Origin of the sequence: Brevundimonas sp. TWP2-3-4b1 (assembly GCF_049897665.1) — a bacterium.
In the GTDB taxonomy this organism is placed as follows: domain Bacteria; phylum Pseudomonadota; class Alphaproteobacteria; order Caulobacterales; family Caulobacteraceae; genus Brevundimonas; species Brevundimonas subvibrioides_B.
On record NZ_JAFCWQ010000005.1, the window covers coordinates 1 to 114051 of the forward strand.

Below are 114051 nucleotides of genomic sequence, written 5' to 3' on the forward strand. Positions count from 1 at the left end.
CAACCGCTTCGTCGTCGATCACAATCAGCAGCCCAAACCCTTCGTCTGGACCGCCGATCCAGACAAAATCATCGCCGCCGCTAACCGCGGGCACCAAGTGATGGAATCAATCCACTAGGCCGCAGCGCTTGTCGTTCTGTTGCTGTTGAACTGAGAGGAACTTTTGTTGGCACCCTTTGGCACACCCGTTTGGACTCGTTGAGATAGCCACCATAAGCGGCCTATCGGCATTTCAAGGGGGTGCCAAAGGGGTGCCAAAAGCCGCTGTTAGAGGGTGCCAAACGCGGCACCCCTAGCTTCAAATCGCGCAAATGCCCGCGACCACTGAAACGGCCTACACTAGGGACTGCCACGCGGGGCATTCCTAAATCGATGGGTCCGCCGTTGCGGCGGGATCCTGACCGGCCAGCGCCGCGTCCTTGATTTTCCCCTTTCGGGCGCCCCTGGATTGACACCGCAGTGAATGCGCCGATGGTCGCGCGGCAGCCGCAGCACGCGGACTGCCGGAGGCTATCTTCATGCGCGTACCGGTTTCCGTCGGCCTCTGGCTGACGTGCATTTTTGCGTGACTGGCCTCCACCTCATCCGCCGCCCAGTCCGCCTATGTCACCAATTTTGGATCCAACACCGTCTCGGTGATCCGGCTGTCGGACAATGCCGTCACCGCCACGGTGGGGGTGGGAACCGGTCCGCGCGGCGTCGTCGTGGCCCCGGGCGGCGCGTTCGCCTATGTCGCCAACCAGAACTCGGGCAGCGTCTCGGTGATCCGAACCTCGGATGATACGGTGACGGCCACTGTGACCGTCGGAGCCGGGCCCCAGGGCGTTACTGTCACGCCGAACGGCGTCTTCGCCTATGTGGCCAATTTCAATTCCAGCACGATCTCGGTGATCCGAACTTCGGACAATGCAGTCACAGCCACGGTGCCGGTCGGGGCGGCGCCCTTCGGCGTTGGGGTGACCCCCGATGGATCGCGGGTCTATGTCGCAAACTCCGGGGCCGGGACGGTCTCGGTGATTCGAACCTCGGATAATGCGGTGGTCGCCACGGTGACCGTCGGAAGCAGTCCGCGCGGGGTCGCCGTCACCCCCGATGGCGCGTTCGTCTATGTCGCCAACCTCAATTCCAACACGGTCTCGGTGATCCGGACCTCGGACAATGTGGTGACCGCCACCGTGGCGGGACTGTCCCTTCCTTACGGCGTCGCGGCGACCCCTGATGGAGCGCGGATGTATGTCGCAAATTTCGGGGGCGGCGTTTCGGTCATCCGCACGTCCGACAATGTGATCACCGCCACCGTGGGCGCTGGGAGCAGTCCGCTCGGCGTGGCGGTGACTCCGGACGGCTCGCGCGTCTATGTGGCCAACTTCAACTCCGCCAACGTCTCCGTGATCCGGACATCGGACAATGTGGTGACAGCCACCGTGGCCGCGGGAACGAACCCTGCGGGCTTCGGCCGGTTTGTCAGCCCCGTCGCCTCGCCTCCAGCGTCCGTTCCGACGCTGTCGACCTGGGCGACCATTCTGATGGCGCTATTGCTGGCCGGAGGCGCGGTTCTCATCGTCCAGCGCCGTTACGCCGTCTGCTCCTGAGTCCGACCCAGGCCCCCCAAAGAGTGCGCCTAGGTCGGGCCTTGCGCCCGTCCGCAAGGCGTTGGTTACAAGTTCCGGCCCCGCAATGCGGGTGAAACCGGCGTTTTTTGGTTTTCCCGCGTTCACAGAACCGTGTTAAACATAACCGTCCGTCGGGAGAGCGGGCGGGGGGTTTGAAGTGTCTGACTACGAGGGGCTGGACGCGCCGGACATGGTCCGGATCGCCGGCCGGGTAAAATGGTTCGATGCGGGCAAGGGCTACGGCTTTATCGTGCCCGATGACCCGGCCCAGACCGGGGCCAAGGACGTTCTGTTGCACATCAGCAGTCTGAGGGACGGCGGCTGGGACAGTGCGGGCGAAGGCGCTCCGATCGAATGCGACTGCGCGCGCCGCCCCAAGGGCTGGCAGGTGGTCCAGGTGCACGACCTGGGCGAAGGCGAGGTCGAGGCGCCGGCGCGGCGATCCGGCTACGAAGGGATGCGGGCGGATTCGCGTGCAATCCGCGAGCCGGGGGACGCCGAAGCCGCCGGCGTGCTCGAGGTGGCCACCGTTAAATGGTTCAATCGCACCAAGGGCTACGGTTTCGTGGTGCGCGCGACCGATCCTGGCGATATCTTCGTGCACATCGAGACCCTGCGTCGCTGCGGACTGGACGATCTGGTCCCCGGCGAGACGGTCGCGGTGCGGTTCGCCGACGGGCCCAAGGGTCTGGTGGTCGCGGAAATCAGACCGGGCGACTGATCGGTCGCCCCGAAAGGGCGGTCATGCTGTCGAGACGTCTCCTCATTGTCGGAACCCTGGCCCTCGGCCTGGTCCTGTCCGCCTGCGCCAGATCCTCCGCACCCGTCGATGAGGCCGGTCGTCCGCTGGAGGCACTGAAGATCGTCACCGCCTCGGGCGAGCACGAGATGCTGGTCGAGATCGCTGACGACGAGCCGGAGCGCGAGCGCGGCCTGATGTTCCGCCCGCCGCTCGCAGACGACCGCGGGATGCTGTTCCAGTTCCCCGATTCCGCGGAGCGGTCATTCTGGATGCGCAATACGCCCAGCTCGCTCGACATCCTCTACATCGACCCGACGGGCAGCATCGTCTCGATCGCCCACCACGCCACCCCCTATTCGGAAGCCCCGCTGCCGTCGAACGGCGCCGCCAATGGCGTGCTGGAACTCAGGGCCGGCCGGGCGGAAGAGATCGGCGCCAAGGCCGGCGACAAGGTCGTCCACCCCTTCTTCCGCCCCTGAGGTCGATCTGGCGTTGCGGCCCATTCTTCCGTTGCAGGTTGGGCCGGATGCTGGCAGACACCTCCGCCGGAGTGTAGCGCAGCCTGGTAGCGCATCTGGTTTGGGACCAGAGGGTCGGAGGTTCGAATCCTCTCACTCCGACCATCAGCTTTCCACTTCGGCGTCGTCTGTCGCGCAGCAGCGATTGGACCGAGCGGCACATTAGGCTGAGGCGATCAAACCGGCGGCCTCTTGAGGTCGGTAGTCCCGGCTGTGCCCGCTAACCATCGATCGATGGCTTCACGGCAACCACCCTGCGCCAAGCCTTGCTGTCCCACAAGATTCGTGTGAGGGTTGCGGGTGCAACCTTGGGAGGATTGCCGATGCCGGAGACGACAGAAGATCGCGTAACAGAATATGTAAATTTGCGGTTCAGCGGGGATACTTTTTCGTCCTACACGACCCCGAGCGGCATGGTTGTGTACACCTTCGGCAGCGCCCCATATGAGCGGTGGATCGACGTCGATGGGGATGGAAACTGGGACTATGGCACCAAGGACGTGGGCTTTGGTCAGACCCTGCGTTTTTTCAATGATGGTGGTTGGAGAAACAGTTCGGGCGAAATCGTGGAAGAGGTGGAGCCAGCTCACGGCGCTCGTACGGAACCCGACTTCAAAGGCGATTTGGCCCTCGACTTCGAGAGCGGGTTTGCACCCGGCTTTATAGGCGGTTCGGCGCCCGATACTTTCGTCAGCGTGACCAACTTTGGGGGGGACGATTGGCTCTTTTGAAATACGTGGGATGGGCCGGAATCGCGGGCGCCAGTCTTCTGATAACGGGCGCAGCAGCGAGGGGGCAGTGGGCCTTAGGAGACAATGTCGCGGTGCCGGTCGTGACGTTAGCCGGCAGCAGCGACGAGTCGATCATTGTCTGCATGTACCCTGGTGCTCGCCCGGAACCTTACTGGATCGTTGCCAAGTCTTGTAAAGGCGGCGCTTCCGAATGCACGGCCTTCGTGGCTTTGCCTCGCGGTACTGCCGAGATGATCGTGACGGGATACGACCTTTCGGACCCTCCTCGGGAAGCGACGGGTCCAGAGTGCACTCGACCTGAGTTCAGATCCGAAGGCACGCTTCGCCCGCGGTCCTGAAGTTCGGTCAAAGAGGCAGGGGGGGGGCAGGCCGGCGCCCTGCCTCTTTTCCGCATTTGATGTCATTCCCGTTTAGCCGACGCCGGTCAGCGCGCGCCGCTTCGCTGCTTGAGCCACGGGTTGGCGTGGGTCGCGGCGCGCTATAGAACCCATTCTTCACCCCCGACGAGACTGCCCATGCTGGCCCGCATCTATCGCCCCGCAAAGACCGCCATGCAGTCAGGCAAGGCCAAGTCGAAGGACTGGCGGCTGGACTTTGAGCCGGCGTCGGCGCGCACCATCGATCCGCTGATGGGCTGGACCAGCTCTTCGGACATGAACGGCCAGGTCCGCCTGACATTCGAGACAAAGGAAGAGGCCGTCGCCTACGCCGAACGCCATGGCATTCCGTTCCGTCTGCACGAGCCTCAGGAGCCTCCGGTGATCCTCAAGGCCTATGCCGACAATTTCGCCACCGCCCGCAAGCAGTCCTGGACGCACTGATTCAAGAGGGCGGCGATCGCGCGCCGCGCGGCGGCTCAGGACTTGAGCCGCGAACTCCGCCATTGACCAGCCATCGCTTGAGCCGCACGGGCGGTGCGGCTAACGCTCCCTAACACGCGCCCATAGCTCAACCGGATAGAGCACCCGCCTTCTAAGCGGACGGTTGCAGGTTCGAGTCCTGCTGGGCGCGCCATCCCGATAGCAAGGACCCCCATGGCCGAAATCCGCAATCAGGTTCTCGAAGGCCGTCAGCTTCTCGACGGAAACAGCTTCATCGACTGTGAATTCAGGAATGCGCAGCTGGTGTTCAAGGGCGTGGAACAGCCCGGGTTCGCCAACTGCAAATTCACCCAGAGCCGCTTCGTGTTCGAGGACCATGCGGCGGTGACGGTGAACCTGCTGCGCGGCATGCTCCGCCCCGAGACCGGCATGCGCTCGTTCGTCACCGGCATGATGCCCGAGATCGGCGTCTAGAGCAGGGCAGCCCGCCAGGCGGCGAGCCCGACCTCCAGATCCGCGACAAGTTCCGCCGGATCCTCCAGCCCGACGTGCAGCCGCAGCAGCGGCCCCTCCAGCGTCGGCGGCCTCTCCCGGAACGCCATCTGCGGCGTCTCAAAGGTGATCAGACTCTCGAACCCGCCCCAGGAGTAGCCGAGCCCGAAAAGGCTGAGGGCGTCGAGGAAGGCATGGGCGGCCTTCGCATCGCCGCCCTTCATCACCACCCCGAACAGGGACGCGGCGCCGGTGAAGTGGCGCGCCCACAGCGCATGCCCCGGGTCGCCGGACAGGGCAGGGCCAAGCACGCGCGAGACCTCTGGCCGGCGCGCCAGCCAGCCGGCGACCTGGATCATCGACCGCCCCTGTTCCGCATAGCGAAGAGGCAGGGTGCGCAGGCCGCGCAGGGCCAGCCAGGCGTCGTCCGGCGAGACGCACAGGCCGATGTCCTCATGGGCCTCGGCGATGGCCTTGATGACCCCGGCGTCGCGCGCGCAGACCGACCCCAGCAGCAGGTCCGAATGGCCGCCGGCGTATTTGGTCAGGGCCTGGACGCTGACGTCGACGCCATGGGCGAGCGGCTTGAACGCCAGTCCGGCGGCCCAGGTGTTGTCCATGACGGTCAGGGCGCCCCGTGAACGGGCGGCGGCGGCCACGGCGGGAACGTCGATCATCTCGAACGTCAGCGATCCGGGCGCTTCGATCAGGACCACCCGCGTGCGGTCGGAGATCGTCGCCGCGACCTCCTGGGCCGAGGCGTCGGCGGGGTGGAAGCGGACCGTGACGCCGCGCGCAGTCATGTAGCGGGTCAGGAAGCGCCGGACAGGTCCATAGACGGCATCCGTGGTCAGAACCTCGTCGCCGGGCCTAGTCAGGGCCAGCAGCGGCAGGGTCATGGCGGCGAGGCCGGACGGCGCCAGCCAGCAGCCCTCCGCGCCCTCCAGGTCGGCGATCGCGCGTCTCAACGCATCCTGCGACGCTGTACCGTCGATGCCGTAGAGCGGCCCCAGCCCGGAGTCGCGCATGTCGCCGACTGCGTCCGACAGCATGGTCGAGGCGCGCTCGATCGGAGGATTGACCGGACGGCGTCCGTCTCCCCGCCGGGTCGCCGCCGCGATCAGCCGGGTGCGGTCGGAAAGCGGATCCATGGCGGCCTCGACGGGTTGCGAACGAAGCCCCAAAGGCCTCTAAAGCAGCGGGGGCGCAAGGGGTCGCGACGGGAGAGTCGGGACGACAGCGAACGCGGGACAGACCATGGGCGGACCAACCACGGCTTTCTGGATGCGGATGGCGGGCCTCGCAGCCCTGGCCATGGCGGCCGCGTGCGGCGACCGTGATCGTGAGGCCGAAGCCCCGGTCACTGAGGCGAGGCCGGGCGCGATCCCGACGGCGACCGCGCCTGTCGAAAGCCCGACCCTGACCGCGATCAAGCGGCGCGGACGGCTCAACTGCGGCGTCAACCAGGGTCTGGTCGGCTTCGCCTACACCGACAATCGGGGCGAGTGGCGCGGCTTCGACGTGGACTTCTGTCGCGGTCTGGCGGCGGCCATCTTCGGTGACCCGGACGCCGTGCGATTCGTGCCCCTGACGGCCGAGAACCGGTTCCAGGCCCTGGCCGAGGAGCGGATCGACGTCCTGTGGCGCAATACGTCCTGGACCATGGAGCGCGACACCGGCGGCCAACTCGCCTTCGCCGGGGTGAACTACTACGACGGTCAGGGCTTCCTGGTCCGGCGCGCGCTCAACCTGAACAGCGCCACGGAGTTGACCGGCGCCCGGGTCTGCGTTCAGGCGGGCTCGACCAGCGCCCTCAACGCCGACGACTATTTCCGCAGCCGGGGCATCGACTATCGCGCCGTGGTCCTGCCGACCGAGGAGGCCGCGCGTCAGGCCTATGGCCGCGAGGATTGCGATGCGTTGAGCGCCGACGTCTCGGCCCTGGCCGCCGCACGCACCACCCTGGCGGACCCTCAGCAGCACGTCGTCCTGTCGGACGTCATTTCCAAGGAGCCGTTGGGCCCCGTCACCCGCCGCGGCGACGAACAATGGACCGCCGTCGTGCGCTGGACCCTGAACGCCCTGATCCTTGCCGAGGAAATGGGCGTGACCCAAACCAACGTCGATGAGCAGGCAGAAACCTCGCGCGTGCCCCAGGTTCGCCGCCTGCTGGGCGCGGAGGGCGATTTCGGCCCGCGACTGGGCCTGTCGAAGACCTGGGCGGCGGACGCCGTCGAGGGGGTCGGCAACTATGGCGAAATCTTCGACCGGAACCTTGGTTCGCAATCGCCTCTCGACCTGGCGCGCGGGTTGAATGCACAATGGAACGCTAGACCGGGCGGCCTGATCTACGGCCTGCCGGTGCGATGATGCTCTAGCGCGGCTGCGGGGACGCAGTCGGCGACTTTCGGGGGACGAATGGATACGACGAAGAAGGGCGGCATTCCGCTCCACTGGTTGATGCTGATCGGGTTCGTGATCGGCCTGGGCGGAGGCCTGTACGTCAATCAGTACATCGGGCCGGAGATTTATTGGGTCCAGTGGCTGACCTCGAACGTGACCGGACCGGCGGGGCAGATCTTCCTGCGCCTCCTGTTCATGCTGGTGATCCCGCTGTTGTTCTCCGCCCTCGTCGTCGGCGTCGCCGAAATGGGCGACCTGAAATCACTGGGTCGCGCTGGCATCAAGACCCTGCTCCTGACGATCGTGGTGTCCGGCATCGCGGTGCTGATCGGTCTGGGCATGGTCAACTATTTCCGCCCCGGCGACGGTGTCGATCCGGCGCTGGCGCAACTGCTTCTGGCGCAGGGAGCGGACGGCGCCGCGGCGATCGTCGAGAAGGCGCCCGAAAGCGTCCAGTTCGGAACCTTCTTCCTGGAGCTGATCCCGTCGAACGTCTTCACGGCGGCGTCGGAGAACCAGATCCTGCCGATCATGATCTTCGCCCTGCTGTTCGGGATCGGCCTGGTCATGGCCAAGAGCCCCAACACCGACAAGCTGCAGAACGTCATCGAGGGCATCCTCGAAGTCACGATGAAGCTCATCAACCTGGTCATCAAACTGGCGCCGATCGCGATCGCCTGCCTGATGTTCAACTTGGCGGCCCTGTTCGGATGGGACCTTCTGGTGCGACTGGCGGCCTATGTCGGCGTAGCCGTGGGGGCGATGGCGATCCACATGTTCGTCGTCTATCCGCTGGTCGTCTGGATCGGCGGCGGCATGAACCCGATCACCTTCTTCAAGGGCGTGCAGCGCCCGATGATCGTGGCCTTCTCGACCGCGTCGTCCAACGCCACCCTGCCGGTGTCGCTGAAGGCGGCTGAGGAAGAGCTGAAGCTGCCGCGCAAGATCGCCCGCTTCGTCCTCACCGTCGGCGCCACCGCCAACCAGAACGGCACAGCCCTGTTCGAGGGCGTCACGGTGCTGTTCCTGGCCCAGTTCTTCCAGATCGAACTGTCGCTGACCCAGCAGGTTGTGGTGATGCTGGTCTGCATCCTCGGCGGCGTGGGCACAGCCGGGGTGCCGGCGGGTTCGCTGCCGGTCATCGCCATGATCCTGGTCATGGTCGGGGTGCCGGCCGAGGGCATCGGGCTGATCCTGGGCGTCGATCGCTTCCTCGACATGTGCCGGACCGTGCTGAACGTGACGGGCGACCTGGTGCTGGCGACCGTCGTCTCTCGCGGCGAGAAGGACGACCCGGTTTCGCCGGAGCCCGCAATGCGGCCGACCGTGGCGTCCGTCGCCTGATTCTCAGGGGCCGGTGACGACCTCTGTGTCGTCCCGGCCGCCCCATTCGGCCCACGACCCGTCATAGAGCACGCCTTCGCGCCCCAGCAGGGCGAGGGCCAGCAGCGGCACGGCGGCGGTGACGCCGGAGCCGCAGCTGGTGATCGGCCTGTCCGCAGGGCCCAGTCCCCGCGCCGCGAACGCCGCTTCCAGCGCCTCGGGCTCACGCATCAGTCCCTCGGCCGTCAGCAGGTCGCCGAACGGCAGGTTGACCGCGCCCGGCATATGACCCGCGCGCAGCCCGGGACGGGGCTCGGGGGCGGACCCGGCGAAACGGGCGGCGGCGCGGGCGTCGAGCACCGGCGCTCCGGCGGCCAGCGCCGCCCTGACCCGTGCCACATCGGCGATCATGTCCGGCCGGGGGTCGGCTTTGAACACGGCCTGGCGGGGCGAGGCGGGCCCGGTCTCCAGCGATCCGCCCATGCGCTCCCAGGCCGGCAGGCCGCCATCCAGCACCTGAACCCGGTCGCAGCCCATGGCGCGGAACATCCACCAGGCGCGCGCCGCCGTGAAAAGACCGAAGGTGTCATAGACGACGATCCGGTCCGTCTCCGACACGCCAAGTCGACCAGCCTGTTCGCCAAATTGATCAGCCGACGGCATCATGTGGGGCAGGGGGTCGTCCCGGTCCGAGATCGCCTCCAGATCGAAGAAGACCGCCCCCGGCACATGCCCCGCCTCGAAGATCGGCCGCGCAGGCGTGCCGTCCAGATGCCAGCTGGCGTCGAGAATCCGAAGGTCAGAATCGCCGGACGCGCTAGTAAGTTCGGCTGCGGTGAGGAAAGCAGGGAGTTTGGCCATGATCGAGACTACCACGGGAGCGACAGCCAGGCTTCGTCTGGTGCTGGGCGACCAGTTGTCCGACAGCCTGTCCGCTCTGGAGGGACTCGACCCGACGCGCGACGTCGTCCTGATGGCCGAGGTCAATGACGAGGCCACCTACGTCAGACACCACAAGCAGAAGATCGCCCTGATCTTCGCCGCCATGCGCAGCTTCGCCCTGAGGCTTGAGGCGCGCGGCGTCGCGGTGCGCTACGTCCGCATCGACGCCCCGCCCAACACCCATTCGATCGTCGGTGAGCTGCACCGGGCGCTCGACGATCAGGCTTTCAGCGGGGTTGTGATCACCGAATGCGGCGAATGGCGGCTGGCCGAGGCGCTCGCGGCCTTTGCGGAAATCGCTGCGGTCCCGGTCGATATCCGCGAGGACCGTCGCTTCATCTGCCCGCACGACCGCTTCCGCCGCTGGGCGTCCGGCAAGTCCCAGCTGCGGATGGAGTTCTTCTATCGCGAGATGCGTCGCGAAGCCGGCATCCTTCTCGACGACGGCCAGCCGGTCGGCGGCAAATGGAACTACGACGCCGAGAACCGCAAGGGCCTGACCAAGGGCCTGCGCCCGCCCGCGCGCTTGCGGACCCCGCCCGACGAGATCGCGCAGGGGGCCATCACGGATGTGGCGCGTCTGTTCCCGGATCACTTCGGTGACCTGGAGGAATTCGGGTGGCCGACGACGACCGAACAGGCCGAGAGCGTCCTCGCCGACTTCATGACAAACGTCCTGCCCAACTTCGGCGACTGGCAGGACGCCATGGTCCGGGGCGATCCGTGGATGTGGCACGGACTGATCTCGACCTCGATCAACCTGGGTCTGCTCGATCCGCTCGACGCCTGCCGCCGCGCCGAGGGCGAGTATCGCGCGGGTCGCGCGCCGCTGAACGCCGTCGAAGGCTTCATCCGCCAGATCCTGGGCTGGCGGGAATTCGTGCGCGGCATCTACTGGCTGAAGATGCCGGACTATGCGCGGCGCAACTTCCTCGACGCCGATCGGACCCTGCCGGGGTTCTACTGGTCGGGCGAGACCGACATGGCCTGCGTCGCCGACGTCGTCGCCCAGACGCGGAGCCACGCCTACGCCCACCATATCCAGCGGCTGATGGTCACCGGCAACCTCGCCATGCTGCTGGGCGTCCATCCCGACGAGATCGACGACTGGTACATGGTGGTCTACGCCGACGCCTATGAGTGGGTGGAGATGCCCAACACGCGCGGCATGGCCACCTTTGCGGACGGTGGAATCATGGGCTCGAAACCCTATGCCGCGTCCGGCGCCTACATCGACCGGATGAGCGACTACTGCGGATCGTGCCGGTACGACGTGAAGGCCAAATCAGGTGAAAACGCCTGTCCGTTCAATCGTCTGTACTGGGGTTTTCTGGAACGAAACCAGAATCGGCTGCGCGACAACGTTCGACTCGCCATGCCCTACCGCACCCTGGAAAACTTCGGACCTGAGCGTCGCGCAGCCCTGCTGAACGAGGCCGAGGCGGCCCGTGACAGATTGGGCGCGGCTCCCAGGCAGGAATAGCGCGTCCCGTCAGTCGTCGGCCCGTGCGCCGCCGCTGATCGCCTTCAACGCCGCCAGGGCCCGGTCGCGGGCCTCGGCGTGATCGACGACCGGTCTCGGATAGTCATGGCCGAGACGGATGCGGGCCTCGCGCAGGACCTCGGGCGGCGCGGTCCAGGGCGCATGCACCCATTTGTTCGGGACGCGGGCCAGTTCGGGGACCCAGCGCCGGACATACCGCCCTTCGGCATCGAACTTCTGTCCCTGGGTGACCGGATTGAAGATGCGGAAATAGGGCGAGGCGTCGGCCCCCGACCCCGCAACCCACTGCCAATTCTGCGAATTCGACCCCAGATCGGCATCGACCAGCGTGTCCCAGAACCAGGCCTCGCCCCGGCACCAGTCGATGAGCAGATCCTTGATCAGGAAGGAGGCTGCAATCATCCGCACCCGATTGTGCATCCAGCCGGTCGCCCACAGCTGGCGCATGCCGGCATCGACGATCGGGTACCCCGTCAGGCCGCGCGTCCAGGCCGTGAAGCCCGTGTCGTCATCCAGCCAGGGGAAGGCGTCATACTCCGGCCGGAACGCCCGCTCCGGCAGGGTTGGGAAATGATGCAGCAGATGGGCGGAGAACTCGCGCCAGCCGATCTCGGCGAGGAACTTGTCCGCCTCGGCCGCGGGCGCCTTGCCCGCTCGCTCCGCCTCCTCGACTGCGGTCCACGCCCGCCACGGGCTCAGCTCACCCCAATGCAGGTGCGGCGACAGGCGACTGCCGCCGATCTCCGCCGGCCGGTCGCGGCCGATGCTGTAGGTCTTCAGCGCCGACGATGTGAACCGCCGCAGCGCCTCGACTGCGCCAGCCTCACCGGGCGTCCAGTCGAACCCCTTGGACCAGTCCGGATCGGTGGGGTGCAGCCCCCAGTCGTCAGCCTTGTCGCTGTCCAGCGTCGCGACCGCCCCGAAGGACGTCGGTCCCGTCGTGTGTGGCGGCGCCTCCGCCTGCGCGCGCAAGCTCTTCAGAAACGGCGTGAACACCTTGTACGGCCCGCCCGTCCCGTTCAGCACCGCCCCCGGCCGACACAACAACGAGCCGTTGAAGCCCCGGCATTCGACGCCTTCGGCCTTCAGGTCGTGGGCGATATCGGAATCGCGCCGCGACGCGTCGGGCTCGAACAGGCGGTTCATGAAGATCGTTTGCGCGCCTGTCTCGGTGATCAACCGACGCAGTTCGGCGTCCGAATCGCCCCGGCGCAGGATCAGGGTCGCTCCGCGCTCCGCCAGGCTTGCCGACAGGGCGCGCAGGGACTTGTCCAGCCACCACAGGCTCGCCGCCCCCTCGCGCCGAACCGCCGAACCCTCGTCGTGGATATAGACAGGGACAATGGGACGACCCGCCGCATGCGCCTGGTTCAGCGCCGGGTTGTCGGCCAGCCGCAGATCGCGGCGGAACCACAGGATGACGGGGGGCTCGCCTTCAGTGGTCACGCCTCGGATCTCCGTGGTAGGTTGAAAAACAAGGCGTGCGGGGCCACCTCACCGCCCCATAGGCGTGGCATCGCCAATGCGCCATCCGTCAGAATGTCTCAAAGAGAAGGCCCGTCCGTGAGCGCTCCCAATTCCGTCATCACCCTGTCAGGCCACGGCATCACCACGCCGGTCGTCATCGGCGGCGGGGCGCGCATCGTCTTCATCGCCGGCCCGTGCCAGCTGGAAAGCCGCCAGCACGCCCTGGAGATGGCTCATGCCCTGAAGGAAATCGGCCAGCGTCTGAAGGTCGGCATTATTTACAAGACCAGCTTCGACAAGGCGAACCGCACCTCCGCCAACGCCGCGCGGGGCCTGGGCCTGAAGGATTCGCTTCCGATCTTCGACGAGATTCGTCAGGTCACCGGCCTGCCGGTCCTGACCGACGTCCATTCCGAGGAACAGGCCCGCGAGGCCGCCCAAGCCGTTGACGTGCTGCAGATCCCGGCCTTCCTCAGCCGCCAGACGGACCTGCTGCTGGCCGCCGCCGCGACGGGCAAGGCGATCAATATCAAGAAGGGTCAGTTCCTGGCCCCCTGGGACATGAAGAACGTCATCGCCAAGGTCGTCGGCGCGGGCAATCCGAACGTCATGGCCTGCGAGCGCGGCGCCAGCTTCGGCTACAACACCCTGGTCTCCGACATGCGCGCCCTGCCGATCCTGCGCGAGATCGGCTGCCCCGTCGTGTTCGATGCGACCCACTCCGTACAGCAGCCGGGCGGGCAGGGGACGTCTTCGGGCGGCCAGCGCGAGTTCGTCCCGGTCCTGGCCCGCGCCGCCGTGGCCGTCGGCGTCGACGCCGTCTTCATGGAAACCCACCAGGACCCCGACCACGCCCCCTCGGACGGCCCCAACATGGTGCCCCTGTCGGAGTTCGAGGGCCTGGCCGCCGAACTGCTGGCCTATGACGACCTGTCGAAGGCGCGGATGAAGGCTGCTGCCTGAACTCGGGCGCTTGTCATCCCCGACGAAGCGAAGCGGAGATCGGGGACGTGGGGTCGCTGATCATTCCCGGCCCCGGGCGGCGTCCGGCCGAACCGGGGCAACCCGTCTCCCGGTTCGCCCTTTCAGGTCGACCGGGAGGGTGGAAAACGAGGCCTCGCCGTCCCGGATCTGCGCTGCGCTCCGTCCGGGATGACAAGGTCGAGAAATGGGACGGTTGTGTCTCGGTTCGCGGCGCTTTAGCTCAGACCCATGGTTGATCGCACCCTGGACCTCGGCGCCCTGCAAAGCCTGCTCGACCGCGCGCGCGATCAGACGGTGGCCTGTGTCGGCGACCTGATGCTTGACCGCTATGTCTATGGCGAGGTCAGCCGGATTTCCCCCGAGGCTCCGATCCCGGTGCTGCGCTCTCGCCGCACGGTTTCCATGCCGGGCGGCGTCGGCAACGTGGCGCGCAACGTCGCGGCCCTGGGAGGTCTGGCCCGGCTGGGCGGCGTCACGGGCGTGGACGCAGCGGGTGAGGAACTGGCCCGGCTGGTCGCCGCCGAAGACCGGATCGAGGATTTCATCGATCGGACCGAAGCCGCCGGCACCATCGTCAAGACCCGCTATGTCTCGGGCGGCCAGCAGCTGATGCGTCTGGATGAGGAGGAGGTTGCGGTCGGCGCCTTCGCCCGCGAGGACGTGTTTTCAAACGCTTCCGCCATCCTCCTGTCCGACTACGCCAAGGGCGTCGTCACCGAGCGCCTGATCCGCTCGGCTCTCTGGCAGGCGCAGCACACCGGCGCCGTGGTCATCGTCGATCCCAAGGGCCGCGACTTCGCCCGCTACGGCGCGGTCGACCTGATCAAGCCCAACGCTTCCGAACTGGCCGGCGCCACTGGCCTGCCGGTCGAGACCGACGCCGAGATCGAGGCGGCGCTGGAGGCCTTGCTGGCCGCCACAACCGCAAGGGCGATCGTCGTCACCCGCGCCGGCAAGGGGATGAGCCTGATGCGGCGCGGCGAGCCGGTCCAGCATTTCCCCGGCCGGGCGCGGGAGGTCTTCGACGTGTCCGGCGCCGGCGACACGGGACTGGCGGCCCTGGGTCTGGCGCTCGGCGCGGGCGCGTCGCTGGAACAGGCGGTACAACTCGCCCTCCTCGCCTCCGGCGTCGTGGTCGGTAAGAGCGGCACAGCCGTCGTCACTCCGGCCGAACTGATCGAGGCCGAGATGAGCCAGCACGCCGGCGCGGCCCTGGCCAAGGTCACGGCGCTCGACGATCTCTCGGCCGAGGTCGAGGCTTGGCGCCGTCAGGGGCTGAAGGTCGGCTTCACCAATGGCTGTTTCGACATCCTGCACCGCGGCCACGTCGCCTACCTGGCCCAGGCGCGATCCTGGTGCGACCGGCTGGTCGTGGCCCTGAACACCGATGCGTCGGTGCGCCGCCTGAAGGGCGACGGACGTCCCGTGAACGATCTCGACAGCCGCGCCGTGGTCATCGGCGGCCTGGCCAGTGTCGACCGCGTCACCTCCTTCGACGATCCGACCCCGCTGTCCCTGATCGAACGCCTGCGCCCCGACGTCCTGATCAAGGGCGCCGACTACACCCGCGAGGGGGTGGTCGGCGGCGACCTGGTCGAGAGCTGGGGCGGCGAGGTGCGTCTGGCGGCGTTCGCCGACGGCTATTCCACCACCCGGACCATCGAGAAGATGGCCGAGAGCACCCTCGGAGAGGCCGGCTGATGCGGCGGATGATCGTGGTCACCGGCGGCGCCGGCTTCATCGGCTCCAACATCGTCTCTCGCCTGTGCGCCGAGGACCGCTGGGACGTGGTCGTCTGCGACCGGCTGGAGGACGCTGACCTCGGCAAATGGCGGAATATCGCCAAATCGGCCATCGCCGACTTCTGGCAGCCGGAGGAGCTTTTCGAGCAGCTCGAACGTCACGCCGAACGGGTCAGCGCCATTGTCCACATGGGCGCCATCTCCTCGACGACGGAGCAGGACGCCGACCTGATCCTGCGTACCAACTTCAGCCTGTCACGCGACCTCTGGGGCTGGTGCGCCCTGAACGACACGCGGATGATCTACGCCTCCTCGGCGGCCACGTACGGCGATGGCGAGGCCGGGTTCGAGGATGCGGACGATCTTGAGTCAATCTCGAAGCTTCAGCCCTTAAATGCCTACGGGTATTCAAAGAAACTGTTCGATCAATACGCTGTGCGCGAAGCCTCGCGCGACCACGCACCGCGTCAGTGGGCCGGGCTGAAGTTCTTCAATGTCTATGGCCCGAACGAGGGTCACAAGGGCGGGATGAAGTCGGTCATCGCCCAGATCTGGCCAAAGGTCGCGGCCGGCGAGACCGTCAGCCTGTTCCGCTCGCACCATCCTGACTACGCCGACGGCGGCCAGTTGCGGGACTTTGTCTTCGTCGACGACGTGGTCGACATCATCGACTGGCTGCTCTGTACCCCCGACGTCAGCGGCGTCTTCAACGCCGGATCGGGCCAGGCGCGGTCCTTCCTCGACCTCGCCAAAGCCACCTTCGCGGCCGCCGGGAAGGAGCCCGCCGTCACCTATATCGACATGCCCGATGTCATCCGCGCCCGGTACCAGTATTTCACCGAGGCCCGCATGGACCGCGTCCGCGCCCTCGGCTTCGGCGGCCAGTCGACGCCGCTGGAAGAGGGCGTGCGTCGCTACGTCCAGGCCTTCCTGTCGCAACCGGATCCCTATCGGTGAAACTGCCGCGCCTGACCTTCTCGCAGGGCGTGGGCTGGGCCGGGTTCGCCCTCGTGTTCCTGATCGCGACCGCCGTCACGGTCTGGCGCGGGGATATCCTGAAAGCCGGTCTGGACCCCCAGGTGCCGTTCCAGACCTACGACCCGCCGCCCGCGCCGGACTACGCCTCGGCGGCCTCCTGGGTCATGAGCGATGAGCGGGCGCCCACCTCGGGCCCGGCCGCAATCTTCTTTCTGCACTCGACCACCTTCGACGGCGGAGAGGACTGGAACGAGCCGATCGGCGCCGCCGGAGCCGACGCCTATCTGGAGCGGGTGGTGATCCCGAACTATGCGGGTCCGTTTGCGCGGGCCGGCGCCATCAGCCTGCCGCGCTATCGCCAGGCGTCACTCTACACCCGGTTGACGCTGAGGGATGACGCTCGCGACGCCCGCGCCTTCGCCTATGGTGATGCCCTGGCGGCCTTCGAAGTCTGGCTGACCGCCCATCCGACCGGACCGCTGGTGCTGGCCGGAGTGGAGCAGGGGGGTGAGCTGATCGACCGGCTGGTGCGGGAACGCGTGGCCGGGGACGCCGCGCTTCGCCGCCGGATCGTCGCCGTCTATCTGGTCGATGTGATCGTGGCCGAAGACTCTCTGTCGCCCGCCGTGCCCGCCTGCGTCACAGCCACCAGTATCGGCTGCGTCGTCGGCTGGTCACAGGTCGGAGACGAGAACGACGGCGCTGCCTGGCGTCGTCTGCGCCGCGCCCTGGTCTGGGACCAGGCCGGGCGACTGGTCGATCTCGGCGGTCGTGCGGCCCTCTGTGTCAACCCGGTCAGCGGAGCCCGCAGCGACGCCGCCGTGCCCGCGCGCCTCCATCACGGCGCGGCGAATGCGACGGGGCTGGAATGGGGCGTGCGACCGGCCTTCATCGACCGCGCCGTGGCGACCCGGTGCGTCGAAGGCATCCTGCGCCACACCGAACTGACCACTGAATCCTTCCGCGAGGTCGGCAACTGGGCGGATCGAAGAAAAGCACGGCCCTACAATCTGTTCTACGCCGATATTGAAGCGGATGTTGAGCGCCGCCTGAACGTCTGGGAAGCGTCGGACGCGCCTTAGTCCAGCCCGCTCCGCTCTGTCTTCCAGTCAAACAGCGCCTCCAGCACCTGGATCGCCTCGCCACGCGGACCGGTCAGGTCTGGATTGCGGCCCAGCACCAGGCGGGCGTCGTCCGCCGCCGCCAGCAGCAGGGACCGGTGCCGGATCGGATCAGCAAATCGATAGGCCGGGAAGCCGCTCTGCCTGAGGCCCAGCGGATCGCCGCCGCCGCGCAGACGGAAATCCTCTTCCGCGATCTCGAACCCGTCCTCGCTGCGCCTCAAGGTCTCCAGACGCTCCCGCGCCGTATCGCCCAGGCCCCCATCCTGACCGCCGTAAAGCAGGATGCAGGCGCTCGACTTGGCGCCGCGCCCGACCCGCCCGCGCAGCTGGTGCAACTGGGCCAGGCCGAAGCGGTCGGCGTGTTCGATGACCATGATGGTGGCGTTCGGCACGTCGACGCCCACCTCCACCACCGTGGTGGCGACCAGCACCGACAGCCGCCCGTCGGAGAAATCGGCCATGACCGCCTCCCGCTCGCCGCCCGGCATCTGCCCATGGGCCAGGCCGACCTCGATATTCAGGATCCGCCGCAGGTCGCGCGCCCGTTCCTCGGCGGCGGCCAGATCGCTGACCTCGGATTCCGCCACCAGCGGACAGATCCAGTAGGCCTGGGCTCCGCTCTCGACCGCCGCTTTGAGCCGCTGCGCCACTTCGCCGATCCGCGCGAGCGGCAGGACGGCGGTGGAGATCGGCGTTCGCCCCGGCGGTTTCTCCATCAACCGGCTGACCTCCAGTTCCCCGTACTGGGTCAGCTCCAGCGTGCGCGGGATCGGCGTCGCCGACATGGTCAGCAGGTGAACGCCGCCGACGCGCGGATCGCCCTTGGCCTGCAGCCGGCTGCGTTCATTGACCCCGAACCGATGCTGCTCATCGATGACCGCCAGGGCCAGTCGGTCAAAGCGGACGGCATCCTGGAACAGGGCGTGGGTGCCGATGGCCACCCTGGCCTCGCCTGACGCCAGGGCCGCCAGCCGTTCGCGCCGTTCCGCCGGCGTGTCCCGGCCGGTCAGCAGGAGGGTGGGCGCCCCGGCCGCCTCCAGCATCGGAGCCAGCCGCTGGAAATGCTGGCGGGCGAGGATCTCGGTCGGCGCCATCAGGGCCGCCTGGAAACCTGAACCGGCGGCATCGGCGATAGCCAGGGCCGCGACCGCCGTCTTGCCGGAGCCCACGTCGCCCTGCAGCAACCGGCCCATCTGCTCGCCCGAGGCGAGGTCGCGGCGGATCTCGGCCACGGCCCTGGCCTGGGCATGGGTCAGGGTGAAGGGCAGGGCGCTCAGCAAGGCCTGCGACACGGCTCCGGGCGCGATAATGGGCGCGGGCGTGATCTGGCGCGCGCGCCTCCGTCGCGCCAACGCCACTTGATGGGCGAACAGTTCGTCATAGGCCAGTCGCTGGCGCGGCGCGGCGTCCGGCGACAGATCGGCCTCGCCCGTCGGCGCATGCAGGGCCTCAATCGCCGCGTGCCAGCCCGGCCACCGCTGCTTCGCCAGCCAGGCGGGGTCCTGCCACTCGTCCAGCTCGGGCGCGGCATCCAGCGCGCCGAGCGCCAGCTTCCGCACCACCCGCGACGTCAGCCCGGACGTGGCCGGATAGACGGGCTCGACGGCCGGAATCTCCTCGCCCCTGTCCAAGGGCACGATCCAATCGGGATGGACGATCTGGACCTCGCCGTTGAACCGCTCGACCTTGCCGGAGACCAGCCGTCGCTCGCCCTGCGGCAGCTGACGGTCGATGTGCTGCGGACTGCCGCCGAACCAGATCAGGTGGACGAAGCCGGTCTCGTCGCTGGCCCGGACCTTGAGCGGCACGCCCGGGCGTGCCGGCGCGATCATCCGGTCCACGACGACGTCGAAGATTCCGACCTCGCCCTCCACCGCGTCCGCGGCCTTGGTCCTGCGGCGCGTGATGACCCCGACCGGCGCCAGGAACAGAACATCGCGCACCAGCGGCCCCGCCAGCTTCTGGATCAGGGGTGCGACCTTGGTCCCCACCCCCTTCAGGCTGGTGACCTCCGCGAACAGGGGAAAGAGAATCTGGGGCCGCATCGCCGATGACATTAGACGGTGCGGCGGCGCTGGCGAAACGGGATGGGGAGCGCTATCTGGAAACCACTGTTGAATGACTGGACCGGGCAAGGATTCTTGTGGCCGATAAAGATGCGCGTGCCGACACCGAACTTCGCCAGCAGCGGCTGGGCCGGATCACCTTCAGGGCGTGGCGGCGGGGCTTCCGCGAGGCGGACCTGGTGCTCGGCCCCTTCATGGAGCGCGAGGGCGCGACCCTGAGCGACGATGAGCTCGACGCGCTGGAGGCCCTGCTGGCCGAGGACAACGATCACGACCTCTACGCCTGGATCATCGAGACCCGGCCGACGCCGGCCGGGCACGACACGCCGCTGATGATGAAGCTGCGCGTCTTCATGCGCGCTCACGTCGCCGCGGCCGTCGCCGATGGGGCGGGCTGATGGACGGCGCCAGGATGGATCGGCGGACCGATCAGGAACTGGGCGGCGCGCCGGAAGGGCTGGACGCTCTCGTCGTCGCTGACCGGTTGAAGGCCTCCGGCGGCGTCGGCGTCTTCGTGGCCCGGGACTTCTCGCGCTCCGGCGCCTTCGTGCAGGCGTTCAACTTCTTCGCCGGGGACGTCGAGGTCATCGAGTTTCCGGCCTGGGACTGCCTGCCCTACGACCGGTTGAGCCCGACCTCGGGCATCTCGGCCGAACGCATGGCCGCGCTGACCCGATTGGCCGGGCGCGCCGCCGACGAGACCCGGCCTCTGCTGGTCGTCACGACCGTGGCCGCGGCCCTCCAGCGCACGCCGCCGCGCGAGGTCACCTGCGCCGCCGGGTTCGAGGCCGTCGTCGGGCGGGAGCTCGATATCAAGGCGCTGGAGATCTATTTCACCACCAACGGCTACATGCGCGCCTCGACCGTCAACGAGCGCGGCGAATACGCCGTGCGCGGCGGGGTCATCGATGTCTTTCCGCCGGGCTTCGAGGAGCCGGTAAGGCTCGACATGTTCGGCTCCGAACTGGAATCGATCCGCACCTTCGATCCTGCGACCCAGCGCTCGACCGGCCAGCGCACCGAGGTCGCCCTGTCGCCCGTGTCCGAGGCCCTGCTGGACGCCGGCACCATCAGCCGGTTCCGCACCGGCTATCTGAACCTGTTCGGCGCGCCGGGCGATGATCCGCTCTATGCGACCATCAGCGACGGCGCCCGGCGGCAGGGCATGGAGCACTGGATCCCGCTGCTCTACGACCGGCTCGAGACCCTGTTCGACTACCTTCCGGATCGCGCCTCGATCTTCCTCGACCACCAGGCCGACGCCGCCCGTACAGACCGCTGGAACCTGACCCGCGACGCTTATGAGGCACGCCAAGAGGCGTCGAGGGCCAAGGGAGGCGCCGCCAACCGCGCCCTGCCGCCGAACCGCCTCTATATGCCGGAGGAGGACTGGAACTCGGCGCTGGCCGGGCGAAATGTCCGCCGTCTGTCGCCATTCGACGCCGCGGCCGAGGACGCCGGCGGCCGTCTGGGTCGGACCTTCGCCGCCGAGCGGGCCCAGGACAGCGTCAACCTGTTCGAGGCCGTCGCCGACCATGCCGCCAGGCTGAAAGCCGACGGCAAGCGCGTCCTGTTCGCCTCCTGGAGCGAGGGCTCGTCCGATCGCCTCGGCGTGATGCTGGCCGATCACGGGCTGGAGCATGTCGTCGCCGTGCGCGACTGGGCCGATGTGCAGACTGCGTCGAAGGACCTCTATCTGCGCGCCATCCTGCCGGTGGAGCACGGCTTCACGACCGGCGACCTCGCCGTGATCTCCGAGACCGACATCCTCGGCGACCGGCTGGCCCGCCCGAAACGGAAACGCCGGGCGTCGAACTTCCTCGCCGAGGCCTCGGCCCTGACGACCGGTGATCTGGTCGTCCACCTCGACCACGGCATCGGCCGCTACGAGGGTCTCAGGACACTCGACATCCAGGCGGCGCCGCACGACTGCCTCGAGCTCCTCTATGCCGGGGATAGCAAACTCTATCTGCCGGTTGAAAATATTGATCTTCTGACCCGGTACGGATCCGAATCCGATGGCGTCCAGCTCGACCGGCTCGGCGGCGCCGCCTGGCAGGGTCGCAAGGCCAAGGCCAAGGCCAGGCTGCGCGACATGGCCGAGGGGCTCATCGCGCTCGCGGCCAAGCGCGCGCTGCGGGTCGGTGAGGCGATCAATCCGCCCGCCGGTCTGTTCGACGAGTTCTGCGCCCGCTTCCCCTATGAAGAGACCGACGACCAGCTCAACGCGATTGGCGACGTGCTGGAGGACCTCGGCAAGGGCGTGCCGATGGACCGATTGATCTGCGGCGACGTCGGCTTCGGCAAGACCGAGGTGGCCATCCGAGCCGCGTTCGTCGTGGCCATGAGCGGGCAACAGGTCGCCATCGTCTGTCCGACGACCTTGCTGGCCCGCCAGCACTTCAGGACCTTCTCGGAGCGGTTCGCCGGCTGGCCGATCAAGGTCCGCCACCTGTCGCGCATGGTCACGGCCAGGGATGCGGCTGAAACCCGAGCCGGGCTCAGGGACGGTCAGTTCGAGATCGTCGTCGGCACCCACGCCGTCCTCGCCGAACAGGTCGGGTTCAAGGACCTGGGCCTGGTCATCGTCGACGAGGAGCAGCATTTCGGCGTCAAGCACAAGGAGAAGCTCAAGAGCCTCCGCGCCGACGTCCATCTGCTGACCCTGACCGCGACGCCGATCCCCCGCACGCTTCAGATGGCGCTGTCCGGCATCCGTGAGATGTCGATCATCGCCACGCCGCCGGTCGATCGCCTGGCGGTCCGCACCTATGTCGCCCCTTGGGACCCGGTCATGGTGCGCGAGGCCCTGCTGCGCGAGAAATATCGTGGTGGTCAGGCCTTCTATGTCTGCCCGCGCCTGTCCGACCTGCCCGACATCGAGGAGTTCCTCCGCATCCAGGTGCCGGAGATCAAGTTCGTCGTCGGTCACGGCCAGATGAGCCCGACCCAGCTCGAAGACGTGATGAGCGCCTTCTACGACGGCTCCTACGATGTGCTGGTCTCGACCACGATCGTGGAGAGCGGCATCGACATACCGACCGCCAACACCCTGATCGTGCACCGCGCCGACATGTTTGGCCTGGCCCAGCTGCACCAGATCCGGGGCCGGATCGGCCGGTCCAAGGCCCGCGCCTTCGCCTATCTGACGGTCGATCCGAAGCGGCCGATGACCCTGTCGGCCGAGCGGCGGCTGCAGGTGCTGCAGTCGCTCGACAATCTCGGAGCCGGCTTCCAGCTGGCCAGCCACGACCTGGATCAGCGCGGCGGCGGCAACCTGCTGGGCGACGAACAGTCGGGCCATATCCGCGAGGTCGGGGTCGAACTGTACCAGCAGATGCTGGAGGACGCGGTCGCCGAGCTGCGCCAGAACGGCGAGGGCGGTCCCGTCGATCGCGGCTGGTCACCGGCCATCAACGTCGGCGCGGCGGTTTTGATTCCAGAGGATTATGTCTCGGACCTCAACGTCCGTCTCAGCCTCTATCGCCGTCTGTCCGACGCCGAGAACACCGAGTCCCGTGAGGCCCTGGCCGCCGAACTCATCGACCGGTTCGGCCCGCTGCCGGATGAAGCCAAACAGTTGCTGCGCATCGTCGGCATCAAGGCCAACTGCAAGACGGCCTGTATCGAGCGGATCGACATCGGACCCAAGGGCTGCGTCCTGACCCTGCGCGACAACTCCTTCCCGAACCCGATGGGGCTGGTTGGCCTGATCCAGAAGAACCACGCGTTCTGGAAGATCCGCCCGGATCAGAAGATCGTCGTGAAGGGCGCCTGGCCGACGCCCGAGGATCGGCTGAAGGTCGCCGAACGGATCACGACCGATCTGGCGCGGGTCGCCGGCGCTTGAGCCAGGTCATCGTCCGGCCGGCAACCGACGACGACTGGCCGGCCCTCTGGCCGATCGTCGAGGCCGTGGCGCGGGCGGGGGAGACCTATGCTTATCCCCGCGACCTGACGGAATCGGCAGCTCGGACGATCTGGATGCAGACGCCGCCGGGCATGACGCTCGTCGCGGTCGAGGGCGATCACGTTCTGGGCAGCGCCAGGATCACGCCCAATCAGATGGGCGGCGGCGCGCATGTCGCGAACGGCAGTTTCATGGTCGGAGCCGCCGCGCGCGGTGTTGGCGTCGGTCGTCAGCTCGGCGAGACCGCCTTGGACTGGGCCCGCAACGCCGGCCTCCGCGCGATGCAGTTCAACGCCGTCGTCGAGACCAATACGACCGCCGTCGTCCTGTGGAAGTCGCTCGGTTTCGAGATACTCGCAACTGTGCCCGAGGCCTTCGACCACCCGACGCAGGGCCTTATCGGCCTGCACATCATGCACCGCCAAGTCTGACGCTCAGGCGGGCTGGGTCAGCATATCGGCAGAGGCGCGTTCGAGAACAGCGGCGGCACCTTCGCCCGGCATCAGTTCGGCGACGCCGACGCTGAACTCGACCACAAAGGGCGTCCGGTCGGGACCGGCGTCGAAGGCGGTACAGCCGATGACCGCTGCGATCCGCTCGACCGCGAGGCGGGCGGCCGGTCCGGGGGTGGCGGGCAGGGCGAGGGCGAAGACCTCGGGGGCCAGTCGGGCCGCCGTGTCCTCGACCCGAACGAGGCGCGATACCATGGCGCCGATCTGGGGCATGGCCCGGTCCAGCCAGCCGCCCATGCGCGCACGGGTCAGGTTATCGCTGTCCGCCACCCGCAGGACGCAGACGGAAAGGGGGCGCCGCCGCGCCGAAGCGCCCTCGGCGACCCGCCCGAGATGGCTGGCGAACAGGTTGCGGGTGAACAGGCCCGTCGACGGATCCATGATGCCCGCGCCACGCGCGCCTTCCAGAGCCTTGCGGATGGCCAGGTGGCGGCGATGGGTGTGGGCCAGGTCGAGGACGCGCGCGGCGGCCTCGGGCTCCGGCGTGTCTGCGGCCGCAACTTCCGAGAAGCCCCGGTTGTACAGTTCGCTCAGATTGATCTCGCCTTCCGACCGCAGATAGAGAGCCAGCGGGATGTGATACAGGCGCGTGTTCCGCTTCATGCCCGAGGCGATGGACAGGGCCGGCGCATGGTCCGGCGCCCCCCACAGAACTGCCGCATCGAAGGCGCTTTCGTGCAGATAGTCGAAGGCGGTGTAGGGCGTCGGCGCGGCCACCACCTCGGCTCCGCCTGCGATCAGCGTGTTTGAAAGGGCTATGAACCGGTGATCCGGGGCGCCGGCGATCAGGATACGAACCGGGCTGGGATCGGGCACGCCGGGGTCCAGGGTCGCGCCGTGCAGGGCGAAGGTCGCCTGACGCAGGCGGAACTCCTCCTCGGCGATGGCGGCGCGAACCAGTTGTTCGATGCGCAGGGCGGCCAGGGCCGGATGCGGCGGTTCGGCCATCGTCAGATCGAACGTCCCGGCTGCGACGCTCGCCGCCATGGGTCCGAGGGCGATGACGGGCAGACGCCGGCCGCCAGCCGCGAGTCGCAGGGCCTCGGGTAGGGCGTCAATCTCCGGGTGACCGGCGTCCAGGATCGCCGCCTCCAGCGTGAAGTCCGTCAGGGCGGCCACGGCGGCGGCGCCCGACCGGGCTGTCATTGTGCGCCAGCCCAGTGAGTCCAGCCCGCGGCACAGGGCGCCGATGCGCTCATCCGTCTCGGCGACGACCAGAACGCGTGGATCCGAACCCAAAATCAATGACTCCCCCTGCGCGACCGGACGGCCGCGACTCCGGCCACGGAGCGGGCGGACCATACCGACGCGGCCCCGTTCGGCGCAACGGTGCTGATGCGCGCGGCAGGGGAAAACGACGGTGGCCCGGCTGCTTCCAAATCGAGGATTTTCCGCTAGAGTCACCCCTTGGGCTACGGCGGGAACCGGCTTGAGCGGACAGACTACGGAATTGGCGTCACCCGGCTTCTGGGTGCGGCTCTCAGGGCGGGCGTTCGCTCGCAGTTGGGGCCGGGACGTCATGCTGTACACGGGCGGGGTGTCGTTCTTCGCCCTGCTGGCGGTGTTCCCGGCGATCGCCATCCTGATCGGCTTCTACAAGGCGGTGCTGTCGATCGGTCAGGTCGGCGAGCAGGCGGCGGCCCTGGCCGACGTCATGCCCCATGCCGCCCGCGCCATCTTCCGTGCCGAGGTCGAGCGGCTGTCGAATGCCTCGGCGCGCGCCGTCTCCACCCAGAGCGCCTTCGCCCTGGTGGTCGGCGCCTATGCCGCGCATCGTGGATTCAAGGCCTTGCTGGCCGGACTGAACCTGATTCATGACGAGACGGAGCCGCACGGCTTCTTCAAGTTCAACTTCCTCGCCTTCATCGTCGCCGTGGTGGCGTTCGGCCTGTTCACCATTGTTTCGGGCGCCGTGGTCACCGCCCGGCTGCTGGAGCATGCCGGGCCGGCCACGGGGCAGGGCGGGCTGCCGTTCAACGGCTTCCTGCCCGCGGCCGGCCTCGGCCTCGGGCTGACGCTGCTGTATCGTTACGCCATGTCGCACCGGGACCCGGTGGCCTGGGTCCCGTCCATCGCCGGCGGGGCGGTGGCGACCATCCTGTCGATGATCTCGTCCTGGCTCTGCGCCATCTATGTCGAGCAGATCGCCCAGCTGGGCGCGACCTACGGATCGGTCGGCGCCGTCGTGGTCCTGCTGATCTGGCTGTCGTGGAATGTCAACGCTATCTTCTACGGCGGCGCCTTCGCCACCGAGATGGAGATCGCCTCGCGGGCCACGGGAGCGCCGGATATCGCGCCCGAGGACAGCCCCTCGGTCGTCAATCTGTCGGAACGGCGCGCGTCTCGACGGTAATCGTCAGGACGCCGTCGGTCTCCTCGACCGACATCACCCGTCCGCCCAGTTCCGCCATCAGATAGGGAACGTCGATCCGCGCCATCGGATCGGTCGCGAGGAGGACGAAACGGCGTCCAGCCCGCCCTTCCGCCGCCTTCCGCAGACGCAGGCTCGGCACAGGGCAGCGGTGGCCGCGGGCGTCGACGACGATGGGCGCGCCTTTGCTCACCCCGCCTCGCAGGCGGCGAGCAACAGACCCAGGGCGACGCGTACGCTTTCCAGCCGCACCTCTTCGCGCCCGATGTCTCCGAACAGTTGCTTGTCGTGAACCAGCCCTTGTGGCGTTGCGCAGCCGAAATGAACCAGTCCGACCGGCTTTTCGGCCGAGCCGCCCCCCGGGCCTGCAACGCCGGTGATCGAGACGGCGAGGGCGGTCTTCGCGGCCTCCCGGGCCCCAGTCGCCATGGCCCGCGCCACCGGCTCCGACACCGCGCCGTGCCTGACGATCAGGGCGGCCGGCACGCCCAGCATCTCCGACTTGGCCGCGTTGCTGTAGGTCACGAAGCCCCGGTCGACGACCGAAGACGACCCGGCCACGGCCGTCAGGGCTCCCGCGACCAGCCCGCCGGTGCAGCTCTCGGCCGTCGCCACCGTCCAGCCCCGCGCCGAGGCGGCGGCGATCACCGAGGCCGCCAGTCGCTGGATATCGTTCGGGAACATGGGTCTTTCCGATCCGTGCGCGAGTCAGTCTAGGCTGACCCCGTGGCGTGCGTCTGTCGATAGCACGCGCGCCAGACCGGGGACCCTATGACCGACACAGCCCTGCCGGACGACGCCGCGCCTTCGACGGAGGGCGGCGATCGCGTGACGCCGATCCTGTTCGCCGTGGCCATCTTCACCTCGGCGGCCCTGGTCTTCGTGGTCCAGCCCATGGTGACCAAACTGGTCCTGCCGATGCTCGGCGGCTCTCCATCGGTCTGGAACACGGCCATGGTCTTCTTCCAGACCGCGCTTCTGGCCGGCTACGGCTACGCCCACCTGCTGCAACGCCTGACCTCGATGCGGGCCCAGATGGCGACTCATCTGGGCCTGCTGCTGCTGGCGGCCCTGTTCCTGCCGCTGAAGATCAACGGAGTGCTGGGCGACCCCGATCCGAGCGCCCCGATCGGCTGGCTGCTGGCGACCCTGGCCCTGTCGGTCGGCGCCCCCTTCGCCGTCCTGTCGGCGACGGCGCCCCTGCTGCAGGCCTGGTACGCCCGGGTTCGCGTCGGTCACGCCGATGGCAAGAACCCCTATGTCCTCTATGCGGCGTCCAACCTCGGCAGCTTCCTGGCCCTGCTGGCCTATCCGCTCATCCTCGAACCGCTGATGACCCTGTCGGGCCAGCGCGCGAGCTGGAGCGGAGGCTATGCCGCCTTCATGCTGATGGTTGTGGCCCTCGCCGTCGTGGCCTGGCGACGGGGGCAGATCGGCGGGGCGCCGGTCGCCAGCCTGGAGACCAGCGCGCCGATCCCATGGCGCGAGAAGATCATCCTCGTCCTTCTGGCCGCCGCGCCGTCCAGCCTGATGCTGGGCGTCACCGCCCACCTGGCCACCGACGTCGCCTCCGCACCCTTCCTGTGGGTCATCCCGCTGGCCCTCTATCTGCTGACCTTCGTCATCGCCTTCCAGGACAGGCCGTGGATCCCGCTGCCGATCACCCTGGTGATCTCGGGCGCCGTGACCCTGGTCTGCATCAGCTTCACCGCCTTCCGGACCGGCGACTGGATCATGATGTTCGGCCTGCATCTGGCGACCTTCTTCCTGCTGGCCCTGATGTGTCACCAGAGGCTGGCCGCGCGGCGTCCGCCGCCGGACCGGCTGACGGAGTTCTATCTGCTGATGTCGCTGGGCGGGGTCGTCGGCGGCGCCTTCACGGCCCTTCTGGCCCCGGTGCTGTTCAACGGCGTGTGGGAATACCCGCTGGTCCTCGTCCTCGCGGGGCTGGCGCGCCCGTTCAACAAGGCGCCGATCCGGAACTGGGAGGTCTATCTGTTCGTCGGCGCGGTGCTCGCCACCGGCCTGCCGCCGTTGCTGTCGGCGGCTGCCCAGGCGGACTGGGGCTTCGGCTGGTGGCTCAACAACAACGTCTCGGACAGCATGCCGGCCCTGACCCAGTTCATGATGCTGGTGCCGATCCTCGCCGGCTTCATCCTGCGCGATCGCACCCCGGCCTATGTCATCATCGCCGCCGGCATCGCCCTGTCGACCGCCTATATCGCACGCGGCTATGAGGCCGCCTTCACCGATCGCAGCTTCTTCGGCGTGATGAAGATCGGCGTCACCGAGGACCCGCGCCTCGGCGGTCAGGTCAACATCCTGATGCACGGCACGACCTTGCACGGCGCCCAGCCGCGCAATCCGGCCTTCGCCTGCATGCCCACCCTCTACTATACGCCGGCCAGCCCGATCGGTCAGACGACCCAGATGCTGCAGCTGCGGCGTCCGGCCCTGAAGATCGGCGTGGTCGGGCAGGGGTCCGGCGCCATGGCCGGCTACAAGCGCGCCGCCGACGAGATGAAATTCTTCGAGATCGATCCGATGGTCGATCGGCTGTCGCGCGATCCGCAGTGGTTCAGCTTCATCTCCGACTGCGCCGACGGCCGGATCGAGACGGTGCTCGGCGACGCCCGGCTGACCATGGCGCGCGAGACGGCCGGGACCTACGATCTCCTGCTGATCGACGCCTTCTCGTCGGATTCGGTGCCGACCCATCTGCTGACGGTCGAGGCGATCGAGGGCTATCTCAAGCTGCTGAAGCCGGACGGCGTGGTCATCCTGCACCTGTCGAACCGCAACCTCGACATCACCCTGCCGGCCGCGGCGGCGGCGCAGGCCTTGGGCGCGGCGAACCTGCATCAGCTTTATCAGGAATCGCCCCTGGCGCCGGACATGGCCGAGGCCTCCACCGAGGCCCTGATCCTGTCGCCGACGGACGAGGGCCTGGCGGAGTTCCGTGGCCAGGCCCAGTGGCGAACCCTGGCCGAGACCGACGTGCGACCGTGGACCGACGACTATGTGAACCTGTTCGGATCGTTGTGGCGTCACTTCCGGCGGTGACGCCAGACGTTTGATCAGGCAGGCAATTCGATCGTCGCGATGGCGGAGGCGGCGAGGCCTTCCTCGCGTCCGGTGAATCCCATCTTCTCCATCGTCGTCGCCTTCACGCTGACGGCGTCGAGCGGAAGGTTCAGGATTTCGGCGAGGCGTTCGCGCATGGCCTGACGGTGGGGCTTCACCTTCGGTCGTTCGCAGATCAGGGTTACGTCGACGTTGACCAGCCGCCCGCCGCGCGCCGCCAGCCGCTCGACCGCATGGATCAGAAACTGGTCCGAGGCCGCACCCTTCCACTTCGGATCAGTCGGCGGGAAGTGGTCGCCGATATCGCCGTCGCCCATGGCGCCGAGCACCGCATCGGTCAGGGCGTGCAGTCCGGCGTCGGCGTCCGAATGGCCGATCAGGGTCTGGTCGTGTGCGATCTCGACCCCGCACAGCCACACGCTGTCGCCCGGCCCCCAGCGGTGCGCGTCGAACCCCTGACCGACGCGGGTCTGTCGGGCGATCAGCGCTTCGGCCATGGCGAAATCCTCGGGATAGGTCAGTTTCATCAGGCGCGGATCGCCCTGGATTAGACGAACGGTTCCCCCGTCGTCCTCGACCACGGCCGCATCGTCGGTCGCCGCCGCACCCTCGGGCCAGGCGGCATAGGCGGCCCGCAGGCGGTCGGCGCGAAACGCCTGCGGCGTCTGGGCCCGCCACAGGCTACCGCGATCGACAGTCGCCTCGATGCGATCTGAGCCGCGCTTCAGGGTGTCGGAGACGGGGAGGGCGGCGATGGCTCCATCCGCACCCGGCAGGGACTCGAGCAGCCGCCGGATCACTTCGGCGGACAGAAGGGGCCGTGCGGCGTCGTGAACGAGGACGGGCCGATCCGGCGCCCCGGTCAGGGCTTCGAGCCCGGCGCGCACCGAGTCCGCACGCTCGGCGCCGCCCGCCACGGCCCGCCAGTTGCTCAGGCCGGCCAGCGCCTCGGCCGCCCGCGCGAACCCGTCCGCCGCAACCACCACGACGACCTCCTCGGCCCCCGCATTGAGCAAGGCCTCGACCGACCAGCGGACCACGGGCTTGCCGCCCAGCGGCCGCCACTGCTTGTCGCCCCCGGCCCTGGAGCCCGAGCCGGCCGCCACCACGATCGCTGCGAATGTCATCCTCGCCTTCTAGGGGCCACGATGGCGGTTGACGAGGGGCCAGGCTTCGCGTGTTGACGGACGGATGAGCACAGGGTTTCAGATCGGCGACGTCGCTATTCCCGGACGGGTTCTGATGGCGCCCATGACGGGCATCACGGACCTGCCCTTCCGGCTGCTCGCCAGCCGCCTCGGCGCCGCCTATGTCGCGACCGAGATGGTGGCCGCCGCCGAACTGGCCCGCGCCCGTCCGGACGTGGTGCGCCGCGCCGCCGTCGGCGACGGCCTGCCGCTCACCGTCATCCAGCTGGTCGGCCGCGATCCTTCCGCCATGGCCCAGGGCGCCCGCATGGCCGAGGCGGCCGGCGCCGACATCGTCGACCTGAATTTCGGCTGCCCGGCCAAGGAGGTCACCGGCTCGGCCTCGGGCTCGGCCCTGATGCGCACGCCCGACCTGGCCGGCCGGATCATGGCGGCGACGGTGGCGGCGACCTCACGCCCTGTCACAGTCAAGATGCGCCTCGGCTGGGACGACGACACGAAGAACGCCGCGGAACTGGCGAAGCGGGCCGAAGACCTCGGCGTCAAGGCCGTGACGGTCCATGGCCGGACCAGGCAGCAGTTCTACACCGGCGCCGCCGACTGGGACGCCGTCGGGGCGGTCAAGGCGGCGGTCGCCATCCCGGTCATCGTCAACGGGGACATCATCACCGCTGAGCAGGCGAGGGAGGCTCTGGACCAGTCCGGCGCCGACGCCCTGATGCTGGGCCGCGGCGTCTATGGCCGCCCGTGGCTTGCCGCCCACCTCGACCGCGCCCTGAGGGACGGCACGGTCCTCGTCGAGCCCGACCGCCAGGAGCGGTTCGATATCGTGGTCGAGCATATGCGGGCGTCCTGCGACTTCTACGGCGAACATCTGGGCCTGCGGATGTTCCGCAAACACCTCGGCTGGTACGTAGAACAGGCGCCCTGGCCCGCTGATCCAGCCGACCGCCGCACGGCCAAGAGCCGCCTGTGCCGGCTGGAACAGCCCACGCTGGTTGGCGAAGCCCTCGCTGACCTTTGGGACCGGCCTCCACCCTCGCTGTATTTCAGCAACTCTCCTGTTGAAGTTTCGCCACAGGTGGTTGAAGCTTCCGGGACATGACGGACACGCCCGCCCCGCTTCCGGCAACAGAAGGCGACCCCTCCTTCTGGGGACGTCTTGCGGCCGGTCGCGCGCGGCCCGCCTTCGGGGCCGCCTATGTCATCGCCTTCCTGATCACCGGCGCCGCCATCTGGCTGGTCGCCGTGGCCCCGGGAGCCAGCGCGGGCGATGACGCACGCTCGACGGCCAGCCGCGCAGTCCTGTTCATCCTGCTGGCCAATCTGGTCCTGATCGTCGGCCTCGCGGCCATCATCGGCGGCCAGGTTCTGAGATTGTCCCAGCGTCGCCAGGACGACCCGGGCGCGCGCCTGCACCTGCGCTTCGTAACGCTGTTCTCGCTGGTGGCGGTCGTGCCGGCGGTGCTGATCGCCCTCGTCTTCGGCCTTCTGGTCAATCGCGGCGTGGACCAGTGGTTCAGCGACAACGTCCGTTCCGCGGTCAACAACGGAGCCTTCATCGGCAAGGCCTATGTTGCGGATGTCGGAGGCGGTCTTGAACGCGACCTGGGCAGCATGGCCAACGAACTCGGCGGCGTTCGCGGCGCTTTCGACGACCGCATCCAGTTCTCCAGCGCCCTGACCCAGATCGCCGACTTCTTCGGCTACCCGGCCGTCTACATCCTGAACGGCGAGGGCGAGGTCCTGGCCCAGAGCGACCTGCCCGATGCCCCCGCCTATGTCGCCCCGCCGCGCGAGGAGTTCGAGAAAGCCGCCGAGGGCGAGGAGGTGCCGGTGACCGTGACCGAGCATCCCGACACCATCCGTGCCCTCTATCCGTTGCCAGACTACGGCGACGCCTATCTGTATGTCGTGCGCCCGCTGGCCCCCGGCCTCGTCGAGCGGATGCGCAATGGCCGCGACTCCATCGAGTCCTATCGTGTCGCCGAGGAGAGCCGGGCCCGCATCCAGGCCGCCTTCGCCCTCAGCTATCTAGAGACGGCCCTGCTGGTGCTGGTCGGCGCCGTGTGGCTGGGCATGTCGGCGGCCAGCGCCATCTCCGGGCCCATCGGTCGTCTGGTGAAGGCGGCAGATCAGGTCGCGGCCGGCGACTTCAGCGCGCGGGTCGAGGCCGACGGCGCGCCCGGCGAGATCGCCACCCTGTCCCAGGCCTTCAACCGCATGACCGGCGATCTCGAGGCCCAGCAGGCCGCGCTGAAAACCGCCAGCGAGGAGGCGCAGGACCGCAGTCGTTTCATCGAAACCGTCCTGTCCGGCGTCAGCGCCGGCGTCATCGGTCTGGACAAGCGCGGTCGGATTTCCGCCATCAATGACAGCGCCTTGCAGCTGCTTTCGATCTCGGAAGTTGAGGTGCGCGGCAAGGCCCTGGGGGTCGTTGCACCCGAACTGGCGGAACTGGTGAAACGCGTCGAGGCCCATATCGAGGAGGACATCGACGTCGCTCGCGAAGGCGAGACCCGGCGTCTACGCGTCCGCATCGAGGGCGGGGTCGGCGGCGAGATGGTGCTGACCTTCGACGACATCACCCGTCTGGTGACGGCCCAGCGCAATGCCGCCTGGCGCGACGTCGCCCGCCGGATCGCCCACGAGATCAAGAACCCCCTGACCCCGATCCAGCTTTCGGCCGAACGGCTGAAGCGCAAGTTCCGTCCGGCGATCACCGAAGACCTCGAAATCTTCGACCGCTGCACCGACACCATCATCCGCCAGGTCGACGACATCGGCCGGATGGTCGACGAGTTCTCGTCCTTCGCCCGCATGCCGGCGCCGCGCTTTACCAATGAGAACCCGGCCGAACTGCTGCGGGAAGCCGTCTTTGCCCAGCGCGTCGCCGCGCCCGACCTCGTGGTCGAACTGGTCGAGCCCCTGCCCAGGGCCAAGATGAAGGCGGACGGCCGCATGGTCGGACAGGCCCTGGCCAACATCCTCAAGAACGCCGGCGAGGCCGTCGCCGCCCGTCGCCTCGCCACGCCCGCCGATGAGGAGCAGGTCGCCATCATCGCCCGGCTTGAGATCGAGGATGGCATCGCCACCTTCATCATCGAGGACGACGGCAAGGGTCTGCCCGTCCGCGACCGCGACCGTCTGACCGAGCCCTATGTCACCACGCGCGAGAAGGGCACGGGCCTCGGCCTCGCCATCGTCAAGCGCATCTGCGAAGACCACGGCGGCGAGCTGAAACTGTCAGATGCCGACAGCCTGCACGGTGCCAGGATCTGCCTGATCTTCCCCCTCAACCCCACCGGCAAGGCCGGGCGTGAAACGGAGCCTCGCGGCGCCGGCGCCCCGGCGGCCGAATAGTAGCGAGGCGTCATGCGTTCCACCGGAGCCGATATCCTGGTCGTCGACGACGAGGCCGACATCCGCGATCTGGTCTCGGGCCTGCTGGAGGATGAGGGCCATTCCGTCCGCGTCGCTTCCAACTCCGAGGAGGCCCTGGCCGGCATCCGCGCCCGCAAGCCCAGCCTGATCGTCCTCGACATCTGGATGCAGGGCGGGGGCATGGACGGGCTGGAGCTGCTCGACCTGGTCAAGACGCTCGACGCCGATCTTCCGGTCGTCATGATCTCGGGCCACGGCAATATCGAGACGGCCGTAAGCGCCCTCAAGCGCGGCGCCTACGACTTCATCGAAAAGCCGTTCAAGTCCGACCGGCTCGTCGTCGTCATCGAGCGTGCCCTGGAGTCCGCCCAGCTCAAGCGCGAGAATCGTCGCCTGCGCACCGTGGCCATGACCCCGACGGGCCTGATCGGCCGCTCGGCCGCCGCCCAGGTCCTGCGCACCACCATCGTCAAGGTCGCCCCGGCCAACAGCCGCGTCCTGATCTCGGGCCCTCCCGGTTCGGGCAAGGAGCTGGTCGCCCGCCAGATCCACGAGGCCAGCTCCCGCGCGCGCGGCGAGTTCGTCGCCATCTCGGCCGCCGGCATGACGCCGGAGCGCCTGGATCTGGAACTGTTCGGGGAGGAGGGCCACGACGGCCGTCCGCGCAAGATCGGCGTCTTCGAACGCGCCCACAACGGCACCCTCTATCTCGACGACGTCGGCGACATGCCGCGCGAGAGCCAGAGCCGCATCCTGCGCGTCCTGGTCGAACAGCGCTTCCGCCGTGTCGGCGGCGAACAGGACGTCCAGGTCGATGTCCGCGTCGTCACCTCGACCTCCCGCGACCTGAAGGTCGAGATCACCGAGGGCCGGTTCCGCGAGGACCTGTTCCACCGCCTGAACGTCGTGCCGATCCGCGTTCCGGCTCTGTCCGAGCGCCGCGAGGACATCGGCGAACTGGTCGAATATTTCATTGAGACCCTCAGCGTGTCCCAGGGCCTGCCGCGCCGCAGACTGGGCGACGACGCCATCGCCGTGCTCCAGGTCCATCCCTGGCCCGGCAACGTCCGCCAGCTGAGGAACAACGTCGAGCGCCTGCTGATCCTGGCGACCGGCGACCTCAACGACCCGATCTCGGCCGACATGCTTCCGCAGGAGGTGGCCTCGACCGGCGCGGCAGGGATGGGCGCCGAACGCACCATCGCCCTGCCTCTGCGCGAGGCCCGCGAGGTGTTCGAGCGCGAATATCTGGCGGCGCAGATCATGCGTTTCGGCGGAAATATCTCGCGCACGGCCGCCTTCATCGGCATGGAGAGATCGGCCCTGCACAGGAAGCTGAAGTCGCTGGGCGTGTCGCCCTCGCGCGGCGGGGACGAGGACGAAGGGAATACCGACTGATGTCGCGCGTCGCCTATGTGAACGGGGTCTACCAGTGCCACGCGGAGGCGACGATCCATGTCGAGGATCGCGGCTTCCAGTTCGCCGACGGCGTCTATGAGGTCTGGTCGGTGTTCGACGGCAGGATGGCCGATTTCGAAGGCCACATGACCCGGCTTCACCGCAGTCTCAACGAGCTTCGCATCGACATCCCCATGTCGGTCGACTCCCTGACCCGCGTGCTGAAGGAAACCATCCGCAGGAACCGCGTCCGCGACGGCATCGTCTATCTGCAGGTGACGCGCGGCACGGCCCGCCGCGACCACCCTTTCCCCGCGCCCGGAACCCCGCCCAGCGTCGTCGTGACGTCGAAGTCGCTGAGCGCGCGCAAGTCCGACGCCCAGGCCGCCAAGGGCGTCGCCGTCGTGACCCACCCCGACATCCGCTGGGGCCGTTGCGACATCAAGACGGTCGGCCTGCTGCCCAATGTGCTGGCCAAACAGGCGGCCCGTGACAAGGGTGCCTACGAGGCCTGGATGGTCGACGAGATGGGTCTGGTTACCGAGGGCTCCTCGACCAACGCCTGGATCGTCGACAAATCCGGACGCTTACGCACCCGCGACACCCAGGCCAATATCCTGAAGGGCGTCACCCGCACCGCCATCATGGCGATGATCGAGGCGGAGGGGATCGAACTCGACGAACGCCCCTTCAGCGTCGACGAGGCCAAGGAGGCGAAGGAGGCCTTCTTCACCGCCGCCGGCGCCTTCGTCATGCCCGCCGTCTCGATCGACGGGGTGAAGATCGGCGACGGCAAGCCCGGCCCGATCGCGACCAAACTACGCGCCCGCTATCTGGAAGTGGCGAAGCGCGACGCGGTCTGACGGAGTGCGGACCGCCAGGTCCGCCCTTCGGCGTCGAAAAGAGCGGGCCTGAAGGTCCGCGCTCCAAGCCTGTTGCGACCCCCGAGCGCCAGCGTCTAAGGTGACGAACCGGGCGTTCGATCCGGAGCCGCGATCTCCCCGACGCGGTGAAAACCAAGAAAGAACAGGACCAACCTGCCATGTCGCAAGACAAGCGTCAGAACCTTCAGGACACCTTCCTCAACTCCGTCCGCAAGACCAAGACCCCGCTGACCATCTTCCTCGTCAACGGCGTCAAGCTGCAGGGCATCGTGACCTGGTTCGACAACTTCTGTGTGCTGCTCCGTCGCGACGGCCAGTCCCAGCTCGTCTACAAGCACGCCATCTCGACGATCATGCCGTCGGCGCCCGTGCAGCTCTACGAACCCGAGGCCGACGAGGACTGAGGCTCCCTCCGTGCACCCCGGCGAAGGCCGGGGTCCAGAGGGCGGATCCGGCTGATCCCGGGGGAGCCTTATCTTGATCCATGCCGCTTCGGAGTGTGATCCGGCCCCCGGCCTGCGCCGGGGTACACGGTGTGTTGGGGCGGCCGTAGCGGTTGAAATAACGGCGAAACGGCCCATCTAGCCACTGCCAGTCCCCCAACCGACAGAGACCCTTTGAACTCCAAACTCATCGACCACTCCGTGCCGCTCATCCGTGCGGTCGTCATCCACCCCGATCTCGGCGAGTGCGCCTCTCGCCCGGCCGGAGAGCGTCTGGAGGAAGCCGCCGGCCTCGCCCGCGCCCTGGACCTCGACGTCCGCGCCGAGGAGATCGTGCGTCTGCGCAGGACCACGCCCGCGACCCTGTTCGGGGCCGGCAAGGTCGAGGAACTGGCCGCCCTGATCCGCGCCGCCGAGGCCGAGGCCGCTGTCATCGACTTCGACCTGACCCCGGTCCAGCAGCGCAATCTGGAGAAGGAATGGGACTGCAAGGTCATCGACCGCACCGGGCTGATCCTGGAGATCTTCGGCCGTCGCGCCCGCACCAAGGAGGGCAGGCTGCAGGTCGAGTTGGCGCGGCTCGACTATGAGAAATCGCGCCTCGTCCGCACCTGGACCCACCTGGAGCGCCAGCGCGGCGGCACCGGCTCGACCGGCGGCCCCGGCGAGACCCAGATCGAGCTCGACCGCCGCCTGATCGCCGACCGCATCGTCAAGCTGAAGGGCGAGTTGGAGGAGGTCCGCCGCACGCGCGGCCTGCACCGCAAACAGCGCAAGAAGGCCCCGTTCCCGGCCGTCGCCCTGGTCGGCTACACCAACGCCGGCAAGTCGACGATCTTCAACCGGCTGACGGGCTCCGAGGTCCTCGCCAAGGACCTGCTGTTCGCCACCCTCGATACGACCCAGCGCACCATCCGCCTGCCCCAGGGCCGCCCGGCCATCATCGCCGACACCGTTGGCTTCATCTCCGACCTGCCGCACGAACTGGTTGAGAGCTTCCGCGCGACCCTGGAAGAGGTGGGCGAGGCCGACCTGATCCTGCACGTCCGCGACATCGCCTCGGCCGACAGCGCCGCCCAGGCGAAGGATGTCGAGGAGGTCCTGAAACAGATCGAACAGCCTGAAGGCAAACCGCGCCGCATCCTCGAGGTCTGGAACAAGACCGACCTCCTCGACCCCGAGGTCCGCGAAGAGATCGAGGGCCAGGCCGCCCGCTCGGGCAATGCCTCGGTCGCCGTCTCCGCCTGGACCGGGGAGGGGATTGAACGCCTGCGCCAGGCCATCACTGACCTGATCGACGACGACCCCGAGACGGAACTGGTGCTGCAGCCCTCACAGGGCGAGGCCCTGGCCTGGCTCTACGCACACGGCCGGGTCACGGCCCGCGACACGGACGCCGAGGGGCGGATGCGGCTGACGGTGCGGCTCGACCCCCAAACGATAGGGCGGTTCGAACGGCAATTTCAGGCGGGGTGAGGGCCGGTCCGATTTCCCTTTTGGAACCTAAGCGTTGCCGAACGATTCTGTTTCCTATGTCGCCCCCCCCCTCTGAAATCAGCCGACACCATGGATGGCTGTCCGATTTCCAATTCTCGAACGGCCGCGTCAGGGTTCGCAAGACGGACATCAACCTCGCGGTCGATGAGAAGCTCATCGCCGAAATCTGGGCCTGGCTCCCTTACCTGACCGTCCTCTGGCTGCGGGCCGTTTGGGCGACGCTCGCTCGGCTGGTCCGGGGCGACCGTCGAATGATCTGGTTCGCGCCGGATCGGCCAAGACCCTGGTATCTGGTGCGAGGAGCCGCGCTATGGGCCGGGATCGGTGTTGGCAGGCATCGGGCGGACGCCGACATCGAATTCTACTTCGATGATGTGACCGCCGGGGAGGCTCCATTCGGCGGCCAAGCGCTGAATGTGCGGTGCACCGACGTATCGAAGAGCTACGTCGCCGAAACCTTCGAAGCGGTTTTCGGCTATCCGCTCCGGGTTGACCCGACCACCTACCAGGGCCCCGTCGTCGAAAAGTCCGAGAAGAACGGCGTTCACGACGGCCGCATCATGGGGTCCGGCGATGCTCCGCGGTCCGACTGCGTTTATCAGCGACTGATCGACACCACGGACGCCGACGGAAGCGCCAACGACCTGAGGACCCTCTGCGTCGGCGGGGTCCCCGTCCTTGTCTGGTTGAAGGTCAAACCGGCCGGCGCCCGGTTCGCGATCCACAATCGCAAGGCCAGCCTGCGAGAGCCTGCCGAGATCTTCAGCCGGGAAGAGTGCGCGCTCATCGGCCAGTTCACCGCACGCATGGGTCTGGACTGGGGTGGACTGGATATCCTACGTGATCGGGTGGACGGTCGAATCTATATCGTCGACGTCAACAAGACGGACGTCGGTCCGGTCATCGCCTTGTCCTGGCGCGACAAGATGCGGTCGATGGATCGGCTTGGCCGGGCCCTGGAGGGGCTGGTCGCGTCGCGCGGGCGGGTCCGTCAATCGCGTTTCGCGGATCGGCCAGCCGAAGGGCCCGTTCATGCGAGCTGACTCTCTTTCCCTGGGCGACACCGAACTCGACGGCGCGGACAGACTTCGGGCCTTCGTCGCCGACATGGCCTTTCCGTGCGTCGGAGCGAAATCGGCGCTGGCGCGCGGCGGTCTCGTGATCCATCGGGCCCGCGACCTCACATCCGCCTGGGACGACCTTCAGATCTACGCGGCATTGATGGCGTTCGTTGCCCGATATCGGACCGACCCCGTGCCGTTTCAGAGCCTGGCCATCGTTTTTGAGGGCCCCGGGACGCTGGATGAAGCGGCTTTCGAAACCGCCCTGTGGCAGCGCGCGCAGTCGCTTTCGGACAAGGATTTCTGGTTGGGCCAGACGCCGGATCCACGCGCCAGCCTCGATCCGGAGGATCCGGAGTTCGCCCTGAGCTTCGGCGGAGAGGCCTTCTTTCTCGTGGGACTTCACCCGGCCGCCAGCCGTCCGGCCCGCCGCTTCGAGCGCCCGACGATCGTCTTCAACCCGCACGCCCAGTTCCGGAACCTGCGTGAGACGGATCGCTACGAGCCGATTCGGCGGACGATCTTGAAGCGGGACCTCGCCCTGGCAGGAACCCAGAACCCGATGCTGGCCCGGTTCGGCGAGGTCTCGGAAGCGCGTCAATACAGCGGTCGTGCGGTGGACGCGCACTGGCGTTGCCCGTTCCAGTCCAGGGCGATCCTACCCGATGAGACATGAAATCGCGGCACGCAGCGGGACAGCCTTCCGGCTCAACAAGGGCGACAGGCTGAAGGTGATCGATCCCCGAGGTGAGCAGGTGTCGGACCTGTTGGCCTTCAACGCCGCTGACACCAATGAGGTGATCTCATCGGGCCGCACGCTGGACTACGCCAGTCGGCTTTTCCTGACGACCGGCGACCCGCTCTATTCGAACCGAAGCCGGGTCATGCTGACCATCGTGGAAGACACGGTCGGTCGCCATGACTTCCTTCTGACGCCGTGTTCGAAAGACACCTTCCGGATCATCTATGGCGATACCGATCCCCATCGGGGCTGTTTCGGCAACCTCGCGGAAGCGCTCCAACCCTTCGGGATCCTGCCGGACCAGATCCCGACGGCGTTCAATGTCTTCATGAACGTGAGGGTGGATGGCGAGACGGGCGTCCTGACCGTCGCGCCGCCCCTGAGCAAGGCTGGAGACCACATTCTGCTGGAGGCGCAGATGGATCTGATCGTGGCGCTGACGGCGTGCTCCGCCCTTCAGTCGAACAACCACAGCTTCAAACCGATCGAGTTCGAGATTGAAACCGCTCGCGCCGGGCAGGTTTCATGAGCCTGAAATCAGTTGTCCTGATAGCAGCCGCCCTGGGTCTGTGCCTGGCTGGGGCATCTGCGCAGGCGCAGGACTCGGCGTTGGCGCCGACCTTCGGAAACACCATCGTATCCACCCACCCGGACGGACGTCAGGCCCGCCTTTGGCTGAGCGCCGACCACACGTTCCGGGCTCAGGGACGTGGCGGCAACAGGTCGAGCGGCGCGTGGCGCGTGCGGGGAAGCCGACTGTGCCTGACCCAGCGGCGCCCGATCTCCATCCCGTTTTCCTACTGCCACGCGTTCCCCCATGTGGCGGTGGGTCAGGCGTGGAATGATACGGCTTCGAACGGCGACCATGTCGTCAATCGAATCGTCCGCGGACAATAGGGAAACAGCGAAAGCCTCTGAGCGGCGCGATAGCCGCGACCGATTCTGACGTAGCCGCATGCCAGGCTCCCGGCATGACCTCCGACACTCAGCTCAACCCCGCCGACCTCGATGGTCTCGGGGGCGACTATTGGGACCATGCCCGGCGGGAATATCTCGCGGGCGTGACGGCGACGACCGTCTGCCAGCGCTATGGAATCTCGCTCAGTTCGTTTCGGATGCATGCTCGGGTCGGGGGCTGGCGGCGGATGGACCAGCCCGCGACCGAAGTCCCGCCGGAGGCCGGCGAATACCATCCAGACGATAATGTCAGCTTCGCCGACCTGGCCGGGCAGGCCTTCCTCAACATCCGCCGTGCCCTCGGCACGGGCCGCGCGGCTGAGGCCTCGACCTGGATGCGCGTCTACGACAAGCTCGCCGACCGCGCCCGCTCCCAGGTCATGGCCGACCTACCCGACATCGCGCCGCCCCGGCTGGAGTCCCGTCGCGAGCCGTTGAGGCTGGTCGCGGCGGAGGATGCGAATACCAATGATTTGAATGCAGTGCCCGACAATCCCAAGATCGAACCTCAGAAAATGGACTCCTTGCACCCTGTTTTTTCGGAGTCCAAGGCGTCATCTGCTTCCCTTCTCCCGGCGGGAGAAGGTGGCCGCGTAGCGGACGGATGAGGGGTTGGCCTGACCGTCGGCGAAGCCGCCCCGGGGACGCCTGACACAGCAACCCCTCACCCTTTCGCCTTCCCGATCGCTGCGCTCCCGGAGGCTCAAGCCCTCTCCCAACGGGAGAGGGACTAGCTTCTTTCCGTCGCCTTGGCCGCGTCCCACAGGCCGTCCATCTCGGCCAGGTCCGACTGCTCCGGCGTGCGCCCGTCCTTCGCCAGCTCCGCCTCGATGAAGCCGAACCAGCGCACGAACTTGGCATTGGTCCCGCGCAGGGCGTCCTCCGGCTCGACGCCCAGTTTGCGGGCCAGGTTGGCGACGACGAACAGCAGGTCGCCCATCTCCTCGCGAGCCTTGTCGAGGTCCCCGGCGGCGATCTCGGCCTTCAGCTCGGCGACCTCCTCGTGCAGCTTGTCGAAGACCTCATCCGTGCTGGGCCAGTCGAAGCCGACCCGCGCCGCCCGCTTCGTCAGCTTGGCCGCGCGGTGCAGGGCGGGCAGGCCGACGGGCACGTCGTCGAGCACCCCGTGCTGGGCCTTGCCCGCGCGCTCCGCCGCCTTGATGTCCTCCCAGCGCAGCTTCTGGGCCGGGCCCGAGATCTGAGGGTCCTCCTCGCCGAACACATGGGGATGGCGCCGGACCAGCTTGTCACACATGGCCTCGGCCACGTCGTCGTAGTCGAACAGCCCCTGTTCCTCGGCCATCCGGGCATGGAAGACGACCTGGAACAGCAGGTCGCCGAGCTCGGTCTTGAGCTCCCCCATGTCGCCGCGATCAATGGCGTCGGCGACCTCATAGGCCTCCTCGATCGTATAGGGGGCGATGGTCGCGAAGGTCTGTTCGACGTCCCACGGACAGCCGCCGTTCGGGTCCCGCAGCCGCACCATGATCGCCTTCAGCCGGTCCGTCGGGCTCATGCGGTGGTCCCGTCGCGGGCCTCGAGTTCACGCCGGATCGCATTGTGACGCGCCGGCGTCAGCGGATAGTTCCTCAGCAGCAGGGCCGCGCTGGCCAGCAGCAGGCCTGGCAGGGCAATGAACAGGATCTGGAGCACCAGCAGCGAGCTCCCGCTGTTGCCTCCCGCAGGCGGCACCGCCTGGAAGCCGACCCACTGCAGGATCAGATAGGGGATCAGGGCCACGACATGCCCGACCTTGGTCGTCGCCGACAGGATGGAGAACATCAGCCCGGTCCGGTCCACCCCGGTCTCCAGCCGCACCTCGTCGCCCACGTCCGCCATCATGGCCCTGAGCAGGAACAGGCCCGCCGCATAGGGAAGCCCGGCGATGAACATCGCGACGGCCGTCAGGGCGAAGCTGCCGCCGGGCACAAGGGTCGCCCCGACATAGAAGACGGCGAACACCAGGCTGGCCACGGCCAGCGCCCTGTCCTTGCCGATCCGCGTCGCCAGCCAGGCCCAGAAGGGAGCGCCGATCAGGCCGGCGACGAAATACAGCAGCATGAACAGCGACGCCTCGGTGTGGCCGTAGCCCTTGATCTGGCCGAAGAAGAAGAACAGCAGCGACCCCGTGATCCCCGGCGCGACACCCAGAACCACGTCGGCCAGCAACAGCTTGCGCACCGCCGGCCGCTTGAACAGGTCCAGATAGGCGCGCGGCCCCCCGTGCGGCGCGGCGCCGGCGTTGACCGGCTCCGGCACCACGAACAGGGCCAGGGCGATGGTGACAGGCAAGGCGATCAGAATGGCCCAGCCCATGATCCGCACCCCGTCGGCATAGTCCCCGAGGCCCGTCTGGATCACCACCGTCGGCAGGATCAAGATCAGGATGACCCCGATGATGTTGAACACCTGCCACCAGCCGTAGACCCGGCTGCGCTGGTCGTACTCGGGCGCCAGCACCGAGGCCCAGCCGAGCTGCCCCAGGGTCCCGATCGAGAAGCCGAGGTAGAGGACCAGAAGCCAGGCGAACAGATAGACCGGCCCCGCGCCCGGCTGGACCACCACGAACATCATGAAGGCCGCCAGCATCAGGATCGGGGTCGAGGCGACCATCCACGGGCGATAGCGGCCGAACCGGGTCCTGGTCCGGTCCATGGCCCAGCCGATGAAGGGGTCGAAGGTGATGTCGATCAGGCGGACCGCCATGAACACCGCCGCCACGACGCCCAGTTCCAGCCCCACATGGGTGGCGTAGAACTCCGGCAAGGTGACCGGCAGGGCCACGCCGAACGCCGCCAGCGGCAGGCAGACCGACGAGAAGGCCGCAAGGACGCCGTTGCTGCGCCTCGGCGTCGTGGGGGCGATGGCGTCGGACATGCAGGGTTCCAGCGGCGTCGCCTTGAGTCGGCGGACGGTCTCACCATGCCAGTTTTGATCGCGCCGGGAGAGGGGCCTTGCTTGCGCCGCAACGGTGAGGCTTCCTCTCTCCATGCGCGTGGGGATGGCGGGACTGATCGTGGCGGCGGCCCTGGCCTGGGGCCTGCCCGACGCCGCCTCGGCCCAGGGGCGATGCGAGACCCAGCGCGGCCAGTGGGCCGATCAGGCCGTCGCCAACGCCATCTCTCTTTATTTGCTGGAGTGGACGCCGTTCGGGGCGACCGAATGGGGATGGGGGACCTATCTCCCCCTGCTCCAGAAGGAGATCGGCACCGACTGCGAGCCGGGCACGTCCGACTTCGCCTCATCCCTCGCGGCCTTCCAGACCCGCTATGGCCTTGCCGCCATCGGCGTCTTCGATCAGGCGACTTTCGTCGTGCTGAAGGGGGTGCTGCAGGAACGGCGGCCGTTCGTGATGGCGCGGGTGGGCGACGAATGCCCCGACCCGCCGCCGCTGCGCGAGCTCGGCTATCTCGAGGCGCCGGAGGAGCATGCCGACCGGCTGACCCGGCTCTTGAGGCGCGACGTGCTGGCCTCCTACCGCCGCATGGTCGCCGCTGCTCGCGCCGAGGTTCCCGAGGTCCGCAATGATCCGGAGCTGCTGCAGATCTTCTCCGGTTTCCGCGATCCCGAGGTCGACGCGGCCCGTTGCGCAACGGAACGCAACTGTGACGGGCTCAGGCGGGCGGTGTGTTCGCCGCACAGGACCGGCACGGCGGTCGATCTCTATGTCGGCCAGTTGCTCGGCATGGGCGTCGACTCGACCAATCCGGCGAGCCGCCAGCATATGACCCAGGGGGCGACCTATCGCTGGCTGGTCCGGAACGCTGGCCGGTTCGGCTTCGTGCCCTATCTCTACGAGCCCTGGCATTGGGAGTGGGTCGGCGCCTCGGCGAGCTACGGTACGCCGTGATCCGGGGGCTGACCGAGGCGGAGCGGAGACTGGCCCGAGGCGAGGTCGGGGACGCGCTCGACTTCGACAGCATCCGGCTCCTGCCGACGCCGTGGCCGTTCGATCGGGCGTTCGTCCTGGGGCGCTGGTTCCGGCGGGACTGGATCTTGTGGCCGGGCCGGAGCCTGCCAGGAGATTTCGCCGTCGCGCCCGTCGCGCTCCAGGCCGTGCTGATCCACGAACTGGTCCATGTCTGGCAGGCCCAGGCGGGGATGAACCTGCTGGCCGCGAAGATCAGGGCAGGGGACGGCCCCTCGGCCTATGGCTACCCCGAGGCGCCCTGCGGCTGGGACGCGCTGAACATCGAACAGCAGGCCATGGCGGTGGAGCATCGGTTCCGGGCCGGGCGCGGCCAGCGGGTTCCCGACGAAGCGTCGCTCTACGCTGGGCTATGTCCGATCGGCAGGGCGGGGGCTTGAACGGCGAGCGGGGATCGCCACATCTGCTACTGCAGTTGTTTCAATAGGCAGGAAGCCCGTCGCCATGCGCCAGCCCGCCGTCTTCTTTGGCCACGGTTCGCCGATGAACGCCTTGGGCGGTCCCTATGCGGACGTCTGGCGCGCGGTCGGCGAGACCATCGGCAAGCCGAAGGGCGTGGTCATGGCCTCAGCCCACTGGGAGACGCGCGGGCTCGGCGTGACGGCGCAGGAGCGGCCTGAAACCATACACGATTTCGGTAACTTCGGCCCGGAACTGCATGCGATGCAGTATCCCGCGCCGGGGTCGCCGGAGCTGGCGCGGCGGGTCGCTGAGCTGGTGGGAGCCCAGCCCGTCAAGACATGGGGGCTGGATCACGGAACCTGGTCGGTGCTGACCCACGTCTGGCCCGAGGCCGATGTGCCGGTCGTGCAGTTATCGCTCAATCGCGACCTGACGGCCCGCCAGCACTATGAGCTGGCGAAGGGACTGAAGCCCCTGCGCGACGAGGGCTATGTCATCGCCGGCAGCGGCGACTTCGTCCACAATCTGCGGAACTGGAAGCGGGACGGCGGCGACGCCTGGCCGTGGGCGACCCGCTTCAACGCGGCGGTGAAGTCGGCCTTCGTGCGCGGCGACCATGACGCGCTGATCGACTGGCTAGATCTGGCCGAGGACGCGCAACTGAGCGTGCCGACCGATGAACACTATCTGCCGCTGCTCTACGTCGCCGCCCAGGCCGAGCCGGGCGAACCGGTCGCCTTCTTCAACGACGTGATCGAGGGCGGCTCGATCTCGATGACGGGCGTGCGGATCGGCTGATCCTCATCCGTGCACCCCGGCGAAGGCCGGGGTCCAGATCACGGGTTCAGTCGGCCGGGACCTGAGCGCCGGCCTCATGCGCGAGCCTCCGCGTTTGCCATCTGGACCCCGGCCTTCGCCGGGGTGCACGGGGAGAGGGGTGGATTGTCCGGACGAAAAAACACCCTGACAAGACGGACAAACCGACCAGTCGCCGCTGCAAATTCAATCGCTCGTCGCGTCTCGATGAGTCCGGCGGACTCGATTATGCGAAGCCCAAACAAATCTCTGCTCTGGTTGTCAAAGACCCGATCGACACATGGTCGTCGGCAATCGGCCTCGCAAGACCGAGGCGGAAAATATTCTTAGGCCGAGGTCTGGCCGATCAGGCCGCCTCGGCCAGATCGACCAGCGACTGGATCGCGACATAGTCCGTCTTGCCGGTTCCGAGCACGGGTAACTCGCGCACCCTGACGATCTTCTTGGGTACGGCCAGTTCCGGCGCGCCGTGTTTGCGCGCCCATTCGGCGATCTTGCCCACGTCGGCGTCGCTGCGCTCGGTGACCAAGACCAGCTTTTCGCCCTTGCGGCTGTCGGCGATCGCTATGACGGCATGGCGTTGCTCGGGCCAGACGGACTGGACCAGACCCTCCACCGCGCTCAGGGAGACCATCTCGCCGCCGATCTTGGCGAACCGCTTCACCCGGCCGAGGATGGCGATATAGCCCTCCTCGTCGATGTCGACGATGTCGCCGGTGTCGTGCCAGCCGCCCGCCAGCGGGTCGATCTTCGTCGGATCCTCGGGCGACATGTAGCCGGCCATGACGTTGGGGCCGCGCAGGAACAGGCGCCGGCCCTCGGTGATCCCTTCCACCGCCTCCAGTCGCGCCTCCATGCCGGGCAACAGCTGGCCGACAGTGCCGGGCCGGTTGCGATCGGGGTGGTTCACGGCGACCACGGGCGCGGCCTCGGTCGCGCCGTAGCCTTCGAGCAGTTTCACGCCGCCGAATTTGGTGTTGAACAGGTGGTGGGTCTCGTCGCGGACCCGTTCGGCGCCGGCGACCACGAACTGCAGGGTGCGGAAGTCGTCGGGCGAGGCCACGCGCGCCCACTGGTTCAGGAAGGTGTCCGTCGCGAACAGGATCGACGCGTTGACCTCGGCCAGCAGGGCCACGATCTGCTTGCCGTGTAGCGGGGAGGGGTACTGGAAGGTCTTCAGACCGTTCAGGATGGGCAGGATGACGCCCCCGGTCAGGCCGAAGCAGTGGAAGGTCGGCAGGGGATTGAACATCACCCAGTTCGGATCGAGCGGTATGTGGGCATTCACCTGACGCGCGTTGGCGACGAGGTTCTTCTGGCTCAGCAGCACACCCTTGGGGGCGCCGAAACTGCCCGAGGTGAACAGGACCACGCCCGGATCATCGGGCTGGACGGTGACGCGGAAGCGTTTGGGCATCAGGCCGGCCATCAGGCCGAACAGCTTGTCCTGCAGGCCGATGCTCTCGCGCACATCGTCGAGCCAGACGATCTCGGCGATCGCGCCCAGCTGCGCAATCAGGTCCTCAAGTTTGGCCTGTTCGACGAAGCGACGGGCGCAGAGGATTTTCCTGACCCCTGCCGCATCGATGGCCGCCTTCAGATTCCGCTGGCCGGAGGTGAAGTTCAGCATCACCGGCACCCGCCCGAAGGCGTGCAGGCCGAAGAAGGTCACAACCACCCCCATCGACGACGGCAGCAGGATGCCGACCCGCTCGGCTGGCTGGGTCATGGCCGCGATCTTGCGCCCGAGAACGAAGGCCGCCCGGATCAGGCCGGTGTAGGTGAGGGGCTTGCGGTCCTGGTCCTCCAGTATCTCCTTGTCGCCATAGCGGGCGCGGGCGGCGATCAGGGCGTCGAACAGGGATTCGTCGCCTGCCGATGGGTCGAGGCCGGGCCTAAACAATACGCGTCTCCTCCGGAGGGCATTGTCGCCGCCCCCTCACTGTCAGGCGCGCAAACTAGTTAAGCGCCGCCACGATGAAAAGATGCGTTACGCGGCGTGAGGCTTTGGGCGCGCCAGCTGTCGGCCTTAATGTTTGACGGGCGCCGATCCCACGCTCGGGCCAACTTCCGCTTTCGACCCATGGCGGACGTTCATTCCGCGAGCGGATCTCAGACCTCTCCTCCGGTTTACCCTCGGGGATTCAACCAGCGAGAGATCCGCGGCTGAAACGCAGCAGATCCTTTCCACTACGGCAGCTTCGCCGTAACAGTGCTCTCGTGGGGTATCGGGGGCGGTATGCGCGGCGACAACTGGCGGAAGGAGAAGACTTCACCCGGCCTCCGGCGGTGGAAAGCGTTAGTGCTGGCCCTGGCGACCATCGTGGGGGCCCACGGCACGATCTTCGCGCTCGGCGCGCTGCCCATCAACACCGGTCTCAGCTACGCCTATCTAGCGGGCAACGTCGATCTTGCCGACTACACTGCCCCTTCTGGATACGTGCACGTGGTCGAGGCCGCGCCCGGGCACCTTCTCCATACATCAGGTGTTCGGGTCGGCGACGCAATCCGCTTCGACCGTCCACGCGATCTTCACCGCTCTGCTTTCCGGAGTGAAGAGTCCGTGGGCCTGTCGATCCTGCGAGATGGGCGATCCACACACGCCTTCATCCGGATGCCGCCGGCGGAGACGTCGCCGAGGTCCTCTGCATCGCTCGCGAGCGCCGTGCTCGCGATATTTATGGTGTTGGCTGGCGGTCTGATCGCTACCCGGGCGCGGCAGGCATCCGCCGTGCTCCTCGGTGCCACCATGGTGGCGATGGGGATGCCGGGATCGTTTCCCTACGAATGGGAGAACCTTGTGGCCCCCTGATTTCCGATTAGCCAGTTCTGGTCGCTGCTCATGATCTTGGCGCCGACGGGCATTCTCGCTTTCGCCTTGATGCAACGCGCCGTCGTTACAGGACGCCCGGTGACGACCGCTTGGCGGGTTGTGTTTGCAGTCTATCTTGCGACGCACGCCGCAGCTTGGCTCGCGGACATCTACAGGGAGTATGCCTTCCGGGAAGTCCCGGTGTTCGGTCACTTGGCTTTCCTAAGCCTTCTGCACTGGAGCGGCCCCATCGTCGCTTGCGGCCTGCTCGTCCAAGCGGCTCGAGAAACGATCGCCCAGGACCGCACCCGCCTCGGGTTCCTCGCGGCAGCGCTCGGCCTCTATTTTGTCGGGGACAGCTTCATCGGCTTCATCATCAATATGGGTGGCAATGACTTCTCCTTCGGCAACCCCCTCGCAACCCTGCGGCTAGTGATTTCTGCGACCGGCGTAGGCGTCTTTCTTTATGCGATGCTTCGCCATCGCGTCGTGGACCTCGGCTTCGCTGTGAACCGCACCCTGATCTACGGTGTCCTGTCGACCACTCTGCTGCTCGCCTTCTTTTTCCTGGAGTGGGGTGCCGAGCAGATCGTGCCGGCAGGGATGCGCGAGGCTAATATCCTGACGAGCGCCGGCATCGCCTTCGGCCTCTTCGTCGTGTTCCACAAACTGCGCGACTGGGTCGAGAAGGGCGTGGAGACGCTCTTTTTTCGCTCGTGGCGCGACAATGACGCCCGGCTCAGCCGCTTCCTCAAGGACGCCGCCTACGTGACGCGCGCCGACGCGCTTAGTAGGGCAGCGCTCGCGGAGTTCACGCGATACACCGGCGGGGCCCGGGCCGGGTTCTATGGTGTGGTTGCCGACGGGTCCGCCGTTCTCCGATTGGGCCACGGCCTGCCCCCACATGTCGAGGCCGACCATTCGCTGATGGTGCGCCTAAGGGCCGATCGCGAGGCGCTGCACGATGACTTGCCGGAGACGCTCGACGCCGTTTTGGCCCTGCCCATGACCCTGCGAACCGAAGTTCGCGGCTTCGTCCTCATTGGCGCCAAACCGTCCGGCGAGGATTACCGACCTGATGAGCGCGAAGCCTTGGCGGGCGCCGCGCAGCGCATTGGTATGGATATCCACGCGCTTGAGATCGATCGTCTCGAGGCCGAGATCAAACGCCTTGCCTCTCCCCGTCTCAGCCGGGCTCGATCCAAGCCGATGGCCGCTTTCTGAACACCGGGCCGCGGGCGCTCCACCTTCCTCCCGAGCGACCGCTCTCCACCCGTAGGTGATGTCTGGCCCGTCCGCTTTCCGGTGGGGGGCTAGGGGCCGAAATCGACCCGTGGAGGACGTTCGAGTAGTCGAGCGCTCGAATTCCATCGACCGCTTGCTTCCGTGCTGCCAGCCCACCGCTAAGCCTCGCGCTCCGGCAGGGTAATCAGCCGCCTGGGGTTCATGGGATATGTGGGCGCAAGCTTAGGCTCGGGCGGTAGACAGTCGAAAATGGTTAATATAACCGTGATCAGGCGGGCCGCCGACCTCTCGTCAGGGTTCACCTGCCAGGGGAAAAGTGTAGTCTCGCAGGGACGTAAGAGGGCAGCTGACTGAATGGACCCGATCACTTCAATCGTGGCCGCCATGCTGATCTCCGGCGCCGCAGCGCCGGCTGACGGCCATGGCTGTGCCGAAGCACCACATTACGGCGACGTGCCCTGCTCGTGCACGCGCGTCGTCGACTTCTACGGCCCGTGGACCGGTGGCGGCGCAGGCTGGCCGGGACCGGGGGGCTGGGGCCCGCCGATCAACAATCCGGGGCCCGCCATTCACGTCTCGTCGCCCGGCGTTCGCGTGATCGGCCGCCCGATCAACGTCGCCGGCCCCACCATCTATATCGACGGCCCGCCGGTCCATGTGGATGCTCCGCCGATCCGCATCGCCCCGGCCCAGATCTACGTTCAACGTCCAGAGGTCCATGTCCGTCCGTCGGAAATCATGGTCGAGCCGCCTGAAGTGCATTTCTCGGACTGCACCGAAGGTCCGGCCTGCACGCCTGTCGACGGCGACAGTGGTGTGCGGATGCCGGCCCACGAGACAGCTCCGCCGCCGGTGGGCGAAGCCGTTGTGCTTTCGTCAAGGGTGTCGCCACCCCCTCCGCCGCCCGTTCCGGTCTATCCCCCCAAACAGGATCGTAACTGACTGTGACGGCCGAGGCCCGCGTACGGACAACCGCGCCGACGGGCAGGCCCCCCGCCAGGAACGGTATGCTCCGGCGAGGGATAGGCGCCGCTGGACTGGCTCTTGGGCTCATCTTCGCCGTCTCCTCCACGGCGGCTGCACGACAGCACCCTGCACCGGTCCAGGTGGACGCCGTCGAACGGGGGGCCTCGCCCGCCGTTCAACAGTTGAAGTCATGGGTTCTTGAGACCGGCGACAATCAGGGCTTGCCCTTTGTCCTCGTCGACAAGGTCAACGCCCAGGTCTTCGCCTTCAGCCGCGACGGGTTGCTGCTGGGGGCCGCACCGGTCCTTCTGGGTCTGGCGCGAGGAGACATCGCACCGCCCGGGATCGGCGATCGTCCCCTGTCCGCCATTGCGCCGGAAGAACGCATTACGCCGTCGGGGCGGTTTGTTGCCTCGACCGGCGAGAACCTGACAGGGAAAAGCATACTCTGGATAGACTATGCTGGCGCGCTCTCTCTGCATCCCGTCGTAACGGCCCGGCCGGCCGATCGTCGTCTGCAGCGGCTGACCACGCCGACCTCCGAGGACAACCGGATCTCCTACGGGTGCGTGAACGTCCCGGCTGCCTTCTACGAGGACATCATCGTACCGGCCTTCAGAGACACAGCGGGGATCGTCTACATACTGCCCGAGTACATCTCGATCGCGGAGGTCTTCCCCGGGGTCTGACGGGTTTTTCGGACGATGGCGCGACCGGGAAGCCTGGCTGCAGTTCGTTATCTCGGAGGGTGCATTTACGACTACCGTCAGGTGTCAAACAGGACTTCGACGCGAGCGGCTGCAAGGTCGCGCCTGACCAACGGCAGCGTCCACTTTCCACCCTTAGCGGCCGTTGAGCGAGTATGTTCAAGGGCGGGTCCATCCGGGTCAGTGAGGCGCGCTCGCACACCGTCACAGGCCGTGACTTGCCTTCCGCTGACGGAACGACGACATACCCTGTTCAAGTTCCTGGAGCCCGGCCCGCCTCGATGGTCACCCTCATCGACACCCTGACGCGCAAGCCGTCAGACCTGCGTCACCCGGAAAAGCAGAACCGGCCAGAAACGGCTGTGCTGCGCAAGCCTGACTGGCTCAGGGTCAAGGCACCGGGATCGGGTCAGTACAATGCGACCCGGGAGATTGTGCGCTCCAAGGGGCTGGTCACCGTCTGCGAGGAGGCGGCCTGTCCCAACATCGGCGAATGCTGGAGCCAGAAGCACGCCACCCTGATGATCATGGGCGACACCTGCACGCGGGCCTGCGCCTTCTGCAACGTCAAGACGGGCCTGCCCCGGCCGCTGGACCCGGAAGAGCCGGCCAAGGTCGGGCTGGCCGTGTCGCAGCTGGGTCTGAACCATGTGGTGATCACCTCGGTGGACCGGGACGATGTCTCCGACGGCGGGGCGGCCCACTTCGCCGAGGTGGTGCGCCAGATCCGCCTGCAGGCGCCCAACACGACGATCGAGATCCTGACGCCCGACTTCCTGCGCAAGGACGGGGCGGCCGAGGTGGTGATCGATTCGACGCCCGACGTGTTCAACCACAACCTCGAGACCGTGCCGCGGCTGTATCTGAAGATCCGGCCCGGGGCGCGCTACTTCCACTCCCTGCGCCTGCTGCAGATGGTCAAGGAGCGCGATCCCAACCAGTTCACCAAGTCCGGCATCATGGTCGGCCTGGGCGAGACCAAGGAGGAGGTCATGCAGGTGATGGACGACATGCGCTCCGCCGGCGTCGACTTCATCACCATCGGCCAGTACCTGCAGCCGACGCGCAAACACGCCGCCATCGACCGGTTCGTCACGCCCGAAGAGTTCAAGGCCTATGAGGCGATCGCCCGGGCCAAGGGCTTCCTGATGGTGTCGTCGTCGCCGCTGACGCGCTCGTCGCACCACGCCGGCGACGACTTCGCCCGGCTGAAGGCGGCGCGTCTGGCGCAAACGGGACGCTGACGACCTTTTGGCCGTCCACCGCGTCACCCGAGTCCTGCCCTATACGCCCGCCCAGCTCGCCGATCTGGTGGCGGACGTGGAGGCCTATCCGCGCTTCGTGAAATGGGTCAGCGCCATGCGGGTGTGGAACCGGCGTGAGGAAAGCCCCGGCGTGTCCCTGCTGGACGCAGAGGCGGCCGTCGGATTCTCGTTCCTGAAGGAGCGGTTCGCGACCTGGGTGCGGCACGACAAGAATGCGCCGTCGGTCGAAGTGGGACTGCTGCGCGGGCCGTTCCGGCACCTCAAAAATCGCTGGAACTTCCAAGCGATTCCAGAGGGAACACGGCTGGAGTTCATGATCGACTTCGCCTTCAAGTCGCCGCTGCTCAACGCCGCACTCCAGGCCAATTTCGATCGCGCGGTGTCTTCCTTGATCGGCAGTTTCGAGGAAGAGGCGGCGCGGCGCTACGGAAAACCCGAATGACGGATTTCGACTTCGACGCGGTCGTGGTGGGGGCAGGGGCCGTCGGCCTGGCCTGCGGGCGGACGTTGTCGAAGCGGGGGCTGAGCGTGCTCGTGCTCGAGAAGGAGCCGCACATCGGCCAGGGCGTGTCCTCGCGGAACTCCGAGGTCATCCATGGCGGGCTCTACTATCCGACCGGGTCGCTGAAGGCGAAGTTCTGTGTCGAGGGTCGACGCGCGCTCTACGCCTATCTGGAGACGCGCAAGATCGACCACCGCAAATGCGGCAAGCTGGTGGTGGCGACTCAAGGAGACGAGGTCGGGCTGATCGAGACGATCTTCGTCCAGGCGACAACCAATGGCGTCGAGGGTCTTGAGCACTTGTCAGGTGAACAGGCCCGGGCGATGGAGCCCGAGCTGAACGCCCACGCCGCCATCCTGTCGCCCGAGAGCGGCGTGTTCGCCAGCCACGACTATATGCTGTCGCTGGAGGGGGAGATCGCGGACGGCGGCGGATCGGTCGTGGTCTCGACGCCGTTCGAGCGCGCCGCGCCCCTGCCGGGCGGCGGGTTCACGATAACGGCCGGCGGGAAAGGCGGCGCGACCCTGACCTGTCGCCTGCTGGTCACCGCGCCCGGGTTGTCGTCGCAGGAGGTCGCGGGGCGGATCGAAGGCTTCCCGGCCGACCACATCCCCAAGGGGCATTTGGGCAAGGGCGTCTATTTCCGGCTGACGGGCAGGGCGCCGTTCGAGCGGCTGATCTATCCGCCGCCGATCGCGGGGGCGCTGGGCACCCACTACCGCAAGGACCTGGGCGGGCAGGCGGTGTTCGGGCCGGACCTCGAATACGTCGAGACCGAGGACTATTCCGTCGATCCGGCTCGGGCCGAGGGGTTCGCGACCTATATCCGCCGCTTCTGGCCGGGGCTGCCGGACGGCGCCCTGACGCCCGACTATGCCGGCATCCGGCCGAAACTGCATGGGGCCGGCGAGCACCAGCCGGACTTCCAGCTGCGCGGGCGCGACGATCACGGCATCGACGGTCTGGTCGCCCTGTTCGGCATCGAGAGCCCGGGCCTGACCAGCGCGCTGGCCATCGGCGAAGCAGTCGCGGATATGTTGAGCCATGACTGAGACGATCGTCAGAGACGCTGCCCCCGGCGACATCCCCGCGCTGCACGCCCTGGTGGAGAGCGCCTATCGCGGCGAGAGCTCGCGCGCGGGCTGGACCACTGAGGCCGATCTCCTGACCGGACAGCGCACCGATCCGGACGAGCTCGCAGAGATTGTCGCCGATCCGGAACAGGCGATGCTGACGGCTTGGGACGGCGAGGATCTGCTGGCCTGCATCCGCATCCAGCGGCAACCGGACGGAGCCGGGTATTTCGGCATGCTGTCGGTCAGCCCGACGCGGCAGGCTTCGGGTCTGGGCCGGCGGATGGTCGCGGCGGCGGAAGACGCGATGGCGCAGCGATTCGGGGCGCGGCTGATTCGGATTTCCGTCTTTCCCCAGCGCGACACTCTGATCGCCTGGTACGCGCGGCTGGGTTACGCCGACACCGGCCGAACCCTCGCCTTCGACTACGGCAACCTGCGGCTGGGCACGGCGCTGCGCGACGACCTGTATTTCGTCGTCATGGAGAAGGCGCTGGCCTGATCAGATCGGGTTCGGCTGGCCGAAGCCGAGGCTGAAGATGATGATCAGGGCGACAACCCAGGCGAACGGCGAGAACAGCAGGATCCACGATAGCCGCTCGTACCTTAGCCAATAGGCGATCCAGCCGAGGACCGGCCCCAAAATGATGGCCAGCGGGAAGGTCATCATCGTGAAGATGAAGACATAGATCATCGTGTTCACGCCCGCGTCGGTGGCCATTACGGACATCATCCCCATCACGCCGACCGGGATGATCGCGAGCACGGCGACGATCGAACCGATGATCAGCCACAGCCGCAGCGTCTTGTTGCGGGGCGGGCGAGGGGCGTCGGGCTCGGTCATGGCGGCATTTGACGCGGTCAAGCCGGATACGGCAAGGCTCGCGGCATGGAGATCACCACGTCCCGGCTGAGGCTTCGTCCCGCCCGCCCGGAGGATCTGGACACCATCCACGCCGTCCTGTCGCACCGGGAGGCCATGCGCTGGTGGTCGACCCCGCCGCATGACGACATCGAACAGTCGCGCGCCTGGCTGGACGCGATGATCGCCAATACGGCGGCGGGCGCGGCGGATTTTGTCGTCGAACATGAGGGGCGCGTCATCGGCAAGGCCGGCTGCTGGAAGGCGCCCGACGTGGGCTACATCCTGCATCCCGAGGTCTGGGGACGGGGATTCGCGAGCGAGGCCCTGAGCGCCGTGATCGACCATGTGTTCGTCGCGACGGACCTCGGCACCCTGAACGCCGACGTCGACCCGAACAATGCGGCGTCGATCCGGCTGCTGGAGCGGCTCGGCTTCGTTGGGACCGGCGAAGCGAAGGCCACCTGGCATATCGGCGGCCAGTGGATGGACAGCCTCTACTACAGCCTTGAACGGTCTCGCTGGCAGACGCGTCAGGAGGGTTGAACTTCCGTCCGGCTTGAGGCATAAGCCCGCGCTCGCTGGCGGCTCTTTCGAGGGGCCGCCGCTTCTGTTTTTTGCGTCAGGCCCCTGCGGGAACCGGCGCCGTATACGAGATCGAGACGGACATGGCCGTTCCTAAGCGCAAAGTATCGCCCTCGCGTCGCAACATGCGCCGCGCCCACGACGCCCTGGGCACGAACCCGTACACCGAGGACAAGGACACGGGTGAGCTGCGTCGTTCGCACCACATCGACCTGAAGACCGGCACCTATCGCGGTCGCCAGGTCCTGACGCCCAAGGAAGACTAGTTTTCGACGCGGGATCGCGCTCCGGTCTCATGACGAAACGGTGAAGTTTGCGGCGCGCGGTTCACCCGCGCGCCGTTTTCGTGCGTTTATGGCCTCTCATCCAACGAGGAGCGCCCCCGTGATCCGCACCCTTTCCGCCACCGCCGCCGTCGCCCTGTTGCTCGCCGCCTGCAGCCAGCCGGATGCGACCGAGCCTGCCGCTGCGCCTGAAACCCCCGCCGCAACCCCGCCGACGGCGCCAGCCCCCAACGCCCTGACGGCCGGCGGCTATGGCCCCCTGCTCATCGGCATGACCCGCGCCGAGGTCGTCACGGCCCTGGGCGACGACAGCGATCCGAACTCGGCCGGCAGCGCCGAGCCCGAGGTCTGCGACCAGTGGCGTCCGACCCGCGCGCCCGAGGGCGTGCTGGTCATGATCCAGGATGGCGTCCTGACCCGCATTTCCGTGGCCTCGCCCTCGACGCTGAAGACGGATCGCGGGTTCGGCGTCGGAGACACGGCCGCCGCCATCAAGGCCGCCTACGGTCCCCTGGCCGTGGCTCAGCCGCACAAATATTCCGCGCCGCCGGCGGAGGACATTTTTGTCTGGGCCACGGGCGGTCCGGCGACAGCCGGCGCCTTTGTCCAGGACGTCGCCGCGCGCGGCGTTCGCTACGAGATCAACGGCGAGGGCAGGGTCCAGATCGTCCACGTCGGCGGGCCGGACATCCAGCTGGTCGAAGGCTGCTCTTAACCCTTGGAGCGCCGGACCTGGAGGTCCGCGCGCCTTGGCGATTCGCAGGCGTCGGGCTAAACCCCGACGCCTGCTCTCCCTCGCACCTCGAAGGCTCCCATGACCGACATCGCCGACATCGTCGCCCGCCAGATTCTCGACAGCCGGGGCAACCCCACGGTCGAGGTGGATGTGGTTCTGGATGACGGCAGCTTTGGCCGCGCGGCGGTGCCTTCGGGAGCCTCGACCGGCGCGCACGAGGCGGTCGAGCTTCGAGACGGCGACAAGGACCGCTGGGGCGGCAAGGGCGTCCAGAACGCGGTGGACGCGGTCAACGGCGAGATCTTCGACGCCCTGTCCGGCATGGACGCCGAGGATCAGCGGCGTATCGACGAGGCCCTGATCACCCTGGACGGCACCGAGAACAAGGCCCGCCTCGGCGCCAACGCCATCCTCGGCGTGTCGCTGGCGGTCGCCAAGGCCAGCGCCATCTCCGTTGGTCTGCCGCTGTTCCGTTATGTCGGCGGCATCTCGGCCCGCGTGCTGCCGACCCCGATGATGAACATCATCAACGGCGGCGCCCACGCCGACAATCCGATCGACATCCAGGAGTTCATGATCCTGCCAACCGGCGCCGAGAGCTTCTCGGAAGGTCTGCGCATGGGCTCGGAGATCTTCCACGCGCTGCGGAAGCAGCTGAAGGACGCCGGCCACAACACCAACGTCGGCGACGAGGGCGGCTTCGCCCCAAACCTGGCCTCGGCCGAGGAGGCCCTGAGCTTCATTACCAAGGCGGGTCAGGCGGCCGGCTATCTGGCCGGTGAGGATTTCCATCTCGGACTCGACGTCGCCGCGACGGAATTCTTCAAGGACGGCGCCTACAACATGGCCGGAGAGGGCAAGATTCTGGACGGGGAGGGGATGGTCGCCTACCTCGCCGACCTGTGCGAACGCTTCCCTATCGTCTCGATCGAGGACGGCTGTTCCGAGGATGACTTTGAGGGCTGGAAGTTGCTGACAGATGCCTTGGGCGAGCGGGTCCAGATCGTCGGCGACGATCTGTTCGTCACCAACCCGGCGCGCCTGGCCGCCGGCATCGGCGAAGGCCTGGCCAACTCCATCCTGATCAAGGTCAACCAGATCGGCACCCTCTCAGAGACCCTGGACGCCGTCGATATGGCCCACCGTGCCGGCTATACCGCCGTGATGAGCCACCGCTCGGGCGAGACCGAGGATTCGACCATCGCCGACCTGGCCGTGGCCACCAACTGCGGACAGATCAAAACGGGCTCGCTGGCCCGGTCCGACCGCACGGCCAAGTACAACCAGCTGCTGCGCATCGAGGAACTTCTGGGGGATCAGGCCAGCTACTACGGCGACGGAATGCTGCTGAAATAGGCCGCGGGAGGGGCGGGCGCTGTTGCGTCCGTCCCGACCATCCAATCTCTGTGCACCTCAGCGAGGGCTGGGGTGCAGTTGGCGGACACCGCAGTGGATGTCGCCGTCGAGCCTCGATATCCCGGCCATCAAGGCGTGTGATCTGGACCCTAGGCTTCGCTGGGGTGCACGGTGGAGGGCGCAACTCACAGGCTCCCGCGAATCTACGTAATTCTACGGCACAGCTAGGGTTTGTTAGGCATTTCCGGTCACAAACGCTCAACTGTGTGACCACGCTCAGAAGGAGCGTTCGTATTGCCCGAACGGATGAAGCCCTACTCGCTGTCTGCCTTCCTCTTTTTGCTCGTCATATACCTGGGAGTTCAGGCGCTGACGGGGGAGCGAGGTCTGCTCAGCGGCGCCGCCCGCGATGCACGGCTGGACCAGCGCGAGGCGCAACTCACCGCCCTGACCGAGCAGCGCGCCGACCTGGAGATCCGCGTGCGCTATCTGCGTACGGGCAGCCTGTCGCGTGATCTGCTCGAGGAGCGGGCCCGCGCCGTGCTCGGTTTCAGCGATCCGCGCGACTATGTCGTGCGCACTGTCGCCGTCACGCCGACCGCAGCGAGTGAAGCCGTCTCCTGAACTCTTGTTACAGCCCGGGTAGCGTGCTTTGCGTTTGGGGAAGGAAGGCTGCTACAGCCGCTTTCCGTAACGACAAGAGGCCCGAACGGCGCGTTTCGCCATGGGCTCACCCGGGAGATGCCGGATGGCGAGAGCCGCCCAGAAGACCACGGATTCCAAAGGGTCCGCTAAAATCCCTAACGCGCCGACGGCGTCCAAGGAGGACCTGCTCAGGTACTATCGCGAGATGGTCCTGATCCGCCGCTTCGAGGAGCGGGCGGGACAGTTGTACGGCATGGGTCTGATCGGCGGCTTCTGCCACCTCTACATCGGCCAGGAGGCCGTGGCCGTCGGCGTTCAGGAGAGCGTCAGGCAGGGCCATGACAAGATCATCACCGGCTATCGCGACCACGGCCACATGCTGGCCGCCGGCATGGACCCGAAAGCGGTCATGGCCGAGCTGACCGGTCGCTCGGGCGGCTCGTCCAAGGGCAAGGGCGGGTCGATGCACATGTTCGACGTCCCGACCGGCTTCTACGGCGGTCACGGCATCGTGGGCGCCCAGGTGGCGCTCGGAACCGGCCTGGCCTTCGCGGGCAAATACCGCGGTGATGATTCGGTCGCCTTCATCTATTTCGGCGACGGCGCCTCGAACCAGGGTCAGGTCTACGAGAGCTTCAACATGGCTCAGCTGTGGAAGCTGCCAGCCATCTACATCATCGAGAACAACCAGTACGCCATGGGCACGAGCATCGAGCGCTCGTCCTCGACGACCGAGCTCTATATGCGCGGCTCGAGCTTCGGCATTCCGGGCGAACAGGTCGACGGCATGGATGTGCTGGCGGTCAAAGACGCGGTCGAACGCGCCGTGAAGCGAGCCCGGGAGGGCGGCGGTCCCTTCATCCTTGAGGTGAAGACCTATCGCTATCGCGGTCACTCGATGTCGGATCCGGCCAAATACCGGTCCAAGGACGAGGTCGACGAGGTCAAGAAGACCCGCGACCCGATCGACCACGTCAAGATGCTGCTCGAACAGGCCAGGGCCACCGAGGACGAGCTCAAGGCCATCGACGCCGAGATCAAGCAGATCGTCGCCGAGGCGGTCCAGTTCGCCCAGGAGAGTCCGGAGCCGGATCCCTCCGAGCTCTACACCGACGTCTATCTGGAGGCGTGAGCGTGCGGACTGTCCTGACCCTCACTTGCGTCGCGGCCCTGCTTGGCGGTTGCAGCCAGCAGGCTCCGGCCGAGAAGGCCGACACAGCGACCGCAGCCGCCGCCGCCGCCCCGGCGCCTGCGTTCAAGGCGGGCTCGATGCCCATCCATCCGGTACAGGTGAACGCGACACTGACCAGCCTGACAGGCGTGGATACGGCTGACGCCTCCATGAGCGGCCGGGTTGCCCAGGCCGATGCGCAGGAATTCTGCGAGCGCGACCCCAATGGCGACAGCGCCCGCAGTTCCGTCGGCGAATGCGTCAGCTCGACCCTGGCATCGGAAACGGCGGAAGGGGGGACGGGCGAGCACACGGCCAGCGCTGATTGTGTCGCCGGGACGCTGAGCAGCAGCGACTGGGGCGACTTCCGGCTGACCGGGACCGAGAAGCGATACGAAAGCAGCGCGACCCTGTATCCAGTCTTCATAAATCCGGAGGGCGGCCAGGCTCTGGGCAACGCCGGCGGCGAATATCCAGTGACGGCGATGTTTGAAATCCTTTGTCCCGCGCGCGCGGCGGCGTGGAAGGCTAGCTAATGACCGATATCCTGATGCCGGCCCTCTCTCCGACGATGGAAGAGGGCAATCTGACCAAGTGGCACGTGAAGGCGGGCGACGTGGTCAAGGCGGGCGACGTGATCGCCGAGATCGAGACCGACAAGGCCACGATGGAGGTCGAGGCCGTCGACGAGGGCGAGATCGCCGAAATCCTGGTGGCTGAAGGCTCCGAGGGCGTGAAGGTGAACACGCCGATCGCCCGTATGGCCGGTGAGGCCGGCGCTGCGGCAAGTCCCCCCTCGAACCCTGCCTTGCAGGCTTCGCCCCCCCCTGCGGGGGGACAATCTGTGGCGCAATCTCCCCCCGCCGGAGGGAGTACCAGCGAAGCCGGGGAGGGGGGCAAGTCCGCCGCCCCGAAGGTCGAACTGCGCGATCCGGAAATCCCCGCCGACGCCAAACTGATAAAGACGACCGTGCGCGACGCCCTGCGTGACGCCATGGCCGAAGAGATGCGCCGCGACGAGGCCGTCTTCCTGATCGGCGAGGAAGTCGCCCAGTACCAGGGGGCCTACAAGGTCTCGCGCGAGCTGCTTCAGGAGTTCGGGGACCGTCGCGTGGTCGACACCCCGATCACCGAGCACGGTTTCGCGGGCCTGGGCGTCGGCGCCGCCATGGCGGGTCTGAAGCCGATCGTCGAGTTCATGACCTTCAACTTCGCCATGCAGGCGATCGACCACATCATCAACTCGGCGGCCAAGACCCTCTACATGTCGGGCGGACAGATCCGCGCCCCCATCGTGTTCCGCGGTCCGAACGGCGCCGCCAGCCGCGTCGGCGCCCAGCACAGCCAGGACTATTCGGCCTGGTACGCCCAGATTCCGGGCCTGAAGGTCGTCGCGCCCTATGACGCCGCCGACGCCAAGGGCCTGCTGAAATCGGCCATCCGCGACCCGAACCCCGTCGTCTTCCTCGAGCACGAGATGATGTACGGGATCGAGTTCGATGTGCCCGATGTCGAGGACTGGCTGGTCCCGATCGGCAAGGCCAAGGTCCGCCGCGAGGGGACGGACGTGACCATCACGGCCCATGCCCGCATGGTCGGCTTCGCCCTTCAGGCGGCCGAGCAGCTGGAGGCCGAGGGCATCTCCTGCGAGGTCGTCGACCTGCGCACCCTGCGTCCGCTGGATCACGAGACCATCGTCGCCAGCGTCAGGAAGACCAGCCGACTGGTCTCGGCCGAGGAAGGCTGGGGTCCGATGGGCGTCGGCGCCGAGGTCGTGGCCCGGGTGATCGAGCATGCCTTCGACTATCTGGACGCGCCACCGATGCGGGTGCACCAGGAAGACGTGCCGCTGCCCTATGCCGCCAACCTGGAAGTGCTTTCGCTGCCCGGCGTCGACAAGATTGTCGCGGCCGTCAAGGCGGTGATGGCGTGACCGACGAGCCGTCCGAGTTCCAGCTGACGGTCCCGGACAGCGTGGCCTCCGACCCCGATGCGGTCGAGATGCTGCGCTTCTGGTGGTCGCGCGGCGAACCCGTGATGGCGATCAAGCCGGCTTTCGAGGACCCCCGGGCCTATGGAAGCATCCTGGCCATCGCGGCCCGGAACGTCGCCCACGTCTATCATGCGGCCAAGGGGCTGGATGAGGACGAGACCTACCGCCAGGTGCTGGCCGGGCTGGAATCCGCCCTGGGCGGCCCCGGCTATCAGACCATCGCCGAGACCAAGAGCGAAGCATGACCGACATCCTGATGCCCGCCCTGTCGCCCACCATGGAAGAGGGCGTTCTGGCCAAATGGCACGTCAAGGTCGGCGATGTCGTCAAGGCCGGCGACGTGATCGCCGAGATCGAGACCGACAAGGCCACGATGGAGGTCGAGGCCGTCGACGAGGGCACGATCACCGAGATACTCGTGGCCGAAGGGGCCGAAGGCGTGAAGGTCAACGCCGTGATCGCGCGGCTGGCGGAGGAGGGTGGCGCGGCCGCTCCCGCGCCTAAGTCTGCCGAACCCGCCACGGCCGAGACCCCGAAGGCGGACGCCCCTCCGGTCAAGGCCCCTCCCGCCGCTGCACCTGCCCAGAAATCCGGCGAGCGCGTTTTCGCCTCGCCCCTGGCGCGTCGTCTGGCCAGGGACGCCGGTCTCGACATCGCGACGCTGAAGGGATCCGGCCCGCACGGCCGTATCGTCAAGTCCGACGTGGAGGCCGCCGGAAAGGGCGGCGCCCGCACGGCCGCTGCGCCCGCGACGGCGACCGCAGCCTCAGGCCTCGAAACCCGCAAGGTCCAGTCGCTCGCCGACATGGGCATTCCGGACGGCAGCTACGACCTGATCCCGCTGGACGGGATGAAGAAGGCCGTCGCCCGCCGCATGGTCGGCGCGGTGCAAAACGTGCCGCACTTCCCGCTGTTCATCGACGTCGAGATCGACGCCCTGCTGGCGGCCCGCGCCACGATCAACTCCCTGCTCGAGAAGAGCGGCGTGAAGGTCTCGGTCAACGACTTCGTCATCAAGGCCGCCGCCATGGCCCTGAAGGCGGTGCCGGAGGCCAACGCCAGCTATTCGCCGGAAGGCATCGCCCTGCACCACAACGCCGACGTGGCGATGGCGGTGGCGATCGATGGCGGCCTGATCACCCCGATCATCTTCAAAGCCGAGACCAAGTCCCTGTCGCAGATCGCTGTAGAGTCGAAGGATCTGGCCAAACGGGCCCGTGAGAAGAAGCTGAAGCCCGAGGAATTCCAGGGCGGCACCTTCAGCGTCTCGAACCTCGGCATGTTCGGGATCAAGGCCTTCAGCTCGATCATCAACGAGCCCCAGGGCGCGATCATGAGCGTCGGCGCTGGCGAGCAGCGTGCGGTCGTGAAGAACGGCCAGCTGACCGTGGCGACCGTAATGACGGTCACCGTCACCTGCGATCACCGCGTCGTCGACGGCGCGACCGGCGCCCGCTTCCTGCAGGCGTTCAAGCCGCTGATCGAAGACCCCGTCACCATGCTGGCCTAGGGCGATGACGGCGTCGGTCTATGACTTCACCGCCACCGGAATCGACGGGACAGAGATTCCGCTGGACCGGTTTCGGGGGCACGCGCTGCTGATCGTCAACACCGCGTCGAAATGCGGTTTTACCGGCCAGTACGCCGGGCTCGAGGCCCTGCATCGCCAGTATGCCGACCAACCGTTCGAGGTGCTGGGCTTTCCCTGCAACCAGTTCGGCGCGCAGGAGCCTGGCCGGGCGGCGGAGATCGCGTCTTTCTGCAGTTCGACCTTCGATGTCAGCTTCCCGATGTTCGACAAGGTCGAGGTCAACGGGCCGAGGCGGCATCCGCTCTATGACTGGCTGACGCGCCAGAAGCGCGGCTTCCTCGGCAGCCGCGATGTGAAGTGGAACTTCACCAAATTCCTGACCGACCGCGAGGGCAGGGTGGTCGCCCGCTTCGCCCCCCAGGTCGAACCCGAGGCCATCAAGGCCGATATCGATAAGGTGCTCTGATCATGGCCGTTGAATTCGATCTCATCGTCATTGGTTCGGGCCCCGGGGGCTATGTGGCCGCGATCCGCGCCAGCCAGCTGGGCCAGAAGGTCGCCATCGTCGAGCGCGAGAACCTGGGCGGCATCTGCCTGAACTGGGGCTGTATCCCCACAAAGGCCCTGCTCAAGTCGGGTGAGAAGTTCGAGAGCCTGTCGCACCTGAAGGAGTACGGCCTGTCGGCATCGGGCGCGACCTTCGATTTCGACGCCATCATCCAGCGCTCACGCGGCGTGGCGGCGACGATGAGCAAGGGCATCACCTTCCTGATGAAGAAGAACAAGATCGAGGTCATCGAGGGGTCGGCGAAGCTGGAGAAGGGCGCAGCCGCTCCCAAGGTGGTCATCGCTCTGAAGGCCGGCGGATCGCGCACGGTCGAGGCCAAGGCGGTCATGCTGGCCGTCGGAGCCCGCGCCAGGGCCATCCCGCAGATCGGACTGGAAGCCGACGGCGACAAAATCTGGGCCTATCGCGAGGCCCTGGCGCCCAAGACCATGCCCGCCTCGATCATCGTCATCGGCTCGGGCGCCATCGGCATCGAATTCGGCAGCTTCTACAGGGCCCTGGGCGCTGAAGTTACGGTCGTGGAAGCGGTCGACCGGATCATGCCGGTCGAGGACGAAGAGGTCTCCAAGGCCGCCCAGAAGTCGTTCGAGAAGCGCGGCATCAAGTTCCGCCTCGGCTGCAAGGTCACCAGGGTGTCCAAAGGCGGGAAGGGGGTCCAGGTCGCCATCGAGACCGCCGGCAAGGCCGAGACCCTGGAGGCCGAGGTCTGTATCTCGGCGGTCGGCATCACCGCCAACACCGACGGCATCGGTCTGGAGGCGCTGGGCGTCAACATGGACCGCGGCCACATCACCATCGACGGCCACTGCGCCACGAACGTGAAGGGGCTCTACGCCATCGGCGACTGCGCCGGCGCGCCCTGGCTCGCCCACAAGGCCAGCCACGAAGGCATCCACGCCGCCGAATACATCGCCGGCTACAAGACGCCGAACGTCGTCTCGCCGATCGCCGGCTGCACCTATGCCCAGCCCCAGGTCGCCTCGGTCGGGATCACGGAACAGGGCGCCCGCGAGGCCAAGCGCGAGGTCAGGATCGGCCGCTTCCCGTTCCGGGTGAACGGCAAGGCCGTGGCGGCGGGCGAGGTGGACGGCTTCGTCAAGGTGATCTTCGATGCGAAGACCGGCGCCCTGATCGGCGCCCATATGATCGGCCACGAGGTCACGGAGATGATCCAGGGCTATGTCACCGCCATCACCATGGAAGCGACCGAGGAAGACATCCACGGCATCGTCTATCCGCACCCGACCATGTCGGAGGCCATGCACGAGGCGGCGCTGGACGCCTACGGGCGGACGATCCACCTGTAGGCGCGAGGAGACCTCAGCGCTTCTTGCCGAGCTCGGCCGCGATGTCCTTGACCATGCGTCCGGCCTTGCGGTGGGCGGCGCTGATCTGGTCGCGGGTCACGCCCCAGCGCTTCATCCAGTATTCCACGGCCTGACGCTCGGAGAGGTCGAGACGGTCCTTGTCTATGAAGCCGCGTTTGTCCTTGAGACCGGCCATGAGGGTGTTTCCTGTTTGCGCCTAAGATATATTATGCGAAATTCTATGTGTCAGAAGAGCCGTCAGATCGGCACGTTTGCGGTCCAGCCGTCAAACCCGACTTCGACATTCGCCGGAAGAAGAGCCGACAAGGCGTTGTAATCCAAATCGATGTGGAGATTGGTCAGCACGGCGCGCTCGACGCCGCTGCGCGCGATCCATTCCAGGGTCCGATCGACGTGGCTGTGTGTCGGATGTGTCGTCCAGCGCAGCGCATCGACGATCCAGAGGCTGCATCCGGCCAGGGCCTCGAACGCCGCATCGTCCAGAGCGTCGATGTCGCTTGAATACGCCACCGATCCCACCCGGTAGCCGACCGACCGGATCGGACCGTGGGCCTGGTCGAAGGTCAAGACCGGCACAGGGCCGCCAGCACCGCCGATCGCCCAGTCGACGCCGTGGTCCGGAATCTCGTTCAGCGCGAGGATCGCCGGGTAACCCATCTGACTTTCGAAGATGTACGGGAAGCGCGGCACGAGCGCGTCGCGTGTCGCGGCGTCCATCCAGGCCGGGATCCGGTGCCGCCGCCGGATGGCGAAGACGCGCAGATCGTCGATCCCGTGAGTCTGGTCGGCGTGGTCGTGGGTGTACAGGACCGCATCCACAGACTTCACACCGGCGCTCAACATCTGCTCGCGAAGGTCCGGAGAGGTGTCGATCAGGACGGTCGTGTCACCGTCCGGGCCGCGCCGCCGGATCAGGGCTGAACAGCGGCTGCGGCGGTTCTTCGGCTCGGCCGGATCGCAGGCCCCCCAGTCGCCGTCGCCGCGCGGCACGCCGCCGGACGAACCGCTGCCCAGGATGGTGATCTCGAGTTCACCGCTCATGGGCGAGGAATTCCGTCGAACAGGTTGAAGAAGGCGTCCGTCGTGCGCGCCTCGGCCTCTTCCCGGCTCCAGCCGCGGATGTCGGCCAGGGCCTGTAGCACATGGCCGACATAGGCCGGCTCGTTGCGGCGGCCCCTGTGCGGCACGGGCGCCAGATAGGGGCAGTCCGTCTCGACGATGATCCGGTCGGCGGGCATGGCGCGGATGCCCTCGCGCACGTCCTCGGCCGCCTTGAAGGTCGCTATACCGGAGACCGAGAACCACGCCCCCATTTCCGCTGCCTGTTCCGCAAGTTCTGCGCCGCTGGTGTAGCAGTGCATGAGGAAGCGGAACGGCGCCTTCGCCTGACCTTCCCGCAGGATCGCGGCCATGTCGGCGTCCGCCTCGCGGGTGTGGACCACGAGCGGCAGGCCGGTGCGCTGGGCCGCCTCGATGTGGACGCGGAACGCATCGGCCTGAACCTCGTGCGGGCTGAGGTCATAGTGGAAGTCCAGACCGCATTCGCCGATACCGACCACGCGCGGCCGCTGGGCCAGAGCCACCAGATCGTCGGCTGTCATGGCCGTGTGGTCCTTGGCCTCATGCGGATGGGCGCCGACGGTGCACCAGATGTCCGCATGCGCCATGGCCAGGGCGTGGGTGGCCTCGAAGGTGGAGAGCTTGTCGGAGATTTCGACCATCAACCCGACCCCGGCCTCGCGGGCGCGGGCGATGACGGCGTCGCGATCCTCGTCGAACTGGTGTGCGTGGAGATTGACGTGGCTGTCGATCAGCATCAGCCCGCCATCCTTTTAACGCGCGCCAGATCGGCCAGGGCCCCGGCCAGCAGGTCGCCCTTGTCCAGGTTGATGGCGACCGCCCGCTCGGGCGCCTCGGTCAACCGGGTCCACAGATCGGCCCAGGCAGCCCCCTGCCCTCCCTGCGCCAGTGACCGCGCCTTCACGGCGGCGGCGAGCCGGTCCAGCAGGGCCTCGAACCGCGCCTGTCCTTCCGCGCCCCGGAAACCGTCGGCGACCGACAGCTGTTCGGCGCGATCCACCAGGCCTTCGTTGACCCAGCGGCGCGCCAGCCGATCCAGCTCAAGGTTGGCGGCCGTGGCCAGCAACAGGGCTGCGCCGGGCGAGCCGCGCGCCATGCCGGCAATGCGTTCGGCCTCGTCGCCCTCGAGTTCGGTCTGGCGCTCCAGCAGGGTCGCCACCGCGCTCTCGGTCCACGGCTGGAAGGTCAGACGGCGGCAGCGCGAGCGGATCGTCGCCAGCAGCCGCCCCGGCGCATGGGTCACCAGGAACAGCACGCCGCGCTCAGGCGGCTCCTCCAGAACCTTCAGCAAGGCATTGGCTGCATTGAGATTCAGGTCATCGGCCGCGTCGATGATCGCGACCCGGTACGCGGCCCGGGACGGGCTCTTGGAGAAGAAGTCCGGCAGGTCGCGCGCCTGGTCCACCGAGATGGATTTCTTGGTCTTGCCGCCTTCGACGAGCCGTTCCAGCACCAGCAGGTCGGGATGGGACTGGGCCGAGATCAGCTGGCTGACCGGATCGGACGGCCGTGCGCCGAGCGGGCCGCGCGAGGGATCCGGCACCGCGCCCAGCAGACGCCGGGCGGCGCGATAGGCGAAGGTCGCCTTGCCCAGACCCTCGGGTCCGCAGACCATCCAGGCGTGATGAAGGCGTCCGCGCTCGAGGGCGTCGAGGAAGGCGGTCTCCGCCTCCGTCGACGGGACCAGATCGAAGCGATCGCGCGGATGCTCGCTCACGGCAGGATCGGCTCCACGGCCCGCCAGACGCGTTCGGACACCGCATCCGGTTCGCCTGTCGCGTCGATGATCCGGCAGCGCTCCGGGTGCTGGGCCGCCACGGACAGGAAGCCGTCGCGCAGGCGGCGATGGAACTCGAGCCCCTTGGATTCGAACCGCGTCTCCGCGCCGCCCCGCGCCAGCGCCCGCTCCAGACCCACCTCCACCGGCAGGTCGAAGATCAGGGTCAGGTCCGGCTGGTCATCACCGACGATGACGCTGTCCAGGGCCTCAATGAAGTCCGCCGGCGCGCCGCCGCCCGCACCCTGATAAGCGCGGCTGGAATCCGCGAAACGGTCGCACACGACCCAGCGCCCGGCCTCCAGCGCAGGGCGGATGGTCTTTTCCAGATGGTCGCTGCGCGAGGCGAACATCAGCAGGGTCTCGGTCAGGGGCGACCAGCGGCCGGCGTCGCCGTTCAGGGCGATATGCCGAATCTCCTCGGCGCCGGGCGAGCCGCCGGGCTCGCGCGTGTGCACGACGTCGAGGCCGCGCGCAGCGAGCCGGGCGACCAGTCTGGCGGCCTGGGTGGACTTTCCAGTCCCCTCCCCGCCTTCAAGCGTAATGAAATGTCCTCGGGTCACCGGCGCACAATGGCGATCCGGACCGCCCGGGCCAAGGGCGCAGTGGGTTCAGGGCGCCGATATCAACAGGGCGTCGGCGAATCCGTCGGCCATGACCGAGCGGCGGGCCCGTTCGGCGGCGTCGGCGTCGTTCCACGGCCCCATCAGGACCCGGAACATGCTCTGGTCGTTCGCGGCCTGGATGCGGGCGGAGCGACCGATTCTCTCCGCGACGGACTGGGCCCGGGGCTGGTCACGGTAGGCGGCGACCTCGATCCAGTATCTCTGACCGGCGTCTACGGACGCCCCGGCCGGAAGCGGAGGCGGCGGCGCGGCCGCGGCGACCTGCAACACCGTCCCGCCGCCCAGACGCGGGGCGCGGCCGAGATAGCGGACCCTCACCTCGCCGACGCCGCGCGACAGCAGGTCCAGCGCCTCGGCCGCGCCGCGCGACAGGTCGATGATCCGGTCGTCGACGAAAGGCCCGCGATCGTTGACGCGAAGGACCACGCGACGGCCATTGGCCATGTTGGTGACCTCGACCAGGCCGGGCAGCGGCAGCGTCTTGTGGGCGGCGGTCAGGGCATGCATGTCGAACCGCTCGCCGGTCGCCGTGGGCCGCCCGTTGAACTGGTCGCCGTACCAGGACGCCAGGCCGACGACGTCATAGTCCGGCTGCTCCTCCGGCTGATACCAGCGCCCGCGGATCTGATAGCGGCGCATGGTCCCCGACACGATCGGCGCCGGGTCGGTCACGACAGGCGCGGCCTCGGCCAGACGGGGTCCTCCACGCACGGGACCGGACAGACCGCCCGACGTCGCCCCCGCACTCGCACAGGCGGCCAGCAGGGCCGTCGCGGCGACGACAACCGCGACCCGGGAGGCGCGGCGAAGGAGAAGGGGCGACATCGACATGGCGAAATCATCGCCGAACCGATTTCCGTTTTGGTTAACGCGCGATGCGCTGCTATGCCCCCTCTCCAGCCGGACAGGTGGCCATTCAGGCTGCCAATAAGGAAGTGTGGCCGAGTGGTTTAAGGCACTGGTCTTGAAAACCAGCGACGGTGAGAGCCGTCCGTGGGTTCGAATCCCACCGCTTCCGCCAGAACTATAGTGTTTGCAGTAACTTGTTCGATAGCTATGGCTCTACCCACCAGCAATCCCACCATTTCGGCCCTAGCTTGGGCAGCTGGGCCGACTTAAACGGCGGACGCACAAAATCCAGAGTTGAACGGATTGTGATTCCCCTCGTTTGCGCGGGCGGCCGTGGCTCGCCCTTTCCAGAGCTTATGATCAGCGATGAAGCCTGCCGACCGCCACCAAGACCGCGGGACCAGAGTGGGCAGGTCACTGGGGCACGCAGGGCGAGATCCTGGACAGTGGATAAGGCGAACAATACCAGAACACCGTCTTGCGCGATGATCGGCTTCGGAGGCACAACGTCCGACGGGTCGGCAACCTGGAGCGAGACGATGAACGACGAGCCTCTTGCCGATCTGCTCACCCGGCTGGATGAGGTGCTTGCTCGGAAGAGCGATTCCAAAGACGTGGCAGGCGAGATCCTGGCTCAGGTCGAGGCTCGAGTTCCTGGCACCGTCATGCGGTATGCCGCAGGCATCCAGCTTCGCAGCCTGGGTTGCCGGCCAATGGCGGAGCATTGATCGGGTGAAACATCTCGACCCCTCCCCGACGGCGATGGCCCTCTGGTGCTGACGTGGGACGAAAGAACTTGGACCGCTACACGCCAGCCGATTGGCGCAGCGCGGCCCCAACGGTCCGGGCCGCCATCGAAAACCGCTGGCGGGTCTATACGGAGTGCGAGATCTGCGAGCTCAGGATGGTGGCGGACCTGCCGCGCATCGCTCACGCCAAGGGTAGCGGGTTCTGCCTTTGGGGTCAGACGGCGAAGTGTCGGCGAATGGGCTGTCCTGGCAAGGTGACCTTCCATGCCCAGCCGCCCGGCGCGAACATAACGATCGTTATGACGTAGGGAATGTCCGGTTTGCGCCGTTGGCTCGATGACCGAATCCGACCCGAAAGAGACCTCGGGAGGGTCCGCTTTCCGGCGTGATCTGCTCTCCAGAAACTGGATCACTCGGCGTCGGAGTCTAGCTGCAACTGGCAGAGCTTCAGGGGAGCAGATCACCGAGACCGGCCAACAGCGACGTTGATCGGCATTTCGAACTCAACGAGCGGACGATCTACGGGTACAATCGCGCAGGCGGCTAGACCCCGGAGACCGGCGCGGTAGATCAGCCCCTCCCGCTGTATCGGCCGACTCGTCGCACATGCCGACGCAGAATGATCCGGGCACCCGGCGAGCCGTAGCAGCCGCTCATAGCCTAGGCTTCTTCCGTATAATTTCATAATGTGGAGACTATGCCCCATTATTGGGATTTTATCGCTCGCAACTGGAGGCCCTATGATGGACAAAACACGACCTTCTCGGCGGGATGCGGTGAAGCTTGGTATCGGTGCCAGCGCAGCTTCAGCGGGAGTTGCGATATTCGGTTTGGGGGCTACACCCGTCCTGGCAACCCCTCTGGCTGCAACCGGCGTCGATCTGAACTGGCTGGGCGGCGCGACCGCGCAGACTGCCGGGGGCGTGGTCTGGGGCGTGCCATGGCCTCGAGGCGCGCTCACCCCGGCCACGGAACTGAGCCTGATTGCGGACGGAAGACCGGAGCCGCTTCAAACTTGGCCACTCGCGTACTGGCCAGACGGATCGCTTAAATGGACGGGTCATGCAGCGAGCGGCCTTGCCGGTGCTGCGCGGCTTCGCGTGGAGCCCGGCCGCGCTCCGCCACCCCGAGGTCGTGTCACCGTGCACGAGGCGTCGGATGCGGTCACCATTCGAAGCGGCGACCTCGTCTGCGTCCTCGGCCGCAGCAGCGGGGCCCTAATTCGTTCAATCGCCCTGTCGGGTCGCGAAACCCTTCGGAACGGGAGATTGATCTGTCTGCGGCGCGACCAGCCCGAAGCCGACGCCGAGGAGATCCGCACCGAAACCTTCCAGAGCGAGGTGCGCTCCGCGGTGGTGGAGCAGTCCGGGCCGGTGCGGGCGGTCGTCCGAATCGAAGGCTTCCACCGGAGCGGCTCCGGCCGCAACTGGTTGCCCTTCTCGGTCCGGCTGGCGGTCGACGCCGGCGGTGGGATCAAGCTGGTGCACACCTTCACCTTCGACGGTGAGGCGGCCAGCGACTTCATCTCGGGTCTGGGCGTTCAGTTCGACGCGCCTATGACCGACGAGCTTCACAACCGCCATTTCCGTCTGGTCGGGGAAGGTAACGGCGTCTGGGGTGAGGCCGTGCGCAACCTGCCAGGCTGGCAGCCGAGCAAGTTCGCCCTCGCCGCCCGTTTCGCCGATCAACTTGACGGGCGGCGCACACCCGACCTGGCGAACATGGATGCGAAGACCCGCGAACAGCTGGAGAGCGTCCCGGCGTTCGGCGACGTCAAACTGTTCCAGCACGGCTCGCACCAGTTCGAACTGAAGAAGCGCACCAAGCCCGGGCAGAGCTGGATCAAGGCCGACCACGGCGGCCGCGCCTCCGGCACCGGCTATGTCGGAGGCGTATCGGGCGGCGTCGCCTTCGGCTTGCGCGACTTCTGGCAGCGGCACCCAACGGCGATCGAGATCACGGGCGCAGCCGGCGAGGCGGCGACCGTCACCTTGTGGCTGTGGTCGCCCGACGCTGGCGCGATGGACCTGCGCCACTACAGCGATGGCGCCCATGGCCTCGACATCCAGTACGAGGACGTCCAGCCCGGCTTCAGCACGCCGATGGGCATCGCCCGGACCAGCGAGATCAATCTGTGGGTTCTGCCCGCGACGCCGACGCGTGCCGAGCTGGTGAAGCTGGCCGGGGTTGTGTGCGGCCCACCGTTGCTGGTCGCTTCGCCCGAGCATTATCACGCGGTCGGTGCCTTCGGCGTCTGGGCTCTGCCTGACCGATCGACGCCAGTGAAGACCCGACTGGAGAACGACTATGACGCCCTGATCGCCTTCTATCGCCACGAGGTCGACCAGCGGGACTGGTACGGCTTCTGGGACTACGGCGACATCATGCACACCTACGACAATGACCGTCATGCGTGGCGGTACGACGTCGGTGGCTATGCCTGGGACAACAGCGAAATGGTCCCCGACAAATGGCTCTGGTACGCGTTCCTGCGAACCGGCAGTGCTGAGACCTTCCGCTTCGCCGAAGCGATGTCGCGCCACACCAGCGAGGTCGACATGCACCACCTCGGCCGGTTCGCCGGCCTCGGCACGCGCCACAATGTCAGCCACTGGGGCGACGGTGCCAAGGAGGCCCGGATCAGTTCGGCGACCTTGCGGCGTTTCTACCACTACTTGACCGCCGACGAGCGGACGGGCGACCTGATGCGGATGGTCGTAAACGCCGACCACGCTCTGCTGACGACCAATCCGATCCGCCAGATCCTGCCCCCCTCGCCTCATCCGACACAGGCGCGGACGGGCCCCGACTGGTTCGCCTTCGCCGGCAATTGGATGACGGAGTGGGAGCGTACCGGCGACGTCAAATGGCGCGACAAGATTGTACTGGGCATGCGCTCGATCGCGGGTATGCCACACGGCCTCTTCACCGGCCCGCCCATGGGCTACGACCCGGCAACGGGCCAGTTGTATGACATCGGCTACGACGTCGACTTCTACTATCTGATGTTGATGATCTTCGGAGGCGCCGAGGTGCTGTTCGAGCTGGACGGCCTACTCGATATCCCCGAATTCGATGCCGCCCTCGTCGCCTTCGCCGAGGCCTACAACATGATGGAGCCCGAGCGCATCAGGGCCGTGGGCCCCAAGGCGCTGAACCCCATGTTCGGCAGCGACAACATCCCCTCGACGGTCTGGTACGCCCGCATGACCGCCTGGGCGGCGCACAAGAAGAACGATCCCGCGCTTGCGCAGCGGGCGTGGATGGAGCTGCTTGGCGGCCGCGGCGGAACCCTGCCCGGGCCGTCAGTGGTCACCCGGACTACGCGCGTCGACGGACCCGCGTTGCTGGAGCCGCGCGAGGAGATCCGCGGCCTGCAGACCAACAACAGTGCCCAGTGGTCGCTGAACTACATCCAGCTCCTCGCCCTCGTCGGCGACCATGCGCCGGCCAGCCTGGACAGCCGCTGGACCTGACGCAGCCGCCCGCCGTCGGGATCGAAAACCCGCGTCCCGATCCGGGGCGCGGGTTTTGACGTCGCGGCGACGAACAGCCAAAAAAATGACCGGCGCGTCAGGGCTGTGACGCGCCGGTCAGGCTCTCAGGAGACGATTAGTAGCGGAATCGGGCGCCGATGAAGAACTGACGTCCGGTGCGGCTGAAGACCGACTGGTCGCGGCGCTCCTGGCCGTTCCAGAAGTCCGTCGCCTGATCCGTCAGGTTGAGGGCGTCGAAGGTGACTGCGAGACGTTCGTTGACGTTGTAGGTCGCCGAGGCGTCGAAGTTCAGGTTTTCGTAGGAACCGCCGGAGTCAGCCAGTCCCGCCCGCAGGGGCACGAACCGTAGATACTCGCTGCGATACGCGGCCGAGATGCGAGCCGAGAAGCGCTCATCCTCGTAGTAGATCGTCCCGTTGAACGAGTCCGGCGACACGTTGATCAACGGAGCCGACAATGTGGGGCCCGTCGGCGACGGGCTGAGCAGATAGGTGATCTCGGACTCAATGTGCGTATAGTTCAGCAGCATGCCGGTGTTGGCCAGGAGGCCTGGCAGGAAGGTGAAGGGCTGCTGGTAGGAGATCTCCAGGCCGGTCAGCTCACCGCCCGGCGTGTTCTCGAACGTCGTCAGGGTCACCGCGGTGCCAGGATTCTGACCCGTCGGGAACAGAAGAGATGGCAGGCCTGAATCAGCGATGGTGGTCTGGGCCGTCACCTGTTGGGTGAAGCTGGCGATGTCCTTATAAAAGACCGCTCCGGACAGGATGGCACCTTGGCCGAAATACCATTCGATGCTGGCGTCTAGGTTCGTCGCGCGGATCGGATCCAGATCAGGGTTGCCGACCGTCGCCGTGAACGGCTCGGCGGCGCTGACTGAGCCACCCGGCGTCAACTGGGGCAGGGCCGGGCGGGACATGACCTTGGCGGCGCCGAAGCGGGCGATCAGGTCCGGCGTGATCTCGAGCGACAGGTTCAGGGCGGGCAGGACATCATCGTACTCGCGCGAGGCGTTGACGAGGGTCGTGCCGACGAAGCCGCTCGATTCCTGTTCCGTCTTCGCATAGCGGACGCCTACGTTGCCACGCAGCGTCATGTCGGTGAATACCGGAAAGTCGAAGTCCAGCTGGATGTAGGGGGTGATACTCCGCTCACTGACGTTCCGGTTGTCGGCGGCCGAACCGCCGCCGGGCCCCGTTCGGAAGTCGCCGAAGGCGTTCACGCAGTTGCACAGGACGTCGAATAGGTCGGAGATGGCCATGATGTCGGGAACGACGAAGGAGGTCATGGACCCGGGCGACAAGTCCAGACGGTCGCCGAAGCCGGTGACCAGGTTGCTGATGTCCGCAATGGTCGTGCCGGCGGGAAGCGTTGGTACCAGGGTCGTCGCTACGATCCGCCGCTGGCTCTCCGATTCGAATTTGAACTCCTTGATGGCCGCACCGAACTTGAGGGTAAAGCTGTCGGTCAGGTCGTAGCGAACGTCAGCCTTGAGATTCTCGAACGTATTTTCGACCGTCTGCGAGATCAGGCGGATGTCTGAATAACCATTGTAGAAGGACCAACTGTTGGGGTCGGCCGCGTTAAAGCCGAAGTCGACCCGGGGCGACTGCCGGCTGTCGCGCGAGTCATAGGTGAAGCCGTCGCTGTCGAACCGGTCCAGCGACATCAGCCGGAAGTCTGGGTTATCGAAGAAGGAATCGGATCGCCCGTACAGCACGTTCAACTGACCGCGGTCACCCAGGTTCTGGCGCAGGCCGATCGAAGCCTGCCAGAACTCGGTGGTCGACTGGTCATAGGTGCTGGTGGTGCGGAAGTCGGTGTCGTCGAACCGCATGAAGCGGACGAGACCATTCTCGTCAATCTCGACCTCGCGGATCTTCATGTTTGGACGGCCCGACCGCTGTAAGGGCGTCAGGGTCACACCCGGAAGCGATGCGCCGGCGTTGCCCCGGTTCAGACTGATCGGGTTAGTGGCCTGATCCTGCTTGGTCTGGTCAAAGCGGGAATAGGCAAGATCGACATTGAACAGGGTGTCGGGGTTTGGCTCAAACTGGAAGGCGGCGGTAACCCCCAGACGTTCCTGCTCATTCAGGAAGCGGCCGTAACCCGGCAGGCGCGGCAGGAAGATGTTCGGCTGGTTAATCGCGTTGTAGGCCGCGGGCGTGGAACCGGGGACAGCGCCGGGCGCGGGCATGCATTGGGGGGTGAACGACGCGGTGCCGACGCTGGGGTTCACCGGTCTAACCGAGGACCCGGGCACGACGGGGCAGAAGCCCTGAAGGACGTCGGAGAAGTCGGCGCCGGCGTTGGCGCCGGTGTTGGAATAGGCTTCTTCCACCACGTCGCGAGTGCTGTAGGCAAACGAAACCAGCGCCCCGAACTTGTCGTCCATCCAGGTGTTGCTGATCAGGCCCGTAAGGCGCGGCGCGAAAGTCTCACCGTTCTCGTAATAGGCAGCGGTCGCGCCGAACACGCCCTGAAGGCCCCGCTTGTCGAATGGGCGACCGGTCTGCAGGTCGATCGTGGCACCCAGGGACCCCTCGTCCACCTCAGCCGACTGGGTCTTGCGAACGGTTAGGGACGAGAACAGTTCGGACGCGAAGATGCTGTAGTCGAAGCCGCGTCCGCGATTGATGTTCGAGCCCAAGGTCGAACCGGTCGTGGTGGACAGCGCCTCCAGACCGTTCAGCCGCGTGCGCGAGAAATCACCGCCCAGGCCGCGGACCGTCAGACCCCGGCCCTCGCCGCCATCTCGTTCGATGGCCACGCCCGGCACCCGTTGCAGCGATTCCGCCAGGTTGGCGTCCGGGAAGTCCGCCAGATCTTCGGCGCTGATGACGTCGATGATCTCGTTCGATTGACGCTTACGTTCGATCGCGTTCTGCAGACTGCCGCGGAAGCCGGTGACGATGACCTCGTCGACTACGGTCCCGTCGTCCTGCGGGCTCGGAGCGGTCTGGGCGTGCGCGCCAGAAACGGCCAGTATTCCGACGGTTAGAGCGGCCAGGGAAACCCCAGCGCGCATGACGAGCCTCGAGCGGACAGCGTTGTTCATGATATTTTCCTCCGAGATGCCGCTTGCGGCATCGCCCCAGTAAGTGCGGCCTTATTCGACCGTCACGGCTTGATTGTTCTACTTTAGCTATCTGATATTGTTTGTTTTCTCTGGCCAGGTGCGGCCGTCTGTTACTCGCCGTTCTCCGGCACAGGCACGATGACGAGCGACAGGCGCTGCCCATCTGTCATCATTCCTGACTGAAGCAGGACGCGGCTGCCATCGGGGCTGAAGCTCGGATGGGCGTGGTCAGGCCGCATCCGGTGGCCGCCCGTCAACAGAGTCCGCTGACCGGTCCGGCGGTCGATCAGATGCACGTTGCCGTCGAAATCGTCGCCCGCAGCCCACCGGCGGTCATAGGTGACCGCATTGTGCCAATACCCGCCGGTGTTGGTCTCATCCTGGGGGATGTTGGGGCTTTCGAGGTATTGCAGTTCGCTGCGGGTCACGGTCGCGCTGTCGGTCTGCCCCAGGTTCTCGACCGTGCCGTCGATCGTCGACACCACCATGATCCCGGAAGGCCGCTGGCGCAGCTCGCGAGTGTGGCCCATCAGGTTGAAGATGACATGGTCCGCGTCAGCGAACTGTTCGTGGGTCACCCAGTCGCCGGGCTGCTCGACATAGAGCGGGCGGTTGTTGGAACCGTCGCCGTTGACGATCCACATCCGCTGGGGCGCGTCGCCGCCGGTCTCGTGGCAGTACATTATCTCGCCGGGCTTGATCGGATTGGCTTGGATATGGCCGATGCGGAAAGGGGTGCGGACCACTTCACGGACTGCGCCGGTCGCGATATCGACCGCCCGGATGCCACTTGGGACTTGGGGCACCAGGGCACCCGGTGCGCGGGGCGGCGGCATGGTCGAATCGAAGCTGACGTATGCGGTCCTCTCGTCGGCATCAAGCCCGAAACCGCTGCTAATGCTGCCGTCGTCCGGCATGGTCGCGACGACCCGATCATAGCCCTGGGGCTTGATGGCACCCGCCGCCGAATCCGCGAGCAGGGCCGCCAGATCTATCTCGATCAGTTGCGCGGCCTCGTCGTCGCCAGGACGACGCATGTAATAGACCTTGTTGCTCAGTCGCGCGACGTTCAGCCCGCCCGTGTTGACGCCAAGGCTGTCGGTGATCTGGGTAATGACGCCGGTGATCTCATTGACCACGAAGGCCTGAGGCGAGTCGACACCAGCCCTATCTGACGACCGGAAAACGATATGGTTCCCGTCCATCGACCACTGCTGGTGCGTGGGGTAAATCTTGGAGTCTCTATACGCACCTGAGGTCAAGACCGTCAGCGAGCGACCAGTGACGCGGTCAACCACCATCTGCATCTCGGAGGGGAAACGACGTCCTACGTCCGATGCCTCCGCCGCCCCGCAGACCATCGCTAAGCCGAACGCGACGATGCCCAGTACCCGTATACGCATGGAACCCTCTCCTCTTGCTTTCGTCGACAACCGGCCAAGGCTTGGATCATCGAACTCGACGCGAAATCTCGTGCGATCCAGACGATCGGAGTTTTTCGGTCGGGCGGAGGCGCGGGCTCGCACGGACGCACAACCTCGCGCGCAGCTCCAATGTCTCCTCCCAACCCATGCGTCTGCGCGCATTTCCGATGCGACCTGCGTCGACACCGTCATGAGCTTTCCACCAAGTTTTGGTAAAGTCAAATGGTAGCACACTATCCCGTATTGTGGGATCTTGGCGCTCTATTTGTGGAATTAGTTGGTTTTCGGCACGCCGGGACAGGGCCATGGCGACCCGCATGTCCGCAGCCGAAGGGAAGGGATCGCCAAACGCCTCACCAGATCCAGCCAGAGCGCTGGCCGAGGCGTGGCCCAGCAGGACGCAGAAGGGTCCGAGCGACTGCATCCGCACGAACTACAGCCCAGAGCGCACTCCGCCGTCCAGCATATATCCTCCGCTGGGCTGGCCACTCGGTCCACGATGGCCGGCAATGCACTAGCCGTCGACTAGGCTACGCCCAGTTGGCGGCTGCCGTCGTCGGGATGCAGAATGCCCTTGAACCAGAATAGCCCCTGGACCGCGTCCCTCACCGCAGCGATCGGACAGGCCGAGACCGTCGGCAGACAGAACGGGACATTCGCCCGCGCGGCTTGGCACTCCCCGCGTCGCGCATTCACCCCGGCCAGGCTTGTGGGACGCAGGCACACCGCAATCGAGACCGTCTGGCAGAACAGCGAAGTCGGGAGATCGCCCGCCGACCCGTCCTTGGACAGATACACTTATCATATAGTGACATGTCAGAGCAGTATATGGCACAATCTGCAGACAGGAGGCTGAGCGCAGCCTAGGCAATCCAAACCCGTCGAGGAGGACGCTCATGAGATCCTGGCTTATCCACCCCGCGGCGGGGGCCATCGCCGTCTCCCTGTTGAGCGCAATGCCCGTGTTGGCCCAGAGCGAGCGGGCTCCGCGGCAGCAAGAAGCCCTCGATCGAGGCACGGTGGCGGCTGCGGCCGTCGGAAGGGGCATTCTGGTCAGCTGGCGCCTGCGAACGGAAGACGCAGCGGATACCGCGTTCGACATCTACCGGAACGGTCAGAAGGTGAACGGCGAGCCATTGGTGGCCAGCACCAGTTTCGCTGATCCCGATGGGACCGCTGGCGATCTTTACGAGGTTCGCGCGCTCGCGGGTCCTTCCGTCAGCGGGGCCGACACGACCGCAATAGCAGGAGGATATCTGTCCATTCCGCTGCAACGCCCCGCGGGCGGCTCGACCCCGACCGGCGAGGCCTTCACCTACAACGCGAACGATGGAAGCGTCGGCGACCTGGACGGCGACGGGCGCTTCGAGATTGTCGTGAAATGGGACCCGACGACCTCCAAGGACAACGCGTTCTCTGGCTATTCCGGTCCGGTCCTGCTGGATGCCTACACGCTTGACGGACTGAGGTTGTGGCGGATCGATCTGGGGCCGAACATCCGGGCCGGAGCGCACTACACCCAGTTCCTGGTGTTCGATTTCGACGGAGACGGACGCGCCGAAGTGGCGGCAAAGACCGGAGACGGTACGATAGACGGACAGGGCGGCATCGTCGGCGACCGTAACGCGGATTGGCGCGAGCATGGCGGAGAGGCGCCCCAGGCCGACCGGACCGGAGCCGCCCTTCGGCCCGACGGCACCCGCTATGCCGACCTGACGGGTCGCATCCTGAGGGGACCCGAGTATCTGACTGTATTCGAGGGCACGACGGGCAGAGCCCTCGCCACCGAGGCCTTTACCCCGTCACGACACCCCGACACCGAAACTCCAGACGCCGCGCAGCTGGCGGAACGCTGGGGTGACGGCTACGGCAACCGGTCGGACCGGTATCTGGCGGGCGTGGCCTATCTGGACGGGGCGCGTCCCAGCATCGTAATGGCGCGCGGCTACTATGCCCGCACGACGGTTGCCGCCTGGGATTGGCGGGACGGTCGGTTGAGCCAGCGCTGGCTGTTCGATACCGGCTCGCCCGACGACGCCTTCTCGGGCCAGGGCAACCACCAGCTGAGCGTGGCTGATGTCGACGAGGATGGTCGCGACGAGATCGTCTATGGCTCCATGGCCATCGACGACAATGGCACCGGATTGTGGACCGCGCGCCTGTTTCACGGCGACGCCCTGCACCTGTCGGATCTCGACCCGTCGAGGCCGGGCCTCGAGAGATTCGGGGTGCACGAAAGTCCTGGCCGAAACGGCGGCATCGGCGCGGCCATGCTGGACGCACGAACCGGCGCGGTCCTTTGGAGCACACCGGCGGACTCGGACATCGGCCGCGGCGTCTCCTTCGACATCGATCCGCGCCACCTCGGGGCGGAAGCCTGGGCCGCCAACTCCGACACCCTTTATGACGTGAAGGGGCAGCCCATCGGCAGACGCCCGCGGCAGATGAATTTCGGCATCTGGTGGGACGGCGATCTGCTGCGTGAACTGCTGGACGGCACGACCATCTCGAAGTGGAACTGGGAAGCGGAAGAAGCGACGCCCTTGCTGACCGCGACGGGAGCCGCCTCCAATAACGGGACCAAGTCGAACCCCGTGCTTTCGGCCGACATCCTGGGCGACTGGCGCGAGGAGGTGATCTTGCGGGCGGAGGACAACTCCGAACTCCGCATCTATGTGACGCCTCATACGACGGACGTCCGCATGGTCACGCTCATGAGTGATCCGGTCTATCGCCTCGCGGTCGCGTGGCAGAACACGGCCTACAACCAGCCGCCTCACACAGGCTTCTATCTCGGCGAGGGCATGACGGCGCAGACGCGGTGAAAAGGCTGGGCCTGGGGCTGTCTGTCATGGTCGGATTGTTCGTCGCGACCTCCGCGACGGCTCAGAAACGATTCGACTTCGCGACCGACGTTGATCGGCCCGGGTGGCAGCGCGTCGCGCCCGATACGGCTTATGCCGACGCGATCGGATACGGCTTTGAGCCAGATGGCGGCGATGGCGCGCTGTTCTCCGTGGCCATCGCGGAGGGCGACTATCGCGTCACCGTCTGGCCGGCCTCATCGGCGCCGCTGACCGTCTGGGCCGAGACTCGCCGGTTGATGCGCCGGGCGACGAACGCTCCCGTCCAGTTCACGGTCAATGTCCGGCAACCGGGTCTGCAACCCGTTCCTGCCAACGCCCCGGGAGGTTCGGCGGTGCGCCTGAATGCGCGGGAACAGGGCTCCAGATCCTGGGACGACCGATTGACCCTGGGGTTCCACGGCCCGGTGGCCCGGATCGAAATCGAACCCGTTACGGCGACGCGTCTGATCCTGCTAGGCGACTCGACCGTGGCGGATCAGGCTGGCGGCGACTACGCCAGTTGGGGGCAGATGCTGCCCCGGTTTCTCGACGACGGCGTCTCCGTCGCCAACCACGCGGAGTCCGGAGAGACGCTAAAGTCCTTCCTGACCGGGCTGCGCCTGGACAAGGCGCTGAGCCAGCTCAGACCGGGCGACGTCGTCCTGATCCAGTTCGGGCACAACGACTCAAAGGCTCAGTGGCCACAGACCTATGCCGAGGCAGGCACGACCTTTCGAGCCTATCTTCGAGTGTACCTCGAGGAGGTTCGCCGGCGCGGCGGCAGTCCAGTGCTCGTCACCTCGCCGCACCGGCGCACCTTCGGCGCGGACGGCCGGATCACGAACAGCCACGGGGGCTATCCGGATGCAGTCCGGGCCGTCGCGCGCGAGCAGTCGGTGCCGCTGATCGATCTGACCATGGCCAGCGCCCGCCTTTATGAGGCCTTGGGGGCCGAGCGCGCGCGTCTTGCCTTCGCCAACGAGGGGAACGACGCGACACATCACAATGCCTATGGAGCCTACATCCTGGCGGCCGTGATAGCCGAGGGGCTGCGCGACCTCGACGATCCGATCGCGGGACATGTGACGACGGACCTGCACCTCCTGGATCTCGACAACCCGCCGCCGCCAGAGCAATTCGATGTGAGGCTGATCCCCGCGCGTCCGATCGAGAGTCCCTCAGGTTCATGAGAGTCCGTCCTCCGCTCGAGCCGTCCTCGCCCGTCCGAGCCATCGGCCGCCGTCTGGTCCTGGCCGTTCTTGTCGCGGCCTGCGGGTTCCCGGTCGCTGCTCGCCAGGTCGAAACCGCATCACCGGCCTATGTCCTGACGGCCTTCCGGAACGGCGACGCCCGGACGATGAGCGTCTACGGATCAGACGACGCCGCGTCCTTCATGCCGCTCGCGCTGGCGGCCTATAGCCCACCCGGCGGGCTGATCCGCGATCCCAGCATTATCCAGACATCCGACGGCTGGTACCGCGTGGTCTACACCACCGACTGGAGCAGCACCGAGATCGGCTTCGCGCGCAGTCGTGATCTGACACATTGGGAGTTCGAGCGGAATCTGAGGCTGCCGATCGTCGGCCTCACCAATGCCTGGGCACCCGAGTGGTTCGTTGACGAGGACGGCAGCACGCTCATCATAGTGTCCCTGTCGCACAACGGCACGGAGGGACCGTTTCAGCCGCATCTGATGACGGCTACGGATCAGGCCCTGACTCAATGGAGCGCCCCGCGGCCCATGCCGGGCCTGGGTCCAAACGCCATTTACACCTTCGTGGTGAGGCAGGGCGACAGCTATCAGGCCTTCGTCAAGAACGAGACGACGAAGTTCATCGAACGAGCCGCCGCCCCTGCGCTCGAAGGCCCCTGGACCATCGTCGGCAGCGGCGACTGGGCGGGCTGGGGATCGTGGAACGAGGGCCCGGCCCTCGTCCGTCGACTGGACGGCGGGTGGCGGATCTATTTCGATCAGTATGTCGAGAAACGCTACTGGCACAGCGACAGCGACGACCTGATCCATTGGACGCCGCGCACCGAACTGGCCGGGCTGTCGGGGGTGGTGCGTCACTTCACGGTCCTGCAGCAGCAGCCGTCTCCGATATCGCCATGAGGCGGTTTCCGACATTGTTCGGCCTGCTAAGCGCGATGACGGCGATGGCGATGACCAGCTGCGCGACTCCTGACGTCAATACGGTGCGAACGGCAGGGCTCCGATTGGTCCCCGGGACCCTGTTGCACAGCGACGACTTCCGCGCCGGCCTGTCGCAATGGGCCGTCGAACTCGAACGCGGCGGACGCGTCGAGGCCGAAGACGGTACCCTGGACATCGATGTGCCCGCCGGAGCGACCATCTGGTTTCGCACCGAATTGCGGGGTCCGGTCATGATCGAATACCAGGCCGAATTGGTCGATCGGGGTGGTCCGCACGATCGCGTCAGCGATCTCAACGCCTTCTGGATGGCGTCCGACCCCCACCGGCCGGACGGCAGGCCCTACGCTCGCAGTGGAGCTCTGGTCGACTACGATACGCTGCTGACCTATTACGTGGGCCAGGGCGGAAATGGGAACACGACTACGCGCATGCGGCGCTACTTGGGCGAGGCGGGCAACCGATTCCTTCTGCCGGAACATGATCGCTCCGACCTTGCGAGCCTGCTTCAACCCAGCCAGATCCAGACCCTTCGATTCATCGCGGCCGGTTCGATCGTCCAGTATTGGCGAGACGGCATCCTGATTTTCGAGATGGACGATACCCTCCCTATCGACGCGGCTGGTTCGCGGTGCGCACAACACAGAGTCATTTGCGAATCCGGAACTTTCGTGTGTTCGACCTGGCGGCACGATGACCGCTGCCAGAATTTTCTGCGTCCGCGATTTCGGGGCCATCGGAGATGGCCTAGCCCTGGATACAGCTGCGATCAACGCGGCGATCGAGGCGGCTGAGAGAGCCGGAGGCGGCCGCGTCGTGCTGCCGGCCGGGCGCTATCTCAGCTTTTCGATCAGGCTCAGAAGTCGGATCACGCTGGAACTTGGCGAGGGCGCGGTTCTCGAGGCGGCCGACCCCGCACGGCACGACGGCCAATACGATGCGCCCGAGCCCAACGCCCATGACGCCTACCAGGACTTTGGCCACAGCCACTGGCACAACAGCCTGATCTGGGGCGAAGGCGTGCACGACGTCGCCCTGATCGGTCCGGGCATGATCCAGGGTCTGGGCCTCACGCGGGAAGGTCCGGGGGCCCCCTGGTCACGCGATCATGTCGGAGATCGACCGCTGAGCATGGGGCCTGCCGAGGTATTGTCGGCCGCTGCGCTGACGGCCGAACAAGCGGCCATGAGCGGTCAGGGCAACAAGGCTGTCGCCCTGAAGAATGCGCGCAATGTCGTGATTCGAGATCTCACCGTCCTGAAGGGTGGCCATTTCGCATTCCTCCTCACCGGGGTCGACGGGCTGTTGATGGACGGCCTGCGGATAGACACTGACAGGGATGGCATCGACCTCGATTGCGTGCGGGACGCGCGACTGTCGAACCTCCGGGTAAATACGCCCAATGACGACGCCATCGTGCTCAAGACGTCCTTCGCCCTGGGCGAAAGACGATCGACGGAGCGGATCCGGATCACGGGCTGCCGCGTGTCCGGGTTCGACATGGGGACCATGCTGGATGGGACATGCGGTCGGACCCAGGACCTGTCGCCGGACCTCGATCGCGTCACCGGGCGCATAAAGCTGGGAACCGAGTCGAACGGCGACTTCCGCGACATCGAGATCGCCGACTGCCTGTTCGAACGTTCGCGCGGCGTAGCGATAGAGACGGTCGATGGCGGCGTGATCGAGGACATCATCGTGCGCGACATCGTCATGCGCGAGGTGACCACGGCACCGATCTTCCTGCGCCTCGGCGACCGTCGTCGGGGTCCGGAAGGCACGACCGTGGGGGCCATGCGCCGCATCACGATCCGCAACCTGGTCGCGACCGGCATTGACCCCCGCTACGCAGCGACACTGGCAGGCTTGCCGGCTCATCCGATCGAGGATGTCGGGCTGAGCGACATCCACCTGACCTATGGCGGTGGTGGAACGGCGACGGACGCAGGGAGGACGGTCCCGGAACTGCCGCACGCCTATCCCGAGCCCAGCATGTTCGGCGTCAGCCCCGCGCATGGCCTGTTCGCCCGCCACGTCCGTGGGCTCACGCTGGAGAACGTGGTCTTCGCGACGGAAACGCCGGACGCGCGCCCCGACATCATGCTCGACGACGTCGACTAGGGTCCCGGGGCCCGAAGATGGAAGACCGGGGCCAGGTTGACCTGGACCGGCACATTGTCCGGGCCGGCCTGCATGATGTCGGCCATCATCGCCCACCAGCGCTGCATGACGTCCGTGCCGGGAAGATCGGCCAGGGTGTGATCGACCCGTCGCGTCATGACGGCGAACAGGTGATCACTCTCCGGGTCCAGGAAGATCCGGTAGTCAATCACGCCCGCCGTGAGCAGCGCCTGCGAGAGCTCTGGCCAGATGTCGTCATGGCGACGGCGATACGTCTCGGCCTGGCCCGGGTTCATATTCATGCGGAATGCGACGGTCTCGGTGACGGGCGCGCTCATTGCAGGTTCACGAAGGCACCGCCATCGACCAGCAAGGCCGCGCCGGTGACGTAACGCGCCATGTCGGAGGCCAGGAAGACGATGGGGCCGGCCAGGTCATCCGGTTCGCCAAGACGTCCCAGCGGAATCCGTCCCGCCATGTATTCGCGCTTCGCGGGATCGGCCAGATCTTCACGGTTGATGTCGGTCTCTATCGTGCCGGGCAGGACCGAGTTGCAGCGGATCCCATGCGGCCCCAAAGCAATGGCGCAGGACTGCATCAGCGAATGCACCCCTGCCTTGGTCGGGGTGTAATGGGTCTGCATGCCGCCGCCGACCAAAGCGCTGATCGAGCTGACAGCGATCAGGGCACCGCCGCGCCCCTGATCCACCATCTGTTTTGCGGCCGCCTGGGACATATAGTAGGCCCCGTGCAGATTGACCCGCATCGTCCGTTCCAGCACCTCGGGCGGCATGTCCAGAAAGCTGTGGAATGGGCAGATGCCGGCATTGCTGACGAAGACATCCACCTTCCCGAACGCCTTGACCGCCGCCTGGACGAAGATCGGGGCCTGGTCCGGGTCGGAGACGTCGCCCTTCACCGCGATGGCGCGTCGCCCCATGGCCTCGATCTCGGCCACCGCGCGCTCGGCACCGTTCTGGTCATTGAGATAGTTGATCGCGACGTCGGCCCCGTGTCGGGCACATCCCAGGGCGGCGGCGCGGCCAATGCCGCCCGACGCCCCGGTGATCAGAACGGTCTTGCCTTCCAGCAACATGGAGCCTCCGGATGTCAGGGTCGTGGGGAGCGTCTGGGCTTGGCCGCGATCCCGGCGACGGCGTCTTCGCGCCAGCCCAGTTCACGGCTTATGGCCTCGGCCGTCGCCCGAACCTGCTGGGGCAGCGAGGCCATGCGGTGGTCGTCCATGTACTGCGCCGCGCTCGACAGACTGATGGCACCGACGATGCGTCCGGCAACATCTCTGATCGGGGCAGCCACGCAGCGGATGCGATCCTCGTTCTCCTCGAGGTCGAAGGCGTGGCCGTCGCGCGCGTACTCGCGCATGCGGCTCAGCCAAGTCTCCCGATCCAGAGTGCTTCGACTGGAAGCCTCTTCCATGTCGAACATCTCGGCCCGCCGGACTTCGGTTTCGTCCAGAAGCAGGGCCTTGCCCAGACCCGTTGAACGCAAGGGCTGTCGCTCGCCGACGCGTGAGCTGATCTCGATGCGACGACGGCCAGGGATTTTGTCCAGGTAGAGCGCGCGGCCCTTGTCCAGGACGCCCAGATGGACCGTGTCCTCTGTTTCGGCGGCGAGCGTCTCGAGATGAGGCCGGGCGACGCGGGGAAGATCCTTCTGCTGCTGCGCCTTGAAGCCCAGTTCCAGAAGCTTGGGCCCGAGCACATATCCTTCCCGCGGAAGAAAGTTCAGGTACTGCCTCTCGACCAGCGCTGCCGCGAGCCGGTGGGTGGTGCTGCGCGTCAGGCCCAGACGCGTCGCCAGTTCTGCAAGGCCGATCGTGCCGTCCGACACGGCCTCGACTACATCCAGCCCGCGAAGAAGGGTCTGGCTGCTCGACGATTTGCCGCCCTCCGACCCCTCTGCGGTCGCTGTTCGTGTTGACGCCGATATTCTCATCTCGTAACGTCCTATTTCATATGCTGAAACGATACACAAGCGATCGGCCTGTGAGACAGCGGGGAAAATCAAGGCTTCGGATCGCACGAATCGTGGACGCCCGCCTGCGAACTTCTCTCTACTATCTCATATATTGACACCCGGAGTTCACGCCGCAATGGGATTTCCCGTCATCCGCCAGGTGCGGGCCTTCGTCGTTCGCGGCGGGGGGGCCGATTATCATGACCAGGGCGAAGGCCACTGGATCGACGACCACATCGCCACGCCGATGTCCCGCTATCCCGAGTATCGCCAGAGCCGTCAGAGCTTCGGCATCAATGTGCTGGGCACGCTTGTCGTCGAGATCGAAGCTGCCGACGGAACGATCGGGTTCGCGGTGACCACAGGCGGCGAGCCGGCGGCCTATATCGTCGAGAAGCATCTGGCGCGCTTCCTCGAAGGGCGTGCACCCAATGAGATCGAGAAGATCTGGGATCAGATGTACTTCTCGACCCAGTACTATGGTCGCAAGGGCCTGGTGGTGAACGCGCTGTCCGGTGTTGACCTGGCGCTTTGGGATCTGATGGGCAAGCTGCGGGGCGAGCCCGTTTATCACATGCTCGGCGGGGCGGTTCGCGACGAACTGACGTTTTACGCCACCGGTGCGCGCCCAGACCTTGCGAAGCAACTGGGATTCATCGGCGGCAAGATGCCTCTTCACCACGGCCCGGCCGAGGGTGAGGAAGGCCTGCGCAAGAACATCGAGGAACTGGCCACGATGCGCGAGCGCGTCGGCGAGGATTTCTGGTTGATGTTCGACTGCTGGATGTCGCTGGACCTGAACTATGCCACCCGCCTGGCGCACAAGGCGCACGAATATGGCCTGAAGTGGATCGAGGAAGCACTGAGCCCGGACGACTACTGGGGCTATCGCGACCTGAAGGCCAATGCGCCCAAGGGTATGCTGGTCACGACCGGCGAGCACGAGGCCACGCGCTGGGGCTTCCGCATGCTGCTGGAGATGGACTGCTGCGACATCATCCAGCCCGACGTCGGCTGGTGCGGCGGCATGACCGAACTGATCAAGATCTCGGCTCTGGCCGATGCGCGCGGCGTCATGGTCATTCCGCACGGGTCGAGCGTCTACAGCTACCATTTCGTCGTCACGCGCCATAACAGCCCGTTCGCGGAGTTCCTGATGATGGCGCCCAAGGCGGACGAGGTGGTGCCGATGTTCCAGCCCCTGCTGACCGGAGAGCCGGTTCCGGTGAACGGCAGGCTGAAGGTTCCGGACACGCCCGGCTTCGGCGTCGCCCTGAATTCCGACATCCCGCTCCACCGCCCCTACACCCACTAGAACGCCCGGACCCCGTCCATGAAACTGTTGCGATACGGCCCGAGCGGCCATGAGAAGCCCGGAATGCTGGACGGGGACGGGGTCATCCGCGACCTGTCCGGCCACGTCGCCGACATCACGCCGGACCTGATCCACGGCGAGGGCCTGGCTCGGTTGCGCGCGATCGATCCGGCCTCCCTGCCAGTGGTCGAGGGGGCGCCGCGCCACGGCGTTCCGGTGGCGGGCAGCCGCAAATTCATCGCCATCGGTCTGAACTTCGCCGACCACGCGGCCGAATCAAACCTGCCCATCCCTGCCGAGCCGGTCATCTTCATGAAGGCCATCAGCTGCCTGACCGGGCCGAACGACGAGGTCATGATCCCTCGCGGTTCCCTCAAGACCGACTGGGAGGTCGAACTGGGCATCGTCATCGGTAAACCCGCCTCCTACGTCGAAGAGGCGGACGCGCTGGATCATGTCGCGGGCTATGTCCTGATCAACGACGTCTCCGAGCGCGCCTTTCAGATCGAACGCGGCGGCACCTGGGACAAGGGCAAGGGCTGTGACACCTTCGGTCCCGTCGGCCCCTGGCTGGTGACCTCCGACGAGGTCGCCGATGTCCAGAACCTGGACATGTGGCTGGATCTGAACGGGACGCGCATGCAAACCGGAAACACCCGGACCATGATCTTCGGCGTGGCCGAGATCGTGGCCTATGTCAGCCAATTCATGACGCTGGAACCGGGCGACCTGATCACGACAGGCACGCCGCCAGGCGTCGGCCTGGGCCAGAAGCCGGAACCCTTTTATCTGAAGCCGGGCGACGTCATGCGATTGGGGATCCAGGGTCTGGGCGAACAGCAGCAGACGGCCGTGGCCTGGCACGCCACCGTATCGGGAGAAGCCGCGTGAGTATCTATGGCAACCGCTTCGAGGGCCGCTGCGCCATCGTCACCGGTGGTGCGTCCGGCGTCGGTCGAGAGACGGCGGCACGGATCGTGGCCGAAGGAGGAAAGGTCTCTCTGTGGGATCTGGACGCCGGGGCATTGTCGGAAGTTGCCCGGGCCATCGGAGCCAGCAACTTTCAGGCCGTCGACGTATCGGACCACGAAGCCGTCACCCGCGCCGCCAACGCGAGCGTCGAAGCCATGGGTCGGATCGACATCCTGGTCGTAGGGGCCGGCATCACGGGTGCCACGGGGCCGGTGTGGGAATTTCCCGTCGACAGTTGGCGCCGGGTCATGGACATCAACCTGAACGGTGCTTTCTACTGCTGCCGCGCTGTGGTGCCGCACATGTTGAAGAACGACTACGGCCGGATCGTCAATGTGTCGTCGGTGGCGGGCAAGGAGGGCAATCCGAACGCCTCGGCCTATTCGGCGTCCAAGGCCGGGCTGCTGGGCTTCACCAAGTCCCTCGGCAAGGAACTGGCCCAGACCGGCGTGCGCGTGAACGCCATCACTCCAGCGACCTTCAAGAGCCCGATCCTGGATCAGCTGCCGCAAAGCCAGATCGACTACATGCAGTCCAAGATCCCGATGGGGCGCCTGGGCGAGATGGCCGAGGTGGCCTCTCTGATCTGCTGGCTGGCCAGCGAGGAGTGCAGCTTCTCCACCGCCGCCACCTTCGACATCTCGGGCGGCCGCACGACCTACTAGAGGGAGCGACCAAGGTGGCGCACGACCTGCCGATCGTCGATCCGCATCAGCACCTCTGGGATTTCGATCGCCACCACTACGGCTGGCTGATGGACCATCCGCTGCCGAACAACCCGGCGGGAGACTGCACGCCCATCGCCCGACCCTATGGGCTCGACGACTATCTGGCCGACGTCGCGGGGTGGAATGTGGTGGGCACAGTCCATGTCGATGCGGGGGCCGACGCGGACGAGGCGCTGGACGAGACCCGCTGGCTGCAGGGCATCGCGGACGCGCGGAGTATCCCCAACGGCATCGTGGCCTATGCCGCGCTGGACCAGCCATTGGCCGAGCTCGATGCCTTACTGGAGGCCCATCGGGCGTTCGCGAATGTGCGGGGCATCCGCCAGATCGTGAGCTGGCATGCCGATCCGGCCAGGACCTATAGCCCGCGCGACCTGCTGCAGGACGAGGCGTGGCGCGCCGGCTTCGCCCTGTTGCGTAAGCACGATCTGTCGTTCGACCTGCAGATCTATCCGTCCCAGATGGCCGAGGCGGCCCGGCTGGCGGCGGAGAATCCCGACACGCAACTGATCCTGAACCACGCGGGCATGCCCACCGACCGCGACGCCGGGGGTCTGAAGGCCTGGAGCGATGGCATGGCCCTGCTGGCGGCCCAGCCCAATGTCGCGGTCAAGATATCCGGCCTGGCCATGGTGGACCGGACCTGGACGACGGCGTCCATCCGCCCCCTTGTTCTGGAAACGATCGACCTGTTCGGTCCGGACCGCGCCATGTTCGCCAGCAACTTTCCGGTCGACAAGCTGTACGGGTCGTTCAGCGAACACTTCAGCGCCTATGACGCTATCACCACCGACTTCAGCGACACGGACCGCCGGAAGTTGTTCGGGCAGACGGCGACCGCGATCTACCGCCTCTGATCCACGATGGCGTCGTCGCGGTCCCGGTCCCGGTCCCGCTGGATATCCTCCAGGGACTTGCCCTCGTGACGCGGCGCCCAGATCCAGCCGATCAGTCCGCTCGCCGCCAGAAAGCCCGTCAGGATCCACGCGAGGGTCTGGAACCCTGCCAGGGTCAGCACCGGAACGAAAAAGCTCCACACCCCAAGCATGATCCGCACGACCGCGAAGGCAAGCCCCTGGGCCGTCGCCCGGATCATCGTCGGAAACAGCTCGGCGCTCCACAGCTGGAAGAAGGACTGCTGCCCGAACCCGGCGGCGAACCACATCAGAAACACATGCACCATGGCCAGCGGCAGGGTCAGCGGGGCGACGGCCAGCATGGCCATGCCCGCGACCTGTAACAGGGCTGAAACGCCAAACAGCCAGCGCTGATTGACCCGGTCCGACAGCCGCATGAACACCAGGGCGATGGAGACCATGCCGATCGCGAAACTGGCCGCCTGAACCGCCACGCTGGTGGCCTGGCTCTGATCGCCGACCGTCGAGAGAATGTAGGGAAAGAAGAAGCCATAGGTCCCGGCCCACAGGTTCCACAGCCCGTACATTCCGATAAGAAAGATCAAGGCCTTCAGATGCCGGGGACGCAGCAGCGTGCGCCACGCGCTGGCTTCCCCTTTCGCCCTGGGCCTTGCACGGGCCTCTTCCCACAGAGGGGACTCCTTCATGCGTGACCTGAGGAAGGTCAGCGCCAGGGCCATGACTGCCAGATGGGCGAATACGATGCGCATCCCCAGGATGCCGAGCGGAGCCAACGCCAACGAGAGCAGCAGCACGACAACCGGCCCGGCATACCAGAGGACCTGGGCCAGGCCGCTGTGCTTCCCGCGCGCGCCATTGGGCGCCATTTCGGCGATCAACGACCAGGAGGCGGGAATGTCCGCCCCGACCGCCAGGCCGACCAGCACGAACCCGACCACGATCATCCACGGCGAAACCGCAAAGACCAGAAACAGCATGCCGAAGGCGTAGAACAGCATGTCGTACTGATAGATGCGCTTGCGCCCGTAAAGGTCGCACAGCCTCCCGCCGATCAGCGCCCCGACGCCGGCCGAGATGGCGTTTGCGCTGAACGCACCGATCAGACCAACAAAGGACGGAGCAAGATCATAGGCCGCGACCCGGAGCGCCAGGGCCGCCGACCCTGCCACGATGGAGCCGGCGTCGATATAGTTGGCCAGTCCGGCGAGGATGGTGTTCCGCCAGTCCTCGCGGCTTGATGGTGCCGCCCCCGCGTCCGCGCTCATCCCTGCTCCCCGATCAGGCCGCCTTGGTCACCTCAACCGCATAGACGTGGTTGGCCCCGTGCATGTTCGAGCGGAACACCAGCCAGCGGTTGTCAGGCGTGAAGGTGATGTTGGGCTCCAGCCGATAGTCGTGCGCGCCCATGTTCACCAGGCGCTCGGAGCGAAAGATGCCCGGCCGGATCAGATCGCCCGCGTTGGGGGCGCTCAGGCCCGCCACGTCGGGAATGGCCTCGGGCCGGAACAGGTAGATCCATTTTCCGTTCGGCGCCCGGGCGACCATTTCCGGATCGCCGCCGTCGCCAGCGAAAAGCGCGCCGTCGTGCGAGCTGTTGAAATGGACCGACCACTCATCGCGTTCGAGATGGTAATGGGTCCTGACGCCGGTCTCCAGATCATAGCCCGCGACCGTGAACTTCTGGCCGCGCGGCGTCTGAAGGTCGTACCAGATGGTCTTGCCGTCGTCGGCGAACCACTCGTGGCCGGCGATCTCCATGTTCATCGTCCGGGTGTGAACCCTGGTCATCCCGGTGCCGTTGGTGCGGATGGTCCAGATGCGATCGACCTTGTGCCACGGCCCCTCGTGGCAGAACATGATCAGGCCCGGATCGGTCGGCGAGAACTGCAGATGGTTCAGCCAGTCCGTCGCCCGGTGCACCACACGACGTTCGCCGGTGCGGACATCAAGGGTGAAGATCTCCATCGGAATTCTGGCTTCCAGCCGGTCGTTCAGCCGCACCTCCTTGGCGTCGGCGAACGTCATCGGCGTGCCGTCGGGCCAGTTGGCGGAATAGGCGGCCTGGTCGTATCGCCCGTCCCGCCCCCGGGTCCGGGGCTGCAAGGGCATGTCGCGCTCGGCATACTGACCGAGCAGCAATGTCTCGTCGGCATTGATGGACCCGATGCTGCCCGAGGCGATGGTTCCGATCTCTCGCTCGGCACCGGTGGTGGCATTGGCGGCGAAGACGGTCGTCGCACGGGGCTGGGACGAGCCGTCCCCGGGCGCTGTGCGCGTGAAGTAGATATCGCCCGTCTTGCGACCAGCGAACAGCAGTTGCAGCCCCTCGCCCGTGACGATCGGTCGGATCGCGCGGGTCTGCAGATCCAGTGCCGAAATCGTCCCGGGTGTCGAAAACACCATGGTCCGGCCGTCCGGCAGATAGCTGTTCTGATGGAAATACAGGCTTGAGCTTCCCGGGGCGTCAGACAGGCGAACCACGCGGTGACCTGTGTCGGCATCGATCCATTCGCGGGGCGGCTCGGCCAGGCTGGCCGGTGCCGGCACCGGCTGGGTGGGCGTGGACTGGGCCACGGCGCGGGAGGTGGCCGCCAGCCCCCCCAGAACGAGCGCGCCTGCGGCTGTGCGGCGGGTTAGGTTCAGCATGGCTGTTCTCCGTTCAGCTGGGTCCAACGCCCGGGTCGATGTCCGGGCCGGTACGGGTTTGAGGCGGGGCGGCGGTCGCCTTGCTGGCACCCCACAGGCGCTCATAGGGCCAACCGGTCAGGTCCTCGACGACCTCTTTTGCGGCCGGGCTCGACGGGCTGCGCTCACCGGCATGGAACCGGTCGATCTCGGCCATCAGCACACCGTGGGTCCGGGCGTTCAGCCGGAACCGCCACGAGATGATCAGGCCGAACAGCATCATGGCGATCGGTCCCGCGATCAGCAGCCAGACGATGGTGTTGACGGCTTGCGGCGTCTGCTCGACCGCCACGCCGTCCGTCGGCGAGATATAGCCGCCGGCACCGATGATCCATCCCGTAGCGATAATCGCGCCCGACTGGGCCACCTTTCGGACCAGGGTCATGACCCCGGCGAAGATGCCTTCGCGTCTCTGGCCCGTGACCGCTTCATCCACGTCGGGCAGGTAGTTGTAGACGCTCCAGGGCACGAAGTTCAGCGTGCCGCGGCCCAGACCCGCAAGGATGATGGGGGCGAACAGCCAGAAGACCAGCGTCGGACTGAACGCCGCGCCCATCGGGTTCAGCGCGCTCAACACGTTGCCGTCCAGCGCTGCCAGCCCTTCGCCGAACCCGGCGGGCCGGACGAAGTAGAAGATCAGATACAGCATCAGGGCCAGGCTGAAGAAACTGATGGCGACCCGATAGGCCAGGACTGGCCCGGTGCGGATCACGATGTTGATGGCAATCATCACCGAGATCAGCTGGGCGACATACATCGCCGTCATCAGTTGCGAGATGATCAGAGTCCCACCCAGCAGCACCGTGACGACGAAGATGGGAAAGGCCGTATTGAAGATGTCCTGGGCGATGTATCCGCCCAGGTAGATCGACAGATGCTGGCGAAAGGCGCGGATCTTCAGGGTCGAGAACAGGTCCCGGAACATCGTGACCGGGATAAGGGCGGCGCGCTTCACGTTGAAGGGCGGCGGCTGAAACGCCTTCTCCGCCTCCGTATAGGGCCGCTCCCAGCTGAAGACGACCACCAGGGTCACGACCAGACTGAATATGACGCCAAAGATCGCCGCCATGATCAGAAAGGTCGAGGGCGAATCCTTGCCGCCGAAGTTGGCGATGATGAGCGTCGGCAGATAGGAGGCGAGGATGGCCGACGTCTGCGCCACCAGCATCCGCGCACCTGCGAACTTCGCCTTCTCCTTGTAATCCTTGGTCATCTCTGCCGCGAGCGTTTCCCACGGGATGAGGAACATCGTGTAGAGGAACTCGAAGAAGATGAAGGTCAGCAGGTAGTAGGTGAAGGTCTGGCCCGTGACGAAAATCAGGGCGAAGCTGGGCAGCAGGGGAATGGTCAGCAGCAGGAAAATCTTGCGCCGTCCGACCTTTCGTCCGATCCAGGTGTGGCGAAGATTGTCCGAAATATAGCCGATCAGCGGACAGGTGATCGCCTCCAGAAGTCTGGGAAGACCGAGGATCAGGCCCGCCTCGACCGGCGTCAGGTCGCAGAAGGTGGTGAAGAAGTAGAACAGCCAGCCGGTAATGACCGCCTGGGCACCGGCACCGAGCATGTCGCCCGAACCCCAGCCCCAGTAGTTGATCCAGCTCGGCTTTCGCATCTCCACCGCGGCCATCCGATCGATCTCCTGAAACTCTAGATGAACCGCAGGCGGAACTCGCCCAGAGCCATGATGGCCATTGCCTGGCCATAGGGCATGGAGGTCAGCGGAATGTCGCGATAGCCCTGCAGGGTGTCGAACACCGGGGTGCCGAACGAGACCTGCTGTAGCTCCCCGTCCTCTCCGATGTTGGCGATGACCCCCTTCAGCGCCCGGATCGCCATGTCCTCATATTCGACGGGCAAGTAGCGCTTTCGAACCGCCTTAAGGATGCCGTAGGCGAAGCCGGCCGTCGCCGAGGCCTCCAGATAGCTCGTGGAATCGTCGATCAGTGTGTGCCACAGGCCGCTGTCGTCCTGATGCGCCGCCAGGGCCTTCACCTGGGCCTCCAGCGTCTCGATCAGGAAGCGGCGCAGGGCGTCCTCGGCCGGCAGGTCCAGCATCTCGATGAACTCGGGAATGGCCATGGTGACCCAGCAGTTGCCGCGCGCCCAAAGGGCATCGGCGAAGTTATGGCGTCCCAGGAAATTCCAGCCGTGGAACCAAAGCCCGGTCTTCTTGTCGAACAGGTATTTGATGTGGATGAGAAACTGCTTTCGAGCTTCCTCGACATAGTGCGGGCGATCCAGCAGCAGCCCGATACGGGCCAGCGGCAGGACGCTCATCATCAGCGTGTCGTCCCACAGTTCCTGCGGGTTCTCGTCGTTGAAGACGATGTGCTGGAAGCCGCCCTCCTCGGTCCGGGGCAGGCCATCCATGAGCCATTCCGCCCAGACGTCCAGATAGGGAATATAGGTCTCGTCGCCCGTGTGCTCATAGAGGTTGGCGAGGGTCAGGAAGGGCGAGACGGTGTTGATGTTCTTCGTCGGCGTTCCCGCCTCGAACCGGTTGGCGAACCAGTCCAGCATGATCTTCAGGATGGCATCGTCACCGGTCTGTTCGAACAGGCGATACAGGCCATAGAGCCCGATGCCGTGGGTCCACTCCCAGTCGTTCCAGCCCTTGGTGTCGATGACCCGGCCGTCGTCGAGCTTCAGCAGGAACGCGCCCGTGTCGTCCTTGATGTTCACCAGGTTGTCGATCAGACGCGACAGGGTCTCATCGATGTCGGTTCTGGCGATGTCGTGGACGAGATTGGGCATGAAGATGATCCGGGTTTCGGGGATTCGACGCGGGGCGCGCACCGAAATGCGCGACCGCCGCAGGCATTGAAACTGCCTCGGCAGCGGCGGATCCCCCCATCCGCCTCGAAGCCTCTATCTCATTCTTTGTTACCCCATCTCATAATGTGGCAAAGGCCGGTCGGTCAAGTGATCCGCAGGCACTTGCGTGGCGTCGCCGGACACCAGCAGTTGCGGCCCGATCTGGTCCAGCCGGCTGACACCGACCAGCGTCATCGCCACACGCATCTCGGCGGCGATCAGCGACAGGACCGCCTCCACCCCGCGCTGCCCCCTGGCCGCCAGACCATAGACCCAGGCACGGCCCAGCAAGACGCCGTCGGCGCCGCTGGCCATGGCCCGCAGGACATCCAGGCCCGAACGGACACCGCCATCCATCAGCACCGTCATGCGATCGCCCACGGCCTGCGCGATCGGCCCCAGCGCGTCGATCGACGCCAGGGTCCCGTCCAGCTGACGCCCGCCGTGATTGGAGACGACGACCCCGTCAAATCCGCGCGCGGCGGCCTCTAGGGCATCGGAGGGATCCAGGATGCCCTTGATGACCATGCGACCGGGCCACAGGCTGCGAATCTCCTCAGCGTCGTCCCATGTCACCGAGGCATCGAAATTGTTCGACATCCAGGACCAGTAGTCGTCGATGCCTGCGCCAGATCCCAGCGCCGACGAGACATGGCCGATGGTGTGCGGCCCACCCAGAAGCCCGACATCCAGAGCCCAGGCCGGGCGCGTCATGACCTGCGCAATCCGGCCGAGCTGGCGCTGCATCGCCGAGCCGCCCGACAGACCCGAGCGCTTGTCGCGATAACGGGGCCCAGGCGCGGGCATGTCGACGGTCAGAAACAGCGTATCGGACCCCGCTCCACCGGCGCGGGCGATCATGTCGCGCATAAAGCCGCGATCGCGCGTGACGTAAAGCTGGAACCATGGCGGGGTCTGGACGCCCTTCCGGACCTCCTCGATCGAGCAAGCACCAACGGTCGAGAGGCAGAACGGTACGCCCGCCGCTTCGGCTGCACGCGCGGCCTGCACCTCGCCGCGACGCGCATTCAGCCCGGCCATGCCGACGGGACCGAGTGCCAGCGGCATAGCGGTCTCGCGTCCCAGCAATGTACCTGCAAGCGAGACGTGATCGGCACCGGTGAGCACTCTCTGGCGAAGACGCACATCATTCAACCGGTCGCTGTTGTCGCGCAGCGTGGTCTCTGCGAAGGCGCCGCCGTCCACATAGTCGAACAGAAATCTTGGAATCCTGCGTCGCGCGGCCTCGCGATAGTCCATCACGTCGGCGAGGATCATCGGCAAGGCGCTCCTGGGGTGCTCACGGGTTGTGATTTGCGCATATTAAGACAATAATCCATATAGTGGGATATCACAATCCAGATATGGACCTGACAACTTAAGTCGGCTGAACCGGAAAATCCCTCCCTTTCCCGTTTCACGGTCCCGACCGCGACGATCAGGGCCACGACCACAGCGACCAGGATGCGATTACGGAAGATCTGGTTGTTGGACTCCGCGTCGTCAGTGACGCCGACGTGGCCTGAACCCGGTTTCGTGGACACCATCATAAGGTGTTTTTGGAGCTGAGCGCGATGATGGGACTGCGGAAGTTCAGCCGGACATCGCTAGCCGGGCTGCATGTCGCGGGTGGAAACCCAGCCTGGTCGCCTCGCCGGCGTTAGCGACCACCACCGCGTTCTGACCAAACCGCTCCATCCAAGCGTCGAGCTGTTCGTCCGAGGGGTCGAGAACACCAAGGCTTGGCTCCGGCTCCCAGTCCCCGGTCGGATCGACGCCTGCGGCCGGGAACCATTCCAGGCCGGCCGCTTCGACGGCCTCGATCAGATCCGCCTGGTGCGCTTCGTTCTCGACCTGACTCATGAGCCTGCTGAACGGGTTGAAGGCCGTCACCACCGCCAGCCGGGAATACGGCTCGTTGCCCGGCGGAGGATCGAACTGCTCGCCAATCTTCAGCGTGATCGTCCCAGATGGAAGTTCGATCCAGTAGGAGGCGGCTTCATAGGCCAGCAGCAGCTCGGCCGGAATGATGACCTCGGCTGCGTCATCAAGAGTAGCAGGTTTCATTAGCCCGCCCCGTCCGGTCGTTGTGCCCACCAGGACCGTATCCGCAGGCGCAGCAGGTCGTCGAACGCCAGGTAGAAGGCCGACTCGCCGCGCATGAATTCCAAAGCCTCATCGAGCGAGCTCTCCGGCAGCGAGAAGTTGACCCCGAGGACCGGTTCCGGGTTCCAGGCCCCGAGGAAGAACTCCGCCAGACCGCCTAGCGTCAGTGGCTGCGAGGACGTCCGCCCGGCCCTCCCACTCAGAGTGTCGCCGCCATACTCGTCCACAACACGGTAGCGGATCCGGCCACGTCCCTGAGCCGCGTAGAGGCAGATGACGTCTTGGGTCACCGACTGCAGGGTGATCCGCGCGATCTCCATCTCGGTCGCCCTGCGCTCAGGCAGATACTCGCCGCCCAACATCGCAGGATGCGAGGTGCCCCAACTGCGAAGCAGGCTTGCAGGCAGGGCCGGCTCGGCTAAAGCCAGCGGCAAAGGGGCGTCACCTTCAGACAGAATGGACGCCAGCATGCGCCGTCGTTCTGCGCCCTTCACAGAGCGAAGGACGTGCATCGCCAAGGCAGTCGGCCTGAAATAGCTCGATGGACGAAAGCCGAGGTCGATCTGCCCATCTTCGGCATCTGTCTCCTTGGGATCACCGGCGATCTGGTCTGGGACCGGAGGTTCGAGAGACCCGGCAGGTGTCGCTCGAGCCCCTGCCAACTTGCCAAGCTTGGTGACCTGCGGGGGTTCGCCTGGATGTTTCATGGCCATTCGCCCGCGAATGGGGCAAAGACAGGTCTACGGACCGCTGACCCGGTCGGGTGCTCCGCGGGAAAAGCGCGTCGAGATCCGCAATAAAGAAACACGAAATAACGGCAGATGAGGCCCTGTCGCTGAGCGGGGGGCGTCTGGTTCTCCATTTTCGCTCACCCGACCGATGCAGCGATGGCTTCGGCATCGGCGACAAACATGTATCCGTCCGCCGCACCCGGTGCGCCCAAGAGGGCGTCGCCAGCCGGCTGCTCCCACGAAAACTGCGGCCGACCGAAATGACCGAAGGCAGCGGTCGGCAAGAAGCCTGGACGGGTCAAACCCAGCCGATCGATGATGGCGCGCGGACGCAAGGCCTCCAGCAGGCTGGCAGCGGCCTCGGGGTCGAGGGACAGAGTTCTCCCTCCTTCCAGATCCAGATGGACCGCCACGGGCTCTGCGACGCCGATGGCGTAGGCCAGACGAACCTCGCAGGCGGTAGCGAGCCCGGCGTCCACGACCGTAAGGGCCAACTGCCGTGCGGCGTAGGCGGCGGAGCGATCGACCTTGGTGCCGTCCTTGCCAGAGAAAGCTCCTCCCCCATGGCGAGCGAAGCCACCGTAGGTGTCGGCGATGATCTTACGACCTGTGAGGCCGGCGTCGGCGACCGGGCCGCCCTGGATGAAGGTTCCGGCCGGGTTCAGCAGGAGCTCGGCCGTATCGGCTTCTGCGCCCAGGACCGGGCGAATGATCTCGTCGCGGAGGATCTCTCGGACCTCGGACAGGGAGACCTCGGCGAGATGCTGGCTGCTAATTACAACGTTTTGCAGGCCTTTGGGCTTGCCGTCCTCGTAGCGAACACTGACCTGGGCCTTGGCGTCCGGACCGAGAATGCCCAGCCGATCGCGTACCTCCCGCTGGCGGCGGATTAGCCGATGGGCCAAGGCGATGGGCCTAGGAAGGTGCTCAGGCGTCTCGCGGCAGGCATAGCCAAACATCATGCCCTGATCGCCGGCACCGGTGTTCGCTCCACTGCCTACGCCGTCGCCGATCTCGGTCGACTGCAGGGTGATAGAGGTCCGGACATTTAGCCGGCCCAGCTCCAATCCCCACCGGCCGTCGACATGGCCGATGGACGACAGGACATCGCGAACGATCTGGTCAAAGTCGAGCTTAAGGTCGTGTCCGGTGAGCTCTCCGAACAGCCAGACCGACGATCCCTTGATCGCGGCCTCGACGGCAACCCGGGCGTTAGGATCCTGGGCCAGGGCGGCATCCAGAACGGCATCGGACAGCTGATCGGCGATCTTGTCCGGATGGCCGTCTGCGACGCTCTCGGACGTAAACAGCCCCTCTATGCGTGGTAAACAACCGACGGAAATACGAGACATGGGGTGGCTCTCCTTCGCATCAGCGAGAACCACGAACGGGGATGTGACCATAAGAGCCCGCACTTTTTGCCGGTCTGGCACACATCCCCTTTCGGGAGCCACCTTCGCCCGGGATGGGCAGGTTGGCGACGGCCACGATGACCGCTCTCTTGATGTTGGCTGCAAGGTGCAGCCGAAGATTCAGTCCGTCAAGGGGTGCCGGGGGGCACTGCTAACGGTCGTAGGGATTAGATCAGGGTTTCATGGCTGGATTGCCCTCTGGTGGTCCGCTTGGTCATAGCTTTGGCCCTCAACGCCCTCGAGCTAACGCTAGCGGCAGTCTTTTGGCATTGCGCGTTTCGGCTGAAAGGCGGCGAGCTGTCTGCCATTACTGCCTCGATCCACCCCGACTCACACCCCACGCGGGACGGTGCCGGTCAGCCCAGGACTGACTTTCCGGGGCGGTGTCCCACGTCGCATGAATATTCCCGACACTTTCTGGACGGCCACACAGGGCTCCTTCCATCACTCTTTTAATAAGAAAGGTGTAAGACAGTGGGACAGCATTGAAATCATTGTCACTTTTGGCGTTCCTCACATGTTTCGGTATGGGGCACCTGTGAGACAAGACGCCAGTACCTCCCCTTTTTGCCGTCTCGACGATACTCCTTCTGGTCGAAACCCGCTTTTCGCAACGCCTTCACTGCCCGGTCGATTTCGTTTTTCCTTACGTGTTTAGAAGCAAACTCTAGTCCTTCGACCAAAGCCTCACGTGTAGTGAAGCCTCTCTCTGCCGGCACAATGTCCTCGAGCGTCTTGGTCGCGGCCCACGCGACAAAGTCGTCTTCCCAGGTGTCGAGCACCCGGTAGGCCCCGTGCTCGACCCGCCCCAGCCTCTCGGCCTCCTGCCATGCCACCCCGTCACGCTTCCAGATCGCCGCCGCCTCGGCCCACAGCTGGTCACGATCTCGGGCGATGCCCTCGACGTCGACGACCCCGACGCGCACCGGCAACCACCGCCGCTCGCCGGTGGGGTCGTCGAACAGCTCCATCGCATTGGACGTGCCGACGAAGATGGCGCGGCGCGGCATGGTGACGGCGAACTCCTTGTACTTGGGCACCCACTCCTCGTGTCGCCGGGTGACCCAGGCCTTGATCTCCTCAAGCTCCTTGGTGCGCAGGCCCTGCAGCTCGGCGAGCTCGGCCGCGAGGCAACCGCGCATCAGGCGGGCGCGCTCGACCTCGGCCTGGGTGAAGGACAGCTGACGGTGGGTGTCGGGAGGCACCATGGCTGCGACCGAGGAGGACTTGCGGAAGCCCTGCTCGGGAGAGATCAGGATAGGCACCATGTCGGCCTGGCACCCGGGCTTGAACACCCGCCCAGCCATGGCCGTCCACCAGTAGCGGGAGACGGCGGCGGCGTAGGGCGTGGCGGGCACCGAGAAGTAGCGGGCCAGGAAGCCGTCGATGCGGCTGACGCCGTCCCAGGCCAGGCTGTCGAGCCAGACCATGGCGGTGTCGATGCGGTTCCTGTCGGCGATGTAGTGGACGATGTCGCGCATCGTCTCCTTGCCGATGGGCTTGAAGCCCTGGGCCTCGAGGCGCAGCCGCAGCTCGACGTAGTGGCTGTCGCGGAAGGGCCGCCAGATGCCCTTCGCGTCGGTGTCGGCGAAGACCAGCTCGTCGCGGAACTCGTCGTACCTGATGTCCATCAGGCAGACGTCAGGGCGGGCGAGGGCGGCGCGCAGGTTGCCGATAACGGCCTCGATCCGCCCGTTGCCGTCGCGCTTGTAGGCAGGGAGCGGCAGCTCCTCGGGCTTGTCGTCGACGACAGCCACGAAGCTATCGGCCGTGACCTCGTTCCAACCGGCCTCGCGTGCGTGGAAGAGGATCGTCGCCCCGGTGATCGGGTTGGCCGAGGGCGGCCTGCCCGAGAGCCAGTCCCAGACTTTGAACTGGAGCTCGTCCTCGTCGAACTTGTGGCTCCGAGAACTGAACTCGACCGCCAGGGCCCAACCGTCATCCGACCCGCCGGTCTCGTAGTGGATGGCGATGATGATGTCGCGCCACTCGTCGTAGCCCAGGCCCTCCCCGTCGTTGGGGACGGCGGCGAGGGCCGAGCGGAGCTCGTCGAGGTCGCCGCCAGCGTAGGGCACGACCTCGCGCACCGGGTGCTCGAGTACCGGCACCGGGGCCGACACCTTCCAGCCGGGGTCGAAGTCCCGAGGCATGATCTCGCCCTCGTAGATGGGGGCCGACAGCCCGGCGAGCGGGAGGATGAACTGGTTGCCGAAGCCGTCGAGCGGGACGCTGTCCTGCTTGGGGAAGACCTCGATCTCGCCAGCGGCGACGCCCTTGGCCCCGTCCTTCATGCCCGCGGTCAGGAGGATGCGCTTCAGCTCCTGGCGCACGCTGTATGCGTCCTGGTCCTCGTCCCAGAGCAGGTAGACGTGGATACCCTTGCCGCCCGACGAGCTGAACTGCGTGCCGACCAGACCTGACTTCAACAGCACCTCGCACAGATCGTCGGCGACCATGGTCATGCTCTTCCAGGACGTCTCGCCCTTGTGGCTGTCCAGATCGAACAGGGCCACGCGCGTCGTGCTCTCACCCGCCTTGATCGGGCAGACGCCACGAGGCTGGCCGCCGTCGAGGTGGCGCTTCAGGCGCACCTCGGTCAGGGCCTCGCGCGTCCAGATCATGCCGCGTTCGGTCTTGGTCGCCGTCACGTCCGTGCGGACGCGACTGACCAGCGGCTCGAGGGCCGCGCGTAGGTTGCTGATGGTCAAGAGAGTTACGCTCCCCGGCCGCCGGCCGCCCCGCAGACGTCCTGACGGGAGGACAGAGCGGTCAAGGCCGGGCGTTGGCCCGACGCGAGACGCTCTTGCATCCAGGCGTCGATCTCAGCCTCCGACCAGACGGCGCAACGAGGGGTGAGCATGATATGTTGAGGAAACCGACCCGCCTTTTCGAGGTTGAATAGGTGGGTGCTTGAAATGCCGACTTTTGAAAGTACAGCCCGGCGGCGAAGGAAGCGGTTGGGTGTGCTCATGTGAGTGCTCCAGAAGAACGGGAAGCCTCCTATCTCTCGCAATCAGACCTTCCGAATCCTCCCTATTTTTCGCAACACCCGGTTTAGCGCACTCATTGCAGCTGCGGGCGACTTACCTGGAAAATGGCCGAGACCTTGCATCCGCTCAGCCAGTTGGCGGTGGGTCAAGGAACCGCCCCCACTCAAATCTTCGAAGCTCAACAGCGCATCCAGATCGCGCTTCACCAGCCAGTGTTTGTCGAATACGGCGGTGAAGCCGAGGGCCCGGAGTGCACGATCAGGCCGATCGCCTGCTTCCGCCGGGATGACATCATCGACGACCTTCTGCGCCAAGTGCAGCATCCAGGTGTCCCGCTCCGCCAAGTTGGCCGTTCCGTCTGCGATGGAGCGCCAGATAAACTCCACAGCGCCCATATCGCCGCGTAGCGCCTGCTCGAGTTCAAGGCTTGTTTCGAGCTCCACGCGAAGGGCCGCCTCGAGATCGTCCTTCAGCTTGGGATCCAGTTCGAAAGGCTTGGTCTCCTCATCGTCATTCGGGCTGGACATCTGCCTTTCCCTCCCCCCTGCACCACGCAGCCCAATCCTCCATCAGGGCTCTGCGCTTTTCGAACATGTCGCCCCGACGGTAAGCCGCCTCGACCTTGTTGCCGATGGTGTGGGCCAAGGCGAGTTCGACAAGGTCCGGGTGATGAAAGGTCGCCTCGGACGCCCAGTCCCTGAATGACGACCGGAAGCCGTGTACGGTAATCGGTGGGGTCCCCTCACCTCGGTCCATACGTCGGATGACGGCCAAGAGGCTCATATCCGACAGAGCACGGCCGGCCTGCGCGCTCGGGAAAAGAAGCGTGTCCTCTCCATCCTTAGCGTCCTGGATCCGCGGCAAACTTGATAGGAGTGTCAGTGCATCGTTGCTCAACGCCACCCGATGTTCTTTTTTCGCCTTCATCCGCGCGGCCGGCACCGTCCAAATCTTTTGCGACAGATCGATCTCCCGCCAGCGGGCGTTGCGCACTTCGCCGGAACGAGCGGCCGTCAGCACGGTGAAGGCAAGAGCTCGAGCGCTGATGCCCGGCATGGCTGAGAGCCTGGCCATGAAGTCCGCCATGAGCCGCCATTCGAGTGCGGGGTGATGGCGTACGGCCTTCACGCGGGATTTGAGCGGCAGCAGCGCATCCAGATGGCCACGCCAGATCGCCGGGTTCTCGCCCTGGAACCAGCCGCGCGCCTTGGCGTAGCTGATCACGAGTTCCACACGAGCCCTGACGCGCGACGCGGTCTCGGGCTTTTTGGACCAGATCGGTTGGAGGATGCCTAGGAGATGTCCGGTGGTCACTTGCTGGACCGGCAGCTGGCCGATCAAGGGGTAGGCGTAGGTTTGGAGCGTGCTACCCCACTGCTTTGCATGCTTGGCATTGCGCCACCCGGGGCTATGGGCCCTGATGTACTCTGTCGCGACGACGTCGAACGTCTTGGCGTCCCCGACCAGTTGTCGGACTTGTTCGGCAGCCGCTCGAGCACGCTCGATCGCAGCCTGCTTGCGTTGCTCGAGCGGGTCTGCGCCCGAGCGGGTCAGGTCTCGGAGTTCTTCCGCCCTGGCGCGGACCTGGGTGACGCTTAGCGCTGACAGTGAGCCTAGCCCCATCTCCCGTCGTCGGCCGGCGACCTGGTAGCGGAAGATCCAGCTCTTCGCGCCGGCCTTGTTAACCGACAAATAGAGCCCACCACCGTCCGCATGCATGCCCGACTTGGCATGCTTGATCTCTAGCGTCGACAACCCCATCCCACCGCCCCTGACGCGTCTATCCCACCACCGTTCCCACCACTTTCACGGTGATTTGCCAAGAATGAAAATGACCTCCATGGAGCGATCGCTCCATATTGTGTCTTTATTTTCAGTATTCTGGGGCACGTTCTTTGTGCCTCATGGAATGTCTTCGAATGACCCATAGGCGGCCACCGCTTCCGCCACGCCGCGCGCGAGGTTGTCGCCGAGCCGGGTCGTGGCGGCGTCAAGCCGGCCGCCAAACGGGCTAGACCAGCCGGCTCTGCACCATGGCCGCCTCGATAAAGCTGGCGAACAGCGGATGCGGCTTGAACGGCCGGCTCTTCAGTTCCGGGTGATACTGGACGCCGATGAACCACGGGTGGTCGGTCCGCTCGACCGTCTCGGGCAGGATGCCGTCGGGCGACAGGCCGGCGAAGATCAGGCCCTTGGCCTCGATGGCCTCGCGATAGTTGATGTTGACCTCGTAGCGGTGGCGGTGTCGCTCGCTGATCGAGGTCGTGCCGTAGATTTCCGCGATCCTCGATCCGGGGGCGAGGGTCGAATCATAGGCGCCCAGCCGCATGGTGCCGCCCAGGTCGCCGCCCTGGGTTCGCAGCACCCGCTGATTGCCCTGGGTCCATTCGGTCATCAGGCCGATGACCGGCTCCTCGGTCGGGCCGAACTCGGTCGAGGAGGCCCTGGGATAGCCGGCCTGGTTCCGGGCCGCCTCGATCACGGCCATCTGCATGCCGAAACAGATGCCGAAATAGGGAATGTTGCGCTCGCGGGCGAAGCGGGCCGCCTCGATCTTGCCCTCGGCCCCGCGCTCGCCGAAGCCGCCGGGCACCAGCACCGCGTGCGCGCCCTGGAGCCGCTGTTCGCACAGTTCGCGGTCGCCCTCGAAGGTGTCCGCCTCGACCCAGTCGATGTTGACCTTGACCTGATTGGCGACGCCGCCGTGATGCAGGGCCTCGATCAGGGATTTGTAGGCGTCCTTCAGGACCGTGTATTTGCCGACCACGGCCACTGTGACCTCCCCGTCGGGCTGCAGACGCCGGCGCACGATCTCGTTCCAGCTCGACATGTCCGGCTCGGGCGCGTCCGTGATGCCGAAATGCGCCAGAACCTCGGCGTCCAGGCCTTCGCGGTGATAGTCGAGCGGCACCGCATAGATGTCCTCGGAATCCATCGCCTGGATGACGCCGGAGGGCCGCACGTTGCAGAACAGGCCGATCTTGCGCGTCTCTTCCTCGGGGATCGGAAATTCACAGCGGCACAGCAGGATGTCGGGCTGGATGCCGATCGAGCGCAGTTCCTTGACCGAGTGCTGGGTCGGCTTGGTCTTCATCTCGCCGGCGGTCTTGATGAAGGGCAGCAGGGTCAGGTGAACGAAGCAGGACTGGCCGCGCGGCAGGTCCTGGCCCAGCTGGCGGATCGCCTCGAAGAAGGGCAGGCCCTCGATGTCGCCGACGGTGCCGCCAATCTCCACCAGGACGAAGTCGACGTCCTCGCCCTCGTCCGTGAAGGCCGGCGTCAGGCAGAAGGATTTGATCTGGTCAGTGACGTGCGGGATCACCTGCACGGTCGCGCCGAGGTAGTCGCCGCGCCGCTCCTTCTCCAGGATGGTCGAATAGATGCGGCCGGTCGTGACGTTGTCGGACCGCGCCGCCGAAACGCCGGTGAACCGCTCGTAGTGGCCGAGGTCGAGGTCGGTCTCGGCCCCGTCGTCGGTCACGAAGACCTCGCCGTGCTGATAGGGGCTCATCGTCCCCGGATCGACGTTCAGATAGGGGTCGAGCTTGCGCAGGCGGACCTTGTAGCCGCGCGCCTGAAGCAATGCGCCGAGAGCCGCCGACGCCAGCCCCTTGCCCAGCGAGGAAACCACGCCGCCCGTGATGAATACATATCTAGCCACGGGGGATCACCTTAGCCCTGATTCGGGCGCCGAAGGACCGCTCCGCGATCCGTCTTGCTGAAAAGTCGCGGATCGGCATGCGATCCACCTGTTGAAAACAAAACTCCGCCCCGGCGCAGGGCCGGAGCGGAGGTGTTGGTGGCGGGAGAAGCGGCGGAGGATGTCCCCGCCGTCACCTTATTGAGCCGGCGCGGGGGCCGGGGCGCTGCCGGCCGTCGGCAGGCTGGCTTCCAGATCGTCGAGGGACGGCGCGGCCGGGGCGGCGGGCGCCGTTTCGGCCGGAGCGGTCTGCTGTCCGGCGGCCGGAGCCGTGTCCAGTGCGATTGAACCGACGGCGTCGGCGTCGACGACCGAACGGCTGGCCCGTTCCATGTTGCCGACGATGGTCAGGCTGATGGCGCAGATCACGAAGAGAGCGCCCAGCCACCAGGTCGTGGTGGTCAGGAGGTTGCCCGCGCCACGCGCGGTCATGAAGCCCGAAGGCCCCCCGCCCATGCCCAGCGCGCCGCCTTCGGAGCGCTGCAGCAGGATCACCCCGGACAGGGCGATCGAGATGATGATCATGGCGGCGAGGAGAATGGTCTGGAGCATGGCGGCTTACATGTGTGGCGGACGACCGCCGATCAAGCGGCGGCGTCTATCATCCTTGTCCGTCGGCGGCAACGACGGCCGGTTCGGCGGCTCGAATGATCGCTAGGAAATCGGCCGCCTTCAGCGAGGCGCCGCCGACCAGGGCGCCGCCGACCTCGTCCACCGCCAGGATGTCGCGGGCGTTCCCCGGATTGACCGACCCGCCATAGAGAATCGGCGCGGCGCGTCCGCCACCGCCCAGCCGTTCGACCATCGCGGCCCGCGCGGCGGCGTGAATTTCGGCGATCTGTTCCAGCGTCGGCGTCAGACCGGTGCCGATGGCCCAGACCGGCTCATAGGCCAGGGCCCAGTCCTGACCGGCCAGACCGTCATTGAGCGAGCCGAGAATCTGGCCGCGCACGACCGACGCCGCCTCACCGGCCTCCCGCTGCGCCAGGGTCTCGCCGACGCAGATGATCGGCGTCAGCCCGGCCCGCAGGGCGGCGCCGACCTTGTCGGAGACCAGGGCGTCGCTCTCGCCGAACTCCTGACGACGCTCCGAGTGGCCGAGTATGACCAGCGTGGCTCCGGCGTCGACCAGCATCTCGGCCGACACCCCGCCAGTGAAAGCGCCTTTGGCTTCGACCCGGCAATCCTGGCCGCCGACATCAATGTGGCTGGTGCGAACATCGCGAGCCAGCCGATCGATCAGGGTGGCCGGGGGGCAGATGCCGACGCGGCATTGCTGCGGCTCCAGGTGGAAGTCATGCAGCAGGTCAGCAACCGTCGTCGCCAGATCGGCGCCGAGGCCGTTCATCTTCCAATTGCCGACGATCATCTTCACGGATTGTTTCATGCGCCCCTGTCTAGGCGCCGTCTCGCCTGCTGCCAAGTCTCGGGCGCGTCGAGCGCTTGCGGGGTGACGGCCCCCTCCCCTATACGGCGCGGTGGCGCTCTTCGCCGTCCGACCGTCAGGCCCCTTCGATGATTTCCGTGTTCCGCGACTTCGCCAAGTCCAAATGGGCCGTCGCCCTGTTCGCCCTGCTCATCATCAGCTTCGCCGTCGTCGGCGGATCGCAGACCGACGTGTTCAGGGGCCTGGGCGCCCAGCATGTCATTTCCGCCGGCGAGCGCTCGGTGGACGCTGCGCAGTTCCGGGCTGACTTCGAGCGGATTCGCACCAATGCCTCCGAACAGGAGGGACGCCCCCTGACGCTTGAGGACCTGGTCACAGCCAACGTTCACGTCCGCTATCTGGAAGGCCAGACCCAGCGCCTCGGCTTCCTGGAATGGGCGCGCCGGGTCGGCATCCGCCCGGACGAGTCGCTGATCATCAAGCGCATCCGCGAGATCCCCGCCTTCTTCAATCAGGTCACCGGCCAGTTCGATCAGGCCCAGTACGAACAGACCCTGGCCCAGCAGAACTTCACGCCCGTCCAGCTGGAGGAGGAGTTCCGCGACACCGCCGTGACAGAGCATTTCGGCAGCGCCATCCAGGCCGGCATCCGTTCGCCCCGCATCTTCGGCGCCCTGATCGCCGGTCGCGCGCTGGAGCTGCGTGACGGCCGCTGGTTTAACGTGACCCAGGCGATGGCCGGGACGGCCGGCGCCCCCACCGACGCCCAGCTGACGGCCTTCATGAGCGAGAACGCCGCCCAGCTGCGTCGCCCCGAATTCCGCATCGCCTCGGTCGTCCTGTTCAACGACGCCGCCGGCGCCGCCGCTCCGGCCCTTCCCGAGGCCCGCATCGTCGAGCGTTTCAACTTCCGCAAGGACGGGCTGTCGACCCCGGAACGCCGCACCTTCACCACCCTGACCGCGCCCGACCGCGCCGCCGCCGACCGCATCGCCGCCGCCCTTCGCGCCGGTCAGTCGCCGACGGCCGTAGCCGAGGCCAACCGCATCCAGCCCGCCGAATACGCCGCCCAGCCGCAGAGCGCCGTGCCGGACCCCGCCGTCGGAACCGCCGTCTTCGGTCTGACGACCGGTCAGGTCTCGGCCCCGATCCAGGGACGGGTCGGCTTCACGGTCGCCAGGCTTGTTTCGGTCACGCCCGGTGCGCCCGCGACGCTGGAAGGCGTCCGCGAAGCCATCGTCGCCGAACTGCAGGAAGAGGACGCCAAGGCCCGGATCTTCAGCCGCGTGGAGGCCTATGAGAAGGCCCGGACCGACGGCAAGCCGCTGTTGGACGCCGTGCGCGAAGTCGGTGCCCGGATCGTCCAGCTGCCGCCCTTCACCCAGGACGGCCGCCTGCCCGACGGCCAGCCTATGAACGCCCCGCCACAGATCACCCAGAACGCCTACACCCTGACCGAAGGCGCAGAGTCGGACGTGATCGACGCCGGCCAGGGACAGTATTTCGTCCTGCGGCTCGACGACATCCAGCCCGCCGCCCTGCCGGCGCTCGCCGACGTGCGCGAGCCGCTGGCCCAGCAGTGGATCATGCGCGAGAACGCCCGTCGCCTGACCAGCAAGGCCGAGGAACTGGCCGCCCGCGTGCGCGGCGGCGAGGACATCGCGGCCGTTGCGACTTCAGCCGGCGCCACCCTGACCACCCGCGCCGGCGTCCAGCAGAACGCCGCATCGCAGGCCTCGCTCGGCGACGGCGTGCTGGGCGGCCTGTTCGGACAGGGACGCGGCCAGGTCTTCACCGGCCCGGCCTCGGAGACCGCCTTCGTCGTCGGCCGCGTGGATGCGGTTCGCGCGCCCACGGCCGCCCTCGCCGCGCCGATCGCCGACCAGATCCGCCCCCGCCTGGCCCAGGAGCTGATCAACGGCGCCGGCGAGGCTCTGGTCGCCGCCGCCGCCCGCGCCGCCAAGGCCGAGAACGATCCCGCCCGCGCCATCGAGGCCCTGGGCGTGACTCCTCCGGTCGCCGGCGCGACCACGCCTGCGACCCCCGCCGCCCCAGCTCAATGAGCCAAGGCGGCGCGGATCCCGACCGGGCGGACATTCTCGCGGGACTGACGCAGGGCCGACCCCAGGTTGTCGTGCGCCGGATCGTCGATGATCTGGAGACCCCGGTCTCGGCCTATCTGAAGGTCGGCTGGGGCCGTCCGCACGCCTTCCTGCTGGAATCGGTCGAGGGCGGCGCCTTGAACGGCCGCTATTCGATCATCACCCTGGAGCCGGACGTGGTCTGGCGCTGCCGCGACGGCGTCGCCTCGATCGCGCGCGGTCCCGATGTCGCCGCCAAACGCTATGCGACCCAGGACGGCGGCGCGCTCGACAGCCTGCGCGCCCTGATTGCCGAGACCCGGTTCGCCCTGCCCGACGGCCTGCCGCCCATGGCCGCCGGTCTGTTCGGCGTCTTCGGCTACGACATGGTCCGGCTGCTGGAGCCGCTCGGCGCGCCCAATCCCGATCCGCTCGAACTGCCCGACGCCGTGCTGACCCGCCCGTCGGTCGTGGCCGTGTTCGATTCGGTGAAGCACGAGATCGTCGTCATGGCCCCGATCTGGCCCGGCGCGTCGGACCCCGCCGCCGCGGTCGATGCGGCCGAAGCCCGGCTGAACGATTTCGAGGTTCGCCTGCGCCGTCCCCTGGTCGCCCGGGGCGCCGCCGAGCCCGCCGCAACCCTCGCCTTCGAGTCCCCGGTCGACGCCGCCGCCTATGGCGACCTGGTCGCGGCGGCCAAGGCCTATATCGTCGCCGGCGACATCTTCCAGGTGGTCCTCAGCCACCGGTTCCGCGCGCCGTGGTCGGGCGATCCGTTCGCCTTCTACCGCTCGCTGCGCCGCCAGAACCCGTCACCCTATCTGTATTTCCTCAACTTCGACGACTTCCAGCTGGCCGGTTCCAGCCCGGAGATCCTGGTCCGGCTGAAGGACGGCGGCATCACCATCCGGCCGCTCGCCGGCACCCGCCCGCGCGGCGCGACTCCGGAGGCCGACCGGGCGCTGGAGGCCGAACTGCTGGCCGATCCCAAGGAGCGCGCCGAACATCTGATGCTGCTGGACCTGGGCCGCAATGACGTGGGCCGCGTCGCCGCGCCGGGCACGGTCAAGGTGACCGAGAGCTTCGTGGTCGAACGCTACAGCCAGGTGATGCACATCGTCTCCAACGTCGAGGGCCGGGCCCATCCCGACATCGACGCGGTCGACGCCCTCCTTGCGGCCCTGCCCGCCGGCACCCTGTCCGGCGCGCCCAAGGTCAGGGCCATGGAGATCATTGACGAGCTGGAGACCGAGAAGCGCGGCGTCGGCTACGGCGGCGGCGTGGGCTATATCTCGGCGGGCGGAGAGGCGGACATCTGCATCGTCCTGCGCACCGCCATGTTCGCCGACGGCCAGGTCTTCGTTCAGGCCGGGGCCGGCGTCGTCAATGACAGCGATCCCGCCGCCGAATACGCCGAGACCGAGGCCAAGGCCCGCGCCCCCATGCGCGCCGCCGAGGACGCCTGGCGCTTCGAACTGGGCGCGCCGTTGAACACGGCAGGCGAGGTCTGACGCTCTAAAGCCCTCCGCCCATACCCTCAAAACGGGGTTCCCTGACCATGGCAGGCCGCTTTCCTGCAGATTCTGCGCATTAATGGATCGTTATTGACTTCGCACTACTTGCGCTTACCATTGATTTTTAGAGTAAAGTTCGCGTTCGGGGCGTTTTCATGTTCAAGATTGTGTGCGCAGCGGTGGTTGCGGGCGTCGTTGTTTTTTCTGGCGCCGCCAACGCCAACGCACAAGCCGTGCGGCCCTTGCCTCCCGTCGTCACGACACTGCCTGATGACGATGACAGCAACTTTCCAATTACCGGAACATTCCCGTTAAAGCTCGGGGCGGAAGCGGCCTATACTCCGTTAACGATGAACACGAACGGCTACATCTTCGGATCGAACGATAGTTTTAATGCATACGTTACAGACCTTAATACCAGGGTCGATACGGGCAAGGTCTCCTACGGTAATACTCCTGTAAATGGACGACCCGCGTTCATTTTAACGTGGACCAGCGTGGGAAACTGTTGCTCGGGGCTTCAACGATCGACCTTTTAAATTGTTCTTATTGATCGGAGCGATCTTGCAGGCGGTGACTTCGACCTGGAATATAACTTTGGACCGGTCGATAGAACACTCCAGCCAAACATCAGGATTGACGGCGTCAACACTGATTTCGGGCTGGGTACGGTAACGTCCTCGAGTGGCGCGCAGCGCTACAGCTACTCCTTCCGTAACGGCGCAAACACGTCAGCCACTGTGGCGACCATCAGCCGTGTTGTCGCCGTTCCTACCCTGTCCGAATGGGCGTTGATCCTGATGAGCGCGGCCCTTGCGGGTGGAGCGGCTCTGACGGTTCATCGGCGTCGCCAGTTCGGGTAAACTCCCGGCCGCATTCCCGCCGGCCTGAATTCAGACGCCTGGTTGAAGACTCCGCCTTCGACCG

105 protein-coding genes, 3 tRNA genes, 1 pseudogene and 1 riboswitch are annotated in these 114051 nt (G+C 66.5%); of the genes and pseudogenes, 70 read left to right on the plus strand and 39 right to left on the minus strand.

From position 1 onward, the window contains the following. The 9 genes and pseudogenes from ACP7A5_RS05395 to ACP7A5_RS05435 all read left to right on the plus strand — a co-directional run. Positions 1-118: pseudogene (locus ACP7A5_RS05395) on the plus strand (IS630 family transposase); the annotation flags it as partial. Positions 119-569: 451 nt separating this feature from the next. Then, positions 570-1592 carry an IPTL-CTERM sorting domain-containing protein gene (locus ACP7A5_RS05400; RefSeq protein WP_426041095.1) on the plus strand — a complete coding sequence of 341 codons (1023 nt, stop codon included), beginning with the start codon at positions 570-572 and terminating at the stop codon, positions 1590-1592. Positions 1593-1770: 178 nt separating this feature from the next. Next, positions 1771-2334, plus strand: a complete 564-nt coding sequence (locus ACP7A5_RS05405; RefSeq protein ID WP_426040950.1) for a cold-shock protein — start codon at positions 1771-1773, stop codon at positions 2332-2334. A gap of 23 nt (positions 2335-2357) precedes the next feature. Continuing rightward, a complete protein-coding gene (locus ACP7A5_RS05410) occupies positions 2358-2834 on the plus strand; it encodes a DUF192 domain-containing protein (protein ID WP_426040951.1) in 477 nt (158 codons plus the stop codon). Between the two features lie 67 nt (positions 2835-2901). Next, a tRNA-Pro gene (locus ACP7A5_RS05415) sits at positions 2902-2978 on the plus strand. 218 nt (positions 2979-3196) lie between these two features. Beyond that, the gene (locus ACP7A5_RS05420; RefSeq protein ID WP_426040952.1) at positions 3197-3604 is read left to right on the plus strand and encodes a hypothetical protein; all 408 of its coding nucleotides are present in this window, start codon (positions 3197-3199) and stop codon (positions 3602-3604) included. Between the two features lie 536 nt (positions 3605-4140). Further along, positions 4141-4446: an ETC complex I subunit gene (locus ACP7A5_RS05425; protein ID WP_303695702.1), complete on the plus strand. Its 306-nt coding sequence runs from the start codon at positions 4141-4143 to the stop codon at positions 4444-4446. A 116-nt stretch (positions 4447-4562) separates the two neighbouring features. Then, positions 4563-4639: transfer RNA gene (locus ACP7A5_RS05430), tRNA-Arg, on the plus strand. A gap of 20 nt (positions 4640-4659) precedes the next feature. After that, positions 4660-4920, plus strand: a complete 261-nt coding sequence (locus ACP7A5_RS05435; protein WP_303695703.1) for a hypothetical protein — start codon at positions 4660-4662, stop codon at positions 4918-4920. On the opposite strand, the gene metC is transcribed toward ACP7A5_RS05435, so the two are convergent. Beyond that, positions 4917-6089, minus strand: a complete 1173-nt coding sequence (gene metC, locus ACP7A5_RS05440; protein ID WP_426040953.1) for a cystathionine beta-lyase — start codon at positions 6087-6089, stop codon at positions 4917-4919. The genes ACP7A5_RS05435 and metC overlap by 4 nt on opposite strands. Positions 6090-6195: 106 nt before the next feature. On the opposite strand from metC, the gene ACP7A5_RS05445 reads away from it, so the two are divergent. Next, on the plus strand, positions 6196-7308 hold the full coding sequence (locus ACP7A5_RS05445; RefSeq protein ID WP_426040954.1) for an amino acid ABC transporter substrate-binding protein: 1113 nt from the start codon (positions 6196-6198) through the stop codon (positions 7306-7308). A 48-nt stretch (positions 7309-7356) separates the two neighbouring features. Beyond that, positions 7357-8685 carry a dicarboxylate/amino acid:cation symporter gene (locus tag ACP7A5_RS05450; protein WP_426040955.1) on the plus strand — a complete coding sequence of 443 codons (1329 nt, stop codon included), beginning with the start codon at positions 7357-7359 and terminating at the stop codon, positions 8683-8685. Positions 8686-8688: 3 nt separating this feature from the next. Here the strand turns inward: ACP7A5_RS05450 and sseA are convergent, their stop codons facing one another. Beyond that, positions 8689-9525, minus strand: a complete 837-nt coding sequence (gene sseA, locus ACP7A5_RS05455; protein ID WP_426040956.1) for a 3-mercaptopyruvate sulfurtransferase — start codon at positions 9523-9525, stop codon at positions 8689-8691. On the opposite strand from sseA, the gene ACP7A5_RS05460 reads away from it, so the two are divergent. Beyond that, positions 9524-11089, plus strand: coding sequence for a cryptochrome/photolyase family protein (locus ACP7A5_RS05460; RefSeq protein ID WP_426040957.1), 1566 nt, complete (start codon positions 9524-9526; stop codon positions 11087-11089). The two genes, sseA and ACP7A5_RS05460, sit on opposite strands and share 2 nt — an antisense overlap. Before the next feature lie 9 nt (positions 11090-11098). On the opposite strand, the gene ACP7A5_RS05465 is transcribed toward ACP7A5_RS05460, so the two are convergent. Then, positions 11099-12556: a cryptochrome/photolyase family protein gene (locus tag ACP7A5_RS05465; RefSeq protein ID WP_426040958.1), complete on the minus strand. Its 1458-nt coding sequence runs from the start codon at positions 12554-12556 to the stop codon at positions 11099-11101. Positions 12557-12649: 93 nt separating this feature from the next. Between ACP7A5_RS05465 and kdsA the strand changes: the two genes are divergently transcribed. The 4 genes from kdsA to ACP7A5_RS05485 all read left to right on the plus strand — a co-directional run bounded on the left by kdsA (position 12650) and on the right by ACP7A5_RS05485 (position 17363). Further along, complete coding sequence (kdsA, locus tag ACP7A5_RS05470) at positions 12650-13540, plus strand: 3-deoxy-8-phosphooctulonate synthase (protein WP_426040959.1); 891 nt, start codon at positions 12650-12652, stop codon at positions 13538-13540. 249 nt (positions 13541-13789) lie between these two features. Further along, positions 13790-15262, plus strand: coding sequence for a D-glycero-beta-D-manno-heptose 1-phosphate adenylyltransferase (rfaE2, locus tag ACP7A5_RS05475; protein ID WP_426040960.1), 1473 nt, complete (start codon positions 13790-13792; stop codon positions 15260-15262). An 8-nt stretch (positions 15263-15270) separates the two neighbouring features. Beyond that, entirely contained in the window at positions 15271-16260 is a 990-nt protein-coding gene (rfaD, locus tag ACP7A5_RS05480; protein ID WP_426041096.1) for an ADP-glyceromanno-heptose 6-epimerase, read from the plus strand. Further along, the gene (locus tag ACP7A5_RS05485; RefSeq protein WP_426040961.1) at positions 16257-17363 is read left to right on the plus strand and encodes a DUF3089 domain-containing protein; all 1107 of its coding nucleotides are present in this window, start codon (positions 16257-16259) and stop codon (positions 17361-17363) included. The genes rfaD and ACP7A5_RS05485 overlap by 4 nt, the downstream gene beginning before the upstream one ends. On the opposite strand, the gene recG is transcribed toward ACP7A5_RS05485, so the two are convergent. Next, entirely contained in the window at positions 17360-19450 is a 2091-nt protein-coding gene (gene recG, locus ACP7A5_RS05490) for an ATP-dependent DNA helicase RecG (RefSeq protein ID WP_426040962.1), read from the minus strand. The genes ACP7A5_RS05485 and recG overlap by 4 nt on opposite strands. A gap of 98 nt (positions 19451-19548) precedes the next feature. On the opposite strand from recG, the gene ACP7A5_RS05495 reads away from it, so the two are divergent. The 3 genes from ACP7A5_RS05495 to ACP7A5_RS05505 are packed head-to-tail and all read left to right on the plus strand — an operon-like array spanning position 19549 to position 23812. Next, a complete protein-coding gene (locus ACP7A5_RS05495; RefSeq protein WP_426040963.1) occupies positions 19549-19869 on the plus strand; it encodes a succinate dehydrogenase assembly factor 2 in 321 nt (106 codons plus the stop codon). Next, the gene (mfd, locus tag ACP7A5_RS05500; RefSeq protein ID WP_426040964.1) at positions 19869-23321 is read left to right on the plus strand and encodes a transcription-repair coupling factor; all 3453 of its coding nucleotides are present in this window, start codon (positions 19869-19871) and stop codon (positions 23319-23321) included. The genes ACP7A5_RS05495 and mfd overlap by 1 nt, the downstream gene beginning before the upstream one ends. After that, complete coding sequence (locus tag ACP7A5_RS05505) at positions 23318-23812, plus strand: GNAT family N-acetyltransferase (protein ID WP_426040965.1); 495 nt, start codon at positions 23318-23320, stop codon at positions 23810-23812. The genes mfd and ACP7A5_RS05505 overlap by 4 nt, the downstream gene beginning before the upstream one ends. A 3-nt stretch (positions 23813-23815) precedes the next feature. Here the strand turns inward: ACP7A5_RS05505 and ACP7A5_RS05510 are convergent, their stop codons facing one another. Beyond that, entirely contained in the window at positions 23816-25132 is a 1317-nt protein-coding gene (locus tag ACP7A5_RS05510; protein ID WP_426040966.1) for a diguanylate cyclase domain-containing protein, read from the minus strand. A 190-nt stretch (positions 25133-25322) separates the two neighbouring features. On the opposite strand from ACP7A5_RS05510, the gene ACP7A5_RS05515 reads away from it, so the two are divergent. Beyond that, positions 25323-26246, plus strand: coding sequence for a YihY/virulence factor BrkB family protein (locus ACP7A5_RS05515; RefSeq protein WP_426040967.1), 924 nt, complete (start codon positions 25323-25325; stop codon positions 26244-26246). On the opposite strand, the gene ACP7A5_RS05520 is transcribed toward ACP7A5_RS05515, so the two are convergent. Continuing rightward, positions 26212-26457, minus strand: coding sequence for a sulfurtransferase TusA family protein (locus tag ACP7A5_RS05520; RefSeq protein ID WP_426040968.1), 246 nt, complete (start codon positions 26455-26457; stop codon positions 26212-26214). The genes ACP7A5_RS05515 and ACP7A5_RS05520 overlap by 35 nt on opposite strands. Then, complete coding sequence (locus ACP7A5_RS05525) at positions 26454-26948, minus strand: CinA family protein (RefSeq protein ID WP_426040969.1); 495 nt, start codon at positions 26946-26948, stop codon at positions 26454-26456. Before ACP7A5_RS05525 ends, ACP7A5_RS05520 begins: the two co-directional genes overlap by 4 nt. 87 nt (positions 26949-27035) lie before the next feature. Here ACP7A5_RS05525 and ACP7A5_RS05530 point away from each other — a divergent pair, with 87 nt between their 5' ends. Beyond that, complete coding sequence (locus tag ACP7A5_RS05530; protein ID WP_426040970.1) at positions 27036-29327, plus strand: spermidine synthase; 2292 nt, start codon at positions 27036-27038, stop codon at positions 29325-29327. Positions 29328-29341: 14 nt separating this feature from the next. On the opposite strand, the gene ACP7A5_RS05535 is transcribed toward ACP7A5_RS05530, so the two are convergent. Then, the gene (locus ACP7A5_RS05535; protein ID WP_426040971.1) at positions 29342-30475 is read right to left on the minus strand and encodes a bifunctional 2-C-methyl-D-erythritol 4-phosphate cytidylyltransferase/2-C-methyl-D-erythritol 2,4-cyclodiphosphate synthase; all 1134 of its coding nucleotides are present in this window, start codon (positions 30473-30475) and stop codon (positions 29342-29344) included. 64 nt (positions 30476-30539) lie between these two features. Between ACP7A5_RS05535 and dusB the strand changes: the two genes are divergently transcribed. The 10 genes from dusB (at position 30540) to ACP7A5_RS05585 (ending at position 41470) form a co-directional block, all read left to right on the plus strand. Beyond that, a complete protein-coding gene (gene dusB / locus ACP7A5_RS05540; RefSeq protein WP_426040972.1) occupies positions 30540-31601 on the plus strand; it encodes a tRNA dihydrouridine synthase DusB in 1062 nt (353 codons plus the stop codon). Beyond that, the gene (locus ACP7A5_RS05545) at positions 31598-33859 is read left to right on the plus strand and encodes an ATP-binding protein (RefSeq protein ID WP_426040973.1); all 2262 of its coding nucleotides are present in this window, start codon (positions 31598-31600) and stop codon (positions 33857-33859) included. Before dusB ends, ACP7A5_RS05545 begins: the two co-directional genes overlap by 4 nt. Before the next feature lie 12 nt (positions 33860-33871). Then, entirely contained in the window at positions 33872-35278 is a 1407-nt protein-coding gene (locus tag ACP7A5_RS05550) for a sigma-54-dependent transcriptional regulator (protein WP_426040974.1), read from the plus strand. Further along, positions 35278-36141 (plus strand): D-amino-acid transaminase, encoded by an 864-nt coding sequence (locus ACP7A5_RS05555; protein WP_426040975.1) that lies wholly within the window; start codon positions 35278-35280, stop codon positions 36139-36141. Before ACP7A5_RS05550 ends, ACP7A5_RS05555 begins: the two co-directional genes overlap by 1 nt. Before the next feature lie 179 nt (positions 36142-36320). Further along, complete coding sequence (gene hfq / locus ACP7A5_RS05560) at positions 36321-36566, plus strand: RNA chaperone Hfq (protein WP_013269198.1); 246 nt, start codon at positions 36321-36323, stop codon at positions 36564-36566. A 213-nt stretch (positions 36567-36779) separates the two neighbouring features. After that, positions 36780-38081 carry a GTPase HflX gene (gene hflX, locus ACP7A5_RS05565; protein ID WP_426040976.1) on the plus strand — a complete coding sequence of 434 codons (1302 nt, stop codon included), beginning with the start codon at positions 36780-36782 and terminating at the stop codon, positions 38079-38081. 56 nt (positions 38082-38137) lie between these two features. After that, positions 38138-39145 (plus strand): hypothetical protein, encoded by a 1008-nt coding sequence (locus ACP7A5_RS05570; RefSeq protein WP_426040977.1) that lies wholly within the window; start codon positions 38138-38140, stop codon positions 39143-39145. Further along, complete coding sequence (gene gntA / locus ACP7A5_RS05575) at positions 39135-39839, plus strand: guanitoxin biosynthesis heme-dependent pre-guanitoxin N-hydroxylase GntA (RefSeq protein ID WP_426040978.1); 705 nt, start codon at positions 39135-39137, stop codon at positions 39837-39839. Before ACP7A5_RS05570 ends, gntA begins: the two co-directional genes overlap by 11 nt. Continuing rightward, on the plus strand, positions 39829-40434 hold the full coding sequence (locus tag ACP7A5_RS05580) for a DUF1989 domain-containing protein (protein ID WP_426040979.1): 606 nt from the start codon (positions 39829-39831) through the stop codon (positions 40432-40434). The genes gntA and ACP7A5_RS05580 overlap by 11 nt, the downstream gene beginning before the upstream one ends. Before the next feature lie 442 nt (positions 40435-40876). Then, complete coding sequence (locus ACP7A5_RS05585) at positions 40877-41470, plus strand: hypothetical protein (protein WP_426040980.1); 594 nt, start codon at positions 40877-40879, stop codon at positions 41468-41470. A gap of 122 nt (positions 41471-41592) precedes the next feature. Here ACP7A5_RS05585 and mazG read toward each other — a convergent pair whose 3' ends face one another. Next, positions 41593-42378 (minus strand): nucleoside triphosphate pyrophosphohydrolase, encoded by a 786-nt coding sequence (mazG, locus tag ACP7A5_RS05590; protein WP_426040981.1) that lies wholly within the window; start codon positions 42376-42378, stop codon positions 41593-41595. Further along, positions 42375-43739, minus strand: a complete 1365-nt coding sequence (locus ACP7A5_RS05595) for an MFS transporter (protein WP_426040982.1) — start codon at positions 43737-43739, stop codon at positions 42375-42377. The genes mazG and ACP7A5_RS05595 overlap by 4 nt, the downstream gene beginning before the upstream one ends. Before the next feature lie 124 nt (positions 43740-43863). Here ACP7A5_RS05595 and ACP7A5_RS05600 point away from each other — a divergent pair, with 124 nt between their 5' ends. From ACP7A5_RS05600 to ygiD, 3 genes are all read left to right on the plus strand, one after another. Then, positions 43864-44712 carry a D-alanyl-D-alanine carboxypeptidase family protein gene (locus ACP7A5_RS05600; protein ID WP_426040983.1) on the plus strand — a complete coding sequence of 283 codons (849 nt, stop codon included), beginning with the start codon at positions 43864-43866 and terminating at the stop codon, positions 44710-44712. Continuing rightward, positions 44709-45170 (plus strand): hypothetical protein, encoded by a 462-nt coding sequence (locus ACP7A5_RS05605; RefSeq protein ID WP_426040984.1) that lies wholly within the window; start codon positions 44709-44711, stop codon positions 45168-45170. The genes ACP7A5_RS05600 and ACP7A5_RS05605 overlap by 4 nt, the downstream gene beginning before the upstream one ends. Positions 45171-45234: 64 nt before the next feature. Further along, positions 45235-45990, plus strand: a complete 756-nt coding sequence (gene ygiD, locus ACP7A5_RS05610) for a 4,5-DOPA dioxygenase extradiol (RefSeq protein ID WP_426040985.1) — start codon at positions 45235-45237, stop codon at positions 45988-45990. Between the two features lie 364 nt (positions 45991-46354). On the opposite strand, the gene ACP7A5_RS05615 is transcribed toward ygiD, so the two are convergent. Further along, a complete protein-coding gene (locus ACP7A5_RS05615; RefSeq protein WP_426040986.1) occupies positions 46355-47911 on the minus strand; it encodes an AMP-binding protein in 1557 nt (518 codons plus the stop codon). Between the two features lie 336 nt (positions 47912-48247). On the opposite strand from ACP7A5_RS05615, the gene ACP7A5_RS05620 reads away from it, so the two are divergent. The 8 genes from ACP7A5_RS05620 to ACP7A5_RS05655 all read left to right on the plus strand — a co-directional run bounded on the left by ACP7A5_RS05620 (position 48248) and on the right by ACP7A5_RS05655 (position 55080). Then, the gene (locus ACP7A5_RS05620; RefSeq protein WP_426040987.1) at positions 48248-48820 is read left to right on the plus strand and encodes a hypothetical protein; all 573 of its coding nucleotides are present in this window, start codon (positions 48248-48250) and stop codon (positions 48818-48820) included. Positions 48821-48850: 30 nt separating this feature from the next. After that, positions 48851-50044 carry a hypothetical protein gene (locus ACP7A5_RS05625; protein ID WP_426040988.1) on the plus strand — a complete coding sequence of 398 codons (1194 nt, stop codon included), beginning with the start codon at positions 48851-48853 and terminating at the stop codon, positions 50042-50044. 375 nt (positions 50045-50419) lie between these two features. Next, a complete protein-coding gene (locus tag ACP7A5_RS05630) occupies positions 50420-51007 on the plus strand; it encodes a hypothetical protein (protein WP_426040989.1) in 588 nt (195 codons plus the stop codon). A gap of 245 nt (positions 51008-51252) precedes the next feature. Further along, complete coding sequence (locus ACP7A5_RS05635; protein ID WP_426040990.1) at positions 51253-51720, plus strand: hypothetical protein; 468 nt, start codon at positions 51253-51255, stop codon at positions 51718-51720. A gap of 299 nt (positions 51721-52019) precedes the next feature. After that, positions 52020-52982 carry a lipoyl synthase gene (lipA, locus tag ACP7A5_RS05640; RefSeq protein ID WP_426040991.1) on the plus strand — a complete coding sequence of 321 codons (963 nt, stop codon included), beginning with the start codon at positions 52020-52022 and terminating at the stop codon, positions 52980-52982. Positions 52983-52989: 7 nt separating this feature from the next. Then, the gene (locus tag ACP7A5_RS05645) at positions 52990-53445 is read left to right on the plus strand and encodes a type II toxin-antitoxin system RatA family toxin (RefSeq protein ID WP_426040992.1); all 456 of its coding nucleotides are present in this window, start codon (positions 52990-52992) and stop codon (positions 53443-53445) included. Continuing rightward, entirely contained in the window at positions 53442-54557 is a 1116-nt protein-coding gene (locus tag ACP7A5_RS05650; protein WP_426040993.1) for an NAD(P)/FAD-dependent oxidoreductase, read from the plus strand. The genes ACP7A5_RS05645 and ACP7A5_RS05650 overlap by 4 nt, the downstream gene beginning before the upstream one ends. Beyond that, positions 54550-55080: a GNAT family N-acetyltransferase gene (locus ACP7A5_RS05655; protein WP_426040994.1), complete on the plus strand. Its 531-nt coding sequence runs from the start codon at positions 54550-54552 to the stop codon at positions 55078-55080. Before ACP7A5_RS05650 ends, ACP7A5_RS05655 begins: the two co-directional genes overlap by 8 nt. Here the strand turns inward: ACP7A5_RS05655 and ACP7A5_RS05660 are convergent, their stop codons facing one another. Continuing rightward, on the minus strand, positions 55081-55422 hold the full coding sequence (locus ACP7A5_RS05660) for a hypothetical protein (protein WP_426040995.1): 342 nt from the start codon (positions 55420-55422) through the stop codon (positions 55081-55083). 45 nt (positions 55423-55467) lie between these two features. Between ACP7A5_RS05660 and ACP7A5_RS05665 the strand changes: the two genes are divergently transcribed. The 12 genes from ACP7A5_RS05665 (at position 55468) to lpdA (ending at position 65616) form a co-directional block, all read left to right on the plus strand. Beyond that, entirely contained in the window at positions 55468-55986 is a 519-nt protein-coding gene (locus ACP7A5_RS05665) for a GNAT family N-acetyltransferase (protein WP_426040996.1), read from the plus strand. A gap of 122 nt (positions 55987-56108) precedes the next feature. Beyond that, positions 56109-56291, plus strand: coding sequence for a 50S ribosomal protein L32 (gene rpmF, locus ACP7A5_RS05670; protein ID WP_029416334.1), 183 nt, complete (start codon positions 56109-56111; stop codon positions 56289-56291). 118 nt (positions 56292-56409) lie between these two features. Then, positions 56410-57024, plus strand: coding sequence for a hypothetical protein (locus ACP7A5_RS05675; RefSeq protein WP_426040997.1), 615 nt, complete (start codon positions 56410-56412; stop codon positions 57022-57024). 99 nt (positions 57025-57123) lie between these two features. Continuing rightward, positions 57124-58401 (plus strand): phosphopyruvate hydratase, encoded by a 1278-nt coding sequence (gene eno, locus ACP7A5_RS05680; RefSeq protein WP_426040998.1) that lies wholly within the window; start codon positions 57124-57126, stop codon positions 58399-58401. Positions 58402-58707: 306 nt separating this feature from the next. Next, entirely contained in the window at positions 58708-59025 is a 318-nt protein-coding gene (locus ACP7A5_RS05685; protein WP_426041097.1) for an FtsB family cell division protein, read from the plus strand. A gap of 124 nt (positions 59026-59149) precedes the next feature. Beyond that, entirely contained in the window at positions 59150-60178 is a 1029-nt protein-coding gene (gene pdhA / locus ACP7A5_RS05690) for a pyruvate dehydrogenase (acetyl-transferring) E1 component subunit alpha (RefSeq protein ID WP_426040999.1), read from the plus strand. Between the two features lie 2 nt (positions 60179-60180). Then, positions 60181-60753 (plus strand): hypothetical protein, encoded by a 573-nt coding sequence (locus ACP7A5_RS05695; protein WP_426041000.1) that lies wholly within the window; start codon positions 60181-60183, stop codon positions 60751-60753. Continuing rightward, positions 60753-62150, plus strand: coding sequence for a pyruvate dehydrogenase complex E1 component subunit beta (locus ACP7A5_RS05700; RefSeq protein ID WP_426041001.1), 1398 nt, complete (start codon positions 60753-60755; stop codon positions 62148-62150). Before ACP7A5_RS05695 ends, ACP7A5_RS05700 begins: the two co-directional genes overlap by 1 nt. Beyond that, positions 62147-62455 (plus strand): DUF5076 domain-containing protein, encoded by a 309-nt coding sequence (locus ACP7A5_RS05705; protein ID WP_426041002.1) that lies wholly within the window; start codon positions 62147-62149, stop codon positions 62453-62455. Before ACP7A5_RS05700 ends, ACP7A5_RS05705 begins: the two co-directional genes overlap by 4 nt. Further along, positions 62452-63720, plus strand: coding sequence for a pyruvate dehydrogenase complex dihydrolipoamide acetyltransferase (locus tag ACP7A5_RS05710; RefSeq protein ID WP_426041003.1), 1269 nt, complete (start codon positions 62452-62454; stop codon positions 63718-63720). Before ACP7A5_RS05705 ends, ACP7A5_RS05710 begins: the two co-directional genes overlap by 4 nt. Positions 63721-63724: 4 nt before the next feature. Further along, complete coding sequence (locus tag ACP7A5_RS05715) at positions 63725-64207, plus strand: glutathione peroxidase (protein ID WP_426041004.1); 483 nt, start codon at positions 63725-63727, stop codon at positions 64205-64207. A 2-nt stretch (positions 64208-64209) separates the two neighbouring features. After that, complete coding sequence (gene lpdA / locus ACP7A5_RS05720; RefSeq protein ID WP_426041005.1) at positions 64210-65616, plus strand: dihydrolipoyl dehydrogenase; 1407 nt, start codon at positions 64210-64212, stop codon at positions 65614-65616. A gap of 13 nt (positions 65617-65629) precedes the next feature. Here the strand turns inward: lpdA and ACP7A5_RS05725 are convergent, their stop codons facing one another. The 6 genes from ACP7A5_RS05725 to ACP7A5_RS05750 all read right to left on the minus strand — a co-directional run bounded on the left by ACP7A5_RS05725 (position 65630) and on the right by ACP7A5_RS05750 (position 69951). Beyond that, on the minus strand, positions 65630-65812 hold the full coding sequence (locus tag ACP7A5_RS05725) for a DUF3606 domain-containing protein (protein WP_131251093.1): 183 nt from the start codon (positions 65810-65812) through the stop codon (positions 65630-65632). Between the two features lie 62 nt (positions 65813-65874). Then, positions 65875-66678, minus strand: a complete 804-nt coding sequence (locus ACP7A5_RS05730) for an MBL fold metallo-hydrolase (protein WP_426041006.1) — start codon at positions 66676-66678, stop codon at positions 65875-65877. Next, positions 66675-67454, minus strand: a complete 780-nt coding sequence (locus tag ACP7A5_RS05735; RefSeq protein WP_426041007.1) for a TatD family hydrolase — start codon at positions 67452-67454, stop codon at positions 66675-66677. The genes ACP7A5_RS05730 and ACP7A5_RS05735 overlap by 4 nt, the downstream gene beginning before the upstream one ends. Next, a complete protein-coding gene (locus ACP7A5_RS05740; protein WP_426041008.1) occupies positions 67454-68434 on the minus strand; it encodes a DNA polymerase III subunit delta' in 981 nt (326 codons plus the stop codon). The genes ACP7A5_RS05735 and ACP7A5_RS05740 overlap by 1 nt, the downstream gene beginning before the upstream one ends. Then, on the minus strand, positions 68431-69057 hold the full coding sequence (tmk, locus tag ACP7A5_RS05745) for a dTMP kinase (protein ID WP_426041009.1): 627 nt from the start codon (positions 69055-69057) through the stop codon (positions 68431-68433). The genes ACP7A5_RS05740 and tmk overlap by 4 nt, the downstream gene beginning before the upstream one ends. 48 nt (positions 69058-69105) lie before the next feature. After that, a complete protein-coding gene (locus tag ACP7A5_RS05750) occupies positions 69106-69951 on the minus strand; it encodes a septal ring lytic transglycosylase RlpA family protein (protein WP_426041010.1) in 846 nt (281 codons plus the stop codon). Positions 69952-70051: 100 nt separating this feature from the next. Between ACP7A5_RS05750 and ACP7A5_RS05755 the strand changes: the two genes are divergently transcribed. From ACP7A5_RS05755 to ACP7A5_RS05765, 3 genes are all read left to right on the plus strand, one after another. Continuing rightward, positions 70052-70141 (plus strand) — tRNA-Ser (locus ACP7A5_RS05755). Between the two features lie 367 nt (positions 70142-70508). Beyond that, positions 70509-70697 (plus strand): hypothetical protein, encoded by a 189-nt coding sequence (locus ACP7A5_RS05760; RefSeq protein WP_426041011.1) that lies wholly within the window; start codon positions 70509-70511, stop codon positions 70695-70697. Between the two features lie 764 nt (positions 70698-71461). Next, the gene (locus ACP7A5_RS05765; RefSeq protein WP_426041098.1) at positions 71462-74194 is read left to right on the plus strand and encodes a Tat pathway signal sequence domain protein; all 2733 of its coding nucleotides are present in this window, start codon (positions 71462-71464) and stop codon (positions 74192-74194) included. Positions 74195-74330: 136 nt separating this feature from the next. Here the strand turns inward: ACP7A5_RS05765 and ACP7A5_RS05770 are convergent, their stop codons facing one another. The 3 genes from ACP7A5_RS05770 to ACP7A5_RS05780 all read right to left on the minus strand — a co-directional run bounded on the left by ACP7A5_RS05770 (position 74331) and on the right by ACP7A5_RS05780 (position 79513). Beyond that, positions 74331-77270 carry a TonB-dependent receptor gene (locus ACP7A5_RS05770; protein WP_426041012.1) on the minus strand — a complete coding sequence of 980 codons (2940 nt, stop codon included), beginning with the start codon at positions 77268-77270 and terminating at the stop codon, positions 74331-74333. Between the two features lie 131 nt (positions 77271-77401). After that, a complete protein-coding gene (locus ACP7A5_RS05775; RefSeq protein ID WP_426041013.1) occupies positions 77402-78817 on the minus strand; it encodes an oligogalacturonate lyase family protein in 1416 nt (471 codons plus the stop codon). A gap of 423 nt (positions 78818-79240) precedes the next feature. Continuing rightward, positions 79241-79513: an alpha-hydroxy-acid oxidizing protein gene (locus ACP7A5_RS05780; protein WP_426041014.1), complete on the minus strand. Its 273-nt coding sequence runs from the start codon at positions 79511-79513 to the stop codon at positions 79241-79243. Positions 79514-79611: 98 nt separating this feature from the next. Between ACP7A5_RS05780 and ACP7A5_RS05785 the strand changes: the two genes are divergently transcribed. Genes ACP7A5_RS05785 through ACP7A5_RS05805 form a run of 5 tightly spaced genes read left to right on the plus strand, consistent with a single transcriptional unit; the run spans position 79612 to position 85834 of the window. Beyond that, the gene (locus ACP7A5_RS05785) at positions 79612-81540 is read left to right on the plus strand and encodes a rhamnogalacturonan lyase (RefSeq protein WP_426041015.1); all 1929 of its coding nucleotides are present in this window, start codon (positions 79612-79614) and stop codon (positions 81538-81540) included. A 26-nt stretch (positions 81541-81566) separates the two neighbouring features. After that, complete coding sequence (locus ACP7A5_RS05790; protein WP_426041016.1) at positions 81567-82751, plus strand: rhamnogalacturonan acetylesterase; 1185 nt, start codon at positions 81567-81569, stop codon at positions 82749-82751. Beyond that, positions 82748-83674, plus strand: a complete 927-nt coding sequence (locus tag ACP7A5_RS05795) for a glycoside hydrolase family 43 protein (protein ID WP_426041017.1) — start codon at positions 82748-82750, stop codon at positions 83672-83674. The genes ACP7A5_RS05790 and ACP7A5_RS05795 overlap by 4 nt, the downstream gene beginning before the upstream one ends. Further along, entirely contained in the window at positions 83671-84507 is an 837-nt protein-coding gene (locus tag ACP7A5_RS05800; RefSeq protein ID WP_426041018.1) for a DUF6250 domain-containing protein, read from the plus strand. The genes ACP7A5_RS05795 and ACP7A5_RS05800 overlap by 4 nt, the downstream gene beginning before the upstream one ends. Beyond that, positions 84407-85834 (plus strand): rhamnogalacturonidase, encoded by a 1428-nt coding sequence (locus ACP7A5_RS05805; RefSeq protein ID WP_426041019.1) that lies wholly within the window; start codon positions 84407-84409, stop codon positions 85832-85834. Before ACP7A5_RS05800 ends, ACP7A5_RS05805 begins: the two co-directional genes overlap by 101 nt. Here the strand turns inward: ACP7A5_RS05805 and ACP7A5_RS05810 are convergent. The 3 genes from ACP7A5_RS05810 to ACP7A5_RS05820 are packed head-to-tail and all read right to left on the minus strand — an operon-like array spanning position 85831 to position 87790. Continuing rightward, positions 85831-86172, minus strand: a complete 342-nt coding sequence (locus ACP7A5_RS05810; protein WP_426041020.1) for an L-rhamnose mutarotase — start codon at positions 86170-86172, stop codon at positions 85831-85833. The two genes, ACP7A5_RS05805 and ACP7A5_RS05810, sit on opposite strands and share 4 nt — an antisense overlap. Then, on the minus strand, positions 86169-86930 hold the full coding sequence (locus ACP7A5_RS05815; protein WP_426041021.1) for an SDR family NAD(P)-dependent oxidoreductase: 762 nt from the start codon (positions 86928-86930) through the stop codon (positions 86169-86171). Before ACP7A5_RS05815 ends, ACP7A5_RS05810 begins: the two co-directional genes overlap by 4 nt. A 14-nt stretch (positions 86931-86944) precedes the next feature. Next, a complete protein-coding gene (locus ACP7A5_RS05820; RefSeq protein ID WP_426041022.1) occupies positions 86945-87790 on the minus strand; it encodes an IclR family transcriptional regulator in 846 nt (281 codons plus the stop codon). A 157-nt stretch (positions 87791-87947) separates the two neighbouring features. Here ACP7A5_RS05820 and rhmD point away from each other — a divergent pair, with 157 nt between their 5' ends. The 4 genes from rhmD to ACP7A5_RS05840 are packed head-to-tail and all read left to right on the plus strand — an operon-like array spanning position 87948 to position 91683. Further along, positions 87948-89126, plus strand: a complete 1179-nt coding sequence (gene rhmD / locus ACP7A5_RS05825; protein WP_426041023.1) for an L-rhamnonate dehydratase — start codon at positions 87948-87950, stop codon at positions 89124-89126. Positions 89127-89144: 18 nt separating this feature from the next. Then, the gene (locus tag ACP7A5_RS05830) at positions 89145-90017 is read left to right on the plus strand and encodes a fumarylacetoacetate hydrolase family protein (RefSeq protein WP_426041024.1); all 873 of its coding nucleotides are present in this window, start codon (positions 89145-89147) and stop codon (positions 90015-90017) included. Further along, positions 90014-90763 carry an SDR family NAD(P)-dependent oxidoreductase gene (locus ACP7A5_RS05835; protein ID WP_426041025.1) on the plus strand — a complete coding sequence of 250 codons (750 nt, stop codon included), beginning with the start codon at positions 90014-90016 and terminating at the stop codon, positions 90761-90763. The genes ACP7A5_RS05830 and ACP7A5_RS05835 overlap by 4 nt, the downstream gene beginning before the upstream one ends. Before the next feature lie 14 nt (positions 90764-90777). Next, positions 90778-91683: an amidohydrolase family protein gene (locus tag ACP7A5_RS05840; RefSeq protein WP_426041026.1), complete on the plus strand. Its 906-nt coding sequence runs from the start codon at positions 90778-90780 to the stop codon at positions 91681-91683. On the opposite strand, the gene ACP7A5_RS05845 is transcribed toward ACP7A5_RS05840, so the two are convergent. The 15 genes from ACP7A5_RS05845 to tpiA all read right to left on the minus strand — a co-directional run bounded on the left by ACP7A5_RS05845 (position 91671) and on the right by tpiA (position 109565). Beyond that, on the minus strand, positions 91671-92969 hold the full coding sequence (locus ACP7A5_RS05845) for an MFS transporter (protein ID WP_426041027.1): 1299 nt from the start codon (positions 92967-92969) through the stop codon (positions 91671-91673). The two genes, ACP7A5_RS05840 and ACP7A5_RS05845, sit on opposite strands and share 13 nt — an antisense overlap. 13 nt (positions 92970-92982) lie before the next feature. Then, on the minus strand, positions 92983-94350 hold the full coding sequence (locus ACP7A5_RS05850) for an oligogalacturonate lyase family protein (protein WP_426041028.1): 1368 nt from the start codon (positions 94348-94350) through the stop codon (positions 92983-92985). 13 nt (positions 94351-94363) lie between these two features. Then, the gene (locus tag ACP7A5_RS05855; RefSeq protein ID WP_426041029.1) at positions 94364-96016 is read right to left on the minus strand and encodes an MFS transporter; all 1653 of its coding nucleotides are present in this window, start codon (positions 96014-96016) and stop codon (positions 94364-94366) included. Between the two features lie 20 nt (positions 96017-96036). Beyond that, the gene (locus tag ACP7A5_RS05860) at positions 96037-97143 is read right to left on the minus strand and encodes a glycoside hydrolase family 88/105 protein (protein WP_426041030.1); all 1107 of its coding nucleotides are present in this window, start codon (positions 97141-97143) and stop codon (positions 96037-96039) included. Between the two features lie 129 nt (positions 97144-97272). Beyond that, a complete protein-coding gene (locus ACP7A5_RS05865) occupies positions 97273-98481 on the minus strand; it encodes an L-lactate dehydrogenase (RefSeq protein ID WP_426041031.1) in 1209 nt (402 codons plus the stop codon). A 315-nt stretch (positions 98482-98796) separates the two neighbouring features. Further along, positions 98797-99300, minus strand: a complete 504-nt coding sequence (locus ACP7A5_RS05870) for a DUF3293 domain-containing protein (protein ID WP_426041032.1) — start codon at positions 99298-99300, stop codon at positions 98797-98799. After that, positions 99270-99779, minus strand: coding sequence for a hypothetical protein (locus ACP7A5_RS05875; protein ID WP_426041033.1), 510 nt, complete (start codon positions 99777-99779; stop codon positions 99270-99272). Before ACP7A5_RS05875 ends, ACP7A5_RS05870 begins: the two co-directional genes overlap by 31 nt. A gap of 398 nt (positions 99780-100177) precedes the next feature. Continuing rightward, positions 100178-101392 (minus strand): methionine adenosyltransferase, encoded by a 1215-nt coding sequence (gene metK / locus ACP7A5_RS05880; protein WP_426041034.1) that lies wholly within the window; start codon positions 101390-101392, stop codon positions 100178-100180. 51 nt (positions 101393-101443) lie between these two features. Continuing rightward, positions 101444-101553: riboswitch (SAM-I-IV-variant riboswitch) on the minus strand. 396 nt (positions 101554-101949) lie between these two features. Next, positions 101950-104160, minus strand: coding sequence for a VapE domain-containing protein (locus ACP7A5_RS05885; RefSeq protein WP_426041035.1), 2211 nt, complete (start codon positions 104158-104160; stop codon positions 101950-101952). A 5-nt stretch (positions 104161-104165) separates the two neighbouring features. Continuing rightward, positions 104166-104423 (minus strand): helix-turn-helix transcriptional regulator, encoded by a 258-nt coding sequence (locus ACP7A5_RS05890; RefSeq protein WP_426041036.1) that lies wholly within the window; start codon positions 104421-104423, stop codon positions 104166-104168. A gap of 42 nt (positions 104424-104465) precedes the next feature. Next, positions 104466-104969 (minus strand): hypothetical protein, encoded by a 504-nt coding sequence (locus ACP7A5_RS05895; protein WP_426041037.1) that lies wholly within the window; start codon positions 104967-104969, stop codon positions 104466-104468. Then, positions 104953-106203, minus strand: a complete 1251-nt coding sequence (locus tag ACP7A5_RS05900; protein ID WP_426041038.1) for a tyrosine-type recombinase/integrase — start codon at positions 106201-106203, stop codon at positions 104953-104955. The genes ACP7A5_RS05895 and ACP7A5_RS05900 overlap by 17 nt, the downstream gene beginning before the upstream one ends. Positions 106204-106453: 250 nt before the next feature. After that, on the minus strand, positions 106454-108103 hold the full coding sequence (locus tag ACP7A5_RS05905; protein WP_426041039.1) for a CTP synthase: 1650 nt from the start codon (positions 108101-108103) through the stop codon (positions 106454-106456). 177 nt (positions 108104-108280) lie between these two features. Further along, positions 108281-108694, minus strand: coding sequence for a preprotein translocase subunit SecG (gene secG / locus ACP7A5_RS05910; RefSeq protein ID WP_426041040.1), 414 nt, complete (start codon positions 108692-108694; stop codon positions 108281-108283). Between the two features lie 49 nt (positions 108695-108743). Beyond that, positions 108744-109565, minus strand: coding sequence for a triose-phosphate isomerase (gene tpiA, locus ACP7A5_RS05915; protein ID WP_426041041.1), 822 nt, complete (start codon positions 109563-109565; stop codon positions 108744-108746). 92 nt (positions 109566-109657) lie between these two features. Here tpiA and ACP7A5_RS05920 point away from each other — a divergent pair, with 92 nt between their 5' ends. The 4 genes from ACP7A5_RS05920 to ACP7A5_RS05935 all read left to right on the plus strand — a co-directional run bounded on the left by ACP7A5_RS05920 (position 109658) and on the right by ACP7A5_RS05935 (position 113987). Further along, on the plus strand, positions 109658-111592 hold the full coding sequence (locus ACP7A5_RS05920) for a peptidyl-prolyl cis-trans isomerase (RefSeq protein ID WP_426041042.1): 1935 nt from the start codon (positions 109658-109660) through the stop codon (positions 111590-111592). Beyond that, on the plus strand, positions 111589-113121 hold the full coding sequence (gene trpE, locus ACP7A5_RS05925; RefSeq protein WP_426041043.1) for an anthranilate synthase component I: 1533 nt from the start codon (positions 111589-111591) through the stop codon (positions 113119-113121). The genes ACP7A5_RS05920 and trpE overlap by 4 nt, the downstream gene beginning before the upstream one ends. Positions 113122-113279: 158 nt before the next feature. After that, complete coding sequence (locus tag ACP7A5_RS05930) at positions 113280-113663, plus strand: hypothetical protein (protein ID WP_426041044.1); 384 nt, start codon at positions 113280-113282, stop codon at positions 113661-113663. Positions 113664-113864: 201 nt separating this feature from the next. Beyond that, positions 113865-113987, plus strand: a complete 123-nt coding sequence (locus tag ACP7A5_RS05935; RefSeq protein WP_426041045.1) for an IPTL-CTERM sorting domain-containing protein — start codon at positions 113865-113867, stop codon at positions 113985-113987. The last annotated feature ends 64 nt before the right edge of the window (positions 113988-114051 follow it).

Bases quoted from the DNA above. Each gene is read 5' to 3' on its own strand.
- sseA (WP_426040956.1), bottom strand. From the start codon at position 9,525: ATGGCCAAACTCCCTGCTTTCCTCACCGCAGCCGAACTTACTAGCGCG.
- ACP7A5_RS05625 (WP_426040988.1), top strand. From the start codon at position 48,851: ATGATCTTGGCGCCGACGGGCATTCTCGCTTTCGCCTTGATGCAACGC.
- ACP7A5_RS05435 (WP_303695703.1), top strand. From the start codon at position 4,660: ATGGCCGAAATCCGCAATCAGGTTCTCGAAGGCCGTCAGCTTCTCGAC.
- eno (WP_426040998.1), top strand. From the start codon at position 57,124: ATGACCGACATCGCCGACATCGTCGCCCGCCAGATTCTCGACAGCCGG.
- lipA (WP_426040991.1), top strand. From the start codon at position 52,020: ATGGTCACCCTCATCGACACCCTGACGCGCAAGCCGTCAGACCTGCGT.
- ACP7A5_RS05810 (WP_426041020.1), bottom strand. From the start codon at position 86,172: ATGAGCGCGCCCGTCACCGAGACCGTCGCATTCCGCATGAATATGAAC.
- ygiD (WP_426040985.1), top strand. From the start codon at position 45,235: ATGCGCCAGCCCGCCGTCTTCTTTGGCCACGGTTCGCCGATGAACGCC.
- hfq (WP_013269198.1), top strand. From the start codon at position 36,321: ATGTCGCAAGACAAGCGTCAGAACCTTCAGGACACCTTCCTCAACTCC.
- ACP7A5_RS05735 (WP_426041007.1), bottom strand. From the start codon at position 67,454: ATGCTGATCGACAGCCACGTCAATCTCCACGCACACCAGTTCGACGAG.
- ACP7A5_RS05650 (WP_426040993.1), top strand. From the start codon at position 53,442: ATGACGGATTTCGACTTCGACGCGGTCGTGGTGGGGGCAGGGGCCGTC.
- secG (WP_426041040.1), bottom strand. From the start codon at position 108,694: ATGCTCCAGACCATTCTCCTCGCCGCCATGATCATCATCTCGATCGCC.
- ACP7A5_RS05425 (WP_303695702.1), top strand. From the start codon at position 4,141: ATGCTGGCCCGCATCTATCGCCCCGCAAAGACCGCCATGCAGTCAGGC.
- ACP7A5_RS05770 (WP_426041012.1), bottom strand. From the start codon at position 77,270: ATGAACAACGCTGTCCGCTCGAGGCTCGTCATGCGCGCTGGGGTTTCC.
- ACP7A5_RS05725 (WP_131251093.1), bottom strand. From the start codon at position 65,812: ATGGCCGGTCTCAAGGACAAACGCGGCTTCATAGACAAGGACCGTCTC.
- ACP7A5_RS05580 (WP_426040979.1), top strand. From the start codon at position 39,829: ATGAGACATGAAATCGCGGCACGCAGCGGGACAGCCTTCCGGCTCAAC.
- ACP7A5_RS05900 (WP_426041038.1), bottom strand. From the start codon at position 106,203: ATGGGGTTGTCGACGCTAGAGATCAAGCATGCCAAGTCGGGCATGCAT.
- dusB (WP_426040972.1), top strand. From the start codon at position 30,540: ATGAGCACAGGGTTTCAGATCGGCGACGTCGCTATTCCCGGACGGGTT.
- rfaD (WP_426041096.1), top strand. From the start codon at position 15,271: ATGATCGTGGTCACCGGCGGCGCCGGCTTCATCGGCTCCAACATCGTC.
- ACP7A5_RS05730 (WP_426041006.1), bottom strand. From the start codon at position 66,678: ATGAGCGGTGAACTCGAGATCACCATCCTGGGCAGCGGTTCGTCCGGC.
- ACP7A5_RS05410 (WP_426040951.1), top strand. From the start codon at position 2,358: ATGCTGTCGAGACGTCTCCTCATTGTCGGAACCCTGGCCCTCGGCCTG.
- ACP7A5_RS05525 (WP_426040969.1), bottom strand. From the start codon at position 26,948: ATGTTCCCGAACGATATCCAGCGACTGGCGGCCTCGGTGATCGCCGCC.
- ACP7A5_RS05595 (WP_426040982.1), bottom strand. From the start codon at position 43,739: ATGTCCGACGCCATCGCCCCCACGACGCCGAGGCGCAGCAACGGCGTC.
- ACP7A5_RS05930 (WP_426041044.1), top strand. From the start codon at position 113,280: ATGTTCAAGATTGTGTGCGCAGCGGTGGTTGCGGGCGTCGTTGTTTTT.
- trpE (WP_426041043.1), top strand. From the start codon at position 111,589: ATGAGCCAAGGCGGCGCGGATCCCGACCGGGCGGACATTCTCGCGGGA.
- ACP7A5_RS05545 (WP_426040973.1), top strand. From the start codon at position 31,598: ATGACGGACACGCCCGCCCCGCTTCCGGCAACAGAAGGCGACCCCTCC.
- ACP7A5_RS05700 (WP_426041001.1), top strand. From the start codon at position 60,753: ATGACCGATATCCTGATGCCGGCCCTCTCTCCGACGATGGAAGAGGGC.
- ACP7A5_RS05805 (WP_426041019.1), top strand. From the start codon at position 84,407: ATGACCGCTGCCAGAATTTTCTGCGTCCGCGATTTCGGGGCCATCGGA.
- ACP7A5_RS05420 (WP_426040952.1), top strand. From the start codon at position 3,197: ATGCCGGAGACGACAGAAGATCGCGTAACAGAATATGTAAATTTGCGG.
- ACP7A5_RS05535 (WP_426040971.1), bottom strand. From the start codon at position 30,475: ATGACATTCGCAGCGATCGTGGTGGCGGCCGGCTCGGGCTCCAGGGCC.
- ACP7A5_RS05765 (WP_426041098.1), top strand. From the start codon at position 71,462: ATGGACAAAACACGACCTTCTCGGCGGGATGCGGTGAAGCTTGGTATC.
- ACP7A5_RS05790 (WP_426041016.1), top strand. From the start codon at position 81,567: ATGGTCGGATTGTTCGTCGCGACCTCCGCGACGGCTCAGAAACGATTC.
- ACP7A5_RS05530 (WP_426040970.1), top strand. From the start codon at position 27,036: ATGACCGACACAGCCCTGCCGGACGACGCCGCGCCTTCGACGGAGGGC.
- lpdA (WP_426041005.1), top strand. From the start codon at position 64,210: ATGGCCGTTGAATTCGATCTCATCGTCATTGGTTCGGGCCCCGGGGGC.
- rhmD (WP_426041023.1), top strand. From the start codon at position 87,948: ATGGGATTTCCCGTCATCCGCCAGGTGCGGGCCTTCGTCGTTCGCGGC.
- ACP7A5_RS05665 (WP_426040996.1), top strand. From the start codon at position 55,468: ATGGAGATCACCACGTCCCGGCTGAGGCTTCGTCCCGCCCGCCCGGAG.
- ACP7A5_RS05655 (WP_426040994.1), top strand. From the start codon at position 54,550: ATGACTGAGACGATCGTCAGAGACGCTGCCCCCGGCGACATCCCCGCG.
- ACP7A5_RS05845 (WP_426041027.1), bottom strand. From the start codon at position 92,969: ATGAGCGCGGACGCGGGGGCGGCACCATCAAGCCGCGAGGACTGGCGG.
- ACP7A5_RS05620 (WP_426040987.1), top strand. From the start codon at position 48,248: ATGCGCGGCGACAACTGGCGGAAGGAGAAGACTTCACCCGGCCTCCGG.
- metC (WP_426040953.1), bottom strand. From the start codon at position 6,089: ATGGATCCGCTTTCCGACCGCACCCGGCTGATCGCGGCGGCGACCCGG.
- kdsA (WP_426040959.1), top strand. From the start codon at position 12,650: ATGTCTCAAAGAGAAGGCCCGTCCGTGAGCGCTCCCAATTCCGTCATC.
- ACP7A5_RS05875 (WP_426041033.1), bottom strand. From the start codon at position 99,779: ATGCTGGCGTCCATTCTGTCTGAAGGTGACGCCCCTTTGCCGCTGGCT.
- ACP7A5_RS05820 (WP_426041022.1), bottom strand. From the start codon at position 87,790: ATGAGAATATCGGCGTCAACACGAACAGCGACCGCAGAGGGGTCGGAG.
- ACP7A5_RS05815 (WP_426041021.1), bottom strand. From the start codon at position 86,930: ATGTTGCTGGAAGGCAAGACCGTTCTGATCACCGGGGCGTCGGGCGGC.
- ACP7A5_RS05445 (WP_426040954.1), top strand. From the start codon at position 6,196: ATGGGCGGACCAACCACGGCTTTCTGGATGCGGATGGCGGGCCTCGCA.
- ACP7A5_RS05795 (WP_426041017.1), top strand. From the start codon at position 82,748: ATGAGAGTCCGTCCTCCGCTCGAGCCGTCCTCGCCCGTCCGAGCCATC.
- pdhA (WP_426040999.1), top strand. From the start codon at position 59,150: ATGGCGAGAGCCGCCCAGAAGACCACGGATTCCAAAGGGTCCGCTAAA.
- ACP7A5_RS05685 (WP_426041097.1), top strand. From the start codon at position 58,708: ATGAAGCCCTACTCGCTGTCTGCCTTCCTCTTTTTGCTCGTCATATAC.
- ACP7A5_RS05715 (WP_426041004.1), top strand. From the start codon at position 63,725: ATGACGGCGTCGGTCTATGACTTCACCGCCACCGGAATCGACGGGACA.
- ACP7A5_RS05890 (WP_426041036.1), bottom strand. From the start codon at position 104,423: ATGAGCACACCCAACCGCTTCCTTCGCCGCCGGGCTGTACTTTCAAAA.
- recG (WP_426040962.1), bottom strand. From the start codon at position 19,450: ATGCGGCCCCAGATTCTCTTTCCCCTGTTCGCGGAGGTCACCAGCCTG.
- ACP7A5_RS05800 (WP_426041018.1), top strand. From the start codon at position 83,671: ATGAGGCGGTTTCCGACATTGTTCGGCCTGCTAAGCGCGATGACGGCG.
- ACP7A5_RS05850 (WP_426041028.1), bottom strand. From the start codon at position 94,350: ATGCTGAACCTAACCCGCCGCACAGCCGCAGGCGCGCTCGTTCTGGGG.
- ACP7A5_RS05830 (WP_426041024.1), top strand. From the start codon at position 89,145: ATGAAACTGTTGCGATACGGCCCGAGCGGCCATGAGAAGCCCGGAATG.
- rpmF (WP_029416334.1), top strand. From the start codon at position 56,109: ATGGCCGTTCCTAAGCGCAAAGTATCGCCCTCGCGTCGCAACATGCGC.
- rfaE2 (WP_426040960.1), top strand. From the start codon at position 13,790: ATGGTTGATCGCACCCTGGACCTCGGCGCCCTGCAAAGCCTGCTCGAC.
- ACP7A5_RS05760 (WP_426041011.1), top strand. From the start codon at position 70,509: ATGAACGACGAGCCTCTTGCCGATCTGCTCACCCGGCTGGATGAGGTG.
- ACP7A5_RS05555 (WP_426040975.1), top strand. From the start codon at position 35,278: ATGTCGCGCGTCGCCTATGTGAACGGGGTCTACCAGTGCCACGCGGAG.
- ACP7A5_RS05630 (WP_426040989.1), top strand. From the start codon at position 50,420: ATGGACCCGATCACTTCAATCGTGGCCGCCATGCTGATCTCCGGCGCC.
- ACP7A5_RS05550 (WP_426040974.1), top strand. From the start codon at position 33,872: ATGCGTTCCACCGGAGCCGATATCCTGGTCGTCGACGACGAGGCCGAC.
- metK (WP_426041034.1), bottom strand. From the start codon at position 101,392: ATGTCTCGTATTTCCGTCGGTTGTTTACCACGCATAGAGGGGCTGTTT.
- ACP7A5_RS05750 (WP_426041010.1), bottom strand. From the start codon at position 69,951: ATGTCGATGTCGCCCCTTCTCCTTCGCCGCGCCTCCCGGGTCGCGGTT.
- ACP7A5_RS05710 (WP_426041003.1), top strand. From the start codon at position 62,452: ATGACCGACATCCTGATGCCCGCCCTGTCGCCCACCATGGAAGAGGGC.
- ACP7A5_RS05785 (WP_426041015.1), top strand. From the start codon at position 79,612: ATGAGATCCTGGCTTATCCACCCCGCGGCGGGGGCCATCGCCGTCTCC.
- ACP7A5_RS05585 (WP_426040980.1), top strand. From the start codon at position 40,877: ATGACCTCCGACACTCAGCTCAACCCCGCCGACCTCGATGGTCTCGGG.
- gntA (WP_426040978.1), top strand. From the start codon at position 39,135: ATGCGAGCTGACTCTCTTTCCCTGGGCGACACCGAACTCGACGGCGCG.
- mazG (WP_426040981.1), bottom strand. From the start codon at position 42,378: ATGAGCCCGACGGACCGGCTGAAGGCGATCATGGTGCGGCTGCGGGAC.
- ACP7A5_RS05855 (WP_426041029.1), bottom strand. From the start codon at position 96,016: ATGGCCGCGGTGGAGATGCGAAAGCCGAGCTGGATCAACTACTGGGGC.
- ACP7A5_RS05860 (WP_426041030.1), bottom strand. From the start codon at position 97,143: ATGCCCAATCTCGTCCACGACATCGCCAGAACCGACATCGATGAGACC.
- ACP7A5_RS05460 (WP_426040957.1), top strand. From the start codon at position 9,524: ATGATCGAGACTACCACGGGAGCGACAGCCAGGCTTCGTCTGGTGCTG.
- ACP7A5_RS05600 (WP_426040983.1), top strand. From the start codon at position 43,864: ATGGCGGGACTGATCGTGGCGGCGGCCCTGGCCTGGGGCCTGCCCGAC.
- mfd (WP_426040964.1), top strand. From the start codon at position 19,869: ATGGACGGCGCCAGGATGGATCGGCGGACCGATCAGGAACTGGGCGGC.
- ACP7A5_RS05450 (WP_426040955.1), top strand. From the start codon at position 7,357: ATGGATACGACGAAGAAGGGCGGCATTCCGCTCCACTGGTTGATGCTG.
- ACP7A5_RS05920 (WP_426041042.1), top strand. From the start codon at position 109,658: ATGATTTCCGTGTTCCGCGACTTCGCCAAGTCCAAATGGGCCGTCGCC.
- ACP7A5_RS05895 (WP_426041037.1), bottom strand. From the start codon at position 104,969: ATGTCCAGCCCGAATGACGATGAGGAGACCAAGCCTTTCGAACTGGAT.
- ACP7A5_RS05570 (WP_426040977.1), top strand. From the start codon at position 38,138: ATGTCGCCCCCCCCCTCTGAAATCAGCCGACACCATGGATGGCTGTCC.
- ACP7A5_RS05865 (WP_426041031.1), bottom strand. From the start codon at position 98,481: ATGATCCTCGCCGACGTGATGGACTATCGCGAGGCCGCGCGACGCAGG.
- ACP7A5_RS05660 (WP_426040995.1), bottom strand. From the start codon at position 55,422: ATGACCGAGCCCGACGCCCCTCGCCCGCCCCGCAACAAGACGCTGCGG.